This window comes from Wolbachia endosymbiont (group A) of Anthophora plumipes (genome assembly GCF_964028115.1).
Classification (GTDB): Bacteria; Pseudomonadota; Alphaproteobacteria; order Rickettsiales; family Anaplasmataceae; genus Wolbachia.
In genome coordinates this window covers 57,672-173,014 of sequence record NZ_OZ034756.1, presented here as the reverse complement: position 1 = coordinate 173,014, position 115,343 = coordinate 57,672, and the positions used below count along the sequence as shown (strand labels likewise).

At 35.1% G+C, this 115,343-nt stretch carries 122 protein-coding genes, 1 tRNA gene and 7 pseudogenes (2 of these 130 cut by a window edge); 60 read left to right on the top strand and 70 right to left on the bottom strand.

Annotated features, from left to right (window positions below; all coding sequences use genetic code 11):
* The 5 genes from ABWU75_RS00925 to ABWU75_RS00905 all read right to left on the bottom strand — a co-directional run.
* Positions 1–869: the 5' portion of a ribonuclease D gene (locus ABWU75_RS00925; RefSeq protein WP_264731940.1), read on the bottom strand. The gene continues 310 nt to the left of window position 1, outside the view; the window shows 869 of its 1,179 coding nt (coding positions 1–869); its start codon is at positions 867–869; the stop codon falls past the left edge of the window.
* Between the two features lie 74 nt (positions 870–943).
* Positions 944–1,072 carry an IS3 family transposase gene (locus tag ABWU75_RS00920; protein ID WP_353286882.1) on the bottom strand — a complete coding sequence of 43 codons (129 nt, stop codon included), beginning with the start codon at positions 1,070–1,072 and terminating at the stop codon, positions 944–946.
* A complete protein-coding gene (locus ABWU75_RS00915; RefSeq protein ID WP_264731937.1) occupies positions 1,032–1,301 on the bottom strand; it encodes a DDE-type integrase/transposase/recombinase in 270 nt (89 codons plus the stop codon). The genes ABWU75_RS00920 and ABWU75_RS00915 overlap by 41 nt, the downstream gene beginning before the upstream one ends.
* Positions 1,302–1,726: 425 nt before the next feature.
* Positions 1,727–1,870, bottom strand: a complete 144-nt coding sequence (locus ABWU75_RS00910) for a hypothetical protein (protein WP_264328802.1) — start codon at positions 1,868–1,870, stop codon at positions 1,727–1,729.
* A 291-nt stretch (positions 1,871–2,161) separates the two neighbouring features.
* The gene (locus ABWU75_RS00905) at positions 2,162–2,872 is read right to left on the bottom strand and encodes a class II aldolase/adducin family protein (protein ID WP_253307196.1); all 711 of its coding nucleotides are present in this window, start codon (positions 2,870–2,872) and stop codon (positions 2,162–2,164) included.
* Between the two features lie 280 nt (positions 2,873–3,152).
* On the opposite strand from ABWU75_RS00905, the gene ABWU75_RS00900 reads away from it, so the two are divergent.
* On the top strand, positions 3,153–3,776 hold the full coding sequence (locus ABWU75_RS00900; protein ID WP_353286881.1) for an AAA family ATPase: 624 nt from the start codon (positions 3,153–3,155) through the stop codon (positions 3,774–3,776).
* On the opposite strand, the gene tsaB is transcribed toward ABWU75_RS00900, so the two are convergent.
* Positions 3,771–4,373, bottom strand: a complete 603-nt coding sequence (gene tsaB / locus ABWU75_RS00895; RefSeq protein ID WP_353286880.1) for a tRNA (adenosine(37)-N6)-threonylcarbamoyltransferase complex dimerization subunit type 1 TsaB — start codon at positions 4,371–4,373, stop codon at positions 3,771–3,773. The two genes, ABWU75_RS00900 and tsaB, sit on opposite strands and share 6 nt — an antisense overlap.
* Positions 4,373–5,503 (bottom strand): cation:dicarboxylate symporter family transporter, encoded by a 1,131-nt coding sequence (locus ABWU75_RS00890; protein ID WP_353286879.1) that lies wholly within the window; start codon positions 5,501–5,503, stop codon positions 4,373–4,375. The genes tsaB and ABWU75_RS00890 overlap by 1 nt, the downstream gene beginning before the upstream one ends.
* 21 nt (positions 5,504–5,524) lie before the next feature.
* On the opposite strand from ABWU75_RS00890, the gene ABWU75_RS00885 reads away from it, so the two are divergent.
* On the top strand, positions 5,525–5,818 hold the full coding sequence (locus tag ABWU75_RS00885) for a hypothetical protein (protein ID WP_264731927.1): 294 nt from the start codon (positions 5,525–5,527) through the stop codon (positions 5,816–5,818).
* Here ABWU75_RS00885 and ABWU75_RS00880 read toward each other — a convergent pair.
* Positions 5,767–6,756 carry a ribonucleotide-diphosphate reductase subunit beta gene (locus tag ABWU75_RS00880; protein ID WP_253307200.1) on the bottom strand — a complete coding sequence of 330 codons (990 nt, stop codon included), beginning with the start codon at positions 6,754–6,756 and terminating at the stop codon, positions 5,767–5,769. The two genes, ABWU75_RS00885 and ABWU75_RS00880, sit on opposite strands and share 52 nt — an antisense overlap.
* A 130-nt stretch (positions 6,757–6,886) precedes the next feature.
* Between ABWU75_RS00880 and ABWU75_RS00875 the strand changes: the two genes are divergently transcribed.
* Positions 6,887–7,225, top strand: a complete 339-nt coding sequence (locus ABWU75_RS00875) for an outer membrane protein assembly factor BamE (RefSeq protein ID WP_264731924.1) — start codon at positions 6,887–6,889, stop codon at positions 7,223–7,225.
* Between the two features lie 54 nt (positions 7,226–7,279).
* Here the strand turns inward: ABWU75_RS00875 and ABWU75_RS00870 are convergent, their stop codons facing one another.
* Complete coding sequence (locus ABWU75_RS00870) at positions 7,280–7,402, bottom strand: hypothetical protein (RefSeq protein ID WP_264688014.1); 123 nt, start codon at positions 7,400–7,402, stop codon at positions 7,280–7,282.
* Between the two features lie 54 nt (positions 7,403–7,456).
* Positions 7,457–8,083, bottom strand: a complete 627-nt coding sequence (locus tag ABWU75_RS00865) for a hypothetical protein (RefSeq protein WP_353286878.1) — start codon at positions 8,081–8,083, stop codon at positions 7,457–7,459.
* 151 nt (positions 8,084–8,234) lie between these two features.
* Between ABWU75_RS00865 and recO the strand changes: the two genes are divergently transcribed.
* Positions 8,235–8,957, top strand: coding sequence for a DNA repair protein RecO (gene recO / locus ABWU75_RS00860; RefSeq protein WP_253307186.1), 723 nt, complete (start codon positions 8,235–8,237; stop codon positions 8,955–8,957).
* A gap of 144 nt (positions 8,958–9,101) precedes the next feature.
* On the opposite strand, the gene ABWU75_RS00855 is transcribed toward recO, so the two are convergent.
* The 5 genes and pseudogenes from ABWU75_RS00855 to ABWU75_RS00835 form a co-directional block, all read right to left on the bottom strand.
* Positions 9,102–10,484, bottom strand: coding sequence for a PleD family two-component system response regulator (locus ABWU75_RS00855; RefSeq protein WP_264688012.1), 1,383 nt, complete (start codon positions 10,482–10,484; stop codon positions 9,102–9,104).
* Positions 10,456–10,752, bottom strand: a complete 297-nt coding sequence (locus ABWU75_RS00850) for a hypothetical protein (RefSeq protein ID WP_253307184.1) — start codon at positions 10,750–10,752, stop codon at positions 10,456–10,458. Before ABWU75_RS00850 ends, ABWU75_RS00855 begins: the two co-directional genes overlap by 29 nt.
* Positions 10,753–10,757: 5 nt before the next feature.
* Entirely contained in the window at positions 10,758–15,464 is a 4,707-nt protein-coding gene (locus ABWU75_RS00845; RefSeq protein ID WP_353286877.1) for an NAD-glutamate dehydrogenase, read from the bottom strand.
* A 26-nt stretch (positions 15,465–15,490) separates the two neighbouring features.
* Positions 15,491–18,154, bottom strand: coding sequence for an ATP-dependent chaperone ClpB (clpB, locus tag ABWU75_RS00840; protein ID WP_353286876.1), 2,664 nt, complete (start codon positions 18,152–18,154; stop codon positions 15,491–15,493).
* 119 nt (positions 18,155–18,273) lie between these two features.
* Positions 18,274–18,435: pseudogene (locus ABWU75_RS00835) on the bottom strand (transposase); the annotation flags it as partial.
* 692 nt (positions 18,436–19,127) lie between these two features.
* Between ABWU75_RS00835 and ABWU75_RS00830 the strand changes: the two are divergent.
* Positions 19,128–19,201: transfer RNA gene (locus ABWU75_RS00830), tRNA-Arg, on the top strand.
* An 8-nt stretch (positions 19,202–19,209) separates the two neighbouring features.
* Here ABWU75_RS00830 and ABWU75_RS00825 read toward each other — a convergent pair.
* Together ABWU75_RS00825 and ABWU75_RS00820 are read right to left on the bottom strand one after the other, a co-directional pair.
* The gene (locus tag ABWU75_RS00825) at positions 19,210–20,160 is read right to left on the bottom strand and encodes a complex I NDUFA9 subunit family protein (RefSeq protein WP_253307182.1); all 951 of its coding nucleotides are present in this window, start codon (positions 20,158–20,160) and stop codon (positions 19,210–19,212) included.
* 50 nt (positions 20,161–20,210) lie between these two features.
* Positions 20,211–21,587 carry a UDP-N-acetylmuramoyl-tripeptide--D-alanyl-D-alanine ligase gene (locus ABWU75_RS00820; protein WP_353286875.1) on the bottom strand — a complete coding sequence of 459 codons (1,377 nt, stop codon included), beginning with the start codon at positions 21,585–21,587 and terminating at the stop codon, positions 20,211–20,213.
* 173 nt (positions 21,588–21,760) lie between these two features.
* Between ABWU75_RS00820 and ABWU75_RS00815 the strand changes: the two genes are divergently transcribed.
* From ABWU75_RS00815 to mdh, 6 genes are read left to right on the top strand one after another with little or no spacing between them, the layout of a single operon-like run.
* Positions 21,761–22,720 carry a hypothetical protein gene (locus ABWU75_RS00815; protein WP_264731914.1) on the top strand — a complete coding sequence of 320 codons (960 nt, stop codon included), beginning with the start codon at positions 21,761–21,763 and terminating at the stop codon, positions 22,718–22,720.
* A 3-nt stretch (positions 22,721–22,723) separates the two neighbouring features.
* Positions 22,724–23,092: an HIT domain-containing protein gene (locus tag ABWU75_RS00810; protein ID WP_353286874.1), complete on the top strand. Its 369-nt coding sequence runs from the start codon at positions 22,724–22,726 to the stop codon at positions 23,090–23,092.
* Between the two features lie 18 nt (positions 23,093–23,110).
* Complete coding sequence (locus tag ABWU75_RS00805) at positions 23,111–23,464, top strand: NADH-quinone oxidoreductase subunit A (RefSeq protein ID WP_006279576.1); 354 nt, start codon at positions 23,111–23,113, stop codon at positions 23,462–23,464.
* A 3-nt stretch (positions 23,465–23,467) separates the two neighbouring features.
* A complete protein-coding gene (locus tag ABWU75_RS00800; protein ID WP_353286873.1) occupies positions 23,468–23,983 on the top strand; it encodes a NuoB/complex I 20 kDa subunit family protein in 516 nt (171 codons plus the stop codon).
* A complete protein-coding gene (locus ABWU75_RS00795; RefSeq protein WP_253307178.1) occupies positions 23,976–24,548 on the top strand; it encodes an NADH-quinone oxidoreductase subunit C in 573 nt (190 codons plus the stop codon). Before ABWU75_RS00800 ends, ABWU75_RS00795 begins: the two co-directional genes overlap by 8 nt.
* Before the next feature lie 3 nt (positions 24,549–24,551).
* Complete coding sequence (gene mdh / locus ABWU75_RS00790) at positions 24,552–25,514, top strand: malate dehydrogenase (protein WP_353286872.1); 963 nt, start codon at positions 24,552–24,554, stop codon at positions 25,512–25,514.
* Here the strand turns inward: mdh and ABWU75_RS00785 are convergent.
* Genes ABWU75_RS00785 through ABWU75_RS00775 form a run of 3 tightly spaced genes read right to left on the bottom strand, consistent with a single transcriptional unit; the run spans position 25,489 to position 27,410 of the window.
* Positions 25,489–26,298 (bottom strand): TatD family hydrolase, encoded by an 810-nt coding sequence (locus ABWU75_RS00785; RefSeq protein WP_353287052.1) that lies wholly within the window; start codon positions 26,296–26,298, stop codon positions 25,489–25,491. The genes mdh and ABWU75_RS00785 overlap by 26 nt on opposite strands.
* Before the next feature lie 16 nt (positions 26,299–26,314).
* The gene (locus ABWU75_RS00780) at positions 26,315–26,758 is read right to left on the bottom strand and encodes an RNA pyrophosphohydrolase (protein WP_406719231.1); all 444 of its coding nucleotides are present in this window, start codon (positions 26,756–26,758) and stop codon (positions 26,315–26,317) included.
* A gap of 34 nt (positions 26,759–26,792) precedes the next feature.
* On the bottom strand, positions 26,793–27,410 hold the full coding sequence (locus tag ABWU75_RS00775; RefSeq protein ID WP_264731909.1) for an ATP-binding protein: 618 nt from the start codon (positions 27,408–27,410) through the stop codon (positions 26,793–26,795).
* A 180-nt stretch (positions 27,411–27,590) separates the two neighbouring features.
* Here ABWU75_RS00775 and rsfS point away from each other — a divergent pair, with 180 nt between their 5' ends.
* The 4 genes from rsfS to ABWU75_RS00755 are packed head-to-tail and all read left to right on the top strand — an operon-like array spanning position 27,591 to position 30,028.
* Positions 27,591–27,917 (top strand): ribosome silencing factor, encoded by a 327-nt coding sequence (gene rsfS, locus ABWU75_RS00770; protein WP_253309997.1) that lies wholly within the window; start codon positions 27,591–27,593, stop codon positions 27,915–27,917.
* Positions 27,908–28,102, top strand: a complete 195-nt coding sequence (locus tag ABWU75_RS00765; RefSeq protein ID WP_264731907.1) for a hypothetical protein — start codon at positions 27,908–27,910, stop codon at positions 28,100–28,102. Before rsfS ends, ABWU75_RS00765 begins: the two co-directional genes overlap by 10 nt.
* Positions 28,103–28,162: 60 nt before the next feature.
* Positions 28,163–29,413 carry a tyrosine--tRNA ligase gene (gene tyrS / locus ABWU75_RS00760; RefSeq protein WP_353286871.1) on the top strand — a complete coding sequence of 417 codons (1,251 nt, stop codon included), beginning with the start codon at positions 28,163–28,165 and terminating at the stop codon, positions 29,411–29,413.
* Positions 29,414–29,467: 54 nt separating this feature from the next.
* Positions 29,468–30,028, top strand: a complete 561-nt coding sequence (locus tag ABWU75_RS00755; RefSeq protein WP_353286870.1) for a hypothetical protein — start codon at positions 29,468–29,470, stop codon at positions 30,026–30,028.
* A gap of 98 nt (positions 30,029–30,126) precedes the next feature.
* Here the strand turns inward: ABWU75_RS00755 and ABWU75_RS00750 are convergent, their stop codons facing one another.
* Positions 30,127–30,339, bottom strand: coding sequence for a hypothetical protein (locus ABWU75_RS00750; RefSeq protein WP_353286869.1), 213 nt, complete (start codon positions 30,337–30,339; stop codon positions 30,127–30,129).
* A 214-nt stretch (positions 30,340–30,553) separates the two neighbouring features.
* Here ABWU75_RS00750 and ABWU75_RS00745 point away from each other — a divergent pair, with 214 nt between their 5' ends.
* Positions 30,554–31,030 carry an SWIM zinc finger domain-containing protein gene (locus tag ABWU75_RS00745; protein WP_353286868.1) on the top strand — a complete coding sequence of 159 codons (477 nt, stop codon included), beginning with the start codon at positions 30,554–30,556 and terminating at the stop codon, positions 31,028–31,030.
* A 767-nt stretch (positions 31,031–31,797) separates the two neighbouring features.
* Here ABWU75_RS00745 and ABWU75_RS00740 read toward each other — a convergent pair.
* Both ABWU75_RS00740 and grxC read right to left on the bottom strand, forming a co-directional pair.
* The gene (locus tag ABWU75_RS00740) at positions 31,798–32,670 is read right to left on the bottom strand and encodes a hypothetical protein (RefSeq protein ID WP_264731751.1); all 873 of its coding nucleotides are present in this window, start codon (positions 32,668–32,670) and stop codon (positions 31,798–31,800) included.
* Positions 32,671–32,785: 115 nt separating this feature from the next.
* Complete coding sequence (gene grxC / locus ABWU75_RS00735; RefSeq protein ID WP_164224674.1) at positions 32,786–33,136, bottom strand: glutaredoxin 3; 351 nt, start codon at positions 33,134–33,136, stop codon at positions 32,786–32,788.
* 68 nt (positions 33,137–33,204) lie between these two features.
* On the opposite strand from grxC, the gene ribF reads away from it, so the two are divergent.
* The 4 genes from ribF to ABWU75_RS00715 are packed head-to-tail and all read left to right on the top strand — an operon-like array spanning position 33,205 to position 37,277.
* Positions 33,205–34,137 carry a riboflavin biosynthesis protein RibF gene (gene ribF / locus ABWU75_RS00730; protein WP_353286867.1) on the top strand — a complete coding sequence of 311 codons (933 nt, stop codon included), beginning with the start codon at positions 33,205–33,207 and terminating at the stop codon, positions 34,135–34,137.
* Positions 34,134–34,610, top strand: a complete 477-nt coding sequence (lspA, locus tag ABWU75_RS00725) for a signal peptidase II (protein WP_264731750.1) — start codon at positions 34,134–34,136, stop codon at positions 34,608–34,610. The genes ribF and lspA overlap by 4 nt, the downstream gene beginning before the upstream one ends.
* A gap of 29 nt (positions 34,611–34,639) precedes the next feature.
* Entirely contained in the window at positions 34,640–35,980 is a 1,341-nt protein-coding gene (locus ABWU75_RS00720; protein ID WP_353286866.1) for a M16 family metallopeptidase, read from the top strand.
* Positions 35,967–37,277 (top strand): M16 family metallopeptidase, encoded by a 1,311-nt coding sequence (locus ABWU75_RS00715; RefSeq protein WP_353286865.1) that lies wholly within the window; start codon positions 35,967–35,969, stop codon positions 37,275–37,277. Before ABWU75_RS00720 ends, ABWU75_RS00715 begins: the two co-directional genes overlap by 14 nt.
* Positions 37,278–37,279: 2 nt before the next feature.
* Here ABWU75_RS00715 and purN read toward each other — a convergent pair whose 3' ends face one another.
* Positions 37,280–37,846 (bottom strand): phosphoribosylglycinamide formyltransferase, encoded by a 567-nt coding sequence (purN, locus tag ABWU75_RS00710; RefSeq protein WP_187297655.1) that lies wholly within the window; start codon positions 37,844–37,846, stop codon positions 37,280–37,282.
* Between the two features lie 430 nt (positions 37,847–38,276).
* Here purN and ABWU75_RS00705 point away from each other — a divergent pair, with 430 nt between their 5' ends.
* A complete protein-coding gene (locus tag ABWU75_RS00705) occupies positions 38,277–38,693 on the top strand; it encodes a hypothetical protein (RefSeq protein WP_253309572.1) in 417 nt (138 codons plus the stop codon).
* On the opposite strand, the gene ABWU75_RS00700 is transcribed toward ABWU75_RS00705, so the two are convergent.
* Entirely contained in the window at positions 38,686–39,207 is a 522-nt protein-coding gene (locus ABWU75_RS00700) for a Na+/H+ antiporter subunit E (protein WP_353286864.1), read from the bottom strand. The genes ABWU75_RS00705 and ABWU75_RS00700 overlap by 8 nt on opposite strands.
* Before the next feature lie 98 nt (positions 39,208–39,305).
* On the opposite strand from ABWU75_RS00700, the gene smpB reads away from it, so the two are divergent.
* The 6 genes from smpB (at position 39,306) to ABWU75_RS00670 (ending at position 44,877) form a co-directional block, all read left to right on the top strand.
* A complete protein-coding gene (gene smpB, locus ABWU75_RS00695) occupies positions 39,306–39,755 on the top strand; it encodes an SsrA-binding protein SmpB (RefSeq protein WP_253309571.1) in 450 nt (149 codons plus the stop codon).
* 6 nt (positions 39,756–39,761) lie between these two features.
* Positions 39,762–40,553 carry a prolipoprotein diacylglyceryl transferase gene (lgt, locus tag ABWU75_RS00690; protein ID WP_353286863.1) on the top strand — a complete coding sequence of 264 codons (792 nt, stop codon included), beginning with the start codon at positions 39,762–39,764 and terminating at the stop codon, positions 40,551–40,553.
* A gap of 1,086 nt (positions 40,554–41,639) precedes the next feature.
* Positions 41,640–42,221, top strand: coding sequence for a Holliday junction branch migration protein RuvA (gene ruvA, locus ABWU75_RS00685; protein WP_264731739.1), 582 nt, complete (start codon positions 41,640–41,642; stop codon positions 42,219–42,221).
* Positions 42,218–43,192, top strand: coding sequence for a Holliday junction branch migration DNA helicase RuvB (gene ruvB / locus ABWU75_RS00680; RefSeq protein ID WP_353286862.1), 975 nt, complete (start codon positions 42,218–42,220; stop codon positions 43,190–43,192). Before ruvA ends, ruvB begins: the two co-directional genes overlap by 4 nt.
* A 183-nt stretch (positions 43,193–43,375) precedes the next feature.
* Positions 43,376–44,311: a hypothetical protein gene (locus ABWU75_RS00675; RefSeq protein ID WP_353286861.1), complete on the top strand. Its 936-nt coding sequence runs from the start codon at positions 43,376–43,378 to the stop codon at positions 44,309–44,311.
* A gap of 56 nt (positions 44,312–44,367) precedes the next feature.
* Entirely contained in the window at positions 44,368–44,877 is a 510-nt protein-coding gene (locus ABWU75_RS00670) for a DNA-3-methyladenine glycosylase (protein ID WP_264731736.1), read from the top strand.
* 19 nt (positions 44,878–44,896) lie between these two features.
* Here ABWU75_RS00670 and purF read toward each other — a convergent pair whose 3' ends face one another.
* The 3 genes from purF to ABWU75_RS00655 are packed head-to-tail and all read right to left on the bottom strand — an operon-like array spanning position 44,897 to position 48,923.
* Positions 44,897–46,282: an amidophosphoribosyltransferase gene (purF, locus tag ABWU75_RS00665; RefSeq protein ID WP_353286860.1), complete on the bottom strand. Its 1,386-nt coding sequence runs from the start codon at positions 46,280–46,282 to the stop codon at positions 44,897–44,899.
* Positions 46,283–46,307: 25 nt separating this feature from the next.
* A complete protein-coding gene (rodA, locus tag ABWU75_RS00660; RefSeq protein ID WP_253309566.1) occupies positions 46,308–47,411 on the bottom strand; it encodes a rod shape-determining protein RodA in 1,104 nt (367 codons plus the stop codon).
* A 45-nt stretch (positions 47,412–47,456) separates the two neighbouring features.
* Complete coding sequence (locus ABWU75_RS00655; protein ID WP_353286859.1) at positions 47,457–48,923, bottom strand: proton-conducting transporter membrane subunit; 1,467 nt, start codon at positions 48,921–48,923, stop codon at positions 47,457–47,459.
* 64 nt (positions 48,924–48,987) lie between these two features.
* Here ABWU75_RS00655 and ABWU75_RS00650 point away from each other — a divergent pair, with 64 nt between their 5' ends.
* The 3 genes from ABWU75_RS00650 (at position 48,988) to virB9 (ending at position 50,733) form a co-directional block, all read left to right on the top strand.
* Positions 48,988–49,302 (top strand): NADH-ubiquinone oxidoreductase subunit NDUFA12 family protein, encoded by a 315-nt coding sequence (locus ABWU75_RS00650; RefSeq protein WP_264731730.1) that lies wholly within the window; start codon positions 48,988–48,990, stop codon positions 49,300–49,302.
* Between the two features lie 2 nt (positions 49,303–49,304).
* Positions 49,305–49,760 (top strand): outer membrane lipid asymmetry maintenance protein MlaD, encoded by a 456-nt coding sequence (gene mlaD / locus ABWU75_RS00645; protein ID WP_264731726.1) that lies wholly within the window; start codon positions 49,305–49,307, stop codon positions 49,758–49,760.
* A 187-nt stretch (positions 49,761–49,947) separates the two neighbouring features.
* A complete protein-coding gene (gene virB9, locus ABWU75_RS00640; RefSeq protein ID WP_253309562.1) occupies positions 49,948–50,733 on the top strand; it encodes a P-type conjugative transfer protein VirB9 in 786 nt (261 codons plus the stop codon).
* A 14-nt stretch (positions 50,734–50,747) separates the two neighbouring features.
* Here the strand turns inward: virB9 and ABWU75_RS00635 are convergent, their stop codons facing one another.
* The 5 genes from ABWU75_RS00635 to ABWU75_RS00615 all read right to left on the bottom strand — a co-directional run bounded on the left by ABWU75_RS00635 (position 50,748) and on the right by ABWU75_RS00615 (position 56,933).
* Complete coding sequence (locus tag ABWU75_RS00635) at positions 50,748–51,344, bottom strand: ribonuclease HII (RefSeq protein ID WP_010082329.1); 597 nt, start codon at positions 51,342–51,344, stop codon at positions 50,748–50,750.
* 6 nt (positions 51,345–51,350) lie between these two features.
* Positions 51,351–52,331, bottom strand: a complete 981-nt coding sequence (gene mraY / locus ABWU75_RS00630; RefSeq protein WP_253309561.1) for a phospho-N-acetylmuramoyl-pentapeptide-transferase — start codon at positions 52,329–52,331, stop codon at positions 51,351–51,353.
* 114 nt (positions 52,332–52,445) lie between these two features.
* A complete protein-coding gene (locus ABWU75_RS00625) occupies positions 52,446–53,774 on the bottom strand; it encodes a hypothetical protein (protein ID WP_264731721.1) in 1,329 nt (442 codons plus the stop codon).
* A gap of 4 nt (positions 53,775–53,778) precedes the next feature.
* Positions 53,779–55,569 carry a hypothetical protein gene (locus ABWU75_RS00620; protein WP_353286858.1) on the bottom strand — a complete coding sequence of 597 codons (1,791 nt, stop codon included), beginning with the start codon at positions 55,567–55,569 and terminating at the stop codon, positions 53,779–53,781.
* 41 nt (positions 55,570–55,610) lie between these two features.
* On the bottom strand, positions 55,611–56,933 hold the full coding sequence (locus ABWU75_RS00615) for a hypothetical protein (protein ID WP_353286857.1): 1,323 nt from the start codon (positions 56,931–56,933) through the stop codon (positions 55,611–55,613).
* Between the two features lie 181 nt (positions 56,934–57,114).
* Between ABWU75_RS00615 and ABWU75_RS00610 the strand changes: the two genes are divergently transcribed.
* Positions 57,115–58,137 (top strand): IS110 family transposase, encoded by a 1,023-nt coding sequence (locus tag ABWU75_RS00610; protein ID WP_353286589.1) that lies wholly within the window; start codon positions 57,115–57,117, stop codon positions 58,135–58,137.
* 243 nt (positions 58,138–58,380) lie between these two features.
* On the opposite strand, the pseudogene ABWU75_RS00605 reads toward ABWU75_RS00610, so the two are convergent.
* Positions 58,381–59,013, bottom strand: a pseudogene (locus ABWU75_RS00605) (IS110 family transposase); the annotation flags it as partial.
* A 181-nt stretch (positions 59,014–59,194) separates the two neighbouring features.
* Here ABWU75_RS00605 and ABWU75_RS00600 point away from each other — a divergent pair.
* The 10 genes from ABWU75_RS00600 to ABWU75_RS00555 all read left to right on the top strand — a co-directional run bounded on the left by ABWU75_RS00600 (position 59,195) and on the right by ABWU75_RS00555 (position 67,485).
* Positions 59,195–59,656 (top strand): hypothetical protein, encoded by a 462-nt coding sequence (locus tag ABWU75_RS00600; protein ID WP_353286856.1) that lies wholly within the window; start codon positions 59,195–59,197, stop codon positions 59,654–59,656.
* Positions 59,657–59,667: 11 nt separating this feature from the next.
* Positions 59,668–60,855 carry a phage tail sheath subtilisin-like domain-containing protein gene (locus ABWU75_RS00595; protein ID WP_353286855.1) on the top strand — a complete coding sequence of 396 codons (1,188 nt, stop codon included), beginning with the start codon at positions 59,668–59,670 and terminating at the stop codon, positions 60,853–60,855.
* Positions 60,856–60,869: 14 nt separating this feature from the next.
* Positions 60,870–61,370: a phage major tail tube protein gene (locus tag ABWU75_RS00590; protein WP_065094343.1), complete on the top strand. Its 501-nt coding sequence runs from the start codon at positions 60,870–60,872 to the stop codon at positions 61,368–61,370.
* A gap of 16 nt (positions 61,371–61,386) precedes the next feature.
* Positions 61,387–61,638, top strand: coding sequence for a phage tail assembly protein (locus ABWU75_RS00585; protein ID WP_065094344.1), 252 nt, complete (start codon positions 61,387–61,389; stop codon positions 61,636–61,638).
* Positions 61,639–61,750: 112 nt separating this feature from the next.
* Entirely contained in the window at positions 61,751–63,922 is a 2,172-nt protein-coding gene (locus ABWU75_RS00580; protein WP_265017787.1) for a phage tail tape measure protein, read from the top strand.
* A gap of 3 nt (positions 63,923–63,925) precedes the next feature.
* A complete protein-coding gene (locus ABWU75_RS00575) occupies positions 63,926–64,333 on the top strand; it encodes a phage tail protein (protein WP_065094346.1) in 408 nt (135 codons plus the stop codon).
* Between the two features lie 10 nt (positions 64,334–64,343).
* On the top strand, positions 64,344–64,517 hold the full coding sequence (locus tag ABWU75_RS00570; protein ID WP_245611407.1) for a tail protein X: 174 nt from the start codon (positions 64,344–64,346) through the stop codon (positions 64,515–64,517).
* 1 nt (position 64,518) lies between these two features.
* Positions 64,519–65,166, top strand: a complete 648-nt coding sequence (locus tag ABWU75_RS00565) for a hypothetical protein (RefSeq protein WP_353286854.1) — start codon at positions 64,519–64,521, stop codon at positions 65,164–65,166.
* Positions 65,163–66,215 carry a threonine aldolase family protein gene (locus ABWU75_RS00560; RefSeq protein ID WP_353286853.1) on the top strand — a complete coding sequence of 351 codons (1,053 nt, stop codon included), beginning with the start codon at positions 65,163–65,165 and terminating at the stop codon, positions 66,213–66,215. Before ABWU75_RS00565 ends, ABWU75_RS00560 begins: the two co-directional genes overlap by 4 nt.
* 127 nt (positions 66,216–66,342) lie before the next feature.
* Positions 66,343–67,485 (top strand): MFS transporter, encoded by a 1,143-nt coding sequence (locus ABWU75_RS00555; RefSeq protein ID WP_353286852.1) that lies wholly within the window; start codon positions 66,343–66,345, stop codon positions 67,483–67,485.
* Positions 67,486–67,502: 17 nt separating this feature from the next.
* On the opposite strand, the gene ABWU75_RS00550 is transcribed toward ABWU75_RS00555, so the two are convergent.
* Together ABWU75_RS00550 and ABWU75_RS00545 are read right to left on the bottom strand one after the other, a co-directional pair.
* On the bottom strand, positions 67,503–68,810 hold the full coding sequence (locus tag ABWU75_RS00550) for a UDP-glucose dehydrogenase family protein (protein ID WP_353286851.1): 1,308 nt from the start codon (positions 68,808–68,810) through the stop codon (positions 67,503–67,505).
* Positions 68,811–68,857: 47 nt separating this feature from the next.
* A complete protein-coding gene (locus ABWU75_RS00545; protein ID WP_353286850.1) occupies positions 68,858–69,763 on the bottom strand; it encodes a DMT family transporter in 906 nt (301 codons plus the stop codon).
* 392 nt (positions 69,764–70,155) lie between these two features.
* On the opposite strand from ABWU75_RS00545, the gene ABWU75_RS00540 reads away from it, so the two are divergent.
* From ABWU75_RS00540 to tnpC, 3 genes and pseudogenes are all read left to right on the top strand, one after another.
* Complete coding sequence (locus ABWU75_RS00540; protein ID WP_353286849.1) at positions 70,156–71,628, top strand: hypothetical protein; 1,473 nt, start codon at positions 70,156–70,158, stop codon at positions 71,626–71,628.
* Between the two features lie 8 nt (positions 71,629–71,636).
* A complete protein-coding gene (locus ABWU75_RS00535; protein ID WP_353286848.1) occupies positions 71,637–73,727 on the top strand; it encodes a hypothetical protein in 2,091 nt (696 codons plus the stop codon).
* 473 nt (positions 73,728–74,200) lie between these two features.
* Positions 74,201–75,516: pseudogene (gene tnpC, locus ABWU75_RS00530) on the top strand (IS66 family transposase).
* A gap of 21 nt (positions 75,517–75,537) precedes the next feature.
* Here the strand turns inward: tnpC and ABWU75_RS00525 are convergent.
* Positions 75,538–75,708 carry a DMT family transporter gene (locus ABWU75_RS00525; protein ID WP_353287051.1) on the bottom strand — a complete coding sequence of 57 codons (171 nt, stop codon included), beginning with the start codon at positions 75,706–75,708 and terminating at the stop codon, positions 75,538–75,540.
* A 167-nt stretch (positions 75,709–75,875) separates the two neighbouring features.
* Here ABWU75_RS00525 and ABWU75_RS00520 point away from each other — a divergent pair.
* A protein-coding gene (locus ABWU75_RS00520; protein ID WP_353286847.1) for an IS630 family transposase occupies positions 75,876–76,887 on the top strand; the annotation gives its coding sequence in 2 pieces (ribosomal slippage) (positions 75,876–76,337 and positions 76,339–76,887; 1,011 coding nt in all).
* Here the strand turns inward: ABWU75_RS00520 and ABWU75_RS00515 are convergent.
* The 8 genes and pseudogenes from ABWU75_RS00515 to ABWU75_RS00480 form a co-directional block, all read right to left on the bottom strand.
* Positions 76,844–77,035: pseudogene (locus ABWU75_RS00515) on the bottom strand (hypothetical protein); the annotation flags it as partial. The gene ABWU75_RS00520 and the pseudogene ABWU75_RS00515 sit on opposite strands and share 44 nt — an antisense overlap.
* A gap of 205 nt (positions 77,036–77,240) precedes the next feature.
* A pseudogene (locus ABWU75_RS00510) lies at positions 77,241–77,433 on the bottom strand (hypothetical protein); the annotation flags it as partial.
* A 50-nt stretch (positions 77,434–77,483) separates the two neighbouring features.
* A complete protein-coding gene (locus ABWU75_RS00505; protein WP_353286846.1) occupies positions 77,484–77,660 on the bottom strand; it encodes a hypothetical protein in 177 nt (58 codons plus the stop codon).
* A 59-nt stretch (positions 77,661–77,719) separates the two neighbouring features.
* Positions 77,720–77,926, bottom strand: coding sequence for an ankyrin repeat domain-containing protein (locus ABWU75_RS00500; protein ID WP_353273299.1), 207 nt, complete (start codon positions 77,924–77,926; stop codon positions 77,720–77,722).
* A gap of 9 nt (positions 77,927–77,935) precedes the next feature.
* Positions 77,936–78,076 (bottom strand): hypothetical protein, encoded by a 141-nt coding sequence (locus tag ABWU75_RS00495; RefSeq protein ID WP_353287078.1) that lies wholly within the window; start codon positions 78,074–78,076, stop codon positions 77,936–77,938.
* Positions 78,077–78,370: 294 nt separating this feature from the next.
* Positions 78,371–78,745 (bottom strand): helix-turn-helix domain-containing protein, encoded by a 375-nt coding sequence (locus tag ABWU75_RS00490; protein ID WP_007549999.1) that lies wholly within the window; start codon positions 78,743–78,745, stop codon positions 78,371–78,373.
* Between the two features lie 22 nt (positions 78,746–78,767).
* A complete protein-coding gene (locus ABWU75_RS00485) occupies positions 78,768–79,097 on the bottom strand; it encodes a helix-turn-helix domain-containing protein (RefSeq protein WP_007549995.1) in 330 nt (109 codons plus the stop codon).
* Positions 79,098–79,148: 51 nt separating this feature from the next.
* Positions 79,149–80,093, bottom strand: coding sequence for a hypothetical protein (locus ABWU75_RS00480; RefSeq protein ID WP_245611053.1), 945 nt, complete (start codon positions 80,091–80,093; stop codon positions 79,149–79,151).
* 177 nt (positions 80,094–80,270) lie between these two features.
* On the opposite strand from ABWU75_RS00480, the gene ABWU75_RS00475 reads away from it, so the two are divergent.
* The gene (locus tag ABWU75_RS00475; RefSeq protein ID WP_353286845.1) at positions 80,271–81,287 is read left to right on the top strand and encodes a hypothetical protein; all 1,017 of its coding nucleotides are present in this window, start codon (positions 80,271–80,273) and stop codon (positions 81,285–81,287) included.
* Between the two features lie 188 nt (positions 81,288–81,475).
* On the opposite strand, the gene ABWU75_RS00470 is transcribed toward ABWU75_RS00475, so the two are convergent.
* The 6 genes from ABWU75_RS00470 to ABWU75_RS00445 all read right to left on the bottom strand — a co-directional run bounded on the left by ABWU75_RS00470 (position 81,476) and on the right by ABWU75_RS00445 (position 84,899).
* Positions 81,476–81,838 (bottom strand): helix-turn-helix domain-containing protein, encoded by a 363-nt coding sequence (locus tag ABWU75_RS00470; protein ID WP_065094947.1) that lies wholly within the window; start codon positions 81,836–81,838, stop codon positions 81,476–81,478.
* A 1-nt stretch (position 81,839) separates the two neighbouring features.
* Positions 81,840–82,175, bottom strand: a complete 336-nt coding sequence (locus ABWU75_RS00465) for a helix-turn-helix domain-containing protein (protein ID WP_065094946.1) — start codon at positions 82,173–82,175, stop codon at positions 81,840–81,842.
* Between the two features lie 102 nt (positions 82,176–82,277).
* Positions 82,278–82,481 (bottom strand): JAB domain-containing protein, encoded by a 204-nt coding sequence (locus ABWU75_RS00460; protein ID WP_353287050.1) that lies wholly within the window; start codon positions 82,479–82,481, stop codon positions 82,278–82,280.
* Positions 82,481–82,867 (bottom strand): DNA repair protein RadC, encoded by a 387-nt coding sequence (locus ABWU75_RS00455; RefSeq protein WP_353286844.1) that lies wholly within the window; start codon positions 82,865–82,867, stop codon positions 82,481–82,483. Before ABWU75_RS00455 ends, ABWU75_RS00460 begins: the two co-directional genes overlap by 1 nt.
* Positions 82,860–82,997, bottom strand: coding sequence for a hypothetical protein (locus tag ABWU75_RS00450; protein ID WP_264688331.1), 138 nt, complete (start codon positions 82,995–82,997; stop codon positions 82,860–82,862). Before ABWU75_RS00450 ends, ABWU75_RS00455 begins: the two co-directional genes overlap by 8 nt.
* A 93-nt stretch (positions 82,998–83,090) precedes the next feature.
* On the bottom strand, positions 83,091–84,899 hold the full coding sequence (locus ABWU75_RS00445; protein WP_353286843.1) for a peptidylprolyl isomerase: 1,809 nt from the start codon (positions 84,897–84,899) through the stop codon (positions 83,091–83,093).
* Between the two features lie 337 nt (positions 84,900–85,236).
* Here ABWU75_RS00445 and ABWU75_RS00440 point away from each other — a divergent pair, with 337 nt between their 5' ends.
* Both ABWU75_RS00440 and rho read left to right on the top strand, forming a co-directional pair.
* Positions 85,237–85,845 (top strand): cell cycle transcriptional regulator TrcR, encoded by a 609-nt coding sequence (locus ABWU75_RS00440; RefSeq protein WP_064124724.1) that lies wholly within the window; start codon positions 85,237–85,239, stop codon positions 85,843–85,845.
* 192 nt (positions 85,846–86,037) lie between these two features.
* Positions 86,038–87,441: a transcription termination factor Rho gene (rho, locus tag ABWU75_RS00435; RefSeq protein ID WP_264328936.1), complete on the top strand. Its 1,404-nt coding sequence runs from the start codon at positions 86,038–86,040 to the stop codon at positions 87,439–87,441.
* Positions 87,442–87,562: 121 nt separating this feature from the next.
* Here the strand turns inward: rho and ABWU75_RS00430 are convergent.
* From ABWU75_RS00430 to ABWU75_RS00415, 4 genes and pseudogenes are all read right to left on the bottom strand, one after another.
* Positions 87,563–87,715 (bottom strand): annotated as a pseudogene (locus tag ABWU75_RS00430) (IS4 family transposase); the annotation flags it as partial.
* A 332-nt stretch (positions 87,716–88,047) separates the two neighbouring features.
* Positions 88,048–88,935, bottom strand: a complete 888-nt coding sequence (locus ABWU75_RS00425) for an aspartate carbamoyltransferase catalytic subunit (protein ID WP_264732460.1) — start codon at positions 88,933–88,935, stop codon at positions 88,048–88,050.
* Positions 88,936–89,138: 203 nt separating this feature from the next.
* A complete protein-coding gene (locus tag ABWU75_RS00420; protein WP_353286842.1) occupies positions 89,139–90,164 on the bottom strand; it encodes an extracellular solute-binding protein in 1,026 nt (341 codons plus the stop codon).
* A gap of 717 nt (positions 90,165–90,881) precedes the next feature.
* The gene (locus tag ABWU75_RS00415) at positions 90,882–91,022 is read right to left on the bottom strand and encodes a hypothetical protein (RefSeq protein WP_353286841.1); all 141 of its coding nucleotides are present in this window, start codon (positions 91,020–91,022) and stop codon (positions 90,882–90,884) included.
* Positions 91,023–91,343: 321 nt separating this feature from the next.
* Between ABWU75_RS00415 and ABWU75_RS00410 the strand changes: the two genes are divergently transcribed.
* Together ABWU75_RS00410 and ABWU75_RS00405 are read left to right on the top strand one after the other, a co-directional pair.
* A complete protein-coding gene (locus ABWU75_RS00410; RefSeq protein WP_353286840.1) occupies positions 91,344–92,543 on the top strand; it encodes a hypothetical protein in 1,200 nt (399 codons plus the stop codon).
* Complete coding sequence (locus ABWU75_RS00405) at positions 92,540–92,710, top strand: hypothetical protein (protein ID WP_353286839.1); 171 nt, start codon at positions 92,540–92,542, stop codon at positions 92,708–92,710. The genes ABWU75_RS00410 and ABWU75_RS00405 overlap by 4 nt, the downstream gene beginning before the upstream one ends.
* A 128-nt stretch (positions 92,711–92,838) precedes the next feature.
* Here ABWU75_RS00405 and ABWU75_RS00400 read toward each other — a convergent pair whose 3' ends face one another.
* The 10 genes from ABWU75_RS00400 to ABWU75_RS00355 all read right to left on the bottom strand — a co-directional run bounded on the left by ABWU75_RS00400 (position 92,839) and on the right by ABWU75_RS00355 (position 98,919).
* Positions 92,839–93,006: a hypothetical protein gene (locus ABWU75_RS00400; protein ID WP_187297384.1), complete on the bottom strand. Its 168-nt coding sequence runs from the start codon at positions 93,004–93,006 to the stop codon at positions 92,839–92,841.
* A gap of 52 nt (positions 93,007–93,058) precedes the next feature.
* Positions 93,059–94,039, bottom strand: a complete 981-nt coding sequence (locus ABWU75_RS00395; RefSeq protein WP_353286838.1) for an SGNH/GDSL hydrolase family protein — start codon at positions 94,037–94,039, stop codon at positions 93,059–93,061.
* 207 nt (positions 94,040–94,246) lie between these two features.
* Positions 94,247–96,190, bottom strand: coding sequence for an RNA polymerase sigma factor RpoD (gene rpoD / locus ABWU75_RS00390; protein ID WP_353286837.1), 1,944 nt, complete (start codon positions 96,188–96,190; stop codon positions 94,247–94,249).
* Between the two features lie 123 nt (positions 96,191–96,313).
* Positions 96,314–96,640 (bottom strand): cation:proton antiporter subunit C, encoded by a 327-nt coding sequence (locus ABWU75_RS00385; RefSeq protein ID WP_253302472.1) that lies wholly within the window; start codon positions 96,638–96,640, stop codon positions 96,314–96,316.
* Complete coding sequence (locus ABWU75_RS00380; RefSeq protein WP_164224942.1) at positions 96,637–97,056, bottom strand: Na(+)/H(+) antiporter subunit B; 420 nt, start codon at positions 97,054–97,056, stop codon at positions 96,637–96,639. The genes ABWU75_RS00385 and ABWU75_RS00380 overlap by 4 nt, the downstream gene beginning before the upstream one ends.
* Complete coding sequence (locus ABWU75_RS00375) at positions 97,049–97,576, bottom strand: DUF4040 domain-containing protein (protein ID WP_264688399.1); 528 nt, start codon at positions 97,574–97,576, stop codon at positions 97,049–97,051. The genes ABWU75_RS00380 and ABWU75_RS00375 overlap by 8 nt, the downstream gene beginning before the upstream one ends.
* A 1-nt stretch (position 97,577) precedes the next feature.
* Positions 97,578–97,865, bottom strand: coding sequence for a monovalent cation/H(+) antiporter subunit G (gene mnhG, locus ABWU75_RS00370; protein WP_096617042.1), 288 nt, complete (start codon positions 97,863–97,865; stop codon positions 97,578–97,580).
* A gap of 6 nt (positions 97,866–97,871) precedes the next feature.
* On the bottom strand, positions 97,872–98,117 hold the full coding sequence (locus ABWU75_RS00365; protein ID WP_164224944.1) for a monovalent cation/H+ antiporter complex subunit F: 246 nt from the start codon (positions 98,115–98,117) through the stop codon (positions 97,872–97,874).
* A gap of 28 nt (positions 98,118–98,145) precedes the next feature.
* A complete protein-coding gene (gene rpoZ, locus ABWU75_RS00360) occupies positions 98,146–98,562 on the bottom strand; it encodes a DNA-directed RNA polymerase subunit omega (protein ID WP_264732476.1) in 417 nt (138 codons plus the stop codon).
* A gap of 60 nt (positions 98,563–98,622) precedes the next feature.
* On the bottom strand, positions 98,623–98,919 hold the full coding sequence (locus ABWU75_RS00355) for a helix-turn-helix domain-containing protein (protein WP_253310011.1): 297 nt from the start codon (positions 98,917–98,919) through the stop codon (positions 98,623–98,625).
* A gap of 435 nt (positions 98,920–99,354) precedes the next feature.
* On the opposite strand from ABWU75_RS00355, the gene purE reads away from it, so the two are divergent.
* From purE to ABWU75_RS00335, 4 genes are all read left to right on the top strand, one after another.
* Entirely contained in the window at positions 99,355–99,846 is a 492-nt protein-coding gene (purE, locus tag ABWU75_RS00350; protein WP_353286836.1) for a 5-(carboxyamino)imidazole ribonucleotide mutase, read from the top strand.
* A gap of 7 nt (positions 99,847–99,853) precedes the next feature.
* Positions 99,854–101,713 carry a DNA mismatch repair endonuclease MutL gene (mutL, locus tag ABWU75_RS00345; RefSeq protein WP_353286835.1) on the top strand — a complete coding sequence of 620 codons (1,860 nt, stop codon included), beginning with the start codon at positions 99,854–99,856 and terminating at the stop codon, positions 101,711–101,713.
* Positions 101,714–102,082: 369 nt separating this feature from the next.
* Positions 102,083–102,262, top strand: coding sequence for a hypothetical protein (locus ABWU75_RS00340; RefSeq protein WP_264732483.1), 180 nt, complete (start codon positions 102,083–102,085; stop codon positions 102,260–102,262).
* A 646-nt stretch (positions 102,263–102,908) separates the two neighbouring features.
* Complete coding sequence (locus ABWU75_RS00335; RefSeq protein WP_353286834.1) at positions 102,909–105,554, top strand: 2-oxoglutarate dehydrogenase E1 component; 2,646 nt, start codon at positions 102,909–102,911, stop codon at positions 105,552–105,554.
* Here the strand turns inward: ABWU75_RS00335 and ABWU75_RS00330 are convergent.
* The 3 genes from ABWU75_RS00330 to ABWU75_RS00320 form a co-directional block, all read right to left on the bottom strand.
* Complete coding sequence (locus ABWU75_RS00330; RefSeq protein ID WP_253307282.1) at positions 105,547–106,146, bottom strand: TIGR02217 family protein; 600 nt, start codon at positions 106,144–106,146, stop codon at positions 105,547–105,549. The genes ABWU75_RS00335 and ABWU75_RS00330 overlap by 8 nt on opposite strands.
* Positions 106,147–106,353: 207 nt before the next feature.
* The gene (locus ABWU75_RS00325) at positions 106,354–107,562 is read right to left on the bottom strand and encodes a hypothetical protein (RefSeq protein WP_353286833.1); all 1,209 of its coding nucleotides are present in this window, start codon (positions 107,560–107,562) and stop codon (positions 106,354–106,356) included.
* Positions 107,563–107,756: 194 nt separating this feature from the next.
* The gene (locus ABWU75_RS00320) at positions 107,757–108,539 is read right to left on the bottom strand and encodes a DsbA family protein (RefSeq protein WP_353286832.1); all 783 of its coding nucleotides are present in this window, start codon (positions 108,537–108,539) and stop codon (positions 107,757–107,759) included.
* 127 nt (positions 108,540–108,666) lie between these two features.
* Here ABWU75_RS00320 and ABWU75_RS00315 point away from each other — a divergent pair, with 127 nt between their 5' ends.
* The 6 genes and pseudogenes from ABWU75_RS00315 to ABWU75_RS00290 form a co-directional block, all read left to right on the top strand.
* Positions 108,667–108,903 carry a hypothetical protein gene (locus tag ABWU75_RS00315; protein ID WP_264732495.1) on the top strand — a complete coding sequence of 79 codons (237 nt, stop codon included), beginning with the start codon at positions 108,667–108,669 and terminating at the stop codon, positions 108,901–108,903.
* Positions 108,881–110,350 (top strand): AAA family ATPase, encoded by a 1,470-nt coding sequence (locus ABWU75_RS00310; protein ID WP_353286831.1) that lies wholly within the window; start codon positions 108,881–108,883, stop codon positions 110,348–110,350. Before ABWU75_RS00315 ends, ABWU75_RS00310 begins: the two co-directional genes overlap by 23 nt.
* Before the next feature lie 18 nt (positions 110,351–110,368).
* Entirely contained in the window at positions 110,369–111,856 is a 1,488-nt protein-coding gene (locus ABWU75_RS00305; protein ID WP_264732499.1) for a UbiD family decarboxylase, read from the top strand.
* A 43-nt stretch (positions 111,857–111,899) separates the two neighbouring features.
* On the top strand, positions 111,900–112,430 hold the full coding sequence (locus ABWU75_RS00300) for a phospholipase D family protein (RefSeq protein WP_253309843.1): 531 nt from the start codon (positions 111,900–111,902) through the stop codon (positions 112,428–112,430).
* 109 nt (positions 112,431–112,539) lie between these two features.
* Positions 112,540–113,082 (top strand): hypothetical protein, encoded by a 543-nt coding sequence (locus tag ABWU75_RS00295; RefSeq protein ID WP_353286830.1) that lies wholly within the window; start codon positions 112,540–112,542, stop codon positions 113,080–113,082.
* A gap of 142 nt (positions 113,083–113,224) precedes the next feature.
* Positions 113,225–113,552: pseudogene (locus ABWU75_RS00290) on the top strand (transposase family protein); the annotation flags it as partial.
* Between the two features lie 33 nt (positions 113,553–113,585).
* Here ABWU75_RS00290 and rnc read toward each other — a convergent pair.
* Entirely contained in the window at positions 113,586–114,284 is a 699-nt protein-coding gene (rnc, locus tag ABWU75_RS00285) for a ribonuclease III (protein WP_253309845.1), read from the bottom strand.
* 90 nt (positions 114,285–114,374) lie between these two features.
* Positions 114,375–115,343: the 3' portion of a quinone-dependent dihydroorotate dehydrogenase gene (locus ABWU75_RS00280; protein WP_353286829.1), read on the bottom strand. The gene runs 99 nt beyond the window's last position; the window shows 969 of its 1,068 coding nt (coding positions 100–1,068); its start codon lies off the right edge, out of view; the stop codon is at positions 114,375–114,377.

Sequence of the window (115,343 nt, the reverse complement as noted above, 5' to 3'; positions counted from 1 at the left end):
TTTTTTTCATTTTCATTAAAAATATTCACAAACTCTAGTAAATCTGCATCTTTTATATTTTTTGCATTCCTCTTGAGATCATCTAAAATCTCATCAACATGCTCTACATTTTTTTCAATAAAACCAGCTATTACAGCATTATTAATTACTTTATTACGATTCATATTATAGCGCTGTGCTAAGGTCTCTTGCCATTCACTAACTGCTTTAACAGTTAATACCAATCTTGGATTTGCTTCATAATTAAATTTAATTCTCTTCCATGCATCTTTTGGACTATGTAAATACTTATTTATATTAACTATTGATTCCATCTCTTCTTGAAACCAACACATCCTATTATTTTCTTCAAGTTTATTGCACAATATTTGGTATAAGTCATATAGGTGTACCACGTCGTTTATTGCATAGTCTAACTGATCCTCGGACAACGGACGCCTTAACCAATCTGAATTTTTAGCTTTAATTTTATCCAGCACTACTCCTTGATATTGCTCTACTACTTTTGAGTAACCAATAAAGTCATGATAATAATGACAAAACATAGCGGCAACTTGGGTATCAAAAATGGGAGTGGGAATACATTTAAACACAGTGAGTAAGGATTCTATATCCTGCCTGCAGCTATGAAACACTTTGGTTATCCCCTGATTTAGCATTATTTTCTTAATGAATGATAAATCAATTTCTGGCACTAATGCGTCTACAATAAAACTCTTCTCTCCGTAAGAAATTTGAATTAACGATAATTTTGGGTAGTAGGTTAAATTATTTCTAATGAACTCCGTGTCAACTGCTATAAATTTCGGCTTTTTTGCTATTAATTCTTCACACGTATCTTCCAGCTCTGATGTTGTACTAATTAGCATATATTTTTCACTTGGTGGTTCTACTTTATCTGACCTTACCCAGAAAAAGTAGAGAGAAAGTTAAGACGTTTTTGTCATGAGAATGATGCATCAAATTGTTCAGGAATGCAATAATTAATAGTAGAATGCCTACGTTGTTTGTTATAAAAGATTTCTATGTATTCAAATATGGCAGTTCTGGTTTGTTGAGCGAGAAGTATCAATAAGAGCTCCCTTTTGAGTGAACTTTTCTGCAACAGAGTTATCGTAACAACATCCCTTATGGCTCATGCTGGAAATGATGTTTTTTGTATTCAATAGAAATTGGTAATTTTGAGAGGTATACTGTGACCCTTGATCGCTATGTAACAGCAGATTTTTATCGGGTTTGCGCTTATTAACGGCCATCAATAAAGAGTCAACAACCAATTGTTTATTTATTGAACTGCTCATTAACTACCATGCGTGAATATAGATCCTGCCAAATATAGCCATCCTTCTTTGGTTTTTATATAAGTAATCCCATATTTTATTTGGTTGATCGACAATAAAGTTTTGGTCTAATATATTGAGAGCTACGACTCTATTGTCCGTTTGTTGCTTCTTAGTTTTAAATTTTCTTCTCAATATAGCCCGAATACCATTTTTCTGCATAACACTTTGTACTGTTTTAATTTTTGCCTAAAGCTTTTAATTCAGCGTGAATTTTAGGGATCTGCATTTGGATGCTTTTTTTGAATATCTGCTAGAAGCCCATCTCTTGCTAATTCCTTACTGCTTTTTCCCTTAGCAACCCATTTATAATAACCACCAGCAGATATGTCTAAAACCCTACATAGTTCCTGTATTTTATAGCAATTTCTATATAAAAGAATACTTTACTCTTTTTGTTTGGTCAGGGCTTTTTTTTTAATGTCTCTTTCTCTTGTTACTCTTGCTAGTTCTTTTTTTAGATCAAATCTTTCTTTGTCATAAGGAGCCTTTGTCTGGAAATGCGTATGCTTCTGACATTTTTCCATCATATTTTCTTACCCATTTACTTAACATACTGCCATCTATGCCTAGATCTTTTGCTATTTTTTTACTTCTGTTTCTTTAACCAGCTTAACAGCTTCTAATTCGAATCCTGCTGCTTCTATTTGCCATATTTTGAAAAAACGTTTTATTTTACTCCAAAAACGTCTTAACTTTCTCTCTACTTTTTCTGGGTAAGGTCAGAGTATCCACTTTAACCTCTCTAAATTTGCTCATAACCTCTTAACTTGACGCGTATGACTCCCTACTTGGATGACAGATAGTAGTGCGAAAGCCTCTTACAACTTACTTTTAATTAGTCTAACCCATGCGTGCCAATCCCTCTCACCAAGATTGCTTTCAAAAGATAGGAGATCCTTTACAGCTTTTGAGCAAATTTCTTCACTTGGAATTGATAACTCCCTATTCATTGCTAACGTTAAACATTGAGTTTTGCACGCTCGTTCTAAATGATACGTGTAAAACATTGCTTCTTGTATAGTCCGACCACACGTTATAGATCCATGATTGCGCATTAACATGACAAAATTTTCTTTCAGATCAGCTATTAACCTCTTTCCTTCTGTATTGCTAAGTGCTAGGGAATTATAATTATGGTAAGAGATTTTATTGTAAAAGTGCAGTGCCCATTGACTTATTGGAAGTAGTCCATCTTTTAGAGAAGAAACTGCTACAATAGAAGGTGTATGCAGGTGAAAAATTGCTTGAATGTCTTTCCTTGCTTGATAAACAAAACCATGAATTATATAGCCAGTTTTATTATATTGATATTCTGTACCCTCAATCACATTTCCATCTAGTGATACTCTCATCAATGAATTTTCATTCACTTCGTCAAAGCGTATACCAAATGGGTAAATATAAAACGACTTTTGATCTTCAGAACATACCGAGAGGTGAGTATATGTATGATCATCCAGTTTAAGGTAAGACAAAATCTGATAGGCATAGACTAGATCCCTTTTTACTCTGCTCTTTGTTAACAACACAATCCTCTGTTAGAATCTTCTGAAGATTTATACACGAAAAAAGGCTTGTAGTAAACTAATAAGTCTATGCCACTCTGTCTTGCTTTCTGAATACCAAACACTTTTGTGTTGTAGCTTGCTTAAAAATAGTTATCGTTATTATAGAGTTTATATACAGAATTTATGTTTCTAAATTACATAATATCTTAACTATAAAAATAATTTTCTATGTAATATTTCATATGTTTTAAAGCTTTGTTTTTATGTTATTATAAATGTAAGTTTCAAGATTGAAAATAATATGGTAAGTATTAACACAAAAAAACAGCCAGCAGGATTTTTCATATATCTCTCTGGTCTTTCAGGAAGTGGTAAACTTTCCACAGCAATAGAATTGTCCAATATGATAGACGCATTAATTGTAAATAGTAAGTTCTATAACAGTGTTCAAGTTTGCTCTATATACAATGGTGTCTTTGAACGTGATCAAATACCTAAAGAAGTTCAAGATAGAATATATGACATTATGCAAATTATGCTTCAGGTAATAGAAAATTATCCGATTCACTCAAAAAATTACATATTTATTGATGGGTTGATGGAAAATAATGACCAGAACATGAGGATGTATGATTCAATAGTAAGGCTTAGTAAAAAAATGAACACAGAAATCCTTCCTGTGGTACTTAGGTGTGATCTACCGACATTACAAAAGCGTATTGCATTAAAAAGGCAAAGAAAAAATAGGAAGGTGACTAATGTAAATAGCATGATAGAGCAATTTAGGATTAACAATTTATTTATACCACCGAGTGCCATAGAGATAGAAAATTCAGATATGAGTATAAAAGAAGTAGCTCAAGAGATAGTAAACCAGACGCACAGGCTTAGCCACATTGTATGTACGCGAAAGAATAGTCTATAATGATTTCATATACTGAGGCTCATTTAAATATAGAGCCTCAACTTCATTTAATTTTTGCTTGTTCTTCAGTCTATAATGAACCAATAGTCCTGCATGGCTAGCATTTAAATTGCAATCCATATGTGTAATGCAGTCACTGCTTGTAGCGTGACACTTGGATCCAGGGTCACGTGCTGCAGTTGGACCAGATAGCGGCAATAAATTGAAATCAAATAACTGCGTATAAAACCCTTGAGTATTTTTGATTATAGCTCTGATATTTTTTTTGCTATTCGTACAAAGCAAAGATATTGTGTAAGCTTGAACTTCCAGCGCATTAACTCCGTATAATGGCTTATTTGTAGCAAGATTTATACCTTGTGCTGCTGATATACCAACTCTAATTCCAGTGAAACTTCCTGGTCCAACTACTACCGCTAAATGATCTATTTTATCATAATTATAATTGTGCTTATCAAACAAAGTATTCAGAATTTGAAAAAATGATTCTACATGATTGTTGCTGGCGGAATTGCGCTCTACAAAACAATTACCATCATAATCAACTATTGCTATTGAACTACCAGTACCTACAGTATCAATCGCTAAAATAGACATTACTTAAGCTTATCATAGAGTTTTGTAAACATCATAGTAAAGGCACCATTACCCATAACATTTGCTGAAGTGATTATTGGATCAAACACTATATACAAGGCTGTGATTAACGAAAGCATTTCTGGAGAAAATTTGAGGTATTTCTCAAGAATAGGTAGCATTACCATAATTCCTCCTGCCGGCACTGCAACGATAGCAAACTTAAATAACAAAAAATAGAGAAGAAAAGTTACATAGTCCGTTGTGGACAATAAATAACCAGAAGTAATTACCATTGATAATATTATAACAAAAAAGCAATCACCTACTAAATGGAAGCTAGCAGTTATTGGTATAACAGACGATGCTATATCAGGTTGCTTTACATTTTTTTTGCTTCCTTCAAGAGTAAGCGGCATAGTTGCATTACTAGACATTGTGCTCATCGCAGTAATAAATGCCGGTATCATATTGCTTATACTAGCTATCCAGCTTGTGATCTTGAATGAATTTGCTGCTCCATATAAGAGGAAAACATAAAGGTAGGTTGCAGATGCTATAATAATGAAAATTATTGAGTAATCCTTAAATATTATAGATAAAACTTGATCATGCTGCATTTTTAAAGCAAGCCCAAGTACAAATATTGGAATAATCGGCGTCAAAAACGTCTTCAAAATAAAGAGAGTTAAATCTAACATTTTGTTCGAAAGCTCTTTGCTTTTCTTAGGTAGCAGTATAGACACTACTATGCTGGACACAAATCCACAAGCAAGAGCATGAAAGTTAGAAAGGAGTAGCGGAAGCCTAAACGACCATAAAGGAACAATTGTTTCTTCATACGTTATATCTTGTATTGAATAAGTGTTTTGTATGATAAAATGCCCAACAGAATAAGCTATTAAGCTTGAAGCCAGATTCGATAAGAAGATCATTATAATAAGTAACAATATAAACTTTATAGCTGACTGCTTAAGATTGTTAACACTGCTAAAGATTAACGCAAAAATAATAAAAGGCATTATAAATAGCAAAACCTCTTTTATACTCAGGCTCGTTGAGTACAAGAAGGTTTTTGCTTCCATTGGAACTAAATGACTAAAGAATGCAACTGAAGTGATGACCGTGAGTAAGATTAATAGTTGTAGCACGTTCTTATATACCAATGTCCTATGGACATATATATGGTAAGTTGGTTGTTAAGTAAAGCAAAACTGCCTATTGCTACGAAACATTATGAAAGACAAGCAGCTTTTGTTACTCCCGCGCGTACTGCACGAATATTATCTATTAGATCCCAGTGCCTTGACTACTTCGATCCAGGAAAATTGATTATGCACTATACAACATTCTCGATCAAAAAACTGATTCCAGTGTCAGCTACTTGCATGACAAAGAAGAGTGAAATTAGCACTCACCTATTATTCGTGTCGTTTTCAGTAAAAGCCTCTTCCCATGTGCCTTGAGTTGCTGCACGACTATACTCTGTTACTCTATTTTCAAAGAAATTCGTATGTTCAACGCCATTTAGTATTTCATCGAGCCATGGAATAGGATTATCATTGACATCATATATGGACTCAAGACCTAATTGCATTAACCGTCTGTTTGCTACGTAGCGTATGTAATTGCGCACTTCTTCTGCGGATAGTCCTTCAACATCTCCTAAATCAAAGGCAAGCTTTATGAATTCGTCCTCAAGCTCAACAATAGTGCGGCATGCAGAATATAATTCCTCTTTAAACTCGTTGTCCCAAATTTCATTATTCTCTTTAATAAATGTATTAAATAACATAATAATTGAATTGGTGTGCAAAGTTTCATCACGGGCTGACCAGGCGATTATCTGCCCCATGCCTTTCATTTTTCCAAAGCGTTGGAAATTGAGCAAAATTGCAAACGATGCGAATAACTGCAACCCCTCGGTAAATGCACCAAACACTGCTAGAGTTTTAGCTACATGTTTTTTATCGTGTTTTTTGCTTTCCTCAAATTCCAGCATGTATTCATATTTCTTTCTCATAGCATCATACTTTAAAAATGCTTGATACTCGCTTTCTGGCATGCCAATTGTGTCTAAAAGATAAGAATAAGCTGCAATGTGTATGGTTTCCATATTGGAAAAACTTGCAAGCATCATGCATATTTCTGTTGGCTTAAATATATTTGAATAATGCCTCATGTAGCAGTTATTTACTTCAATGTCCGCTTGAGTAAAGAATCTAAAAATCTGAGTTAGTAGATTTTTCTCTACGTTTGAAAGTTTAGTTTTCCAATCCTTCACGTCATCAGCAAGCGGAACTTCCTCAGGTATCCAATGGATTCTTTGTTGCTGCAGCCACGCATCATACGCCCAAGGGTAATTAAAAGGTTTGTATATTGGATCTGCTTCTAACAATGACATAAGACACCTATTATTTTCTAAAGTAAATATTATATTAAGTGATATTGAGAATCAGTCAATTTAACTTTTTGAAATTTGACGGCAGGTAATTTATTAGTGTATTATAGCTTCAAGTAATTTATCAACAGAAATGCGAGTATTAATATCTTTTATTTTATTATTTACAGTGAGCTGCACACACACTATTCACAACCACGGAGCTCCTGGCATTAGTGTTGAATTGTGGAGCAAGATAAAAGCAGGTGACGATAAAGAAAAAGTGGTTCACACTTTAGGATCACCAATATTAGTATCAAAGTTCGATGACAATGTTTGGTACTATGTCTCATATAAAATTAAACAAGCTAACTTCTTAGGAAAAAGGAAGTATAGCAGTAAGTCCCTGCAAATTTCATTTGATCAGAACGGTAAAGTTGCAGATACAAAAGAAACTGACATCTTAGAGAGATCTTTGGCTGTTCCTGATTGAAAATCTGCTGACTACAGAGTTTTTCCCGCCCTTCTTTGTCATCCAAGAACCGTATTACGTCATCCCAGTGCCCAGACACTGGGATCTATTTTTTTTCTGGATGCCAGTGTCACGCACTGGCATGACAAGAAAGGAGCGCTGGAATGATAATGTGAAGTGTCTACTTCTGTCATCCAAGTAGCCTGACTACTGGGATGACAGAAGGTAATATAAGAGGTCTATTGTAAGATTTTACCCATTTAGAATAAAGTCTAGTGTTACTTCACGCCAAATGTGGTGGTGCTGAGTAGGCAAGCCAGTCAATGGGCTACATTTATATACTGCACGCATTGCATTATCTGCTATCGACCTGAAAAGTGGATTATTTCGATAGGAATCACTGTCTGCTACATCGGCCATAATTATCTCGCCTTGACTGGATAATAATAAGTTAGTTTTTATATTAAAATTTTCTTTGTAAGCTATGCTTTCAGGAATGCTCCAGCATTTTGTAAGTTTGTCTCTTATAGAGTTAATAATTTCTGTTACAACTAATTCATCCTTTTTATTCTCAACGCTTTTTTCGTTTCCTATTTCATTTTTTGCCTCTCTAACATCCCTTCTTAGTTTCTTCCCTACACTTTTTTTTCTTTTTGGAACTGGAATGAATTCTTTACCCTCGTTAATAATGACTTCTTCTTGCATTTCGATAATTTGCCTCGGTTGTGCTACAACAGTGTGCTCAACTGTTTCTTTTTTCCTTTGTGGTATAGGAACAACTGACGTATCATTCGTTTGGGCTTTTGTTGAAGGTAACAAAAAAAGCAGAAAACAACATAAAGATAAAAAAAGAATGTAATTAGAATAGAAAAAACGCATATGTTAAGCAGTTTGTTTTACTGGTTTAAAGCTAATATTGCACGTAAAGTCAATATATTTTAGTTGATTTAAGCTCAAAGACGTAGTTTTTGCTGTACTAATTTTACTATTTCTATAATATCATACGGTCAATACGGTCAATATACTCTAAATGAGATGGAAAGATGAAGGCATCATTATAGCTGCTAAAAAATACGGCGATAAAAACTTAATTCTTTCTCTGTTTACAAAAAATCATGGAAAGCGCAGGGGATTAACTAAGCTAACAAACAATAGCAATTATAAGTTTCAGATAAGTAATCTATTACATGCAGAATGGAGTGCTAAGTTACCTGAAAATCTGGGTTTTTTAAAGTGCGAATTAATCGAATCTCCATTCCATCATTTCTTTCAAGATAGGTTAAAAAGCATTACTATTGTCTCTTTCTCCTCTATTTTAGAAAAAGTGCTTCCAGAAAGTGAACCCTGTGCCATGCTGTATGACAATTTTCGATATTTCATCGATGTAATTAAACACAACAATCAGTCTTGGCAAAGCCATTATCTTAACTTAGAGCTTCTGCTTCTTACGCAATTGGGATTCAAGTTAGACTTATCCAAATGTGCTGTAACAGGTGTTAAGGAAAACTTACAATTTATTTCTCCAAAAACTGGTAGAGCAGTGTCAAAAAAAGCAGGAGATTATTATGCAGATAAACTCCTACCTTTTCCACAAATGTTGCATGATGTATACAATAATAACCTACAAAACAGCTACTCATTCCAAGAATTTCAGTTAGGACTGAAAGTCACAGGATATTTTTTAAATAAGTATCTATTTTTGCAGTTAAACATGAAATTTCCAGAGCTGAGAAACCTCATGTTGTCGCTTTAACCTTAGTTATCATTTTTTTGAAATCATTTCAGAAATCTATAGCTAACCCAAGCAACACGTCATACCGCGATTCATTCGCGGTATCTCAGCATAGATTCCGCTAACGAGTAGCGGAATGACGGTTGTCGGTAAACTTAAGCCACTTTAGCTATAGCCAGTAACCACTCTATTTCTACCACTGTTTTTTGCCTTATATAAATATTTGTCAGCACGTACTATAAATTTTTTAATATCGTCAAGGTCAGATCCTTGCATTTCTGCAATTCCAATGCTCACAGTTATGTTATGGGTTGTATTTTTGTCCGCAAGTATAAAAGGTTCTTTAGCAATAATTTTTCGTATTCTCTCCGCAATAGTGTACGCATCTGATACATTGGTATCTGGCATTACAACAACAAACTCCTCACCACCAAACCTAGCTAGTAAATCTGTCACTCTGATATTTTCAGAAATTCTTTTCTGTACTTGCTTTAAAAGTTCATCTCCAGCACTATGCCCAAAACTGTCATTCACCATCTTAAAATAGTCTATATCAAGTATCATAAGAGACAACCTTCTATCCTTTTCCACAGAGTCCTTAACAATGTTTCTTAAGTGTGCATCAAAATATCTTCTATTATAACAGTTAGTTAATGGGTCCTTTATAGACATTTCCGCATTATTAAATAAATTCATTCTCAAGGCATCTTGATATCTTTTGCGTTTTACTTGCGAATTAACCCTTGCTATTAACTCACCCTCATCCAAAGGTACTGTTAAATAATCATTAGCACCTACATCAAGTGCTTTTACTAAATTGTTTTTATCATAATCCTCAGAAAGAATCAGAATTGGTGTATAGCGTGTTTCTACTTTACTACGAAACTCAGAACACAAACGCAGGCCGTCAGTTTTTGAAAACTGCATATCAGAAATGATCAGGTCGTAATTATTCTTAATACCAACCTTTAATGCCTCCACTGGATCACTCAGTATTTTAATTGACCTAAAGCGGTGCTTTAGTACATTATATATCTGCTCTGCTTGAAAGACATCTTCATCTACAACAAGTATGTTAGCATCAAAAATCTGATTAGAATAATCCATAATACTGTTTCCTGCTACTCCGCCAATCTCAGCGTTGGTTTCTCCTCTCAAACGCAATTCGTCGATAATCATCTTTAAGCGTGTGAGAGACTTAATTCTCGCAGATAAAGCAGTTTCGTTTATTGGTTTAGTCAGAAAGTCATCTGCACCAGCATTAATGCCTTGTACTCTATTGTGAGTATCATGCAGTGCAGTTACCATAATTATTGGAATATGGGTTGTCAAGGGATCACTCTTTAGCTCCTTACAAACTTGAAAGCCATTCATCTTTGGCATCATGATATCAAGTAATATAATATCAGGCTGCTGCTTTGCTACTAAATCTATAGCTTCTTCACCATCATGAGCTACGATAACCGTATAGTACTCTGCTTTTAGTCGAGCTTCTAAAAGCTTGACATTAGATAGTACATCATCTACTACTAGAATCTTCGCTGTCATTATCTTTAGATGTATTATCTATATCGTAAGTAGGATAAAGCTTACCATTTTTACCAACTATGTAATTTACTTTCTCAGTATTACACTCTTTATATAAGTCTTCAATTCCTGCGTCTTTCAATAACCTCCTAGCTTTTGATTTTATAATCATAAGATACCTATATGTATTCCTAATAAGATCAATAAATACAGGCACCTTATTTCTATCAAGAACAATTATGCTCACTAAAGCAACGACCAAAATTTCTGAAAGACCTATATTAAACATTTTTCCTATGAAGCAAGTACTTTAATCCTCCTGATTATAAATATTAATTTGCTTAAATCAAGTTTAGAAGCAACTATCTCATCTAAAAAACTATTATAACGTTCTATGTAGTCCTTATCATTACAAGCCCAGGTTTGAACCTTATCTTCGGGGTTATCAGTAGCTTTTATGACTTTAACAGCTAGCTTGTGATGGTAATTGCTTAAATCGTCCAATAAATCATTAACTAAGCTGCGATCCCAATAAGAAGAGCGGCTTTTCATCTTGATGGCAATTGTTCTAATCAGATCGAATCTTAACAGCGACTTTAACTCAAAGTATATTTTACCAGCATCAAGAATGGACAAAGATGTCTGTTCAGCAACAGATATAATGTCCAGTGCATAAGCAAGAACGTATAGATCAGCAACTTTTTTTGCTAGATCTTTATTTATATTAAGTTCTACTAAAGAAGTTGATCCATGGCTACAGACCTTTAATAGGTGTTCATCTAAAACATCAGTTAAGTTCTGGCCTAAAGTTTCAATTGCATCTTTAAATTTTGTAACATCATCCAACTCTACAAAGCTAAGCTTGCCAAGATTTTTCACTAACCAAAACGATACTCTGCCAATAAATTTCTGCACGTTCCTCACTATTTGTAAGTATGAGTTAACATCAATTTTTCCATCCAATTCATCAATTTTCTGCCACAGGCTGTTTAAATCATACAGGTGGTTAACAACAATATATATGTTAACCGCTTCTTGTACCTTAATTCCAGTGTTCTCAGCCAAATTATTGATGAATATACAGCCCATTCTATTCACTACATCATTTGCAATGCAAGTAGAGATAATTTCTCTACGAAGTTGGTGTTTTAATATGAAATCCTTAAACTTTGTTATCATCTTTTTAGGAAAATAACCTAGCAAGTAGTCATTAGATATAAGATCTTTTTCAGGCAGATCGGAATGTATAATGTCATTTTTTATTGCCGTTCTAGCATAAGACATTAGAATAGAAAGCTGAGGAGAACTGAAACCTTCTGCACCAGTTAACATCCTTGCTATCTCTTCTTCAGTTGGAAGAAATTCTACGCTTCGGTTTAACAGCCCAGATTTTTCTAAACTGAGCAGTAACCTGTGGTGCTGCTCCAATCTCTCTTTAGCTTGCAAACACTCAAGAAGTAATGCTTTTGTTTCAATTCTGTTGTGGTTCTCAAGCACTTTGGATGCAACTTCGTCCACCATACTTGCCAGTATTTCATTCCTTTTTTCTAAAGAAACACCCCCTGCTTTCATAGCTGAAACAAATGCAATCTTGATGTTAACTTCAAGGTCCGAACATATCACTCCGGCTGAATTATCAACAAAATCTGCATTTATATATCCACCTCTTTCAGCATATTCTATTCTTCCAAGTTGTGTGCATCCCAAATTTCCGCCTTCTATAAACATAGAAGCTCTAATATCTTTACCATTTACTCTTAACTCATCGTTTGCTTTGTCACCGACCATGCTATGATTTTCACTCTTTGCCTTAACAAACGTGCCAATTCCTCCATTCCATATGAAGTCCACTTCTGCTTTGAGTAGATATCTAATCAAATCACTTGGAGGTAGCATATCTTCTGTTATATCAAAGCATTTTTTTATTTCTTGAGAAATGTTTACTTGCTTGCTGCTACGCTCAAATACTCCTCCACCCTTAGAAATCAAATCTTTGTTATAATCCATCCAAGTTGAAAATGGTAACTCAAAGAGACGTTTACGCTCTGTGAAACTCTTTTCTGCACTAGGATTTGGATCAATAAAAATATGCATATGGTTAAATGCGCCGATTAAATGTATATTTTTTGAAAGCAGCATACCGTTTCCAAATAGATCGCCAGCCATATCTCCAATTCCAATAACAGTTGCATCTTGGTAAATATCCTTATTCATTTTCCAAAAATGCCTCTGCGCTGCAATCCATGCACCTCTGGCTGTAATACCCATTTTTTTGTGATCATAACCTGCTGATCCACCAGATGCAAATGCATCGCCAAGCCAAAAATTGTATTCAGAGGCTATTTGGTTTGCATAGTCAGAAAAAGAAGCAGTGCCTTTATCTGCTGCAACTACCAAGTATGGATCATCCTCATCATACCTAATCACATTCTCTGGTGGAATTATTTTGCCATTAACTACATTATCAGTAATGTCAAGCATTCCCCTGATAAAACTCTTATAGCATTCAACACCTTTCTCTCTTAAAATATCTTTGTCTTTATAAACTTGCTTAATTACAAACCCACCCTTTGCGCCAACAGGTACAATAACCGCATTTTTTGTCATCTGAGCTTTCATGAGCCCCAAAACTTCAGTGCGAAAATCTTCCGTCCTATCCGACCACCTTAAGCCACCACGGGCCAATTTCCCTCCTCTTAGATGTATTCCCTCAAAAAGATTTGAATAAATATACAATTCACGATATGGACGAGGATCAGGCAAACCATTTATTTTATTTGAGTCAAATTTTGTAGATAAATATGGTTTATCGTCTTGATAATAACTGGTCCTTAAAATAGCCATTATCAAGTTAAATATCGAGCGCAAAACGTAATCATGTGAAACATTGCTGATCTCTTTTAGAAGTTCTTCAATTTTTTCTATGAAAATGTCCGTGGTTTCTGCTCTATCAATGTCTATGCTAGGATCAAATCTTGCATGAAATAGTTGTATCAAATACTTTACTATTTTTGGATACTCTGAGACTACCTTTTGGATATATTCTGGATTGTAGTTAAATGACGTCTGCTTTAGGTAAGCACTGAGCGCTCTAACCAGAAGCACTTCTTTCCACTCCAGTCCAGCAATAATGACCAAACTATTGAAATAATCATTTTTAATTTCCTTTCTAAACACTTTCGCAAGTGTTATTTCAAATTGCTCTTTTAGAGTAATGTTGTCTATTAATTCATCGACTCTTGACAACACAAAATGGTGTATCCATATTCCGCCGTTAATTTCTATGTAATAGCCATTATGAGATAGAATCTTAGCTCCCAAATTCTTAGTAATTCTTAATATCTTCGATAATTCAAGACCTCCATTGCTCGAAGTGTAAACCTTTAATTGATAATTAAGATTATCACAAGTAAGTCTTAAATCGACCTCGCTAACTCCTTTTTTCCTCACTATCTCCAATTTTTTCATATCGTAATATGCGTCATGAGGTTCGAAACTCTCTTGATAGCTTATTGGAAATGCCTTGCAATAACGGATGAATATATCCTCAACAGTACTAAAAGTATTATATAAATTGTCTATAAAACGATCTTCCCACTTTTCCGTAATGTTCCTCAATTTGTTTTCGATACGCAAAACTTCGTCATCAGGAACACTAGCATTTTTGGTCTTTAGCACTACATGCAATTTCATCAAATCATATTCATTGATAATGTGATTGTTATAAATATCTGAACTTTCTGCACTTGTCTCATCCTTCAATATGTCACGTATCTTGAACATTAGCCTAGCGCTAGCATAACGCATTGGTATCAGCACTATGCAACTAATAAAATCCCTTACTCTTCTTAAAAATAATCTGACCCTTGGCCTAATCGCAAGAGACATGATCGAAATGCAAATTTTAAATAATTCGTCTTCATCTGATTGGAATAATTCATCACAAGAGAATGCTTGTAAAATAGAAATTAAAGCTTTGTTATTGTGGCCCCCGGTTACAAACCCTGCATTTTTTTCTATAACTTTAACTTTATCTCTTATTATTGGAATAGTTCGAATATCTTGGACCTCCGCTACAGAAGTAAATAGCCCGAAAAAACGCCGTTCCTTTACTACATTACCCTGGTCATCAAATTCTTTTACTCCTATACAATTCATGTATGTACGCCGATGGACTATTGAGATTAGATCTGATCTCAATATGTATAGGGAATCAAGGTTTGCAGAAGGAATCAACGTACTTTGACCTACTCTTATCAGGCCAAGGTCCTTTTTGCTATCACAGACGAGTTTTTCATCTTTACCAGCAATATATTCTTGATAACCTAGAAATACAAAATTATTGTTTTTTAGCCAATCTAAGAAATCTTTTCCTGGTGTCACTCCAGCGTTCGACGCTGGCTGCTCGATGGCAAAAAGAAGACTTTTTGCTTCATCAAGTTTCTTGAGCATTAAGTGCCAATCTTTCACAACGCAATTGACCGCTTTCAGCGTTTTCTGTAGAGATTCTTTTAATGTATCAACAAAACTGTCACTTATACCTTTGATAATTACATATATAACTGATTCTTTGACTCCATTGCTTTCTTCCAAGGAGTAAATCTCATCTATTAGGCCATCTTTTCTTTTAATGTTAATTATGCTGTTGCTGTAATAGCATATGGTTAAATTGTGCGATTTAATAGTTGCAATAACAGAATCAACCAAAAATGGCATATCATCGTTTGTTATCTTAATCGTGGTAAAATCGCCTTCTATTCCTGGTATATCATCTATATTGCTTACTACTAACTTACTTTCATCTTTCTCTTTTTGAGAAACAAAATTGTAAGCATCGTTTACAATATATAGCAAAAACTTATCGTTGACTTTTAGGTCGCTTTTATAAACAAAACTATAAAAATACTTAATAAATTTTTTAATTTTTTCTTTATCTTGCTGATTTTCTTGATCAACTAACTCAAATAAAGACTCAGTGTCAACATTATGATCTATACACATTTTTTTAACAAAAATACACAGTGAACTTAAACCTTTTTAACTAAGATTTCATTATCAAGAGCGTACACTATTAGCTCATCATTTTCTACTACTTCCCCTGATAAAACTAATTTAGCTAAATTATTTTGAATACACTCTTGTATAACCCTTTTTAGGGGCCTTGCTCCATATTCAGGGTCATAGCCAGTTTGTGCTATTAGTTCTTTAGCTTCCTGCGACAAACTTATACTCAGTTTACGCTTAGCAAGTGTTTTTTGTAAATAAGAAAATTGAACATCTATAATTTTATAGATGTCATCTCTGGTTAAACTGTGGAATATAATAATTTCATCCAGCCTGTTTAAAAATTCTGGACGAAATGCTGATTTAACTATTTGCATCACTTCGCTTTTTACAGAGTTAGCAACTCCTCCTTCCGATGTCATTCCAGCGCGTGACGCTGGAATCTGCATCTGGATCCCAGTGTCAGCTACTTGGATGACAGGAGGTAGAGTCTCATTTTCTGTAACTCCCTTAAGCATTATCTCTGCACCAAGGTTAGAAGTTAAGATCAGTATGGTGTTGCGAAAATCAACTAATTTGCCATGACTATCAGTGAGTCTACCCTCATCCAAGATTTGCAGCAATAGATTAAATATATCTGGATTTGCCTTCTCTATTTCATCAAACAGAATAACCTGATATGGCCTTCTTCTTACTGCTTCGGTTAATCTGCCACCTTGCTCATAGCCAACATACCCTGGAGGCGCGCCAATTAGCTTTGAAACAGAATGTTTTTCCATATATTCTGACATATCAAAACGCAAAAGCGCTGATTGATCGTCAAACAGAAATTCAGCAAGGGCTTTTGCCAGTTCTGTTTTTCCAACCCCGGTTGGGCCTAAGAATAAAAATGAACCGAAAGGTCGATTAGTATCTTGCACACCAGAGCGAGAGCGCCTAACTGCATTACTTATTGCTTCTATCGCGCCTTTTTGCCCTATTACTCTTCTTCCTATTTCATTCTCCATGTTAAGAAGTTTTTCCTTTTCGCTGTGCATCATGTTATCAGCTGGAATTCCTGTCCACTTTGAAACAATGTTTGCAATATCATCTCCAGTCACTTCTTTCTTTAAGAAACTATCAGTAACCTTTTCCTGATTTTTTAATTCATTCTCAAGCTGAGGGATCACACCATACATCAGCTCTCCTGCTTTTCCTAAATTTCCACTCCGCTGAGCCAATTCCAGCTCTTTTCTAGCGTTATCTAATTTTTCGGCTGTTTCTTGTATTCTAGCTATTTTATTCTTTTCCATCTGCCATTTGCTGTTCAAGTCAGCAAATTTACTGTTTAGATTTTCGATCTCTTCATTTATCTTTTTTAAACGCTGTTTAGAATTTTCATCACTTTCTTTTTTTAGAGCTTCTGCTTCAATCTTTAGCTGTATAACCTTTCTCTCAAGTTCATCAATAACTTCAGGCTTGCTATCCATTTCAATTCTCACCCTACTTGCTGCTTCATCAATCAAATCAATTGCTTTATCAGGTAAAAACCTATCTGTTATATATCTATTGGACAACGTTGCAGCAGCAATTATTGCACCGTCTGTAATTCTTATACCATGATGCACTTCATATCTTTCCTTCAAACCCCTGAGTATTGAAATGGTATCAGTTTCAGTTGGTTGAGAGATAAACACAGGCTGAAAACGCCTTGCAAGTGCAGGATCTTTTTCTATATGCTGACGATATTCATCTAAAGTTGTGGCTCCTATACAGCGAATTTCTCCACGCGCAAGAGCAGGCTTTAGCAAATTTGAAGCATCCATTGCACCACTTGTTGCTCCTGCTCCAACTAAAGTATGAAGCTCATCTATAAACAAGATAACTTTTCCCTCCGCTTTCGAAAGCTCATTAATAACTGCTTTTAACCTTTCTTCAAATTCTCCTCTAAACTTCGTTCCAGCGATTAATGCACCAAGATCCAAAGCTAAAACCTTTGCATCACGCAAACCAAGTGGCACATCGTTTGCAACAATTCTGTTTGCAAGCCCCTCGACTATTGCAGTTTTTCCAACACCAGGTTCACCTATCAGCACTGGATTATTTTTTGTCCGCCTCAGTGATACCTGCATAGTTCTTCTGATCTCTTCATCACGACCAATTACAGGATCAAGCTTGCCTTGCATAGCAAGCTCTGTAATATCCTTTGTATATCTCTTAGCAGCGTTCAATTTTTCATCACTATTTGGCGAGTCTGCACTGCTGCCTTTTCTCATTTCTGCAATAACTGAGTTCAGTTTTTGTGGAGTCACACCATTCTCTGCCAGAATTTTGCCTACAGTATCATCTTTTTGTGCAGTGAGGCCCTGCAGTAAACGCTCAACAGCAACAAATGAATCTTTATTTCTCTTTGCAATACCAATTGAATCTTCAAAAACTTTTGCTATTTCTCTTGAAAGTTGAAGTCCACCACTTCCTGGACCTTCAACTACTGGAAACTTTTTTATTGCGCTATCCACAGCATCAGAAATACTTTGCACATTTCCACCACAAGCGTTTATCAAATCCTGAACTAAACCTAATTCATCCTCAAGCATCACTTTGAGTAAATGCTCAGGCATAAAAATCTGATGCCCAGCTCCCAACGCTTTCATCTGAGCACTTTGAATTAGACTTTTTGCTTTTTCGGTAAATTTATTTAAGTCCATAACACCAGTTAAATTCGTATTTGCTGATGTATATAACAACTAATTTCATAAACTTAAACCTAAAGTTGCTTATTGTTAGGTATGGTCTGCAAAAATTTAAAACTTTCTTAAGAACCTGTTTAAAATCTTCGTAATAGGAGAGAAATGAAGGAAAGGACAATCATTTGCAAGCTGGTATTGAGTTTACGTTCGCAATTTTTCCACAACCGCCTACACTTTTCCAACCAAGCAAAAGAGCGCTCAACGACCCATCTCTTTGGCAATACAACAAAGGTCACTAGGATCCAGAAAAGTTTGCTTGTTTATAAGCAAACTAGCATGGAAAGTAGCTGATCTTATACTAAATGAATGTTTTTGATGAGGTTGCATAGAAGCTGGATTCCAGTGTCAAGCACTGGAATGACAGCAGTCCTACGTCATACCATCGCGAACCGTCATACCGTGATTCATTCACGGTATCTCTTAGCCGCTAACAAGCAGCGGGACGACGATTGTCGTTTAGCTACAAACGTTAAGAAATTTACCAAACGAAAAAAAAGGCAAAAGAAGCCCCGTGGTGCGAGTTTTGACTCTATATTACTGTAAGTGGCGCTGTAATAATGTGCTAACGCTTAAAATAAGCGCGATTTGGCTGAATGTAGAAAAAATAAAAAAGACATGCAGCCGCTATAATTTTATGTAATCCGCCAAAAAATACCCTAAGTTTTTTACTGAATTTTGTCATTGAGCCTGCAGGTCAAAAATAAGTTTTGAGTCATAAATACCCTTATTGTCATAATAAGGGGGCTGGCGGAGTTTGTCAAGCAAGTTTCTATATAATATTTTCTAAAATAAATGGACTTCTCGCATCCAATTTCGGCAGCGCATGACACACAACTGCAATGACAAGGTGTTGTAAGATATTACCACAAACATCATATTCACACGAAATACTTGACTTCACTTGTACTAAGAAGCATTTTATATATATTGTGTGCCCGTAGCTCAGCTGGATAGAGCAACAGCCTTCTAAGCTGTGGGTCGTAGGTTCGAATCCTACCGGGCACACTCTTCTATCAATACTTTCTATAAATCTTCAAGTATTCTGGCACCACATTTTCAATTGCTAATGGTCGAACCTTCATTGTTTCAAGGTCAGCTGACTTTTCGATTGAGCTATTCATCATAACTTTCACCTGATCTTGAGTAAGCACAGGGTTCGTATCTCCGGTTATTGGTTTTAGCAGCATAGAAATAATTTTATTTTCTAAAAAGAAAGCTATTAACTTTGCCATTGGAAAAGATACATTGATCAACAAACACTTTCTGTTAGTAACATTCAGAATAAACTTCAATAAGCTTTTGAAAGAGTAAACCTTTGGTCCACCCATGTTATAAATTTTCTTGTCTTGCTTATTAAAACTGATAATACGATATACCACTTCAGCTAAGTCTGTTACACATATTGGCTGAAATTTAGTCGTTCCATTGCCAATTAGCGGCAAAAAAGGAAGAACAGTTGCTAATCTTGCAAATTTATTAAAGAAGTTATCTTCTTTACCAAATACAAGGCTTGGCCTAATTATTATTGCTTCTTGAAATGCTGAAGTTACAGCTTTTTCACCTTCCAATTTACTTTTGGCATATTTTGACAACTTGCTATTTTCTATTCCCATAGCGGAAAAATGTATCATCATAGGTACATTTTTCATTTTTGCAGCTTTTGCTATCCTTTCAGCTATTTTAACGTGAACAGCGTAAAAATCGTGCTTTTTTGCTTCATATAATATTCCCACTAAGTTTATGGCTACATCACATTCTTCCATACCCTCTAGAACTGATTTTTCATCAAAAAAATCGCCTTTAAATATTGATATTTGTCCCAAATTGCCACACAATTTTAAACAAGCAGCTTTTTCCTGATTACGAGTGAATATCTTTATTAAATATCCTTCTGCTGCCAAGCGTCTTACGATGTGTTTCCCTATAAACCCCGTTCCACCAAAAATAATTACACGTTTTGTCACGATTAAAGTTCCTAATAATTTGTTACTGTAAATTAATACAATGATTTTGCTTAATATTCTATTATGAATTCCCGTACAATAAGATCCATTTTCATTCTTCGTGAGCCTTTAACTAGAATTGCGTCATTATTCTGAATAATGTTAGCTAAATCACTTTTCAATTGATTAGAATCATTAAAATGCGCGCCTCTTATATTATCTGGCAAAAGCTCATGCAATTCTAACATAAATTTACCAGCTGTATAAATTTTATCTATATTATTTTCTGTGACAATCTTAACCAAATCTGTATGAAATTCTATGCTTTTATCACCAAGTTCCAACATATCACCAAGCAAAGCTACTTTTCTCTGATTAGAATATGTACTCAAAGTTTTTATTGCAGTTTTCATCGAAGCAGGGCTGGCGTTATAGGAGTCATCAATTAAATGTATATATTTTTTATTGTATTTGACCTTATGAATATTGCCTCTACCTTTCGTTACACTAAAATTCTTAAGTGCAAGTGGTAATTTTGATAAATCAAGTCCGAGGCTCTGCACAACTGCTGCAACAACAAGTAGCGAATAAGCAAAATGCTCACCTTGCACACGTAAATTACAGTTTATAGTTTGATTATTATTTAGTCTTATTTTTAAATTTAACCCGTCATCGTTTCTTATTATGTCTAGTAAGCAAACTTCAGCATTTTTATCTTTACCGAAGCTTATTACATTTCTATTGGCATGTGATGAGAGATAATCATAATATTTATTATCTCTGTTTAAGACCAAAGTACCATTACTTTTCATACCATATAGAATTTCTAACTTCGCTTGTGCAACGTCAAATAGTGATGAAAAATTTTCAGTATGTGCAGGTTCGATGTTGGTAATAACTGCAATATTTGGATTACTAATCTTTGATAATTCTTTTATTTCACCAGCTTTATTCATTCCCATTTCAAGGATTAAGTACTGGCAGTTTTTTGGAGCTTTTAGAATTGTCAAAGGCAATCCTATATTATTATTTAAGTTACCTTTGTTTGCATGGGACACTCCATATTGCGATAAAACAGTGTGCAGCATATCCTTTGTAGTGGTTTTCCCGACACTGCCTGTAATTGCAATAACTTTAGCATCAACAAGAATATTTCTAATATAGTATGATGCCATATCGTGCAAAGCTTTCAGGGTATCTTGTACAATAATGAGAGGGAAATTTTTATATTTACCCTCACTTACTATTGCAGCGGCAGCCCCTTTTAAAAACGCTTCATGCAAAAAATTATGGCCATCAAAATTCTTTCCCTTGAGTGCAATAAATAAATCACCTTTTTTTATGCTTCTTGTGTCCGTTGAAATATTTGAGCTATGTGTCCAATTACAACCATTTACGCCTCTTCCGCCAGTTGCATCAATGATATTATTTGTATTCCATTTAAACATAATTTAGAGAGTACTCTTTAAAGTAAATTGAATAAAGTAGCAAATACCACATGTTTTAGACAATGTATAAATAATGGTTGCAATCCCTATAATTCTATCTTATAATGAATATAGAAGTTTAAATTTTTTCGTCTATAATTAGGTATGTTGTAGAAAGTACCTTGGAGGTATGTATGTTAACAGGAAATGAAAAACCTACTTCTATACTAGCTAAAGTTGGTAATGCAGCTTCGGGAGTAGGAAATTTTCTGGGTAGAGGTGTAGGAGCTCTATTTGGGGGTATAATATATCCTATACAGCCAAAAAACTGGTTTAAGTCTCGGGGCGAAATGTGGCACGACATAAAAAATGGCGGGCGCTATGTTATTGGCAGCGAGCTTGAAAAATATGATCCACCCATAAAAACCACACAAGCTAGTGAGAATCTTGGTGTAGAAATAACAGAGCAAAAGAAAGGGAAAGGAAAGGTAGCTTTTTTAGCGTCAAGGACTCTGACGGGAGATATACCTTATTTGAACGATGAACAATTAGGTCAAATAAAGAAAAACCTGCCAAATGTAACTATTTTTAGAGAAGAAAACAAAATTGTAATTGAAATTAACGTTGAGGAAATAGCTAACACTATTAAAACTAATCCTGATAATAAAGGCAAGAGCAAGAAAGAAATAGAAGAGCTTGTTCTTAAAGGAATTGCTAATAAAGTTGACGAAGACCTTAAGAAGCTTGCAGGAATTACTGGTGGAGAATTTAAAATTCATACAGACTTAAAATTGCTGAATGGTATTGCAGAAAAATTGTATCGAGAATGTGATAACCAGAACAAACCATCAAAAACTCTAAGGCCAGCACAAACTGGAAAGTCACCAGGGCAGTCTTCAGAAACTGTTACAAGTACAGATGAATTAGTAAAATCTTTTAACATTACTAATCCTAACGAGTTTCCTTTTGGTAAAAGTAAAGAAGCTATTTCTCCTATAAAAAATATGCAGTTATCAGAACGAGATATCAAAAAGCAAGCAGAAGGATTGGGAAGTACTTTTTTGAATTTTGAAGATGCCTCTGGTGAAGTAATAAAACCACTATCTACGCCTGATGTAGAAAGAAATAAAGGAAGAGGGAAAGGTCGCTCTTAAAATATGAGCAATGAAGTTTATGATAGCAATAACATCTTTGCTCAAATATTAAGAGGTGAGTTACCTTGTGAGAAGGTACATGAAAATGAAAATGTACTAGCTTTTCGTGATAAGTACCCTGACGCACCAGTTCACATTTTAGTTATACCAAAAAATCAATATATTTCATACGATGATTTTATTCTAAAAGCTTCTGAAGAGGAGATAGTAAGTTTTTTCAAAATTGTCAGAGAAATAGCACATAAATATAATTTAGAAAAAACAGGATATAGATTAGTCACTAACTACGGTGAAAATGGAGAGCAGGTTGTACCACACTTTCACGTGCATATTTTAGGTGGTAAAAAGTTAGGAAAGCATGTAAACCCATAGTGTTATATGTTTTGTTAAATGAGCGAATATCTAACCATAGTAATCTTTATTTGCGTATCAATTGTAGTATCTTTTGCTTTAGGTATATTGCCTATGTTTCTTGCAGTGAGTAAGCCAGATGGTGAAAAACTTTCCACATATGAGTGTGGCTTCAATCCACTATCCAGTGCAAGAAAAAATTTTGACATAAAATTTTACCTAGTTTCAATATTATTTATAATATTTGACTTAGAAATCGCTTTTCTTTTTCCTTGGGCTGTTTCTTTATCTAAGATAAGCTATGGTGGATTTTGGTCTATGATGGTATTTCTTGCAATACTCACTATAGGTTTTATCTATGAATGGTGTAAAGGTGCATTAGAGTGGGAGTAGTTTATGACAAATCAAATTCTATCTAATGATGACTGGGGTCGTTATAAAAAAGAAGGGTTTCTTGTTACTAAATTTGGTGATTTAATAGATTATGTAATGAATTGGGCAAGGTCTGGTTCATTGTGGCCAATGACATTTGGTCTTGCATGTTGCGCAGTTGAGATGATGCATACTGCATCCAGCCGTTATGATCTTGATAGATATGGCATAATGTTTCGTGCAAGCCCACGTCAATCAGATGTGATGATTGTTGCTGGCACACTAACTAATAAAATGGCAGCAGCATTGCGCAAGGTTTATGATCAAATGGCAGACCCGAAGTATGTTATTTCTATGGGAAGTTGTGCAAATGGTGGTGGTTATTACCATTACTCTTATTCAGTAGTCCGAGGCTGTGATAGAATTGTGCCAGCTGACGTGTATGTCCCTGGATGCCCACCAACCGCTGAGGCGTTGCTATATGGAATGCTATGCCTACAAAACAAAATAAAACGAACTCAGAATATAAAGCATGGATAAAACTGCAAGGCATATACAAAAAAAGACCAAGTGTGAGTGCATTCAAAAAGATGATGGCATTATTGTAATATATTCAACTTTAGATGAAATTGAAAAGCACCTATCCTTTCTACGTGATGATGAAAAGTGTAGGTTTGAACTATTAGTTGATATTTTTGGGGTTGACTATCCAGATCGAGAAAAGCGCTTTGAGTTAGTGTACAATTTACTCAGCATTGTGCATAATATTAGAGTACACATAAAACTTCAATTATGTGAGGGCGATATGCCTCCAAGCATAGCAAAGGTATTTAGCACAGCTTCGTGGTTTGAGCGTGAAGTGTTTGATATGTATGGAATAGAATTCTCTGATCACCCTGATTTGCGTAGGATTCTAACAGACTATGGATTCAAAGGTCATCCAATGTTAAAAGATTTCCCTCTCACTGGTTATGAGGAAGTAAGATACGATATAGAGGCAAAAAAGGTTGTATATAATCCTATAGATTTATCGCAAGATTTTCGTATGCTTGATAGCCTATCGCCTTGGGAAGGTAAAACCATAAAAGTAAATACAAAGGAGTAGAAAATGACAGTACAAAGAAAAAAAATATCTTTAATCGGTGCAGGAAATATCGGTGGAACTCTTGCCCATATGACTGCACTAAGGGAACTCGGCAATGTTGTTTTACTTGATATTAGTGATGGAATACCGCAAGGTAAAGCACTCGACATAGCAGAATCATCCCCTATTGATGGATTTAATTCTGGTTTAACTGGAACTAATCAATACAAAGATATAGAAAATTCTGATGCAATCATCATAACAGCAGGCATTGCTAGAAAACCTGGAATGAGCAGGGATGACCTCCTGCAAACCAATGCTAAAGTAATGAAGGAGGTTGGTGAAAATATTAAGAAGTATTCTCCAAATGCGTTTGTAATAGTGGTTACCAACCCTTTGGATGCCATGGTTTCAGTGGTGCATAAATTTTCAAACCTTCCAGCTAATATGGTTGTTGGAATGGCAGGAGTGCTTGATTCTTCCCGTTTCCGTTATTTTCTTGCAAGTGAATTAAATATTTCAGTTGAAGATATATCTGCTTTTGTGCTTGGAGGACATGGTGACACTATGGTACCACTCATTAATTGCACTTCTATCGCTGGCATTCCACTTACCCAAGTTATCGATATGGGTCTCATTACGCAGAAAAAAGTTGATGAAATAGTTGAACGCACTCGCAATGGCGGTAAAGAAATAGTTGATCTGCTTAAGTCTGGATCTGCATACTACGCTCCTGCATCTTCAGCTATATGCATGTTAGAGTCATATTTAAAAGATAAAAGGCGTATATTACCATGTGCTGCTTACCTTAATGGTGAATATGGTGTAAAAGATTTGTTTATTGGTGTTCCTGTAATTATTGGAAAAAATGGAGTTGAAAAGGTCCTAGAAGTTAAGATGGATAATAGTGAACGAGAAATGTTCGATAAATCTGTGAATGCAGTGAAAGAACTATTTAGGCTCATAAGCAAATCAATGGTTTTATAGAATTTCCTTGTAGCTCAAGTTTCGTAAACAGCCTAAAAAAGTTGCTTGTGGTTATTTCTGCTACTTTGTCGGGTGACTCATTCCATAACTCTGCCAAACAATCCACAACATATTTTACCATTGCTGGTTCGTTCTTTTTTCCTCTGTAAGGCTCAGGTGATAGATACGGTGCATCAGTTTCAACCAAAACACGTTCGCGTGGTACACCTTGTGCAATTCCTCTGAGTAAGCTCGCATTTTTAAAAGTAATGATTCCAGAAAATGAAATATATAACCCTAAATCTATAGATTGATAAGCAAGCTCTTTAGAGGAAGCAAAACAGTGCATCACTCCACTAAAAGCACAGGTTTTCATTTCTGACTTTAACATATCGATCATCTCACTATCAGCACTCCTAGTGTGAATAACTAAAGGTAACCCTGTTATTCTTGCTGCTTCTATGTGTGATGCAAAACTTTTTTTCTGATTGTCTTTGTTGTCAGATTTATAAAAATCTAACCCGGTTTCACCGATACTAATTACCTTTTTATTCTTAGTAAATTCAACTAATTCATCAGCATGTATACACTCACCGTTTTCTATAGCAGCATCAAGTGGATGTATACCAACAGAGAAGTAGACTTGATCGTAGGATGAAGAAATTTTTAATAATTTAGGGATATCATCAATGCTTACGCATATGTTATGCAAAATTTTTACACCATTTTGCTCTGCCCTTGAAATTACTTTTGGTATTTCATCATCGGAAAAATAAATCAAGTGGCAATGAGAATCTACTATCATGAGCTTATTGTAAATTTTACTCAATAATAGAGGTTTTTATTATAGAAGAAAACTCTTCTATCACTGTCTTATAAACTTCTTTTTTAAATGATATAGCATTGGCTACTAAATCATCTATACTTTGCCAACGCCACTCTTTGAACTCTGGATGATCAGTATAATTAATATCAATATCCTTATCCTCTCCATAAAATTTCATTAAGAACCACCTTTGCTTTTGACCAGAATATTTCCCATTCCAGCACTTTGGTATAACTTCTTCAGGCAAGTTGTAGTATATCCAATCCTTGCTTTTAGTTATAACCTTTACTTTATTAGTACCAACTTCCTCTAGCAACTCACGTAACGCTGCTTGTTCCAGTTCCTCACCATCATCAACACCTCCTTGTGGCATCTGCCAGTAAGAGTCGCTATCAAAGCGTTTTCCAATAAAGGCATGTCCTTGTCTGTTAAATAGCATTATGCCAACACAAGGACGATACTTATCTTTCTGCTCAACCACGAGTACGCTCTGTTTTTAAATGATTTGTTACAGAAGTTTTAATTAATTTTCCATTTTTTTCTTCCTTCATCTCTTCAACAATTTTCTTTGCAACTTCCTTTGCACTTAAGTTTGAGTTATCAATTTCAAGTGTACCTTCCGGTATAAATAGCCTTTTCCCTTCAATTCTTTTCATAACAAAATCCGAATCAATAATTTTATTTTTCCGGCATCTCTCCTTTGAGTGAATACGCCTTGCTAGTTCTTCGTCATTACAATGTAACACTACAGGAAGAATTTCCATATCCATTTTTTTACTTAAATTTACCACAGAGTTGTATATTCTCTGATCATAGGGGTCACCCTCTATCAATTCATTTGTAAATATATAATGTTTTGATTTTATGTAGTGTTTTTCTAGTATTGCTAATACATTTTCCCTAACTGCAAAAATTTTTTCCCATAGTTCATCTGGAACTTCAGCATCCTGCAATTTAACAATATCAAATATAATATTATTGAATAGATTATTGCTTACTATTACTGCATCAATGATTTTACACAGTTCCTTTGCAGTAGTAAACTTACCACTGCCTGGAAAGCCGATTAAGTAGATGAGAGTCTTGTCCATAATGAATACTAGTAGAAAGCTATTTTCAATTATATATAAAAGTATATCATTGTACATGCTAAAAACATGATGATAAAATAGATGCAGGTAATACCTTTTTAACGAACAGTCGCGTTGAAAATAGTTCATATTTAGAGATTTTGAGTGTATAATTATAAGTAAATTAAATAATTTAAGATGATGACTAATGTATCCAGTGATACAGAATCAATAAAAAGCATGATTGTAAGTATAATAGATCAAAATAAAGGTCACGATATAGTTACTCTCGATGTGCAGAATAGAACCATTATTGCAAAATATATGATTATTGCATCTGGTGATTCAAGTCGCCATGTGAAAGCGTTAGCTGAACACGTAATAAAAAGTCTCGAGCGACATGATAAAATAGATGTAGAAGGTATGGATGAAGGCAATTGGGTGATTTTGAATTTTCAAGGCATAATGGTTCACATATTCAGGTCAGAAGTAAGGGAGTATTATAAAATAGAAGAGTTATGGAACTGATTGCCTGGATAGCTGGTGCACAACTGCACAAACGTTGTAATTTTGAAGGCAACTCCTGCACAGGTGGTGTCATGAAAGTAGCTGACACTGGAATCCAGTTTTTCATGCAATTTCATCGAAAACGTTGTATAGTGTGCTTGTTTATAATTAAGTTTTCTGGATCCCAGTGTTGGCTACTTGGATGACATCTTTCCCTATTAGGGTTACCTTCGGCATTAATGACAGGATAGACTGGGGTTTATAAAATGAAACACAAGTCCGAGTTTTTAAATTTTATCCAAGAAAGAGGGTACCTATACCAGTGTACAAATATTGAAGGGTTAGATCAGCTATTATCCGAAAATAATCATATAGTCGCATACATTGGGTTTGATTGCACAGCACCAAGTCTTCATGCTGGTCACCTAATTCAGATTATGATGCTCCATCACCTGCAGAAATTTGGTTATAAGCCGATAGTCTTACTTGGAGGTGGCACAACAAAAATTGGTGACCCATCCTTCAAAGATAAAGCAAGAAGCATCTTGCCCGTAGAGAACATCAATCAAAATACATCCAGCATAAGGAGAATATTAGAGAAAATGGTGTCTTTTAATGACAGCAAGACTGGTGCAATGATAGTAAATAACGCAGATTGGTTGGATAACATAAAATACATAGATTTTTTGCGTGATATAGGAGCTTATTTTTCTGTAAATCGTATGCTAAGTTTTGATAGTGTGAAAACCAGGCTGGATAGAGAGCAAACCTTAAGCTTTCTGGAATTTAATTACATGCTATTGCAGGCTTATGATTTTGTTGAGTTGAATAAAAAGCATGGCTGTCGTCTGCAGATTGGAGGGTCAGACCAGTGGGGAAATATAGTAAACGGAATTGAGCTTGGAAAAAAGTTGAATTTACCTGAGCTGTTTGGCCTTACTGCCCCTCTTTTATTGAATGCTCAAGGGGTAAAAATGGGCAAAACTGAAAGTGGAGCAGTGTGGCTTGATGATAATATGCTAAAGCCTTACGACTACTGGCAATATTTTCGCAACGTTGATGATCAAGATGTTGGACGTTTTTTGAGATTGCTCACTGATGTGTCAATTGATGAGATCAAAAAGTTAGAATCCTTAAAAGATCAGGAAATAAATGAAGCAAAAAAAGTTTTAGCAACAGAGGTGACAAAAATATGTCATGGTGACAAAGAAGCGGAACTTGCACTATCTGCTGCAGTCTCTGCTTTTGAGAATGAAGATAGCTCACTACTTCCTGATTACATCATAAAAAAAGCACAAGTTGCAAGCGGCATATCCTTAGTAAACCTACTGCGTGACACCGGTTTTGAACCTTCAAAAGGCGCAGCAAAGCGTTTAATACAGGGCAACGGGTGCAAAGTTAATGATAATATTATAAATGACGTTAGCTATATAATAAATTTCGAGAGCTTTAAAGGTCAGCCATTTATAAAATTATCTGCAGGAAAGAAGCGCCATATTAAAGTTGTGGTAGATTAGGTCTCGAAGTAAGAAAACAAATTTTATACAAGTGAGAAATTAGATAATGATGATATGAATGACTTAAATCAAATATATTTATCTAATCATAAGCCTATATCGAATCTCTTTTTAAATTTGGATATTATTACGTTACGTGAAGCATTAGAATATGTACATGAGCTGCCTTATGGACGCAATTTTGACCGCACAGATTGTATATCAGTATTCAATGAAAGACGAGGAACGTGTAGTACAAAACATGCTCTGATTTATAAGTTAGGTTGCGAATGTGAAATCGACATAACGCTACACATAGCTGTCTTTATGATGAATAAAGTGAACACTCCGAAAGCTTCTGCAATTCTAAATGAGTATAACTTACTACACATTCCAGAAATGCATTGCTATCTTCGTTACGAAAGCCGAATTATTGACATAACTTTTCCAGGAAATAACATGTTATTAAAACTGACAGAGAAAGAAAAAATTGAGCCAGAACACCTTGGAAGCTATAAAATAGAAAAGCATAAACAATTTATTGAGAGCTGGCTGATCAGTAACCCAACCATACCGTATAACATGGAGCAAATTTTCAAAATTCGAGAATTATGTATAAAGCGATTGGAAAGATAGTAGAAAGCGAAATTCTATTATATATAGCTAAAGTGGCTTAGGTTTACCTACAATTTGAAAAACAACAAATTCGTCGTTCCGCTACTCGTTAGCGGAATCTATGCTGAGATACCGCGAATGAATCCATAGCTGTACGAACATTCATTTTTGAAGGTAAATTGCACAGCAAATGGTGTTATTCCAGTGCTTGACACTGGAATCCAGGAATTTTGCTTATAACTGAGCTGATGAGCTAAAGGTAGTTGTCTTACGCTAAAACAAACGTTTTTAATTAAGTTGCATAGAAGCTGGATCCCAGTGTGTCTGGGCACTGGGATGACACCCCACTGGTGGCCCAAACTACAACGTTCGTACAGTTGTGGAATGAATCGCGGTATGACGTAGGGAAACCTTTCTTGAGTTAGCTATAGCACTATAAAGTTGTCCGCAGGGCCATATAAAAGTTGTGGTGGGTTAATAAATTTTTATGGAAGAAAGGATATATTAGAAAATTGAGGGCTTTATATATGAAATAAGGAGGCAAAAATGAGACTGTATTATAAAGATATCACAGGTCTTATCAAAGAACCCTACCTCTCTAGCGGAAGAGATTATTTTAACAAAGGAAAGGTACAGATTATATCTGTTAATGAATCTCAAGCTAAATCAAAGGTAGTTGGATCAAATGTATATCGAGTAACACTAAAGCACGATGGTCCTCTTTTCAGTGGAACATGTTCCTGCCCTGCATTCTGTTACTTTGGTCCATGTAAGCATATGGCTGAAACGGGTTTTGCTTTGATTGATCTTGACAGAAAGGAGTATCGATCATCTATGTGCCCGGGATATGTTGATGAACAAACTCTCCTTGAAAGGTTTTTACTTAAAAAAACAAACAAAGAGCTCATTTCAATAATTGTTCGTCTAGGTGACCAACATCCAGAAATTTTTGAAGAACTAGAGGATGAAGAATATGAGCAATTCACTCAAAGTAAGTTTTCAAAATTCGAGAATTATGTATAAAGTGATTGGAAAGATGGTGAGATCAGGTAATCTATAGCTGATCCAAGGAAGACATCATACCGCCGCGGCGCTAACGAGTAGCAGAATGACGAGGATGCCGCCGCGAACCGTCATACTGCCGCAGACCGTCATACCGCAGCGGTATCTCAGCCGCTAACAAGTAGCGGGATGACGGTTGTCAGGCTAGCTGTCATCCGAGTAGCTTGACTACTTGGATCCAGAAAACTTAACTTTAAATAAGTGGCTGCATAATAAAGACTAGATTCCAGCGTCACGCGCTGGAATGACACCATTTTCAGTCTCTTAAATTGCTTTAGCTACAAACATTAAGAAATTTACCAAATGAAAAAAAAGGCAAAGAACTCCCGTGGTGCGAGTTTTGACTCTATATTACTGTAAGTGGCGCTGTAATAATGTGCTAACGCTTAAAATAAGCGCGATTTGGCTGAATGTAGAAAAAATAAAAAAGACATGCAGCCGCTATAATTTTATGTAATCCGCCAAAAAATACCTAAGTTTTTTACTGAATTTTGTCATTGAGCCTGCAGGTCAAAAACAAGTTTTGAGTCATAAATACCCTTATTGTCATAATAAGGGGGCTGGCGGAGTTTGTCAAGGAAGTTTTTTCGTTTCTGCGGGCTACTTGAATAACGGCTACAATGTTTGTACAGCTATGTACATAGTGCTGAACCCAAAAAAAGAACCAAGTAGCTTGGCTACTTGGATGACAGAAGGTAGTACAAGAAGTCTATTGGCTCTCGTATACCTTAATGAAATTTAACAAGTTTATCTATAGTTTTAGTGATGATTCTTGGAGTATCCGGAGAAACTGCTGAGCTCAGCTTATTTAACCGCTCTATAGCAAACTTGCTGTTCTCATTTGCTATGAAATCACATAAAATATTTTCTATATCCTTAGTAATACTTTCATGCTTTCTCAGAGGATGATTATGTGGATACCTACTGATGGTTTTGATACTGGAATATTCAACAAAAGCTTGATCCTTAAAGGCAAGTTGTCTCAATTTCTCTTTGAATTTTCCTTCTTCCTCTTTTGCTAAAAGGCGAGACTTTATCAGTGATTTTATAATCAAATTTATAGCTTGATGTATTTCAGAATGCACTATAACTTTAATGGTATTTTCTTCTACTATACAATCATAAATATTTTTTTCGCTCTGTAACGACTCTATTAATGTCTTGCTACTTTGTGAATTCAATTCCAAATTCTCTTCACTCATAGGAGTTATTATGAAGGTGTTCTTACTCACTCTGATGTTAAATTGTGGAGAGCCTTCAGAAAAGGAAAATGCTACATTCTTAGATTCAAGTGCGTGATTGTATGCAGCAAAAAGGGTGTGTGCTATAACACTGCTGGGCACCTTCACTCCATGTTTACTCAGGTGGTTCAATACATTTTCAACCTCATGATATGTAAAGCCTGTATCTTTTAGCAATTCAACAACTTCTTTGCCGTTGTGCTGTTTATACTCTATTCTCACTTCTTCTGCAAAAAGTGTTTTAGCTGCTATATGTTTATCAAGCACTGTGAAAATCTTGATGAAATTCTCTAAATCTTGTTTGTTAACTAATTCGATACTAATTAAGTTTCTGCTAATAATTGAAATATTTTTTGTCATTTTTTCCCACTAAAAAAACTCACTAAATGAATTGTATTTTTAATTCATTAAGAATTGTTTAAAGTGAGCATACTAGTTTTCATTTACGTATTACACGACAAAACAAGATAAAAAGTTACATAAAATCATCATGTGGTATAACACACTCTCCACATTCATCATTGCTGTTTGTGTAGGTTGTGACATCAGTGTGATTGTCATTATTATTTAGCATATCATCCAACTTTCCTTCTTTTTCAAGATCCATCAATTTGTCACACCCCCCAATGTGCTTATCGTTAATAAAGATCTGTGGAACTGTTCTAACGTTATACTTTGATTTTATGTCGTTAAATAGATCTGAGTTTTTGAGCACATCGATTTCTTCATATTTCACACCTTTTTTATCCAGTAACTCTTTTGCTTTTTTGCAGAATGGGCAGTGATGCTTTACATATATTATAACTTTTCCTTTAGTATTTTTCACAATTTATCTCCGTAGCTTGCTAAAATATAGTTATTATATATAAGAAACATGTAAAAACATCAAATTGTATGAAAATTATTTATAATTGTGAGCAAGGGATAGAAAATAATATAGCACTAACCTTCGGAAATTTCGATGGCATTCATTTAGGACATGAATTTGCAATTTCCACTCTAAAGAAGGTAGCACAAGAAAGAGGATTACCCTCTGCAGTTTTAACTTTTGAGCCTCACCCATCAGCTGTTTTATTTGGTAGAAACAATTTTAGGTTAATAGACCAAGAACAAAAAAAGGAACTAATCAGCAGCTATGGTATAGATTACTTGTATATTATTAATTTTAGTAGAGGTTTTTCTGAGGTTAGCTGCGATGACTTTATCAGTGAGATTTTAATAGATAAATATGGCGCTAAACACATAATTGTCGGAGAAAATTGTACTTTTGGTCATAAACGATTGGGTGATATATTAACTCTAGAGAAATATTCTGAAACATATGGATACTCTTTGACTAAATTAGAGCCATTAATAATTGACGGCAAAATTTGCTCTTCTTCTTCAATCAGAGAGTATGTACAGAAAGGTGAAATAGACATTGCTAATAAACTACTTGGTAGACCTTATCAAGTTTCTGGTGTTGTGACAAAGGGTGCGTGTAGAGGTAGAGAAATAGGATTCCCAACCATAAATATTCCTATAGAAGATTGCATGATAAAACCAAAATTTGGTACATATTACGCTAAAGTGATGTTTTCTTATAATAACCCAAACTGGTTATATGGAGTAGTCAATATTGGTATGAGACCTACATTTAAGGACCTGAAAAAGCCTATAATAGAAATGCACATATTCGATTTTGATGAAGACTTATATAATCATAAAGTTAATATACAACTTTTAAAATTCATAAGGTCAGAAAAAAAATTCCATAGTATTGAGGAGTTAACAAAACAGATAAATTATGATATACTTAAAATTTATAGGTTAAAGGCAAATTTATGAAAAAGTTATGCTTAATTGTTATATTAATTATAGTATTGATTGACCAAACGAGCAAATTGTACATAAACTCATTGATTGATGAGGGAGAATCAATTGAGATCGCTAGCTTTATAAAGCTAGTTGAAGTTTGGAATTCAGGCATTAGTTTTGGAATGTGTAGCGCTTTACCGCATGGCGGTTTCTTTTTTTCAGCATTTTCAATACTAATAATTGGTATACTTGCATACTTAATATACAAGTCTGATGATCGGTCAACTTACCTTGGGTTTTCTCTGATGATTGGTGGAGCAATCGGAAACGTAGTTGATAGGATTTATTGGGGAGCTGTATATGATTTCATATATTTTCATATTGATGATTGGTATTGGCCAGCTTTTAATTTAGCGGATTTATCTATAGTTTGTGGAATGTTTACATTGTTATATAAGTGGTATATATACGATATGTTTATTTCTAAACAAAATGAGGAATAAAATAATTGTTTTTATATTAGGTCGAAATAATGCTTCATAAGTTTTTTAGTTTTCTTATACTACCTGCACTCTTTTTTACTTACCCAATTTCTTTGAAGGCTTTAAGCATAGAGCACGACATAAAACATGCTAAACTCAGTAACGGACTAGATGTCTATGTTGTTCCTAATCATCGGATTCCAGCCGTTTTACATGCAGTAATATACAAAGTTGGGGGAATGGATGATCCAATTGGCAAAGCAGGATTGGCTCACTACTTTGAACATTTAATGTTTGAAACTACAGGGAAGTTCACAGATATAGAAGCCACTATGAGTAGCATTGGGGCCCAGTTTAATGCGTTTACTACTAAGGAATATACCTGTTACTACGAATTAGTCCTTAAAAATGACTTACCACTGGCAATGGAAGTTGAAGCAGACAGAATGGGCAATTTTAATGTTACCCAAGATAAAATAGAAAGAGAAAAAAACATTGTACTGGAAGAGAGGAAGATGAGATTTGATAATCATCCTAACAGCTTGTTGCGGGAAGAAATGGATAGTGCATTTTACCGTACTGGCTATGGCAGGTCTGTTATTGGCTGGGAGAGCGATATCACAACTTACAATCAGGATGACATAACGAGGTTTCATGATAACTATTATCACCCCGGCAATGCAATATTACTGATTGTGGGTGATGTGGAATTTGATGAAGTAGTGAAGCTAGCAGAAGAAAAATATGGCGAAATTAAAGCTAAGCCTGTAATGAGACATTACCCAAATCAGGATCCAGTGCATAATGCAGGTTTATCGGTGATTTTAGAGAGCACTGAAGTAAAAGAACCAGTTTTATATTTTCGTTATCGTGTTTCTTTATTTAAGCACACAAGTGAAGCCTCTGCTGCTCATTTAGCGGTTGACATTTTAGGTGGCGGCAAATCCAGCAAACTGTATAAAGATTTGGTTTTAGATAAAGATGTGGCAGTATCAGTATCTGCTTATTACAATAGTTTAACTTTTAGTGATGGCTATATTGATATTCAGGTCATTCCAAAAAGCGGGGTTAATTTAGGCACTGTTGAAAGAGAATTAGAAAATGCTATTAATAACTTCATGTCTAAAGGAATAACGGATGAGGAGTTGCAAAGCTCAAAATATAGATATAAAGCAGCACAGTTTGATAACTTATCTAGCTTAGAGAATATAGCATTCTTTTACGGCTCACAGTTAGCGCTTGGTATTCCACTTGATGAAATAGATATTTCATATAGCAAGATTAATGATGTCAATCTAGAGGATGTAAATAATAAAATCTGTGCTATTTTTTCTGCTAATAAGTTAATTGGTCGTTTGTTGCCAAAAGGAGATGATAATGAGAATAAGTAAATTTGTACTCCTATTTTCTTTCTGTCTAGGCTTTAATTTACAAGCAAGTGGTAACCTAAATATAGAGGAGGTCACTACCCGTAAAGGATTTAAGTTTCTATTTGTTGAAAACCACGATTTACCAAAAATTTCACTTAATATATCATTCAAAGATGCAGGTTATGCATATGAAAATGTAGAAAAACAAGGACTTACCTGGTTTACTTCTCTTATAATTCAAGAAGGGGCAGGAAAAAATGATGCCAAAGATTTTGCAAAAAGGCTAGAAGATAAAGGGATTAGTTTAAATTTTATTGCTGGTTTAGAAGCATTTAGAGTTTCATTAGATGCTTTATCAGAAAATCTTGAAGAAGGTATTTCATTATTGAGCGACGCTATAATGCGTCCTAAAGTTGACCCTGAAGGGTTGAATAGAGTTTTCGAGAAAGCCAAAGTTGATTTTAATAATCTTGAAAAAAATCCTTTTTTTGTTGCTGGAAAAGAATTGAATACGTTATTGTTTAAAAAACATCCTTACTCAAAAAGTGAATATGGAACTCTTGACACTGTAATGAGCATTACTAGAGATGATGTTTTAACATACATAAAGCGTAATTTTGCTAAAGATAACATAGTTATCAGTGTTGCTGGTTGTGCAAAAAAAGAAGAAATTATTACATTATTAGATAAATATTTATCTAAATTGCCGTCAAAAAGATCAAAAGTTAGAAAAATACCTGTGAAAAATGATTTTGGTCCTGCAGAGAATAAAAACATTTTTATGGATATACCACAAAGTGTGATACTTTTTGCTCAAAAAGGCATAGCTTATGAAGATCCAGACTACTATAATGCTCAAGTCTTGATTAATGCGCTTGGCAGCATGGGGCTGAATTCAATATTAATGAAAGAACTGAGGCAAAACTTAGGCATTACTTATGGTGTTTATGCGAGTATTATTCTCAATAAACATGGGAACATTATGATTGGAAGTCTTAGTACTGATAGTTCTACTGCTGGCAAAGCTATATCAGCAGTAAAAGATACATTTAGCAGGATAAAAAAGGAAGGAATTGATGAGCAGTTGTTTCGGGATACAAAAATTAGTATGGTAAATTCCTATGTTTTCTCTATGTTTAATAATAACAACATAGTTGCAAAACTAAATAATATTCAGACAAACAACCGCGATATTAACCATATAAATGATTTTGTGAGCTATATTAATGACGTTAAATTAGAGAAAGTAAACGAACTGGCAAGCTCTTTACTGGAACCCGAAAATTTATTTTTTGTTGAAGTTGGGAGAAACACTTAAGGTCAATAATTAATATTTTCTGCTATTGATCTTACTGCTTCTACATAACACTTATGCTCCTCAGCTAGAATGCGTTCTGAGAGGCTTTGAATATCATCAGCTGGTAACACTGGCACAGCAACTTGAGCAATTATGGCTCCAGCATCAATTTCAGGAGTGACGTAATGTACAGTACAGCCTGCGATTTTTACTCCTGCTTTTAGAGCTTGCTCTTGAGCATTTAGGCCCTTAAAGGACGGAAGTAGAGAGGGATGAATATTTATCACCTTGTTATTCCATTTACTGAGAAAATTAGCTTGCAGGATTCTCATAAACCCTGCAAGGCAAATTAAATCAACCTTATGTTGAACAAATATTTCGTGAATTTTATCAGCATCAAGTGGTTTATCTCTAACAATAAACGCTGGCACTCCTGCTTGTTCTGCTATTTTTAGGCCAGCAGCTTCGCTATTATTTGTGATAGCGCACACAACTTCTGCAGGAAAATTACGATTTTGACATGCCTCTATCAAGGCCTGCATATTTGATCCCCTGCCTGAAATTAGTATCCCAAGTTTCACCTTTTTCATTTTGTGCAATTGATTTGGTGTAATAATTAATGTTAACAAAATAACTCAAAAAGTAAATCTATACCTAAAGTGACTTAGGTTTACCAACGATTTGAAAAACAACAAATTCGTCATTCCGCTACTCGTTAGCGGAATCTATGTTGAGATACCGCGGCGGTATGACGTGGGGAAACCTTTCTTGGGTTAGCTATATTTCAGAGTGCTCCTGTTATGAGCTGATGTCCAACTGTCATTTTACAGCTTAGCTTGCTTAGGTAATGCAGAAATAAGAGGTGCCCAATATAAACCAGCCTAAATCAACTTTAATGTCTGGATATCGTACTATTTTACATAACATGCCATTATGAATATATATTTTTATGATTGCGTTATCATTTATTTAACAAAGTATTAGTATAATCTATCTACTGGATTAAATGGAGAAAGTTGAATGAGTAAATTACCGAACAATGCAAAAATAGGTAAATCCCAGGTTACTCAGTGGGAGGTAATAAAAAATTGTGAATATGCTGATAATTGCTTATCAAAAATAGTAACTTTATACGTTATTAGAATAACTCAGCTATCAGATTTTTATACAAATGACGAACCTGAAATTAACACTGTTTTAGCAAGAATAAGCGTGACAAGTGAAAATGTATTTTTAAACAAGGCTACTACTATTGAAGTTATGGAAGGTATTTTTCCGTATAAATTCAACAGCAAGAAGAGAAATAACATACTAAGGTTAGAAGATTTACATAATTATTTATGTTCTATTGTTAACAATAGCCTTCCAAAAGAGATGCTTGAAAGTCTTGTAAGGGAATATAAGGATGCTGTTAACTTATTTAAAGCAATTACTTAACTGAACGTAGTATTTTTAAGATTTTATTTTCTATTTCAGAAATGCCGCTTTCAAGATCTTTATCTATCAGATACATGGTAGAGAAATATGTTTTCTGCTTACTTTCAACATTGATAGTTAAAGTTCCAGGAGTGATTGTAACCGAATTGGCAAATAACGCAATGCTTTCATCATTATGCCCTTTGCATTTTCTTAGGATAATGATTGGCTCAAGCTTAGATTTGAGTCGTAGCACCTTTTTTGTTACATAAACACTTGATAAAATGATTTGGTACATTAACCATGGTATATAACTTACTAACTTATAAAACGACAGTCTACTCGTACCATTTAAAACCTGGCTAAGAGCTCTTTCAGCGTTTATCAACCTTCTAAAGATAAATAATGTGAATATAGAGGAAAACACTCCACAAAAAATAAAAAATGGCTCAAAATAACCAGACAATACAGTCCATAGAGAAAATAAAATTACAAATGATAGAGAAAAAAACTTGATTTTTTGCCTAAGGTTCATGGTTTGCAGTATAACTTAAATGATTTTTTAAGGAAAGATATATTATGAATTAAGTCAAAAACTCTGTAATATATTGAAGCTTAAAGATATCTTTAGATATGGAAGTTATTGCAGAAAATAGGAAAGCAAGGTTTGAATATTTCATCTTAGAAGAATTTGAAGCGGGTATGGTCTTATTAAGCAGTGAAGTTAAATCGCTAAGAGAAAGAAAAGTAAATATTTCCGACGCCTACGTTATCGAAAAGAATAGCGAAATATGGCTGCACAATATGCATATTGCAGAATATAAAGCTGCAAACCGAAAAAATCATAAACCAAAAAGGGAACGTAAACTGCTTTTACATAAAAAAGAGATAAACAAACTAATTGGTCAAATCAAAACCGCTGGGATAACTGTTGTGCCGCTTTCGATCTATTTTAATGATAAAGGATTTGCAAAAACTAAAATTGCCATTGTAAAAGGAAAAAAACTCTACGATAAGAGAGCAACCATAAAACAGAGAGAGTGGGATCGTGAAAAAAGTAGATTGTCTAAGAATAATTTATAGCAAAATATGTCTTTAAATCCAGTAATTTTCAGCATCGGTCCTGTTTCTATATATTGGTATTCCTTAGCTTACGTTTTGGGTATAGTGTCTGCATATTGGTATTTACACAAGCTAGACGACCAAAAAATATTTACTAAGAATTTTTACGATTCGTTATTAACAGCCACTATTATAGGCATTATCCTTGGAGGTAGACTTGGCTACGTATTGATATATGATCCAGTTCTTTATATAAGCAACCCTATCGAGATATTGAAGACCTGGGAAGGAGGAATGTCATTTCATGGTGGTGCTATAGGAGTTTTGCTTGCAGTAATAATTTCGTGTAAAAGACATAACATTCCTATATTTTATGCACTGGACCTAGTTTCTTGCGGAGTTCCCATAGGTTTATTTTTAGGTCGCATAGGCAATTTTATAAACGGAGAGTTATTTGGCAGAGTTACAACTATGCCATGGGGTATGGTATTTCCAGAAAGTGGTGATAATTTGCTGCGTCATCCAAGCCAGCTTTATGAGGCACTTTTTGAAGGACTGCTACTTTTTGTAGTTGCAAATTCACTGTTTTTCTTGACTAGAATAAGACTGTATCACGGTGCGTTAACTGGTATTGCAGTTATGTGGTATGGGGTAGCACGTTTTTTCGTTGAGTTTTTTCGCGAACCAGACTATCAAATTGGCTATTTGTGGCTTGATTTAACTATGGGGCAGTTGCTTTCTATACCTATGGTTTTGCTAGGAATGCTTGTATATCTAGGCGCATTAAATTTAAAATTTAATACGAAATCTGTTACATAGAGGAAAGGTGAGTTTAATAGAAAAATGTAGCCAGAAACCCTACATCATGCACAATTGTACGAATTTTCTGCGTTGCAGTAGAATGAATGTGAGATCCGGTGTCATTCCAGCGTGTGACGCTAGGCCATAAAACTTGCTTGACAAACTCCGCCAGCCCCCTTATTATGACAGTAAGGGTATTTATGACTCAAAACTTGTTTTTGACCTGCAGGCTCAATGACAAAATTCAGTAAAAAACTTAGGGTATTTTTTGGCGGATTACATAAAATTATAGCGGCTGCATGTCTTTTTTATTTTTTCTACATTCAGCCAAATCGCGCTTATTTTAAGCGTTAGCACATTATTACAGCGCCACTTACAGTAATATAGAGTCAAAACTCGCACCACGGGGCTTCTTTTGCCTTTTTTTTATTTGGTAAATTTCTTAATGTTTGTAGCTAAAGCAATTTAAGAGACCGAAAATGGTGTCATTCCAGCGCGTGACGCTGGAATCTAGTCTTTATTATGCAGCCACTTATTTAAAGTTAAGTTTTCTGGATCCAAGTAGTCAAGCTACTCGGATGACACCTTGACGATTTGAAGAATCGTCATCCCGCTACGTGTTAGCGGGATCTATGCTAAGAGATACCGCGAATGAATCGCGGTATGACGGTCTGCGGCGATATGACGGTTCGCGGTGGCATGACGATAACTTCGTCATCCCGCTACTTATTAGCGGGATCTATGCCAAGAGATACCGTGAATAAATCACGGTATGACGTCTCGCTTGCAACCTATAGCCTTGTCATTCCAGTGCTCCTTTTTTTGTCATCCCAGCGTCACGCGCTGGTTTCAACATTATATCATGGACAAAATAAACTTTCTAAAATTCATTGAACTGTGCTTTCAAACGGTGGTGCCGGGGTGTGAGTATAATGATTATCAGTATATAAAAGTCATAGCAGACAGACTTGAAGCGGCAAATGTTGGCAAAATGTGTCAAGGAAGTTTTTCGTTTCTATGATCTACTTGGCTCTCTGTTATAATGTTCGTTTGCTTGACCTAAGATCCAGGAGTATTTAAACTGAACCCTATACAGTGCTAAAAATGATAGGAAATCTAAGCGGAATAGTTGATGAAGTGCGCAGTGATCACATAATCCTGAATGTGAATGATGTTGGCTATATGGTGTATCTCTCAGCCAAAACTTTAAATGCATGTTCCATCGGAAGTAGAGTTAAATTACTTATCGAAACCTATGCAAATAACAGAGAAAATGTCGCTCAGCTATATGGTTTTATAAGCAAAGAAGAACAGCAGTGCTTGAGGTTGCTTGTTAAAGTAAGCGGTGTTAGCTACAAAACTGCAATGTCAATTTTGAGTAAATTAACTCCAGAACAGCTGTTTCTGGCAATTATGAATGAAGATAAAGTAGCACTCAAGATGAGCGGACTTGGCCTGAAACTCATAAATCGAATCATCACTGAATTAAGTGGCAAAGTGAGTAAATTAGAAATAAATAACAATAATTTTCATCCAATCAATGAAGATGCCCTTTCAGCATTGATCAATCTTGGGTATGAAAAAATGAAAGCTTATGATACGATAAAAAAAATACAAGACGAATCGTCAAATCTGGACACCAAGGATATTATTCGCATGGCGCTTAAGGAGCTCTCAACATTATGAAATCAATATCGTGCGGTAAAGAATATACTGAAGATGCGCGCAATATCAACATCAGGCCTGAGCAACTTGATGATTTTGTCGGACAAAAAGACTTAATACAAAATTTAAAAGTGTTTATAAATGCTGCAAAGACGAGAACTGAAGCTTTAGATCACGTTTTATTGTATGGTCCCCCAGGACTTGGCAAAACAACTTTAGCACAAATTGTTTCTAAAGAATTAAGGGTCAGCTTCCGCGCAACTTCTGGTCCTTTACTTAGTAAAGCTGGGGACTTGGCTGCAGTGCTTACCACTTTAAATGCAAAAGATGTTCTATTTATCGACGAAATCCATAGATTAAATCGCAGCATCGAAGAAGTTTTATATACTGCTATGGAAGATTTTTGCTTGGACATATTAGTAGGTGAAGGTCCATCTACTCGCACTTTAAGGATAGATCTACCACCATTTACGTTAATCGGAGCAACTACACGGCTTGGATTACTTTCTGTGCCACTCAGAGATCGTTTTGGCATTCCCTTGCATCTTGAGTTTTATTCTTTTGAAGAACTGGTTAATATTATAAAAAGAGGCGCAAGAGTTCTTTCTACTGAAATTGAAGAAAATGCAGCACGGGAAATTGCCTGCCGTGCACGTGGCACTCCAAGAATTGCTTTGAGGTTACTCAGAAGAATAAGGGATTTTGTTGAAGTGAAAGATGATAAAAAAATCACTTATGAAGTCGCTGATTCTGTATTGCTAAAATTGGGTGTAGACAAAATGGGACTCAATAAACTTGATATGCATTATCTAAGATTTTTATTCAACACCTCAGGACCTGTTGGAATTGACACCATATCTATTGCGCTATCCGAAGATGTTGGCAATATTGAAGAAACAGTAGAACCTTATTTAATCAAAATTAGTTTTGTAAAGCGCACACCAAGAGGGCGCGTTCTAACCGATCAAGCAAAGGAATATTTGAGCCTTTAATATAAAAAATTTTGTTGCTGTAATTATATGTTGACCAATTGATATAATGCTCGTACGCTAGCATTATGTGTTAACGATAATGGAGGGTATATATTAGGCAAGATTACAGAACTCTGGAAAAAGCTCTGGGAAAGCATTCCAGTTTTTCGCAATAAGGATAAAGTTAAAAGTCCTCATGTGCCTATGGTGGAGGAACTTCCTTCTGATGATACAACTTTAAAACCGGATAAGAAAAAGCCAGAAGAGCATCTTACCCTTCTAAGTAATAAAGCAAAGGAGAGCGGTAATTCTGATAAAACAAAAGGACTTCCTAGCGATTTGAGCACTCAGGATATACCTAAATCAACACCAGACAAGAATAAGCGTAAATATGTCGAGTTAGAAAGCGATGAAGAATGGAATAAGTTCTTTGCATTACAGAACAACCCTTCTACCAATACCACAAACCAAAAACCTTTTTCTCCAAAGAAAGGAGAATCTCAGTATCACGGCAAAGAGATTGTAGGCAAAATTGCTGACCAAATTAAATCAGAGATATCTGAAGATATGAAAAATAATACCATAGGGTCCATAATGATAAAAGAAGGCAAAAGGGAAGGGAATGTTGTTTACCCTTCCGTGAGAGTTGTGTTGAATGTTAGTAAAGAAGGAGTAGATATAGCTAAACTTCTGAGTGGTAATATATGTAAAAAGTACAATGTAAAAACAATTACATTTTGTCATTCTAATCAGGAAAAAAAGAGAGGGGCATGTTGCTATATTAATGATAAAGGGGAAAGAGTTTATGAAATAATTAGTGGATTATATGAAATGACTTTAAAGTGGTATGTTGATGGAAAAGAATGTAAAATTAAAATTAATATTGACGATAAGAATGGTGTAAAGCTCCTTGAAAGCAACGGTGTTACTGAAGAACAGTTACGTGCAAACAAAGAAGTAAAAGTAGGCAAGAGACGTGAACCAAAGTCTTTACATGAAGCATTAGCATCACAATTGCCACAAACACAATTACAACAAAGCTCTGAAGAAGTAAAATTTTTGGAGCAGCCTTCAACAAATGTAGAAGACTTGAGCGGCGCACCACAAAAGCATCAAGCTTCTGCTGCTCAAAATAGGTAAAGTAGTGAAAATTCAGTATAAGTTGCTTGCATTTGCAAGTAACTTATACTCTTATAATGAGCAACATAATACTACCAAGAAATTTCTACGAGCGGCCGACCTTAACTGTAGCTGGAGAGTTATTGGGAAAAGTCCTCAAATTTTCTAACTTTAGTGGAATAATAACCGAAGTTGAAGCCTATATAGGAATGAATGACCCAGCTTGTCACGCGGCAAGAGGCTATACTAACCGAACCTCAGTAATGTTTGGTATGCCGGGGTTTTCATACGTGTATTTTATATATGGAATGTATTACTGTTTAAATATTGTAACAGAAGCAGAAGGGTTCCCAGCAGCAGTGTTAATACGGGGATTAAAGCTCATTGAACCGCTTGAAGCAAACTTAGGCGGACCAGGAATATTGTGCAAAAGATTAAACATTACAAAAGAACACAATAAACTGGACCTTACTATAAGCCACAAATTTTGTATTTATGAATCTCACCTCAACCCGGATTATGTGTGCACTCCGAGAATCGGAATTAGTAAAGGCCAAGAGAAATTTTGGCGGTTTAAGATTTTCTAAACTTAAGATCTTGCGTAGACTATTTGCCAATCGGATAATCACCAGTGAAACAAGCATCGCAATATTGTGGTGTAGCATTGTTACGCACCTCTCCTTTAACAGCCTGATATAGTCCATCAATACTCAAGAAGGCTAGGCTATCTACTCCTATAACTTCCTTAATTTCCTCTACAGATTTATTTGCAGCAATTAAATCTTTGCACTCTGGCGTATCTATTCCATAAAAACAAGAATGCTTAATTGGTGGGCTTGAAATTTTGAGGTGAATCTCTTTTACTCCTGCATCCTTTAGCATAACTATTATATTTCTGAGCGTACTACCACGCACTATACTATCATCTATTAAAATTATGTTTTTACCTTTCAAAGTGTGCTTATTAGCATTGAATTTTAATTTTATTCTAACTTTACGTACTTCAGCGGTTGGTTGTATAAAAGTTCTTCCTATGTAATGATTACGAATTATCCCCAGTTCCATAGGTAATCCTGAATGCTTTGCATATCCAATAGCTGCAGGTATTCCAGAATCAGGTATTGGTACAACCATATTTACATTGTTTTTTGGTGGGCTCTCTTCTGCAAGTATTCTCCCTATTTCTTTTCTTATATCATATATGGACCTATTCTCCATTATGCTGTCTGGTCTCGAAAAGTAAACGTATTCAAAAATACAAAAACTTGATTTTTGCTGTGAGAAAGGAAACATTGAGGCTAGCTTACTATCCGAACTGATGGTAACTAATTCGCCTGGTTCTATTTCTCTAACAAACTCTGCATTTATTATATCAAGAGCACAAGTTTCAGATGCAAGAACGTAAGAACCGTTTAACTTTCCTAAAACAAGAGGCCTGATTCCAGATGGATCACGTACTCCAATAACTACTTCTTGATTGATTGCCACAAAAGAATAAGCACCTTGTATTTGCTTTAATGCATATATAAAACTCTCTAAAAAGCTATCTTTTTCACCGCTTGCTGTCAGATGCACTACTACTTCTGTATCAATATCTGACTGAAAAACGCACTCTTGTTTAATTAATTGTTCGCGTATCGGAGAAATATTAATTAAATTACCATTATGTGCTATGGTAAAATCCCCAAATTTGCCACTTTTGCCAAACATGGGCTGCACTCCAAATTTACTACCACTTGTTGAGTATCGAACGTGACCTATTGCACAATCTCCAGGTAAGGATTTCTTTATTTCATCTATATCATCAAATACGCTGCTCACTTGACCTTGAAAGTGATAAGAGTGCAGCTTATCGTTGTTACTGGTTACTACGCCAAAAGACTCTTGACCTCTATGCTGCAAAGCGTGGAGAGCAAGTATAGAGTTAAATGCAGCATCGTTATTGCAGCTTATACCAAATACTCCACATTCCTCACGCATTTCATCTAGCATAAAAACTATTAAGTAAAGTTTAATTTTACTTTAGCATAGGTGAAATACAAGCATTTTGTTGTTCATCTGCTTTTATTGCCAGCAATAATCCTATGCATATCAAGCTTGCAGCAGTTGTACTTCCTCCATAGGAAAGAAATGGCAGTGGATCGCCTATCACAGGCAAGAGGCCTATTGACATTCCAATGTTTATAAAAAAATGAGCGCCAAAAAAAGCAAAAATCCCGATAGATACTAACTTAGAAAAATAATTTTTCGACCTATAAGCGATAGAGAAAATTATGCCAAGTAATGAGGTATAAAGCAAAATTAAAGCCATGCTACCTAAAAAGCCCCACTCCTCACTCAGCACTGCAAAAGCAAAATCCGTACGTTTCTCCGGCAAAAATCCAAGTTGAGTTTGACTTCCGTTAACAAAGCCCTTACCAAGCAAACCTCCTGAACCAATAGCTATCTGAGATTGCTGCGCATTATAACCTATTCCAAGTGGATCCACTGATGAATCCAAAAACGACAATATCCTTTGCTTGTGATAAGGACGTAAAAAAGGCCAAATAGCCGGTACTGCAAAAATGCCAAGCGTCCCACAAATTACTAAATGAGCTCTTTTTATTACTGCTGTGAATATAATTGATGCTCCTATAAACAACATTATCACAGCTGTGCCTAAATTAGGTTGCTTTAACACCAAGAATACAGGCAAGAAAATAATTATTACCGCCTTAAGCAATCTTTTAAATTCCATCATTTTATACACACTTTGCTTATCAAAATAACGAGCAAGCGCAAGTATTAAGCCTACTTTTGCAAATTCTGATGGTTGCAAACTAATTGACCCAATTCTTATCCACCTCGTCGCACCCATTATGTGCGAGCCAAAAAAATTTACTGCTAATAGCGAAATCGCTGCTGCTATATAAAAAAAGTAGGCGTGCTTCAAATAAAAATCTAGCTCTATGAATGACATAGCTATAGCGAGTAGGAAAAAGAAGGAAAATATGACTATTTGGTGAATTGCAAATGGTACCCACTTTCCTCCAGCAGAAGAGTATTGAACAGCAATGCCAACGCAAAACAGCACTATCACGTTAATGACTAATAACCAATGAATCTTCTTCAGCCTATCCACACTTATAACCTTAAAGTATAGTAAAATATGAAACAAAGATAAAAATCAAAAAACCAACTTCTCAACTACTAACCGAATTGGAGTGCTATATATTCCAGTTACTATTGTTAAAGCTGCCATAAACAATAGACAGAAAAGCATAGGAAATGGCACATCATTAATTTTGCCTAGTGTCATTCCAGCGCTTGATGCTGCACTATTTTCAAAATACATTTTCTCTACCATCTTCCACATGTATATTAGTGCAAGAAAAGAACCGGCAGCAAAAGCTATCAGGGAAATCCACGCGCGAGATTCTATAACTGCTTTCATTATATACCATTTGCTTACAAAGCCATTTGTTAGCGGCACACCGACTAATGCTAAACTAAGTAGAGTAAACGCAAGTGCTGTATAAGGCATTGATTTCTTGAGTCCCGATAAATTCTCTATTTTTGTTGTATCAAATTTGTAAGAAATACATCCTGCAGCCATGAATAAAGATGTTTTTATTATGCTGTGGTTTACTATGTGAAGAATTGCTGCAAATACACCTGTTTTTGAGTTAAAACTCAGTGCTAAAATTATATAACCAATTTGGCTGACACTAGAATTAGCAAGCAGTCTTCTTATATCTTTTGCAGTTATTGCAGATATTGACCCAAATATAACAGCGCAAAGTGCGAGGATAATTATCACGTTGCTTAGTGATGGTTTAAATAAGAAGAAATTCTGATGGAAAACAGTATAGAAGATCCTAATGAAAACATATATCATCACTTTTGTCACTGTGCCTGAAAAGAATATGCTAATGAAACTTGGCGCCTCACTATATGCATTAATCAGCCACCTGCTTAATGGAAACAGTGCCATTTTAATTGAGAGACCAACAAAAATGAACAATGTGCCAAGTTTTATGATGTTGTTATCGTATAATGGAACTATTCTTTCAGCCATGTCAGACATATTGAGCGTTCCTGTCATGGAGTACAAAAGCCCAACACCAAACAAGTAAAACGTTGCCCCTATAGTGCCACTAATTAGATATTCAAATGCTGCAACCAAGGCTTTTTTATCCCTTCCCATTGAAACTAATACATAAGAAGAAAGAGATGAAATTTCCAAAAAAACATAAAGATTGAATATGTCGTTTGTTACTAGAATCCCGAGCAGTCCGCTTAAGCACAGTAGAAATAGAGAGTAAAAACCAGTGATTTTGTTTTTGCTAATTTCTTTTTCGTTAATATAAAAGCTATAAAGCACGCTAATCAGCGCTATAAAATTCACCAAAGTTAGAATCAAGGAGTTTAACACGTCGATTCTTAACTCTATTCCATGCGGAGGAGCCCAATTTCCAAGGTGATAAGTTATAATCTCGCCTCTATATGTTTTTATGAGTAGTATTGATGAAATGATAAGAGTGATTGTTGTTGCAATAAAAGAAATAAACCAAGATACCTTGTGTTTCTTGGTAAGAAAGCAAAACATTGATGCAATTATTGGTATAATAACTTGTAAAATTGATAATTGCATTAAATTGTTGTTAATATATCGTTAAAGTATTAGTATATATAATACTTTTCGTTTTAATACTCTTATGTTATCTAAAATTTGTAACGCAATAAAACGCCTATTACGAAGAGAAGATAAATTTGTAGGAAGAGATGAAAATGGAAATTCTTACTATGAATCAAGTAAAGGGAAAAGGTGGATTATGTATAGCAGTGTTTCTGAGCCTACAACAGTGTCTCCGGAATGGCATATATGGCTTCACTATACTGATAATGTAGTACCAGTTAATAATAAAAAAAGAAAAGTAAAACATACTCCTAATTTAACGGGTACAAAAGATGCATACTATCCAAACCAAAAAGTGAAAAATTACTATAAAAGCTGGAGTCCTGATAACTAAAGATGCGAAGGTCAAATATACTTGAAATAACCGCTGGATTATTTGTATTAATTTTCACTATTTTTCTGGTTTTCTTTGCTATTGATAAGCTATCTTACATAAAGAAAAACTACAAGGATTGCTATAAAATATATGGTCTTTTTGCTAACGCTAACGGTATAGGAGTTGGTGATAGTGTCAAGATCTCTGGTGTGGACGTTGGAAGCATAACTGGTGTGTCACTTGACAAAGCTACCTACATAGCACGAATCGATATGTGCGTAAGCCGAGATATAAAGTTGCCAGTTGATAGCTCAGCTCTGATCACTAGCAGTGGAGTTGTTGGCAGTAAATTTGTTAATATATCACCTGGATCAGATATTAAACTAATCTTGCACGGTGGTAAAATAGAGTATACTCAAGCTGAAGCAAATATGGGTGGAATAATGGACAGAATTCTTGGTATGTTTACGAAGTGAAAATGGCAGGATTCCAAGTATATCCGTTCAGGTGAAGCCTCCTGTAGTTCTAAAGTATTTAAGGAGTTTGCCTTATTTCTTGCCTTTTCTACCCCTTGCTAACCTATAATTGGGGTTTATAGTACAGCTTAACAGTTGCAGTGCATGTCTATCAATGATAAAATGAAGATTAATTTATTTTGATATTATGATTGGTTTACTGTTTGCCGTACTGTTGTTTTTTTGTGGTAGTGATGCACTTGCAAAACAGGAGCCACGTTCAATAGCTGGAGATAATCACATAAAGGTAATAAATTATAACCCACAAGCTATACATAAGTATACGGGTTTTTATGGTTATCAATCCAGCATATTGTTTGAACCAGGGGAGGTAATACAAAACCTTTCAATGGGTGATTCAACTGGTTGGCAACTCCTTCCTCAAGGTAACAGATTGTTTATTAAGCCTATAGATGATATTGCCGATACTAACGCAACTATAATTACCAATAAAAGAGTTTATTACTTTGAACTTCATGCTGAAGAAGCAACTGGACTAGATGATCCAAAATTAGCATATGAAGTAAGGTTTCTTTATCCATTATTTAGCAGTGATGAGATTTACACAACAAATAACGGCGATATCTTCGAACAAGCTAGTCATACCATTATTCCTGATATAAACGACATTGAAGTTGTAAAGAAGGGCTTAAATTTTAATTATTCCATCTCGCACGTTAAAGGCAGTCAGTCAATAATACCAATTAAGGTTTTTGATGACGGAAAATTTACATATTTACAGTTCAATAAAATAAACTCTGATTTCCCGGCAGTTTTTATGGTTGATTCTGCAGGTTATGAGTCTTTAGTAAACTTCCGTACAGCTGACAACTACCTGATAATCGAAAGGGTGAGTTCAGTGTTTACCTTAAGGAATGGATCAAGTACAGTTTGCCTATTTAATGAAAACATGCCTTTCAAAAAAGGTAAGTGATTACTATCTAAAGGCTATAATGCCCGAGATATGGGTGCAAAGTTTTTTCTATGATGTTCTGTAATTCCATAAAGGCCAATAGCGTTAAGGTGCTCTTTTGTCCCATATCCTTTATTTTTATACCAATTATATTCAGGATGCTTATTGTGCAATTCTTGCATAAGCCGATCTCTCGTAACTTTTGCAACGATTGAAGCTGCTGCAATTGATGTACTCAAATTATCACCATTTACTATGGATTTCACTTGCCATTTCACTTCAGGTGGTTGATTACCATCAACTAGCACATAATCTAATTCTAGGTCCAGGTCTATCAACGCACGTTTCATTGAAAGTTTTGTTGCTTGCAAGATATTGTATGAATTTATTTCTTCTACGCTTGCCATTCCTATACCAAATTTTGCAACGGATGTTATTTTTTCATATAGGACTTGCCTACATTGAGGAGTCAACTTTTTCGAGTCGTTGATTCCATCAATAATTGTATTTCTATCAATAAACACTACGGCTGCGGATATTACTGGACCAGCTAGCGGACCTCTTCCAACTTCATCCACTCCTGCTATCACTCCTGATAATTTATTTTCTAATGTAAAGTCTGGGTATTTCATAGGTTTTTATAATAAGAAAGTTATAGTAAAAACTGAACAGATAATAGAAATTATCCAAAATTTCATAACGATTACATTTTCTGACCATCCCTTCTTCTCAAAGTGATGATGTATTGGTGCCATAAGAAAAACTCTTTTTCCTTCTCCATATTTAAACTTTGTATATTTAAAATATGATATCTGAATAATCACAGATAGAGTCTCTATTACAAAGATTATTCCAATAACGGCAAAAAGCATTTCTCTCTTCATTAAAACGCTAGTTAACCCTAAAGCTGCACCAATTGACAGGCTTCCAACATCACCCATAAATATTTTTGCTGGATGTGTGTTAAACCACAAGAAACTTAAAATAGCTCCTATAAATGCAATGCAGAATAAAGTAATATTCATATCTGCTTGAGTTATATATGCAATTAGCCCCAAAAAAGCAAAGGAAGTGATGACTTGAGTTGCAGCAAGGCCATCCAAACCATCTGTGAGATTCACAGCATTAGCAGAGCCGACAATTACAAACGCAGCAAACGGAACATATAGATAGCCAAAGTCGATTATTACTCCTTTAAATAGAGACGTTTTTGTAAAACCTTCAGCAGAGTATAGCTTAAGTATAGACATACTAACCAGAGTTACAATAAACTGAATAAGTATTTTGGTTTTTGCACTTAAACCTCGATAGTGATTTGTCTTCAATTTTAAATAATCATCAATAAATCCAAGTAGAGCAAAAAATAGAGTTATCAATATCAGCAGCAAAATTTCTAGTGTTAACTGAGCCCAGAGTAAAATTGGTAATAAAGAAGAAATCAGTATTATTATTCCGCCCATAGGTGGTACATTCTTTTTTGTTATTAAATGACTTTCTGGTCCACATGATCTAATTGGTTGCCCATCTTTACTTATTTTTTTTAGAAGCTTTATAAAATAGGGAAAAAGAATAAACCCAAAAACAAATGAGGTAAAAAATACTTTTGTAGCTAAGATCATCTGCTTACTTAAATTGACTAAGTATCATACCACCTATAGCTAATAAAGCCAACTTCTGTCATCCTATAGCCTATTCCTCTTTTACTTCATTTTTTCCTAACTTGGTGCGTATAATTACAATAACTCTGGAATGGTGTGAAGAATTATATTGTTATCTTCTGCAAAACAAAATTCGCTATTTTTATCTGTCCATTTATACATTTCTTTTAGATTAATCTCAGAAGAATCATAAGTATCATATTCCGTTTTTTTATGATAATCATAATAGTGAAACTTATTATTTTTATCAAAATAACCAAATTCATCAGTCAATGTAGCCTTTTTTTCACCCTTTCCACTATTTATTACTTCGAACACTACAGCTTGATGGTTACCTAGAGAATCTGGTTCAGCAATTCCTTCTGTAATAAAAAACGATGGCCGATGGCTAAGTAACTCACCAAGATTTAGGTTACGTTTTTCTTTCATACAACTCAAACTTATGAATTTATATTCATCTGAAACGTTCGAATACTGTGGATCGTATTTTTTATATTCAAAGAATTCATTACCTAAAAAATTACAAAACGTTAATTTATAATCATCATTATTAAATTTAACAACTTTTAAATAGTGAAAATCTCTTGGGATAACTACCTTCTCTTGTGTAACATGATTACGCATGACCAATTGATCATTGAACATGTAGTAACCTATTTTTGGAAGAGTAGCTATGGGCTTATCATTCAAGGCAACATTTGCTTCATAGATGTTATCCGATAACTCTTCCCCTTTTTGCAAAGTGAATTTCTGCTTTTCGTTGTTAGTCTCGGTTAAATTGCCTATTATTGTTGATACATCACTTATTGTTAATACATCACATTTATCTTTTGTGTATTGATATTTATAGCAACCAACATCTTTACACACTGAAAGACACTTTCCATTTTTGTCTGATATATAGATATAATCACCTTCTATTGTAAAATAAAGTCCACCATTTTCTCCTTTGATCTTCTGTAGTACTGGATCATTTTCATCATTAAAATTGATGAAGTTTAGTACTTCAGTTGTTGTACTGTGTCTAGAAATGGGTAATTTGGCACCAAAATATGGAATATCTTCTATGTGGTAAAGCGAAATCTCTATTGGTTTTGATCTAAGCTTTTCTATAATATTGTCCCTGTTTGCACTTATGATATCTTCTTGCTGTATAATAAGATTCTCTTCTTCACCATCTTTATTTTTCACTTTCAGAGGTGATTTTCCCTTATATAAAACTATTTCATCACCCAGCTTCTGTAACTTTAAATCACTAATAATATCACCCAACTCAGCCGTACCAATGTGTGAACGAATAGTATACTTGTTGTTATTAATCTCTAACCTGTAATATGCAGTAGGAAGTTTAATCAGCTTCTTATAGAGCGGATCTTTATTATCTATTCTAAATGTATTTCCCATACTATTACCTTAAACAATTAACAGCCTTCAGATCAATCGCCTTGAAACTACTTGGAGGAGTGACATCGCTCATAAAACTCCTTGGCTGCTCGTTATCTGTTGCTGTTTTCTCAATATTAACAAACCCCCTTTGTTGCTCATTGTTTTCTAATGTTCTTTCCATACGATCTTTGAAAGTAGTCAAAAATCTATCAGTTTGTTTGTAATTTGGACATGATTTTTTTGCAGATAAATATAAGAGTTTTAACAGCTCATTACGACTTTCATCATTAAATAATGACCTATCTAGAATGGTTGACTGTAGTTTTACTGGATCAAAATTTAGGCTTTTCTTTGGAATGCCGCATTTTGAAGCTGTTTCTTCTAATACTTTTTCAAATTTTATAGCAATATCTGCTGCATCTATTATTTTTACCACTTGATTAAGCTCTTGTATTTTATTCTCTATTTTATATTCATCTTGTTTTACAAAAGGATAAAAGAAATTTATTACTTGAGATATAAATGAAGTTGGTCTACCTGCTCCACTTGTCACTGGCAGATTGTCTGAATTTTTAATTTCCCTCTTCTTTATACGTGCAGTACAAACTTGATCTGTAGGTTTTGTTTTACAAAATATATCCTTTACCTTACTATAAAGTGCTTGAGTATTTTGTTCTGATTGAAATGCTTTATCAGAAAAATTGTCAGCCTCTTCTTTAAAATCTTTAGCTTCTTTGGCAGATTTTTCAGAAGCGCTTTTAGCTACCTCTGCTGCTTTCTGAGCATTCTGAATTTCAATTTTTGTTTGATTCATCTTGCGCAGAAACTGATCAGCAACTGCAGCACCTATTCCATCTTCTCCCTTTGAGCCTTTAGGACCAGGCGCTCCTGTGTTGCCTTTAGGACCTACTAGACCTTGAGCACCTTTTTCTCCTTGCGTGCCATTAAAGCCTTGTGGACCTGGCAATCCATCCATTCCTGGTGCTCCAATTTCACCTCTATCTCCCTTGAGACCAAGATCACCTTTTATTCCAGGCATCCCTGGTAATCCATCTACTCCTTTGTCACCTTTTAATCCATCTGTACCTGGCACTCCGGTATCTCCTTTATCACCCATATCGCCTTTTGGACCTATGTCTCCCTGATCACCTTTTATTCCAGGCATCCCTGGTAATCCATCTACTCCTTTGTCACCTTTTAATCCAGCCGTACCCGGCGCTCCGGTATCTCCTTTATCACCCATATCGCCTTTTGGACCAGCATCCCCTTTATTACCAGACACACCTGGCGCTCCATCTACTCCTTTGTCACCTTTTAATCCAGCCGTACCCGGCGCTCCGGTATCTCCTTTATCACCCATATCGCCTTTTGGACCAGCATCCCCTTTATTACCAGACACACCTGGCGCTCCATCTGTACCTGAAGCACCATCTACTCCTTGAGGACCTATATCTCCCTGATTACCTTTTATTCCAGGCATCCCTGGTAATCCATCTACTCCTTTGTCACCTTTTGGACCTACTCGACCTTGAGCACCTTTTTCTCCTTGCGTGCCATTAAAGCCTTGTAGACCTGGCAATCCATCCATTCCTGGTGCTCCAATTTCACCTCTATCTCCCTTGAGACCAAGATCACCTTTTATTCCAGGCATCCCTGGTAATCCAACATCACCTTTCTCCCCTTGCATGCCATTCAAGCCTTGTGGACCTTGTATTCCTGGCAATCCATCTACTCCTTTTGCACCCATATCCCCTTGATCACCTCTAGGACCTACTAGACCTTGAGGACCTGTATCTCCCTTTGCTCCCGGCAATCCATCTGTTCCTGGTGCTCCAAATTCACCTTTATCCCCTTTTAGACCTGAGAACCTTTCTCCCCTTGCGTACCATTAAAGCCTTGAGAACCTTGTATACCTTCGTCACCTTTTTCTCCAGGTATTCCTGGCGCTCCATCTGCTCCTTTATCTCCCTTACCACCTTTTGGTCCTTGAACTTTTCCTGGATTTTTCCTTAATTCTTCTGAAATGCTTTTTGTTAGCTCAGTACTGTTTGCAAGTTTCTCTACCAATGTATCATTGTCAGCACTACTTAGTAACGCGTCTGCTAACTCTTGAGCTCTGTCATCAATTAGTTTAGTAGCTATTCCTTCGTGAATATTTTCATCATAAAGTCTTCCTATAATCTGTTGCTCTAGCAGTAAATTTCCACCTTTATCACGATATTCAAGTACTTTATTCGCAATGGTTTCATTGTCAATTAATTTTTGTGCAACCCCAGTATGCAGACTTGAACTGCCTGCAAGTTCTTCCATTAACATTTTTCCACTGGAATCAGTGAAGTTAAGCATCATCTCCTTAAACCCAGTGGCTCTAGTAGTGACTAGCTTATCTGCAACTTCTTCAGGATTTGCATCCATGCCACTATGCCCTTGTTCACCCTTTGCGCCTCTTGAACCAGAGAGGCCCTTGAAACCTCTAGGACCTTGTGGACCTACTAAACCTTGATCACCTTTATTTCCTTGAGGGCCTCTTGGACCTGCATTTCCTTGGTCACCTTTTTCTCCAGGCATTCCTGGCAACCCAGTATCCCCTTTATTACCAGACACACCTGGCGCTCCAGCAACTCCTTGAGGACCTACTGGACCTGAATCTCCTTTATCACCTTTAGGACCTACTCGACCTTGAGCACCTTTTTCTCCTTGCGTGCCATTAAAGCCTTGTGGACCGGTTTCTCCTTTTAGTCCAGCCGTACCCGGCGCTCCGGTTTTACCTTGTTCGCCTTGTGAACCAGGTTCACCTTTCCAACCTCTTGGTCCTTGGGGACCAGCTTTTCCCAGTTCTCCCTTTTTACCCTCTGGACCTATTGGCCCTTGAGGACCACTAATACTTTTCTCTCCCTTTGTTCCACTTGGACCTTGTGGGCCTATATTCCCCTTTGAACCTTTCAATCCCAGTTCTCCAAGATCTCCTTTTGGACCCCGCGGACCAACTTCTCCTTTTAATCCTTGCTCACCTTTTATTCCTGGTTGTCCATCTAACCCTGGTCGTCCTGGTGCACTGGGCTCACCTTTTAAACCTTTAGGACCTGGATAACCTGGCTCACCTTTAGGACCTACTGGACCTGGAGAACCAACTTCTTGTATCTTGTCAAAAGCATCTAATGTTTTAAGCTTAAGCATTAGGTGGAGAAGGGAGGAACTCTGTGCTTCCTCTTAGATATAAAATCTGTAGAGGAGATAAGAATTCCCTTCTCAAAAGTATAGGCTGGACGGTATCGTAGAAAGACCTGAATGGTTCTAATTCTGTATTCACAAGACTAGCCTTACTTTTCATTTTTAATGGTAACGTATGGGGTTATATATGATCAACAACTTTTTGGGCATAGATATATCAAAAGATCGCTTTGATGTTTTTCTCTCATTTATAAGCAAAAAAGGAAAGCGTGAAACTAGAAAAAGAAGCTTTAAGAACGATGATCATGGGTTTCAAAGTCTACTGAATTTTCTACACAAACATAATGTAGAAAAAGTAAAAACCTGCATGGAATCTACTGGTTGTTATAGCGAAGCACTGGCTGAATTTCTACACAATGCTGGACATTTTGTAAGTGTTGTAAATCCTTATTGCATAAAATCTTATGCAAGGAGTAAGCTGATACGACAAAAGAATGATCAGACCGATGCAGAAGTTATTGCTGATTATTGCCAAAGACAGGAACCTTCTAGTTGGACACCACCTTCTCCTGAAATGAAAAAATTAAAACATCTTTATCGTTGCTCAGTTGCGTTAAAAGATGAGTTAACATTAGTAAATAACCACTTAGAAAAAAAAGAGAGACTGCCTAAAGAAGTTGCAAATGCTTGGGAAGACCTTGCAATGAATATAGCTCAAAAAATAGAAACAATAAAAAACTCCGTACGTGAACTATTAAATCAACACAAAGAATTGTTGGAAAATTTTCAACTTCTATTGACTATTCCAGGCATAGGAGAAGAATCAGCAATAGCTATTTTAGCTGAAGTTTCTGATATAGAGGTTTTTAGAGATGCCAGGCAATTGGCAGCATATACAGGAGTTATACCACGAAATATGACGTCAGGTTCCTCTGTATATGCCAAACCCAGATTAAGTAAATCCGGTTCACAAACATTACGTAAGGCACTTTTCTTTCCTGCCATAGTAGCTAAGAATCACAATCCTATCATTATGAGCTTTTGCCAAAGATTAAAGGAAAAGGGTAAGCATAATATGGCCATCGTTGGTGCTGCAATGCGTAAGCTACTCCATATCATTTTCGGTATTCTGACATCCAAAAGTGCTTTTGATCCTAACCATATCAAAAACTACAGGGCTAGGAGGTTGACTGAAGGTTTAGTACTTTAAAATCAAAAATGCTTCCTATCTATCTTATGTAAAGTGGTATCTTACACAAATTTATTGAATGTTGTTGGTTAGTGGATATGTTGATAAGTAAACTTCATCTGTTTTGTGCGTATAAAACTAATTTACTTATCAACATATCCACTAACTATAATCTGTGTACTGTTACACAATTGGAAGTATTTTTTGATTTTATGATGCAACTTGGGAAATTTTTATAATTTTTTTGTTGACTAACAAGACGGTATCTCCTATGCCTGGAATAGTCAATAGAAGTTGAAAATTTTCCAACAATTCTTTGTGTTGATTTAATAGTTCACGTACGGAGTTTTTTATTGTTTCTATTTTTTGAGCTATATTCATTGCAAGGTCTTCCCAAGCATTTGCAACTTCTTTAGGCAGTCTCTCTTTTTTTTCTAAGTGGTTATTTACTAATGTTAACTCATCTTTTAACGCAACTGAGCAACGATAAAGATGTTTTAATTTTTTCATTTCAGGAGAAGGTGGTGTCCAACTAGAAGGTTCCTGTCTTTGGCAATAATCAGCAATAACTTCTGCATCGGTCTGATCATTCTTTTGTCGTATCAGCTTACTCCTTGCATAAGATTTTATGCAATAAGGATTTACAACACTTACAAAATGTCCAGCATTGTGTAGAAATTCAGCCAGTGCTTCGCTATAACAACCAGTAGATTCCATGCAGGTTTTTACTTTTTCTACATTATGTTTGTGTAGAAAATTCAGTAGACTTTGAAACCCATGATCATCGTTCTTAAAGCTTCTTTTTCTAGTTTCACGCTTTCCTTTTTTGCTTATAAATGAGAGAAAAACATCAAAGCGATCTTTTGATATATCTATGCCCAAAAAGTTGTTGATCATATATAACCCCATACGTTACCATTAAAAATGAAAAGTAAGGCTAGTCTTGTGAATACAGAATTAGAACCATTCAGGTCTTTCTACGATACCGTCCAGCCTATACTTTTGAGAAGGGAATTCTTATCTCCTCTACAGATTTTATATCTAAGAGGAAGCACAGAGTTCCTCCCTTCTCCACCTAATGCTTAAGCTTAAAACATTAGATGCTTTTGACAAGATACAAGACGTTGTTGAGCGTACTAAAGAAGATATACAAAAGGAGTTGCTGGATAATGCGAAGCTTTGTGCATTTGATAGTATGCGTTTTTATTATGATAGCTATATTAACCAATATGCAGGGAATTCTCACCAAAAAGCTAAATCTTATGAGATTCAAGCAGAAGCCGCAAAAAACATTCTAGCAGCACCAGAATCTATAAATAAAAAAGATGCAGCAATTATAGAGCCTTTAGCAAGAGTGAGAGGAATTTCAGTAGTAGAGATGGCAAAAATAATTCAAGAGAAGGCAAAAAAAGCAGTAAAAGAAATAATGAAATGTGAAGAATTGGAAGACATCGCCAAGAAGAAAATTAAAGAAGTCAAAAGTGAAGAAGAGCTACAGACTTTGCTCGATGATTTCAGGAAAACAATGCAAGAAAGTTAAAAAGGGAAGAAATGCCAGAAGAATTTTTACACGGAGTAAAGGTTATTGAGGTAACCTCAGGAGCAAGATCAGTACGTACAGCTAAATTATCAGTGATAGGTGTAATTGGTACTGCCCCTGAAGCTGATGAGCAAAAATTTCCACTGAATAAACCAGTACTGATAGCAGGAAGCTTAAAGGAAGCAGCAAAGCTTGGGAAAAGTGGAACACTACCTTCTGCAATAAACGGAATATTTTCCCAAATTGGTGCAACAGTAGTAGTTATTCGAGTTGAAGAAAGTGAAAACAGTGATACAAAGCTCAAAGAAAGTGAAGCTATTCAAAATATAATTGGTGGAGTTGATGAAGAGACTGGAAAATATCAGGGAATTCAAGCATTCCTCAGCAGTGAAAGCATAATACATGTTGCTCCAAGAATACTAATTGCACCTCAGTTTACTCATCAATTGCCTGAATCTGAAAATCCTAAAAACCCAGTAGTAGCAGCTTTGATAGGAGTAGCAGAAAAGCTAAGGGCAATAATAGTTGCAGATGGACCAAATACCAATGATGAAGAAGCCATAAAATGGAGAAAAAGTGTAGGTAGCTCAAGAGTTTACGTTGTTGACCCATGGGTTAAGGTGTTTATTGAAGGAAAAGAAGAAATTTTGCCGTCTAGCCCATTTGTAGCTGGTTTAATAGCGAAAGTAGATAGCGAACAAGGATTTTGGCATTCACCTTCAAATAAAGAAATAAACGGTATTGTTGGCATAAGCAGGCCTATTGATTTTACGCTCGGTAATACAAATTGTAGAGCAAACTACTTAAATGAAAATGAAGTAACAACGATAATTCATCAAAATGGCTATAGGCTTTGGGGAAATAGAACATGTTCAAATGACTCAAAATGGGCTTTTCTGTCAGTGAGAAGGACTGCAGATTTAATCAACGATAGTCTACTTCGAGCTCATTTATGGGCAGTTGATCACAATATTACCAAAACTTATATAGATGATGTGATTGAGGGGGTAAATTCTTATCTTGCAAATTTAAAAGCGCAAGGGGCGATTATTAGCGGAAAATGTTATGCAACTCCAGAGCTCAATACACCAACAAATATTGCAAGCGGAAAAGTGTCTTTTGATTTTGAGTTCACGCCACCATATCCAGCTGAACAGATTACTTTCAGGTCACACCTTGTGAGTGGCGCAATATTGTAAAAGGAGAAAGAGAGATGTTACCAAAGATCCTAAAGAATTTTAACGTATTTGTTGATGGTCGTGGTTATGCAGGAAAAATAGATGAAGTAACCTTGCCAAAACTTACCATAAAAACAGAAGAATACAGAGCTGGTGGTATGGATATTCCAATAAATATTGATATGGGCATGGAAAAGCTTGAAGCAGATTTCACTTTTTCTGAATATGACTCTGAGCTCTTTAGACTTTTCGGATTGATAAACAATAATGCTGTTTCTCTTACTTTAAGAGGAGGTTTGCAGGGAAGTAGTGATGCCGAATCAGTAGTAATTAACTTAAGAGGGCTCTTTAAGGAACTTGATTTTGGTAACTGGAAGGCTGCTGAAAAAGCAACACTAAAATGTATAATTGCTGCCAACTATTATAAGCTTACCATTGATGGCAGAGAATTGATTGAAATTGATGCAGAAAACATGATTCGCAAGATCGATGGTGTTGATCAAATGACTTCTATGCGCACAGCTTTAGGGATTTAAATAAAAGGGTAAAATAATGCAAAAAATTAAATTAACTGAACCAATAAAAATCGATGGAATTTTAGTTTCAGAGCTAACTCTACGTCGTCCAAAAGTTCGAGACCGTTTAGCTGTTGAACGTATGGGTAATAGTGATGCAGAGAAAGAAGTAGCACTGATTGGAAATCTTGCAAGTATTTCAAGAGAAGCAGTAGAAGAACTTGATCTTGCAGACTACAATAAGATTCAGGGAGCGTTACAAGGTTTTTTGTCTCAGCAGAAGATTTAAGGCTGAGCATATTATCACTTAGCTCAATGGTTGGTGGTGGAATCAATCAGTGGCTTGATATGGATATTGAAGAATTTATTACTTGGTTTGAAAGTAGCGGAAAATTATACAAATGAAGGCAATTTCTATAGTAATTGGAGCAACACTGCAAAGCAGTTTTAATAGTACGATAGCAGGTAGCACGAAGCAACTTTCTCGTATTGGTAGTACGATAAAACAACTTGAATCATCAAGTAAATCAGTATCCAAGTTTAAACAATTAAGCCACGATGCTCTGCTTGCTAGGCGTTCTTGGAATGAACTAGAAATAAAGACAAAATCTCTTGCTCAGCAGATAAAAAACGCAGAAGAACCAAGTAAGAGTCTGCAAAATGAGTTTACAAGGTCTAAAACTGCAGCACTGAAAGCTAAAACAGCTTATTTACAAAAAAGAAGTGCTCTCCACCATTTACGCACGGAGTTCAGTAAAAGTGGTAGAGATATAAAATCTCTTATTGGAGATCAAGCTAAACTTGGCTCTTCTATTGAAAAGCTTAAAAATAACTATACAGCTTTAAATTCCGTAATGCAAAAACGTAAGGGAGTTTTAGCGCAAAGAGCAAATTTTAGAGCTCAAATCATGGATACCGTGGCACTTGGCCTCACCCTTGCAGCACCACTTAAGGCTGCAATTAGTTTTGAGAGTGCCATGGCTGATGTAAAGAAAGTTGTAAAGTTTGAAGATACAGATGTAAATGGCTTAACAAAGCTTGGGGAAACATTAAAGGAAATGTCACGAACAATTCCGCTATCTGCAGCAGAACTTGCGCAAATTACTGCAAGTGGTGGTCAGCTTGGTATTGCAGCTAAAGATCTTACAATCTTTACAGACACTGTGGCCAAAATGGCAACTGCATTTGATATGTCAGCAGAAGAAGCAGGCGACGCTATTGCTAAACTTTCTAATATTTATCAAATTAAAATTGGTGAAATGAAAAGCGTTGGCGATGCGATAAACCATATCTCTGATAACACTGCGGCAAAGGCTCAGGACATTGTTCCAACGCTAAACAGGATTGGTGGTACAGCAAGGCAATTTGGCTTAACTGCAGTGGAAGCAGGAGCTTTAGCAAGTAGCTTCATTAGTCTTGGCAAAACTCCTGAAAAAGCAGGTACGGCGATTAATGCAATGCTCAGCAAGTTGCAAACAGCGAGTAAACAAGGTGGCAATTTTCAAAAAGCGTTTCAAGTGCTAAAAATAAATGCTCAGGAGTTTGAGAAAGCAATCGGTAAGAATGCACAAGGTACATTACTTAAGTTTTTAGAAACAGTTGCAAAATTAGATAAGCAAGAACGTTCTAGCGTTCTCTTTGACCTCTTTGGTCTTGAATATCAGGATGATATAGCGCTACTTACTGGTAGTCTAGATGAATATAGAAAATCTTTGCGATTAATAAACGAAGAATATCATGGCTCAATGCAAAGAGAGTTTGAAAATAGAGCAAATACTACAGCAAATAATCTTCAGTTACTTAAGAACTCAATAGCAGAATTGGGTATGAATCTCGGTGCGGTATTATTACCACCTTTAAATTTTACTGTTAATCTTCTCAAGTCAGCAACTACACAAGTAGCGCTGTATGCAAAAGAATATCCAATACTGACTACAGTAATCACGAGTACTGCTACAGCGTTGATTAGCATTAAAATAGCAGCTATATCTCTTGGATATGCTTGGACTTTTATAAAAGGTTCTTTATTCGCTCTTTTATCTACTTGGAGAATGTTTGGATCTGTTATTACTTTGGTAAAAATAGGTCTTTATTCTACTTCTGCAGTTTTTCCAGCAATTATTGCTGGATTTAAAGCATTAACAATTGCCGTGATGAGCAACCCTATGGGGCTGATTATTGGTGGTATTGCTGTTGCTGCAACTTTGATAATTACCAAATGGCAAGCAGTAAAGAACTTTTTTGTTACTATCTGGGAATCAGTGAAAATTGTATGGAAGTCTTTTTCTGATTGGGTAGGAAAATTTTGGAATAATATTACTCAGCCTTTTAAAACAATCAATAATCTATGGAGTAAAAAAAATGAGGCTAGACTAGAAGTTAGATCTGTAAATAACGTTATCAGTGATTCTCTTAAGTACCCCATTACAGCACAAAGTAAGACTGTAGAAAACAAAATGCAATTTAGTATCAATATTCATTCAAGCCCTGAGCAGAATGCACGCAGCATTGCTGATGAAGTAATGGAACGAATTAGAGAACAATTTAGTGGCGCACTTTACGATATAAATTAAATTATGTTATCTCTTGGTCCATATAGATTTTCATTAATTGAGCAAGGCTTTACACGCAGAAGTGAATATCGCTGGCCTGCACTTGAGCGTATTGGGGAAAAGCCATTGCTCCAAAGTATTGGTCCTGGAGAGGACATTGTTGAGCTTGCAGGAGTAATCTATTCAGGAGGGCTGAAGCAAATAAATAATATGCGAAATTCATCGAAACCTCTTTTACTTATTGATGGCCAAGGTAACATTTTAGGCCATTTTGTTATCGTAAAAATAGAAGAAACACAGAAATATTTTTTTCCGAATGGTGAACCAAGGAAAACTGAGTTTCATTTAAGTTTAAAACATTATAGCAATTTATCATCACAAAATAACACTACTGACTTTACTGCAGCTGACAATGATGTACTACAAAACTAAAGAAAATGACATGTTAGATTTTATTTGCTGGAGACACTATGGATTCAGCTCTGGCACAGTTGAGGTTGTATTAAAAGCTAATCCTGGTCTTGCAGAGTATGAGCTTCTTCCTGCAGGGTTAACCATTAAACTGCCTGTAATTCAAAAAGCAATACAAAAGCAAGTAGTAAAACTATGGAATTAAAGTGACACCAGACTTTAGTATTTCAGTAGAGGGAGTTTTAATCACTGAGCTGATAAAGAGTCGATTGGTATCAATGCATATTACTGATGAAGCTGGAGTAATAAGTGATACTGCTATAATTCACCTTGATGACCGTGATTCGTTATTTGAGATTCCTAGAACTGGAGCAAAGCTGAATATTTTACTTGGATATAAAGAAACTGGCATTGTGCCAATGGGAGATTACATAGTAAATGAAATTGTGTTACAAGGCCCGCCACAGGCGTTAAAAATTAAGAGTCATGCAGCAGATTTAAAACAGTCTTTAAAGGAACAAGTGTTTACTAATGCAGCAAAATACGTACTACAGAATAATATCTCTAGGCTTAAAGAAGATAATAAGCTCGCTAAATTGTTTGCAGATAAGATTAAAGAAATTCCACACATAAAACTGGTACTACCTTATCCAGAAACTAATATAGTAAGCTTTAGTATAAAAGCACTAAATGTAACTAATGAGGTTTTCTTGAGTAAGTGCCAAGCTTATGGTTTATTGCTTTTTCCTTGGCTCGAGTCTCATATAAGAGCAGTTACCCATCTTGGCACAAAGGAAATAGACATCATGAAAGCTGCTGAAATTATAAAGGAGGTTGTGTTAAATTTAATATGAGAATAAAAATAGATTTCTTTAGCGATTCAAACACTGACCCTTCAGCTAAAATGAGGGAAGCGATGGCTAAAGCAAAAGTTGGAAACGAAGCTGCATGTGAAGATCCAACTGTGAACGAATTAATGGCAACCGCATGTAAAATATTAGGTAAACCTGCAGGAATCTTTTTGATTTCAGGAACGATGTCCAATGTAATTGCTTATAAAGTACACATTCAAAGACCTGGTGATTACTTGCTGCTTGATGAAACTTCACATCCGCTCATAGTACAATCTGGCTTGATCGCAGCCCAGGCACATGCCACTCCTTTGCCCATCAAAGGTACGAGAGGAATATTTACTGGAGAACAAATTGTTGAGTTTATTACTCGTCCTAGTTTAAGAAATATTCCGAGAGTTGGGCTTGTTTCTATCGAACAAACGACAAATTTTGGTGGTGGAGCTGTGTGGCCTTTAGAATATATTCAAGAGATCTCAAGTCTCTGCAAAGAGAATGACGTATTCACTCATTTAGATGGAGCAAGACTGTTCAACGCTTGTGCTCATACTAAAATATCTCCAAAGGAGTACGCAAGTTATTTTGATTCGGTATTCATTGATTTTAGTAAAGGATTAGGTGCTCCAATGGGCGCAATATTGCTTGGAAGTGAAGAGTTTATTGAAAAAGCTTGGTACTATAAGTTTCAAATTGGCGGAGGTATGCACCAAGCTGGCATTATCTCAGCTGCATGTTTATATGCTCTACGTAATAATGTAAATTCTTTAGAAGAAGATCATAAAAAAATGCAGCACCTTATAGAAGGCCTAGACTCCATAGATCAAGTTATAATTGATATCGACCTATACAAAACTAATATAGCGTATTTCTCATTACGTAATAATTGTATATCTACTCAAGAATTAATAAACGTACTAGTTACAAATTATGGAATTAGAATGGCTAACATAAGAGGTAAAATCAGAGCTATAACACATAGAGATATAAGCTATGAAGATATTAATACTACTGTATCTGCTATAAGAAAGATACTAAGTAATTTTCTGTACTAATTGTTTGCAAACTTCTTGTCAAACAATATTATACCAATATAGTATTATGCTAGCATCTACATAGAGCTATTTGGGAATAGGTGTGAACTTTGTCTTCTTTCAATATTTACTATTCTTCTGTGGATATATGCTGCTTTATTTATCAAGACAAAGTATACCAATTGCTCTACCACTGTTAATAGATACTGACCATGTAAAATTAAGCTATTTTTTTGCTTGCTTTTCTTTTTTTTATGGAGTATCAAAATTCGTTAATGGAATAATCATGGACTCCAAAAATAATCCATTATTTATGTTTGGGCTATGCAATATTACAACTGGATTATTAACCATTGGTGTAACTTTATCATATAATAATCTAACTTTATTACTGTTAACATTAATATTATTAGCTTGGACACAAGGGTTAGGTTGGCCAGCTATTACCAAGTTTATGGTTACAAACTCTAGCATCTCTTCAATTGCATCATCATGGGGAGTTATGAGCGCATCTCAGCAACTTGGTTCTTGTATTACTTTAATTGTATTACCAAGTATAATTAAAATATATGATGCAAAAAGTGCATTTTTGTACTCTGGTCTCTTATGCTTACTTTTTGGAATTTATATAATATTAAAAGCATATTACAAAGAAAGTGCCAACTTTACTACCTATTATAAGGTGCAGAAATCTCAAATAGGTATCAAGGTAACAAGTTCCATATGGTTTCTATGTTGTGCTACTTTTTGTGCTTATATTATAAAAATGGGAATCTTCTTTTGGTTTCCTATAATTTTAAAGGATAAATTACAAATTTCTCTTGTACAATCCTCACTAATAACAGGCGTGTATGATTTAGGTGGAATCCTTGGAACTTTAATCACAGGAAGAATTAGTGATATGTACTTCTTTCAAAATAGAAGCTTGCTGGCATTACTTTACATGTTGGGTATAGCACTCACTTTTATTGTAATGAACTTTGGTCAAAACATAATTCTTATGAACCTTGGCGCAATCTTATCAGGGTTTTTTATATTTGGAGTGCAAGTACTGACAGGTGTTATAGCTGTAAATTGCTCCACAAATAATGTATGTGCAATTGTAAGCTTAACAGGATTATTTGGGTATATTGCAAGTTCAATATTTTCATGCGTGCTCTTAGGAGTACTTGTTAAACACTATGGTAACAGTATTATGTTTTCATTTTTTTCCATTTGCTCTGTTGTTGCACTCGTTTGCTTTTCCATATTATCAAGCAAAGACCTTAAAAAACTAAGTAAAGCGGTGTAAAAAACATTTCTCAACAGTTAAACTTTGTAGATAGATTTTTTACCCAAGGGATAAACATGGTAACCATATCTTAGTAATAGCTCGCTATCTAATAAATTACGGAAATCAAAAACATTAGGTGCAGCCATAATACTCTTTAAACTTGCAAAATCTTGATTTTTAAATTCTTTCCACTCCGTTAACAATAACAAGGCTTCCGCGTCCCTTGCAGCCCCTATAGCATTGTCCGCGTACTCTATATCCTTTAGAACTTGCCTAGCATTATCCATCCCCATTGGGTCATATGCAGTAATTTTAGCCTTGTTATTCACTAACAATTGTGCAATATCTATAGCTGGGCTATTTCTTACATCATCAGTACCAGACTTAAAAGTTAGCCCCCATATTGCTATTTTTTTATTTTGGACTCCATTTAATAGATATTCTACCTTTTTAGCAATGTTTGTTATATGATTATAGTTAGATTCCTTAACTGAATTTAAAATTTGTAGCTTGACATTGTGATCTTCAGCAAGCCTTATTAAGGCTGATAAATCTTTAGGAAAACATGATCCTCCAAATCCTGGACCAGCTTTGAGAAATTCCTTACCTATTCTATGGTCCATTCCCATACTGTTAGCTAAAAGGTCAATGTCTGCTCCTAATAGCTCACATAAATCTGCCATCTCATTGATAAAAGCAACCTTTGTTGCTAGAAAAGCATTAGAAGCATATTTAATCATTTCAGCAGTAACTGTATCAGTGACTATTAACGGAATATTCTTATCTATAAATGATCTATATATAACTTCTAGTTTTGCCCTAGCTAGCTTAGTTTTTACTCCTATTATTATCCTATCTGGGTATAAAAAATCTGATACTGCAGAGCCTTGCTTGAGAAACTCTGGATTAACCCCCAAATCAAAGTTATAGCCCTTATTAGATAAATAATTATGTATATTTTCTGCAGTACCAGGAGGAACAGTTGACTTTATCACTATTAAGCAATCTTGATTAACTCTCTCAGAAACTTCACTTACTGCATTATATACATTCTTTAAATTTGCATTTCCTAGGGAGTCTGATGGAGTATCTACAGTTATAAATACTACTTCTGTATTGGGATTTATTTGAAAATACGAATCGAAAAATCTTATCCTTTGTGACTTTATATTATTCTCTAAATAATCTGCTAATTCAGGTTCATATAGAGGAATTTTCCCTGATTTCAAAAGTTCAATCTTCTCAGTATTTATGTCAATGCAATCAACTTTATGGCCCTGCTCCGATAACATTGTACCAGATACTAAGCCTACATACCCTACTCCTATAATAGTTATGTGCATTTTATTATCACCTTAAAAATATAGCTTAGCATCTAAAATAAATACCATTAACAATGAGAGTCATAAACTTTTGTTGTTACATTATTTTTCTTAATTGCCTTACCTTCCGAGTAAACTATAAATAAGGTTGACGGTATTAATATCAAAGTACCATGTAAAACACTTTTATCAGGTAATTCATTAAATATAACGTATGTTACTATTGCAGAAATTATTAGCTCTATGTACCTATAAGGTGCAAGTGCAGTAGCATCAGTAAGAGTAAAAGCTTTTAACATAAAGAGCAAAATTAGATTTGAATTAATTCTCAAAATCAGCAGTAATACTAATTCCAACAAGGAAGGCATATGCCAATAAAATAACAAAGGTGGAGTAGAAAAAACAGTTGTCATTAGAGCTGAATAAAATAACATACTTATTACTGACTCTTTTATCACAAGTTTCTTATTAAGTATGTCTAATATAGCAAAGATTAATGCAGATACAATAAAAATAAGAATTTTAGGATTAAAGTCTTCACTATGAGCTTTGATAGTAATAGCAATACCAGCAAAACCAATAATAGTTACTATCCATCTTTGCCAAATTATATTTTCGTTTAGTAAAGGGATTGCAAGAAATATAACAAATAATGGTATAGAAAAACTTATAATCGTTGCAGTTACTATGGGGAAAGTACTCAATCCATAGGTCCATAAGACCATTCCACAGAACAACAGTGCTCCTCTAGTTATTTGAATAGATATTTGACTTGTTTTAAAAGCTTCTATTCCATAGTAAAACATAAAAGGTACAAGGGTAATAGTGGTAAACAGAAAGCGGAAAAAAATTATTTCAAAACTCTGAAGATGTAAACTTAGATATTTTGATATAGTATCATTAGCTACACTACTAAATAAGCTAAGTATAAACCAGATAACCCCAAACAAATAAGCTCTCAGTCTATAATCCATAAAGCTTCTGATTTAATAGATATGATGTACAAAACTAATAATATAAAAGTTTTCTGATGTATGGTCCCAGAATGTGATCGTGAGGGTTAATTATAAATAATTCGGGAAATTTCGTCTCTGTAGACATATTAAGAACTACGTAACGAATGTTTATATTTGTGAGTAATAGTAAGGTTCAAGGTAAGGAAAATGCTAGTGAGGTAAAGTAGAATAACGTTGATTTGATAATTTAAGCTCATCTTCCCTCTTGCTACATCTCTCTTTATATCTCCTCTTTTGCAGCAGGTCTATACTTACTGCTTAAATTTAGGTGCACACTAATTTTTCGATTTGTATATTATTCTAATGCTTGTATAATACCTTCATTGAATATTTGATTTTGAGGTAATTAGATGCCAAAAAGTAAAACTAAACGTGGAACGGAAGATTTGAAGGGTAATGCAGGCCCAAGCAAAAGATCTCGTCTCAGTTCTGATCCTAAAAAAAATAAAGAGATTATCTCTAGCAAAGTAATAAGTAAGCTGAAGGATGTTGTTAAAGGTGATAGAACTTCAGCTATTGAGGAATGGGTCAAGGCTCACCCTGTAACAGTAGAGGGTCTAACCGTTGAGCAATCGGACCTCTTATGTAATGCGTTTCGTGATGAATCTTGTTGGTCAGGTGCGACACTAGATGTTGCTAAATTGGTAGGAGAATTAGCTAAATCAGGTGTGTTGAATCCATTTGCTATATATAAAATAGCATGTATTGAGTGTGTAGAGAGTGAAATTAAGCAATTATTTGACAAGGCGTTAGAGTCTTTTAGATCTGACTTATCTCATAAAGGCGCATGTGAGGAAGATAGGAATTTAGCTTGCAGTGATGAGCTTGCAAGAGTTGAATTGTTAAGTTCCATGGGAAGACGTGATCCTGTTTTCAATTTCTGGATTGATCAAGAATCAGGTAACCTTAGAGAAAATATAGAAGCAGAAGATGGATTTAATAAGGCTGTAGATTTCAAGTGGAGTAAGGGAGTGGAACACTTCTATAATCGTCTGTGTTCTGAAGAAAAATTAGTGAAAGAAGGGCGAGAAAAATTGCTAGTTTCTGCTATTGCAAAATTATCTCCATTGCAATCTAGCTATAAACTTGCTGCTACCTTAAATTCCATTCTAGGTAAAGTCATAAGCGCAAAAGTAGATCATAAGTCACTACTCGGGCTACCGAATAAGAAAGATAGGGGTGTGATCTATCGTCCTCTTAGTTGCTTAGTAGAGCACGGTTTTCTTTACACAACTAAGTATGTTATCCAGTACTTGAGCGAGGGATGTTCAAGATCTGAAGTAGAGAAAATGCTTTCACCTAGAGGATATGCACATCTTCTATCATCGCTTTCATTTGTTGTAGTTTCTAAAGATTATGACTTGGATAACAGGAATGAAGCAAGGTCAGCTATTAGCAGTCTTTGGGAATCTAGTGTATTTAACCAAAATAAAATAAATGTTGTCGATCCTTTTAAAGATAGGATTGCTTTTGTTGCAATGGAAAATGCAATTTCAAATTTGATTGTAGATCAGGAGAGCAGCAAGGATACTCAAAGTGCTGGCGATGGTGAAAAAGTTGATTTGGTCTTGAGTATTTTAAAGTTTGCTAAAGATTGTTGTTCAGACAAAAGCTTTGAATCATTAAAAAAGAGGATAGCAAATAGTTTAGACAAAACAAGGGATTCTAAGATGATAGGTGCAACTAGCTCCTCTAATTTAATAGAAGAGTTGTGCAAATCGGAGAAAAGCTTGAGTTTATCCTCTGCTAGTTCTGAAGGTCCTCAATCTACGTTAGTGGGTACTAGTGTTAGTATTTCGCCTGCTGCAGTTGTTAACAAATAGGAGTATTTATGCATAGTAATAGTGAAGATCGTGAATTAGTTAGGGCTTTATTAAGTGGAGGTTGTGATGAGTTTAGTAGACAATTTGTAGGTTTTTTAAACAACTGTGCATCTTTTTTGCATTCGGCTAATAAGCCTGGCTTTTTTCCTACATTCTTCTTTGGTATGTTTTCTACCGCACATGATGCAGGTATATTAGTTGAAGATGAAAGAGTCTATTTTCGTTTTGACAACTGTGGAAATCTAAAAGTTGCTGTTCTCACTAATGAAGAAAATAGAAGAATAGTCAGGTGTTATACTGTTGCTGATAATGAGAACAGCCCTGGATCAAGGTTTAGCGAAGAAGAGAAGCAGTGGGTAGCAGAGAATCTTCCACAAGAATTACAGGAAGGTGAGGATCTGGACTGGGAAGAGTATAAAATATTTCGGTTTGGAGAAGAATGTAGGTTTATTCATGAAATAGATAGATTTCCTCAACGTGATGAACCTGGAGCTCCAATTTTTCATGAAATTAACCCAATCAGAGAACAAGGTGAATTGTTAGACCTGATGAATGAGTTGGCAAATGATGATGCAGGAGAAGTGCGTACTAATGTTAAAAGAATTTTGGAATATGTTATTGATATCCATGATGAACATGAAGATAGCTTAGTGTTTCGTGCAGAGTCTGATTACCACGGTTTTCTGTGTGGTTTTTTAGTAAATTTTAGATACCGAGCTGTGGCTGATTTCTACCCAGAGCTACTTATAGGAAAAGGTTATGCAGATGTTGTTTTGCTTGTTCGTGGTGTTGATCAGGCAAATGATTCGGTTCCAATTATAATTGAGTTGAAGGTTGGTGATGAGGAAGGGTTAGAGCAAGCTAAAGATTATGCTAAAAGTTGTTCTGTTTCGTCTTTGCCTATTCATACCTCATCACCAAGTGCTGTTTGTGTAGCGTTAAATTTTCAATTACGTGGAGGTGCTGGTCTCCGAACTTCTGTGCAGGCCTTTTCAGAAGGTGGTCTTTCCTTAATACCAGGTTTACTACATCCTCATGGAAATGGAGTTAGGGGAAATGTAAAACGTTTTTTACAACCCATAGCATCAGAGTTCACTCAATCTCCTCATTGTAATACTTTTTCCTGTACGTCATCGTTTGTTTTTGGAAATGTTTTATCTACAAGGAGGGACTTAGAAACAGATGATGGGCGGGAGGTAAGGGTTACCAAGTATCTATTTAACCACTCTCAGGGAGAGAAAATGAAACGTACAGGTGGTAGGGGAGATGCAGCAGATATTGTAAGACATGCGTTAACTTTAGCTCTATTTTTATCAAATATTGGTTTTGTTGTGCTTCACATTTTTCGTCGTTTAAAGTGGCAGACTTTACCAGATAAGGCATTGAACCTGTCGTTACTACCTCAAGCCACAGATGATGCTAAGGTGCGTCAAGTACTTTGTAAAGTAGATGTCCAGGGTCATCTGGAAGTGGCTTATGCAAAGAAATTCGAATCACTACGTGCTTACTCACGTTCTCATAGTGAAGGTTATTTCGAGGGAAGGTTTTCAGAACAAATGGGTAATGTTAGGAACTTACATCAATTTGCAGATCAGTTGATGAGTGCTGAGCCTAATTTTGGTAATGATGGTAATGTTAATGGTGAGTACAGGGCTAGGTATGAAGTTTTATTTAATGAGATTTCTCGTCTGTTGTCTCCGTTATTAAATGGAAACCGTCTACTCGTGAACAATGAAGCTAAATTTCAGGCTTTGTTGCGTGGGATATTTCAAAGTTGCGGTAATCCTGCCAAGGTAATTATTGAGTTCCAGCTACAGAGAGGAAGGAAAATAGACCTAGTATTATCAAAATCTGCGGAAAATGATGATACTCATCCAATTGGAATAGAGTTGAAGTATGCTAACACCGCAGAGCAAGTTGAACGAAAAAGGGTGGAGGCAAATCGACAGTTAAGTGAATACGAATTTTGTGGAGGATGCAAGCGTATTACTGGGGGAGATGCGATGGTTTTGTTATACGCTATATTGAATGCTATAGGACAAGAGCAGGATCTGATATTGATTGGTGGGCTTCGTAGAGCATCTGGGTTTTCTAGATGACTTGTAACTAATAAAAGTACCAAAGATAAGGTTGTTTATGGGTAAAATTATGCATTAAGCTAGAGTGCGTTTGAGTAAGGTTGGAGAAAAAGTAAGGTCTTTTAGCAAGAAAATTTGATTTATGTTTTCTTAAGTTAAAGTTAACCTGATGAAGTTTGTACAATTTATTGTTGGAGTTTTTTGTTCTATTTTTACTGTAAGTTCAATCTGCTCTATCTTTGGTCTTTTTTTCTTAGTTTTGCAGCAAGTCTAATATTTTTACTACTTAATGGAATAACTTGCAGAAAGTGGAGATATAATGCTAAGGCAGAGGAGCTCAGACAGTTGCCTTAAAACAATAAAGAAATAGTAAAGGCAAAAAGATACCCTTGCGTAGTTCGAAAGCTTTTCTAGTAACCGTTCACGATATAAGAAAGTAGTTTACAAAAATGGTATAGTGGTATAGAGAAGATAAGCTAGATAGAGAGGGTTTAATTATAGAAGTGCTGCAAGAGAAGATTGTGGTGTTAGAGTCAGAAAATGCCGATCTGAAAGCGGAGATAGAAAATCTTAGAAAGGAAGTAATAGAGTTACAAGACAAGCTGGGTTTAAATTCAAAAAATTTATCTCTACCACCATCACAAGATGTAAAAAAACAAAAAAGAAGAGTAACAGGAATCCAGGAGGGCAACCAGGACATGAAGCGCACAAGCGAGAGTTAATGGAAGCAGATGAGATTGTGAAGTGCTCGATTGATTCGATTTGTGTGTGCGGAGGCCAAGTTATTTTAGAAGAAGACACTATACACCAAAAGGTAGAGCTGCCAGAAATTAAGCCAATAGTAACTGAGTATATGCTGCAAAAAGGTTACTGTAAGGCATGTAAGAAAAGGATCTCAGCTAGTCTACCTGAAGGTGTTGATTGGAATCTTTTGAGACCCAATGCCGAAGCGATAATCAGCAGCTTTACTGGCTTTTTTATCAACTCAAAAAGAGAAGTACAACAGATTTTAAGCAGTATATTTAATCTGAACATAAGCCTAGGTTTGATATCAAAACTGAGGGTAAAGTATCAGAAAAATGTATATCAGAATACGAAAAAATAAGAGAAGAGCTGAACGAGAGTAAGTATTTGCACATAGATGAAACGAGCCAATAGAAATCAGGGAAAGAAAGGTTGGGTAGTAACGAATAAAACAGCAACACTTATGAAGTTAGTTGGATCTCGCGGAAAGAAAGTGTTGAAAGGGTTATTACCAGAGTACTAAGATAAGCGATAGGTATGCTGCATATAATTACTTTAGTCGTGACAGATCTGCTGGGCCCACTTAGCAAGGGACTTTGAAAGGTTTTTCTTCAGTAAAAATGTTGAAGTGAGTCAAATCGGCGCAGCATTAAAATCGCTGATCAATAGAGTGTTTGTGATAGATAGAGCACGTAAACAAAACCTGATAGATAATTTAAGATTTTGTTGGTTAATGAGAAAGATTAGAAAAAGGGTGAAATATTTTTTGCAAAAGATAACAAGGGTTGCAAAAGGAACTCAAGCCTCGAGAATGGCTGCCAATATTCTGCGTTCTGAAGATATGATGTGGAAATTTGTGCGAAGTCCTGATCTGATTGAGACAACAAACAATCTTGCAGAACGTCAAGGTAGAAGGTATGTCATTTATCGTAAAAATAGCTTTTTCACTTGGTCAAAACGTGGAGAAAAGTTCGTTGAAAGAATGCTCTCGATATTTTTGACTTCACGTTTGAATAATCAGAACCCTGTCCAGAAATTACAGAATTTAGTCGCTATTCCTTCTTAATTGGGAATACTCCGTGAACGGTTACCCTATACCAGTCCAAACTGCATAAGATGTACCAAGGGGAATAGACTTCATTGCTAACGATAGCCAGTAAAGACTCACAGAACCGCTAACTAAAATAATTACTACAGGTATAACACGAGTAAAGCCATTGCTATATTTCAGTGCTGTGGTCCATATTATCTCAACCAAACCAGCTAATAGCAAATACGCCTAGGCCATACACTAACTCCATCTTACTGATATATTATACATAAGAATGTTAAAAGTTCACTTATACCAATTCCCACTATACAAAGAACGGATAGACAATAATGGAAAAAAAGCCATACTAAAGTAAGTGAAGTAGCGAGGTTTAAATGGCATTAAGATCAAAATTATTGGATGAAAAAGTAGTAGAATCAGCAAAAGAAATGCTGAAGAAAGTAAGGAACAATGCATATGTTTCAAAAAAACTAAATGCTGTAATTGCGGCAAAAAAGCATAGTATAACGGCTGTAGCAAAAATATATTGCATTTCAAGAAGCGCACTAACTTCGTGGATAAAACTCTTGAAATTTGGCAGAGAAGAAAAACTGTTTGCTCCTCCATCACGCCGTAGAAAAACTAAATTAAATCAGGCTCAACTACAGCAAATTGAAGCATGTATAGAAGAAAATCCTAATATTACCATTAAAGAAATGAGAATAAGAATCCAGGAAAAGTTCGGATTAAATATCAGCAAATCTACAGTACACTGCCATATGCAAAAGATGAAATTTTCATATATTACACCAAGACCAGTACACAACGTACAAGATAAAAGTAAACAAGAGGAATTCAAAAAAAAATCTCAATGAAGTTATTGGCAAGTATCCAGAAAAAGAGCTATTTTTCTTTGATGAATCAAGGTTTGGCACACATTCGAAAGTTGGGCATGGATGGTTTAAAAAAGGCACTAGGACTCGGGTTAAAATAAAATTAGGTAGGCATAATTTTTATCTCTACAGTGCAGTTAATCCTAAAAATGGAGAGAGTTTTAGCTTATTTGCACCAAATGTTAACACTGATTGCATGAATGTATTTCTTGAGCAAATGTCGCAATATCTAGGGACAAGAGAAGCTGTTCTTGTTATGGACTGTGCTAGTTGGCATAAGTCAAAAAATTTAAAGGTAGCTAAAAATATTGAGATTATATACCTACCTCCATATTCACCTGAACTTAATCCTGTTGAGAGGCTTTGGTTATACATAAAACAGAACATTTTGCGCAATAAAATATACGATACAATTGCTCTGCTTGAGGGTGCTTTGTGCAAATTTATTACTTCTCTTGCCAGCTCCACAATTAAACAACTCTGCAATGTCTCCTATTTGACTGACCAACAATGAGAATTGGTATTAGCATTTTACACGCTTTAATAATACTGTTGTACTTTATTTTTAATTGTTTCTGTAAGGTTGCATAAGAAATTCTGACAAAATTTTTAAGGCCAAATGCAATTCCTGGAGCTGAATGATCTTCCAATAAAAGACCTGCTGCAAAACAAAAATGATAAAAACAGCAACTTTCCTTTTGCAGCGGGTCTATGTCTTTATTTCAGCTAAAGGGAGAACATAGGAGGCATTTTTTACCGCTTTTGCATCCAAACTAATTATGCTAAGATATTTACTATCTACACTGATATTTTCACATAATTGAGTGTCAGCTTCTGCAACATTGATTTATATCAAATTTGACTTCCTCAACATCTTTTGGCATGACCCTTTGTAGCAGCTCCTTCTAGCACATACTGTTGCTTTTGTAAATTAAGACCGTAGAATTTTTCCACCTGTTTCACTCCTCAACATCGGCATTTCTCTCAAATCAGCTAATTTCAAGCCTCTTGGCTGTCTCCCATTTATTACATCTTCTTTAATTTTTGGTGCTAAATAATTTCACCTTTTCTTTCCCTACTAAGAACTTCACAAACTCAAGATTTTCATGGTTATAACTGACAGCATGGTGCACAGCCATCTTCTCGACGTACATAATTAACATTAGCCCCTTTATCAAGTTGAGCTTCTACTCCACTGCAGTCTTTTCTCTTGACAGCATCAAGAAGTAATTCATTTCTTAGTAAATTTTCAACTTCTTCATGTCCTCCATCATTTGCAAGTTCCAATGGTGATCTATTATTGGAATTTTTAATATCAATTCTTGCTCCTTTTTCTATGAGAAATTCTACAGATGGTAAATGTCCTTCCTTGGCAGCATAGTAGACTGATCTGTAGTTTTAGAATTATTAATAAATGATTCTTGTTGTTGCTTTTCTATTAGAAGCTTTACAATTCCTAGATATCCTTTATTGGTAGCATAATGCAAAGGAGTCCAATTGTTTTTACCTTTTGTACCAACTTCTACTCCCTGATTAAGAGAAAACTTTACAATATCAATATTTCAAAAATCAGCTGCAATATGAATAGGCTTGTTTTCGTCATTAGTTTTAGTGTTAAAACTTACACCTTTATTATTTACTAAAAATTTTGTTACTTCTAAGCTATCAAACTTAGCTGGATGATGCACAGCCATCTTGACCAAAAAATCATTCCCCTATCTCGTTCTTATCATTATGCCTTATACCCTGTATTACACCTTCAGATATAGTCATTTCTAACCTCCAACATCCTTGCTAATAAACCCTCACTAAAACTGCCGAAAAGACTTTATAAGTTAATATTCTAAATCTCAATATTTTATGGTGCAGGTTTTTATTTTTAAAACATTATACTTTGTGTAGGGTATAACTACACGCATCAAAGTGAAAGAAAATCAAAAGCAAAATGATGAAGAAAATGAAAGTTTAAGTTTTCTTCAACGACTCAAGGAGAGAATTTATGCTTTAAAGCCTGTATTAGCAAGAGCCTTAATCACTAAATGAACAATGTCACGCAGAGTTTCATCCTCAATTTTTCTATATTCCCTCACTAGCCTTGATATTTCTTCGCTGCCTACATCGCTATGGAAGGCCTTATCATGTAAGTCTTCAGAGGCTTTGGTAAAAAAATACGACATATCAACCGATAGTACTTCTGCTAATTTATATAACCTATCAACTACAAGCCTAATCTCTCCGCTTTCATATCCTTGTACATGCTGAAATGAAATTTCAAGCTTTTTTCCTAAGTCTCTTTGACTAAAACCACACATTAGCCTTCTTTTCCTTATTCTTTCCCCTATTTGTTTATCGATAGGATGTTGTATAGTCATTTTACGTATCAGATAATATTAACTATGTATTATCACTTTGAGAAAAAGATTTTACCAATATATAAACTGCACTACGTAACCTTTTGCTCTTAATTTCGTTATATCCTTTGACTAACTTTAGTATTTCTTCATCATAAGCTTCATGTGAGTCAGTATGCATATCAGTAAAAAAGTTAGCAACATCTATCGATAGTGCTTTTGCTAAATCATATAATCTACTGGCCAAAACACAATTTGAACCATTTTCGTACTTTTGTATCTGTCTATACGAAACACCTATTCTCTTTCCCAATTCGGTCTGTGTCAAAGCACGATCTAACCTAAGTTGTTTTATTTTTTTACCTAATTGCACTTTTCACCTCTTATTCAAATTTACAACAAATTTTATGAAGTGGAAAAAAAGCTAGCAAAGTAATTGCTTTAATAATTTCTGCCTCTCGCTAATTAAATCGTTTGGCCTTACGTATTTTTTCTCAATTTCCCTCATCTCTTTTTCTCGTTCTGCAATGCTATTTCGTATTACTTCAGCCGAATATCTGCTTTTGCCACATGCAAACTCTGATCTTAATCTTCTAACCTTATATTCGAGCTCAGCAAATCTTTCATGCTGCTCAAGAAGCTCTATCATGTGTTTGATTTCAGAATTTAGCTTTTTTTCCTCAACATCTCTCACAATAAAAGAAAGCAGAAGCTTATCTATTTGGTAATCAATATTTGGTTGAGTAGCAAATAGATTGATCATAGCTTTTACATCAGTAGGATTTGCAACTAATAAGCTAAAATTACTACATAAAAAACTATAGAACTTTATCGTCTTCACAAGATAATTTTTCATATCTTGTGATAATTGCAATTCTTTGTGAATTCCTGACAGCAATATTTTCAATTCTTCCAAGTATTCTACATCAAAATTACCTACTTCTGTAGGTAAAAGGATCATTAGCAGCTTTTTTACAAGCTCAACATCATTTGATTTTACTGCATTATAAAGAGCTTTATCCTTATCTTCTTTTAAATCATAAAGCTCTGACGAGTTATCTATGCTGAATAGATATTCAGTATTTCCCTGAGGAGAGTAGATTAAAATGTCCACTTCTCTTAGCGGGTGGTCATCATTAAACTTTTCTAGTAACTGCTTATCGGTGGTTTCTTCTATTGCTACAGCAGCTTTACTGATCTTTTTCAGTTCAGAAACATTATCTCTTGAATTTTCAAGTATGTCTTTAGCCTTGTCTAGCAGCTGCTCATATAGAATTATTTTTTCTTCATTATCAAGTAGCTGACAATGCTTCTTCAACTTTTCAGTGGAGTAAGACAAGAGATCCATTTCTTTCAGTTTTACAATCACAATACCCAACTTTGATTGAAATTGAAATAATTTTTACAAGATGTGTTTTTCTAGTGTAAATGCCCGTAAAACTTGTTATTATAACATATAGTAAATCAATAAGTCGTATAATATTAACAATTAAATAATATTTATCACGATATGATTGAATAGTAATGAAATTAAGTGAGGGTTACAATGAAAAAAATAAATGGTAAAAAATTGTCTAGTAAAATGTTAAAAGCGGTAGAGCGAATAGCAAAAGAAGGGTTATTACCTAATTTTATAAAAGCTGCTCCAACAGCGAATAAAAAGATTAGTAAATTACCTGTCTTAACATATCCTGAGGAGCTCAATCCATTTCGATCAGCTTTATGCAGGACAAGACTAAGTGAATATGAAAATATGAAACTAAATGAATTCCTGGAAAAAGCTATTGCAGCTAAAAATATAAACGAGTTAAGTAAAGTTATCGATGAAGCTTTGGACTTAGGAATAAGAATAAATGCTGCCAATGAAGATGGCTTTGGCTTCGCTAACGTTACAATAAATGGAGCAGATTTTAATGTACAAGTTGATAAGAAAATAACTGAAATTCATCAAAAGGTGCAAAAAGAAATTGAGCCACAAATATATAGTAGGCTCACAAAACTCAGGGAAGTTGGAGAGAACGCTACTATAGAAGGAACTGTTGAAAATGTAGAAATCGATAATAAGACCTTCTATATGGAATTTTCACATAGCTGCATAGTTGATGTTGCTAAAGTTGTAGAAGGTGCAAAAAATTTGGGCTTAAGTAAAGGAGACTTAAACCTTGGTGGCAATGTTATAAAAATAGGTGATGGTGAAGTTGAAGTCAAAACTGGGAAAGGCGGTGAAAGAGACTACGTGGATATATCGGATAACAGTGCTTTTGCAGTCACATTTTATACTAGCCTAGGAGAGCTAAATTTAATGGTATACCATGACACAGCAGACTATAATCAAGTACAAATTGAGGTAGAAGATGAAGAAATGTGGAACGAGTTGCAAGAAATAGGAAAAATCGTAGGAAAGGGTTGTTTATTTGGTGGAATGTCTGTTAAAGAAGCAGTAGAAAAAGGCTGTTTTACTAGATGTGGAAGGTGGGGCGACCAAAATTCTAAAAGTAGTGAGACCTTTTCTTGGGTGAATAAATTAAAAGACAACAAAACGACATCCGTAGGACGTTCTTGATTGGAGACAAGTGGCTATGTTTCACATAGCCACTTGTCTATCAGAAATAAATAGTAAACAATTTAACTATTACAAAGTAAAGTAGTTTTTAAAACTTAATCAAATTTACCATAAATAATTTACTTTAATTAGTATTGCTTGTAGAAGTGTTTTATATTATAAAAAATACCTGAACTTTAAAATTTGTACTATTTGTTAGCAAGAGCCTTTATCACTGAATGCACAATATCACGCAATGTTTCATCTTTAATTTTTCTATATTCTCTTACTAATCTTGATATTTCTTCGCTACCTACATCACTATGGAAGGCCTTATCACGTAAGTCTTCAGAGGTTTTAGTAAAAAAATATGACATATCAACTGACAAAGCTTCTGCCAAATTATATAATCTATCAACTACAAGCCTTACCTCTCCAGTTTCATATCCTTGTATATGCTGAAATGAAATTTCAAGCTTTTTTCCTAAGTCTCTTTGGCTAAAACCACACATTAGCCTTCTTTTCCTTATTCTTTCACCTATTTGCTTATCGATAGGATGTTGTATGGTCATTTTACGTATCAGATAATATACTTTGAGAAAAAGATTTTACCAATATATAAACTACACTACGTAACCTTTTGCTCTTAATTTCATTGTATCCTTTAACTAATTTTAATATCTCCTCATCATAAGCTTCATGTGAGTCGTCATGCACATCAGTAAAAAAATCAGCAACATCAATCGATAGGGCTTTTGCTAAGTCATATAGTCTACTAGCTAAAATGCAATTTGAACCATTTTCGTACCTTTGTATCTGTCTATATGAAACACCTATTCTTTTTCCTAATTCAGTTTGTGTCAAACCACAGTATAACCTAAGCTCTTTTATTTTTTTGCCTAATTCCACCTTTCATTACTAATTTTAGCTGTTCAAGCTTATATTGAATTTTTTAATTTATAAAGTGAAAAAAAGAAGGAAAGTTGGAGAACTTTCCTTCCGGTCTACAGATTACAATAAACCACTGTCATAAAAACTAAAGTGGCTTTTCTGTGTTACGATTATATGATCTATTAATTTCATTCCTACATTTTCACAGGTTGCAGCTAATGTAAGTGTGTTATCCTCATCCTCCCTTGAAGGTTCTATATCTCCACTTGGATGATTGTGTGAAATTGCAACAGATGCTGCATCAATCAGTAATCCCTGTTTTATTATTTCCCTGATAAGTATATTACTCGTAAGCTTTCCTTTCGTGACTGCCCTATTGCTGCTTTAAAGTATTTTAGTAGCTCTTCTCTATTATCAAGAATTGACAATTTTTTTAACTTACCTTTCAGTATCCTATCAAAAATCTCTTTCAGACAAAAGATACTTGCTATTGCTCCATCGTTCATTCCTGTAACATTTTTTAGCTCATAAAAATCAGCATTAATTACCCTTCCTAAACTACTAAAGAGCTCCATTAGCCTTTTAGCGACTTCTCTTCCTTCTGCACACGCAGATAGATTACGTTCCAGTAGCTCATGGTCAAGTAAAGACCTACCTCTACTTGATAGAATACGAGTTTCTAATTTCTCTTTTCTCTCACTATTATTCATAAAAACCCCCAAGATCAACATTATATACAAATTCAGCGCCAGCTTTCTGACGCAGTAGTTCTCGAGGAATAACCCTTTTGAACTCTAAATTTGCAATGTTGTCCTTGTTGCTTGGGCACTGGGATGACATCCTTCCTAGTGAAGATTGCTCTCAAATCGCAATGTTCGTACAGTTGTGTGTCTGGGCACTGGATGCGTTTGAAGCAACTTATAAGATTTTTGACTATATATCATCAAGTATAGCGTGATTAACTTCGACTTTATACTTTGATTCCAGATAGCTAATTAATTGCTCTTTTAGCGATATCATCACACGTTTTCCGGTGTCAAGCGTGTTTAATTTACCATTTGATGAATGCATTTCTTTTAGAACACCTATTATAATTTCATTATTGTATTGAATAGGGTCTGTCACTGAACCAGTTGTTTTCATATTGAAAATCTCTTCTACAAAAGAAAAGGGGTAGTTTTGTTGATCCACTTCATTGCGTTGCATCTGCTGACCTTTAACTAATTCCACACCTTGAATTTCTTCCAAATCTGTTTTTTCTCTTAGTTGAACTGCAACCTCTTGCCCAATTTTAAACATTCTTTCTTTTATAAACTCACTACACCAAAGCTCTACCGCTAATGCCCTGCCTTCTTCAAAACTTTGCAATTTGGGTGGAACGATATCAATGATTTTTACACTAACAACAGCGTCCCCAACGCCCTTGAAATAACCTTTCTGATCCTTTTCTCGCGAAAAAATGAAAGAAATCAAATCACTAGAATCTCCTACGTTATTACCGCTTTGATCTTTTCCACTCGCATCTACTGGACCAATAGTTTGTATAGGTAAATTATATTCACTCAATATTTCTTCAATTTCTGAACCATTGTATATCTTATAGTTCACTTGGTTTATGAAATCATTGACTCTTTCAAAAGACTTTTGGTTAGTTAGAATTGACTTTATGTCTTTTTTTAAATCAACTAAGTCTTCATCAGAGATTTGATGCGCACTTTCCACTTTTATTATATGCCAACCAAAACTGCTTGCTAAAACTTCACTTACTTCACCTACTTTGAGAGCAAATACCTTTTCCCTCACGTCTTCTGGTAAAAAATCCTTAGTTATATTATTTACTCTAGTTTCCTCAAGTTTTGCTTTGCCAAACTCTCCTACTATCTGTTCAAAGCTTGTTTTACCCTCCTCAAATGCTCTTCTTGCTGTCTCAGCTTCTTCTTTGGTAGAAAATATTACATTGAATACATCTCTTTGATCTTTTAGTTCCTGTTGTTCTATTATACCATCAACTTCTTCATCTGAGATCTTGATTTGATCTTCAAAATACTTTTGGCCTAGGGAAATATATTGCGCAGTTCGATACTCAGGATAATAAAAATGGGATTTATTTCTTTCGTACAAATCAAGTAAGGCTTGATCATCTGGTTCAGGAATGTTTGTAACTGCATCTTCAGTTATTTTAACAATATCAACCACTCTAGTTTGGTAGCGACTTTTGTATATCTGCTCATCAACTCTCTCGCCAAAAGTTACCGGATAATTATCTTTAAATAACGAAGTCATGAACATCATTGCAGGCAGAACTTTCTCTAGCTTTGCTATATACTCTTTCTCTGTCATATGCAGGTCATTTAGCGTTTCATGGAATTTATTTTTGTCAAATTCGCCTTTATCATTTTGAAAGTATTTGGTATTTTTAATATGGTTTTTTATAGACTCTTCTCCAGCTGTCAACCCCAGCTCACTAATTAGGTTAAACAATAGTTTTTGCTCTATAAGTGCGTTAAGCAAATCATATTTCAGCTTTTTTACTTGTTCTCTACTCGCATCAGATCCAGAAATTTGCTTTTCATAATTTTGATATAGTGATTTATACTCATCTGACGTTATAACTTCTTTTCCAACCCTAGCTACCTCTTCTTTTTCATCATCACCTGATAAAAGGTTGCCAATTCCCATGAAGACTAATAAGCAAGCTAAAAGGACAACGGTTACTTTAGTGAAAAAATTTTTAACATTCATTTTAAACTCAGTTAATTAATGGTTAATTATAGAATAGTGATAATTTAATTCTTGTAAACCTGTTGCTTTATTAGCCAATATATATAATATTACAATATATTAACTTAAAATTTAACTCTTTTCTTAAATAGAAACATATGTTTGACTAAGTTATACTATACCTTAAGAAGGGAAAATATTTTTTTGAATCGTTTGAAATATGCTTAAACGTAAGCGCATTTAATTAACTTAAGAGGTGGGAAGTGACAAACAAAAAGTCATTGAATGACAAAATTAATGCTTTTTTAGTTTTAATAGCTTATATTTTAGCTCTGTATAACAGTAAGGGATACTTTAAATGGGAGATGCTTTTTTGATGTCAATGGAATCTTCTAAGGGCAATAACGATAGAAATAAACAGTTTCTAATGCAAATAGCTGCTTGGTTAGTAGACAACACTGGTTTAACTTTTAATCAAATAGCACAATGCTGTAGGTTGGCCCTTGAAGAAGTACAAGACATAGCTGATGAGGAAATAGAAGTTGAAAAATATAACCCTATTATTTCTGGGGTAATTACTGAAAAAGAAATCGATGATTGCAAAAAAAATTCAAACCGTGTACCAAATTTGATTATAAAAAATATAAAAAAAAGGAGTAAAGCGATTGGTAGCATTCTTGGCTTTGCCTCTACGGCAAGGCGTAGAGATAAACCTGATGCGATTTATTATTTAGTAAAAAAATTTCCTATCTTGGATAATAACGTTATAGCTAAATTAATTAGTACAACAAATTACACAGTTGAGCAAGTAAGAGATGGATCTCATCATAACATGCAAAATATAAAACCCCAAGATCCTGTACTACTTGGCTTATGTAGTCAAGAAAATTTAGAAGCAGAAGTGGAAAAAGCAAAAGTAGAAGAAGAGAAGCAAGAAAGGTTAAAAAATATAAAGAATAGCTATTGAAAATCCTCAAATTTTTGTGCTTTGTTAACATTAAATTAACTTGACTTGCTAGTGTTTATTAGTATAATGTAAGTAAAGTACGGGGTTTAATAATAATTAAGCTTAATACGCACTAAAACTAGCTCAGCCTAATTTATTATCTTATAGTCACATTTTAGGTTAGTAAGCATCAATTAAAATTTTTGGAGGATTATGACAACAATCAATGAAGATGTTTTGGCAAAAGGAAAGGTTACAGCTCAACCTGAAAAAAGTGAGCAAATTCACAATAACGATACAGTAAAACAGATGGTCAATGAAGGTACTGAGAAAAACAGAAAAACATTAGATCTGAGCGAATTAAAAGAGAAAACAGCAGAAGAATTGTTAGAGTTAGCTGAAGAAAGAAAAATTTCAACTAACGGTAAAAGCAATGGTAGAATGCTAAAGCAGGAAATGATATTCAGCTTAATGAAGAAAATGAGCGAAGAAGGAGGCATAACCACAGGGAGTGGAATAGTGGAAATATTGCCTGATGGTTTCGGTTTCTTACGTTCAGCAAGTGCAAATTATGCTCCAAGTACCGATGATGTTTATATTTCTAACGGGCAAATAAAGAAGTTTAATTTACGTACAGGAGATATGGCATGTGGAGAAATAAGGCCACCTGGTGATAAAGAAAGATATTTTACTTTAACTAAGGTTCAAAGTATAAACTCTACTGAAGTCAGTGAATTAAGAAAGTACGTCCATTTTGATAATTTGCTTCCTCTTTATCCTGAGGAAAGCATAGTACTTGAGTGTAATAGTGGTGATGATAAAAAAGGCTTAAGCATGCGTGCTATAGATATAGTAGCTCCTCTTGGGAAAGGGCAAAGAGCGTTAGTAGTTGCTCCACCTCGCACAGGAAAAACTGTATTGCTTCAGCAAATGGCTAACTCTATAGCTATAAATCACCCTGAAATAGAATTAATAGTGTTACTTATAGATGAAAGACCTGAAGAAGTAACAGATATGATACGTTCTGTAAAAGGTGAGGTAGTGAGTTCTACGTTTGATGAGCCTGCTTACCGTCACGTACAGCTTGCTGAAATAGTAATAGAAAAAGCTAAAAGAATGGTTGAGCATAAAAAAGATGTGGTAATCCTACTTGACAATATTACTAGACTTGCACGTGCTTATAACGCTGTTATTCCTTCGTCTGGGAAAGTTCTAACTGGTGGTGTGGATTCAAATGCACTGCAGAGACCCAAGCGTTTTTTTGGAGCGGCTCGTAATATTGAAAATGGTGGTTCTTTGACAATCATCGCTACAGCTCTTATAGACACTGGTTCAAAAATGGATGAGGTTATTTTTGAAGAGTTTAAAGGTACAGGAAACGCTGAGATTATACTTGATAGAAAACTTTCTGATAAACGTATATTTCCAGCTATTGACATTACAAAATCCGGAACAAGGAAGGAAGAGCTATTAGTTGATAAGGCTATACTAAATAAAATATGGGTGTTGCGTAGAATACTCAATCCTATGGGATCTGTTGAAGCAATGGAATTTTTACGTGACAAACTACTTTTAACAAAGAGCAATGCTGACTTTTTTAACTCCATGAATCACTAAAAGTAAGCCAGTTATGATGGATATGCTGAGCAAAAAGTAAAACGCTTTTATAGTTAAAATAATTGTATCCGTTCAGGCAATGGCGAACTTAGGGAGCGTTAAATAAACTATACGCGTCAAGTTAAGAAGCAAAGGTAAGAAAATTCAATGAACTTAAGGTGGATACTCTAGTCTTTCTATATCTGTCTTTCACAGAAAATTGTGACCAGTTTGTGGTAAGTTTTTTCAGGAAAATTCTCAAATTATTAATTTTGCTGCTTAACGCTAAAAACAAGTAACCGTTCACGGATTGTGAGAATGAATAAAGAACTAAGCAGTCGTAACTTTTGGAAGGGATTTTGGCCATTGAGACGTGATGTCAAAAATATCGACAACATTCTTCCACGAACCTTTCCCCACGTTCCAACCAGGTGAAAAAGCTGTTTTTACGATAGCCGTCTAATTTGCCGTTCTGCAAGGTTGTTGATTGACTTCAGGCTTTCGTAAAAACTTCCACACCATATCCTCGGCCTTAACATCTTAATGGCCATTCTCAAACCATTTACAAGCCTCGTCATTTCATGAAAAAACCCTTCTTTCGCATTAGTTGTGTAGCATCTTTTAATATTAACAAGGCCTATAATAGTGCAGCACTGCCTTACGTATTGCCAATCCAAATTCTACTTGCTGTAAAATAACACAATCTGCTACATCGCTGCTAATCTCAATCCCTCTATTTATTGGCCCTGGGTGCATAACAATCGCATCTGGTTTTGCGTATGATAGCTTTTGTGAATCAAGTCCATACAAATGAAAATATTCTTTCTCTGAAGAACTATTATTCATGCGCTCTTTCTGCAGCCTCAAAAGCATAATTACGTCAGCATCCTTTATACCTTCAATTAATGAATAATGGACTGAATCTACTTCAGGAAAATGCTTACAAATCAAAGTTGGTGGTGCGACCAAGCATATTTTTGCTCCAAACATTTTTAGCAATCTTATATTTGATCTTGCAACTCTACTGTGCAGAATATCTCCACATATCACAACTTTGAGGTCCTTTATTTGCTTTTTATGATTGATGATTACAAGATAATCTGCAAGAGCTTGAGTTGGGTGTTCACTGCTTCCATCGCCTGCGTTGATTAGCGAGCAGCTAACATTCTTAGCCAGCATATTAACAGTACCGCTATTTTTTTGCCTGATTATCATGTAATCAGGATTCATTGCATTTAATGTTTTGATCATGTCTTTTAGATCTTCTCCCTTGTTAATAGAAGAAGATCTTATTGGCAAAGTTACAACATTTGCTCCAAGGCTTTTTGCTGCTATTTCAAAAGACGCAAGTGTACGCGTTGAATCTTCAAAAAATAAATTTATTACTGTCTTATTTTCCAAGATATGACTATTTGCAGCTTCTTTTTTAAGGTACTGGTTGGCCAACTTAGTTATATTTTCTACATCATCGACTGTAAGGTCTGAGATGTTTAACAAATTCCTTCTCTTGTTCATAATTTCCTTTTCAACTACTTGAACCTATTCTACTTTCTTATTATTGTTTTTCAATAGACCTCTTGTGCAGCAATTGTTTTGGTGAAAGAACAGAAAAAGATAGTAAAGTCAAAATTAAGTTAGAAGGAAGAAAAAGTTCAGCGAGTCAAGAGTAAGGTACATTAGCATAAATCTTTCATCCCAGTGTTCAGTGGCACTGGGGATTACTTCCACTTACACTCATCCGCTATCATAACAGCCTCAAGAAGATGCTTCTCAAGTTCACTTAGAGGTAAATCACTTTGTGGATAATTTCCCCAAGACTTTAGTATATCGGAAGTTTCAACGCCTTCAATAACAGGGTATTCTTGGTTTTTTTTAGCGTATAGCTCTTGAGCCTGCTTGCTTACTAAAAATTCCAATAAGACTATAGCATTTTCCCTGTTTTTTGCGTTTTTTGTTACTGCTGCACCACTGATGTTTACCATTACGCCGTGATCATTGCGATTAGGAAAAAAAGCCCCTAGCTTGTCTATAACATTCTTTTTATTTTCTGATGAAAGAATTCTTGCAAAGTAATAACTATTTACTATTGCAACATCTCCTTCACCAGCAGCTACAGCATAAATTTGGTCAGTATCACCACCACTTGGTTTTCTTGCCATATTACTCACAATTCCACTTACCCATTCTTTCGTCTTTTCAAAACCATTATTTGCAATCATAAAAGCAATCAATGACCGGTTATATGGACTTGTAGAAGAACGCACTAATATTTTTCCTTTCCATTTTTCATTTGCTAAATCTTCATAAGTACTTAAGTTTTTAGGATTTACTGACTCTTTATTATAAACTAATATTCTGGTTCTTTTTGTAAGGCCAAACCAATAATCTTCACTATCTCTAAATTTTGCAGGTATAACACTTTTTAAAATCTCTGAATCCACTTGAGATAAAAGCCCTCTTTTTTTTGCCAAAATCAGGTTCACTGCATCTGCAGTTAAAAGCAAGTCAGCTTCACCGCCATTTTCCATGCGTGAAAGTAGCTGAGAATAATCATCAATGATGTAACGTACTTTAATGCCTGTATTTTTTGTAAATTCATCAAATAAAGTACGTACTAATTCTTCTTTGCGCGATGAATAGACATTCACTACTTGTGAATTGTCAATTCCGCTGTTTTTATACAAAAAAGTAATGACTATTAATACAACTGCTATTAAGGATGTGAATATAAAGGCTTTTTTCATATTGGATAAAAAATAACTTCTTTCAGTTAAAGATACTCAAATAGCGCAATCTTAGCAAGTGTAAAATTCGTTAGATGTAGCTAATATAATTTGGATTTACCGAAGTCAATGTATGAAATAATCGAAATTGTCATTCCAGCGCGTGACGCTAAGCCATAAAACCTACTTGACAAACTCCGCCAGCCCCCTTATCATGAAACTGAAGGTATTCAGTTATCTTCATCTGTGCAGATTAAACAGCAAGAAAACAACGTAGTTGGTGTCTTATTTTTAATTTTTTGCACTATGTGCACCTTATGTCTTCACAATATTTCTAGGTTTTTACCTACACAAGCTGAAACGCGCTTATAAGTCGTTTAAGACAGTATAGTACGCCAATTTGCAGGATTAGAGAGTGACAACTAGCTAACACGGGGTTTCTTTTGCCTTTTTTTCTGCTTAGTAAATTTCTTAAACATTTGAACTAAGGTGAGCTGCACTTAAAAGCAGCTAAATTGCAGTGTTTAAGACTTAAAAAAACGCCAATACAGAAAATAGACAATGACCAGGGCCTCTTTTGCCTTTTTTTTCGTTTGGTAAATTTCTTAATGTTTATAGCTAAAAGAGCCCAAGAGAGGTGTCATCCCGCTGCTTGTTAGCGGGATCTATGTTAAGAGATACCGCGAATGAATCGCGGTATGACGTAGGAATGAATCGCGGTATGACGTAGGACTGCTGTCATCCCAGTGCCCAGACACTGGAATCCAGAAAACTTAACTTTAAATAAGTGGCTGCATGATAAAGACTAGATCCCAGTGTCACGCACTGGGATGACATTATTAGGAGCACTGGGATGACAGCTACCCTGACAACCGTCATCCCGCTACTTGTTAGCGGGATCTCTTGTTAGCGGCTGAGATACCACGAATGAATCGCGGTATGACGGTCTGCGGCGGAATGACGATAATCTCGTCATCCCGCTACTTGTTAGCGGGATCTATGCTAAGGAGATACCGCGGCGGTATGACGGTTCGTGGCGGTATATTCGTCATCCCGCTACGTGTTAGCGGCTAAGAGATACCGCGGCGGTATGACGTATTACTTATTATAGCTATAGTTCTACATGAATTACAAAAGTAATATTTACTAGATCTTAATATTTTAGATCTATATTTTAATAAATAATGAGCTGTAATTAGTATGAATGATCCATTTAAAAGTGAGAACTATAAAAAAAATCTCGACTCCTTGATAGAAGCTATAAAGCTGAAAAATATTGGTGAACAATATAATAAAACAGTGAGAGATTTATCCCAGACATTAGAGAGTTTTACAGATAAGGCAGAAGATGTAGCTAAGTTTGTTATATGTAGTGACTTGAATAATTATATAGAACCGGTGAACAAAAAGCCATCAGGTTTTTTTGGAATATTCAAGGAAACATTTAATAAAATCTTGGGAAAAGATGCTTCAATTCAGGATAACGATATAAGAAATTTTGCTAATGATAAATTGCCCAGTCTTGCTGAAAAAATAACATTCGAATACCTAAATGTTTTAAAGAAAATTTCAGATTTAGAGCAAAGTAAAAAAAATCAGGAGGAACATAGATTGTATGGAGTGAACTTAGAGGATAGAACAGCGTCAAAGCAAGAAGAAAATCCTTTATATGAGCTACAAGCAGGAGATTCAGGCTATGGAAGTTCATTAAATGAAGAGCATGAATATGAAGACATATCACATTATCAAGAGAAAAAGCAAAAGGAAAATCCTTTATATGAGCAGAGAGAAGATTTAGGCTATGGAAGTTCATTAAATGAAGAGCATGAATATGAAGACATATCACATTATCAAGAGAAGAAGAGTAAAATTTTAATAGAAAATTCGCAGAGTTCAAAATCGCCCAAAGAAGAGCCAATTTATGCAACAGTTTCTAAAGAACATATAGAAGCAAAAAGAGAACGTAAGCAGAAACAACAACCTCAATCCCTCGTACTAACAAAACCACTAAAAGCATCGCAAGTGCCAAAAAAAATGTTTACTACTGTTCAAGAAGTTAGACAAGAATCGAAAGTGGTAGTCAAAGATAAACCTGCAGTACCGCCAAAGCCTAAAAATCTAAGCCGTGCTGATCAAAAAGTAAGCACAGAGCCAAAAGTAGTAGAAGTAATTCTTAAAAAATCAGCTGAAAGTAAACCTACAGTACCACTAAAATCTGAAAATCAAGACAATAGGAAATCAGCACAAAAAGCTGCTGGTAAGGCGATACCAAAAGTAGCAGCAGCTACTATGAAAGGAGGAGCTAATCGCGAGATGGGCAGTAAAGTAAAGGCATTAAAAGAAAAATTTGAGCAAAATCAAGCAAAACTACCCCAGCAGCACAAGCGGATATCGGTGTGAAGAAAAAACAATCTCATTCATTTCTAACAGAGAATAAAAGATCTGCAACGAAACACATAACAGCAAAATCTGATCCAAAATCTCATGTCAGCAAAAATCCTCCTTCCACACAAGTAAGTGTTAAGGAAATGGTTGCACAAATTGAGAAAGGAAAAGGAGGAAGATAGTAACATTTGGGAAAAAAACATATGGTCAAGTCAAGAGATTGTGAGCAAACTTAGGAAGTTATAGCTAAACTGACTGTATCTGTTCAGAGGAGTGGCTAATGTGCAAATATTGAAGCAAAGTGCGTGACTCACAGCTGTACGAACATTGCAATATGGCACATAGTAAACGATGTCATCCCAGTGCCCAGACACTGGGATCCAGTTTTCCATATAATCTCATCGAAAATGTTGTAATCACTTTCTGTGCTAGTTTGCTTGTGAACAAGCAAACTTTTCTGGTTCCCAGTGTCAAGCACTGGGATGACATCATAGGGACACTGGGATCTAGGGAATGTTCAAAAAACTGTGTCAAATCAACTCATACACTTCATTACCAACTTCATGATGAAGTTCTGCAGTTGGATGGAAATAATCAAAAAAGAAATAATCCTTTAGTGTTTCTTCGCTACACCCAGGGTTATAGTGAACGTCAAGTTCCCCTTTAAATATCAACTTTAAGAGTATTTTTATATTTTCTTTAAATCTCCCAATTTGGTTTGCAATGTTCGATGTGCATGCATCTTGACAATTTAAACCTTTGCTCTTGTATTCGCTAAGCATACTTTTCATTTTAGAGTTAAGATCAAATGCTTTTATTTCAAGATTTGTACTTTTCTTCATATAATCTAAGCCATTAGCCGATTTTGCATTGAAACTCTCTGTGAGCTTCGTAGCTAGTTCCCTTGCTTCTTCATCTCTATTAAAAGCTGGTATTGAGCCAACTTCAGGTGCGTTTGCAACAACTACATGCTTAACACCATGTTCATTTAGAACCTTAAGTGCATTACATATTTCACTCACTGCTTGTTCCAACACTTCTTCCGCTTTAGTATCGTCATAAACAGTGGCAACCATAACATCATTTCCGCCGATTATGATGCAAAATAAATCTTCTTCACCTATATCTGGATGATGTTTAATTACCGCATCTAGCTGGTTAGCTAAACGAAATTTATTGAAGAAATAAGAAAAAATAGGGTCAAAAATTTCAGATGCTGTTGCACATGAAACTGCATAGTTTTGACCTTGCTGTTCGTGGCATTTCCCAAAAAATGAATAACTCCACCCAGGTTTAAATTCGTCTAAATCTAAATATTTTGCTACATATTCAACAGCAGTAGGGCCATTGCTAAAAGATCCTCCTTGATAAAAAGGGTCATCAAACTTTACGCTTTTTGCAAAGGATAAGTTATTTAAAATTCCAATGATTGCGCCATTATCGGATAAACTATCACCCAGAACATAAAAATTTCTATACTTTGAATTAGAATTGTCATTTTTGTTTGTCATAATATTTACCGTAGATTAGCATGTTGTTTCATTAGATTCATAAAAAAAAATAGCGGTGCAACTTTTTTACAACCCCCATTTTAAACTTTATTGTGCATTTCCTTCATATCATACCTTTTTGAAAAAACGTTTTATTTTAAAAACGCTCTGACTTTTTCTCCACTTTTTCCGGGCAAAATCAGCTTCTTCTTAACTTGACACGTATACTTAAAAGAACCCTCTAAGTTTTCTAGCGCGGCTTGGATGTTTCAACTTGCGCAGTGCTTTTGCCTCTATTTGCCTAATTCTCTCACGTGTTACATTAAAAATTTTTCCTACTTCTTCTAAGGTATGCTCCTTCCCATCTTTACCAAGGCCAAAACGCATTCTTAGAATTCTTTCTTCCTTTGGTGTTAGAGTTGCAAGAACATTGGTTGTAATGCCACGCAAGTCAGCAAGTATTGCAGCATCCTCTGGTCTGGAGACTCGCTTATCTTCTATACAATCACCGAAGGTACTACTATCATCCTTTCCTGTTGGAGCTTCAAGACTTACTGGGTCCCTTGCTATTTTCATAACTTTGCGTATTCTTTCCAGTGGCATTGTCAGTTCTACACTTAATTCCTCTAACGTCGGCTCTCTTCCCATCTCATGAGTCATTTTTCTTAATGCTCTGTTGATTTTACTGATAACTTCTACCATATGAACTGGTATTCTAACTACTTTAGACTGCTCAGGTATTGCCCTAGTGATTGATTGTCTTACCCACCAAGTGCCATAAGTCGAAAATTTATATCCACGTTTGTAATCAAACTTATCCACGGCCTTCATAAGACCAATATTGCCTTCTTGTATCAAATCAAGCAGATCAAGGCCTCTTTTTGAATACTTCTTAGCAATGGAAACTACTAGCCTTAAGTTAGCCTTAATCATCTCTTGCTTTGCTTCAGAGACTTCTCGTTCGTGTTTTTGTATTCTCCTGATTAGCTCCTTAAATTCTTGCACGTTATCTTCCTGTATATGCTGCTTAATACCGTTCAAAGTACTAGCTATATGTTCAGAGTTATCGTCTATAAACCTTAAAAATTTGTTTTTTAATTCACCTGTAAAAGAGGACTGATTTTCATTGATCTTTAAAAGACTTATCTTTTTCAATTCGTGCTTTAAAAGCACGTCATCATAAACTTTATAGAAACTTTCTCTATCGATATCGTATTTTCTAGCCTCAGCAATAAGATTAGCCTCTTCAAGCGTAATGGATCTATTTATCTTATAAAGTTCTTGTGTAATTCTGGCAACAGCAGCATCATTTAACTTAATTTGTAATGCTATAGACCATATTTGACTATATAAATTCTCTAGTTCATCAGAGGAATCTTTAGAATTTTTTCTTAATACCAATGCTTCATTTGTTAAAGTAATTATCTCATCCAATGCAACTATGACCTTTGGCAATAAGTCACTTTCCATTTCAAGAATAGAAACATTTAAATTCGCTGAATTTATATCTTCATTATCACCGTCTTTCTCATCATCACTTTTTTTACTATCTTTCTCATCATCACTACAGTACTCAGCATCTTCAGAAACATCCTCAGAATCCTCAACATCTTCAGCACTTTCTTCACTCTCTTCTTTGGGTACCACATTAAAGTCAGAGTTATAAATTGCATCCAGATCTATAATTTCTCTCAGTAAGAGAGCTCCACTACTTAAATCATCACGCCATACTTTTATCACCTTTAATGTTACTGATGTTTCAATTATTGCACGTAACATGTTATGCTTTTCAGATTCAATTTTTTTTGCTATCTCGATTTCATCTGCCCTTGACAAAAGCTTTACAGAGCTCATGTCTTGTAAATAAATCCTCACTGGATCATCATTTTGTACTAAAGTTGCAGTAACATTTGGCGATGTGTCATCATCATCAAGTTTACTATCATCACTGTTGGAAGGAATATCTTCTTCATCTTCGCTACTTTCAAGCACATTAATTCCGGAATCCTGCAATAAAGATATAGCATCATCTATAAAATCAGACGAAAAATTTTCATCTGATAATTTATCATTTATATCATCAAAGGTGACAAAACCACCTTTTTTTATACCTTTAGTTACAAGATCTCTGATAATTTTTTTCTTATCTTCTGCATCATTAATAGTTGACATCATTACCTTTATAGTTTATAATTTTATTTCTTATTAACAAATAAACTTACAACGAGCAAGTCTATAATTTTACTTTTAACTTGTGGCTATTCGTTACTTCATATAGTTTAAGATACTGTTAATTTATGTACACTTGTCTTGATCAATTGTTCCATACTTTTCTTCCATTTTTACTGCTATGGACAATCCAACTGAAAATGTTGCAATTCCAACCACTATAGCAGTAAGCATTAAAACATGAGGTATAGGATTGCTATATGAATAAAAATTTGAAACCAATATAGGAGGCAAAGAATTTTTTATATATCCTAGAGATATGTAAAACAACAAAACAGATGCTTGGAAGACGCTTACCCCTATCATTTTCTTGATTAAATTTTTATCGTTTATAATAATATATAAACCTAGCACCATTAATACAATAATAATCGTATAATTATATAAAGTCATTGTTTTTTCCTACGAGCAAAATTCATATATATAATTAACATAGAGGAGCAGACAGTAAATGCTACACCTAATTCCACCAAAAAAATACCCAATTTTTGACCGGTTCTATTATTGGCTGACAAGATATCATAAGATAAAAAATTTTGGCCAAGTAAAGTTGTTGCAACGCCCGTTCCTCCATAAATTAAAATACCTAACACGTTAGTCAATCTAATCACAGAATAAGGTATTGCTTTTAGAGTTGTAGATACACCAAATAGCATTGAATATAATATTATCCCGGAGGCAATAATTATTCCTGCTTGAAAACCTCCACCCGGAGTGTAATCACCGTGAAATTGTATGTATAAACCAAATAAAATGATAAAAGGTATCATCAAAAATGTTACTGCATTTAATATCGGATCTTTAATCATTGTCTTTTTCTTCTTTTAATATCAACGTTATACAAAGCGCAGCAGTAAAAACTACTATAGTTTCTCCAAACGTGTCATAACCACGAAAGCTTGCCAAAACAGCTGTCACTATATTAGGAATACCGGTAGCTTTTTCGGTATTTTCCACATAATAAGGAGCAACATGCAAGTGGATCGGAGCATTGTGGCTGCCAAAATCTGGCAATTGAATCATAAAATATGACAAACATACAGCCAGAAATAACATAAAAAAAAGCGTTATAGGGTTATGAGATAGATTTACTTTATGATTCTTTATCAAGGAGAGTGCTGCAAACGTAAAAATCGTACTGAGCCCCGCACCAACAGAAGCTTCAGTAATTGCAACATCAGGTGCATTCATAATTAAGTATATAAGCGCAATAAGTGAACTAAATACACACATTAGAACAGCACTTACGACTAAATGTCGCGAGAAGACTATAAAAACCGTAACTGTTAGTAACAACAAAAGTAGCACTACATTTAATATTTCTAACACCTTAACCTTCTTTAACAGTTTTTTTCTTAACTTTATAATAAGTGCGCGCTAAAATATAGCCATTAGTTGAGCTAGCTACCCATATTATAAGAATTAATAATATTATTTTAACAGTATTGATTGAAAATCCATTCTGCAAAGCAAAACCAATTAACAATAGCGTTGCACCGCTAGAATCTGTAATACCTGCTGCATGTAACCTAGTATAGAAATCAGGAAATCTAATTACTCCCACACTTGAAATGATTACTGAACAAATGCCTAAAAATATAAGAACGGATCCTATCATAAATTATTAAAACAACATTAATCTCATTAGTGCTATAGTTGATATAAAGCTAACGCTAGCATACAACAATGCTATATCAATTAAAAAAAAATTATTCAGAATGATTGATATTGCTGTTATGAGTACAACTACTTGCGTTGAGAAATTATTGAACGCTAAAACCTTATTGTACACATCACTTGACTTAGACACTATGCGGCACAACATTACACTCATACAGAACAACAGTGTATAGATAGCAATGTGAAGCATTTAAAGACTATGTAACTTCAGTAGATTTCTAAACGGATACTTCTTCATCGCCATCTTGATCATTTATTTCATCATCTATTTCACCATCCACTTCATAATCTTGGCTTTCTTGACTTGCATCAAGATCTGTGTTAAATTGACCATCAGAAAAATTTAATAAATTCGCTAGCTTACTTGTATTACTGCTGTAAACATTATTCATATTTCCTTTCATGTACTCCTTGCATCTACCTACCAAAAGGTTAAATAGCTCATGAGTATCCACCTGTTTTTCTGCTATTTCATATAAGGAAACTATGGTGTTTTTATGGTCTTTAAACTGAACTGTTTGAACTGGATTACTTGCTCCTGTATTTAAATCATGTGTTCTTTGACTTGCCAATAGAACCAATTTGAAAAGGTTACTTACCTGTTCTGTACACTTTTCTACAATAGACTCAGCCATAAGATACTACCTTAATAAGTTTTATACTATATCACAAAAAACAAGTTGTCAACTTTGTATCTATTGCGATTCAACTTCATGTTTTACTTTTTCTGCCTCAGATTTTATTTCTTGGCTTTCTGTCATCGTGATTGTTATTTCATGATCAAGTTTTTTTAGAAATCCTAACAATCGCTCTAAAGAAAAACCATCTATTTTACCATTTTTAATTTGTGATACCTTTGGCTGATCAATACCAAGTTTCTCAGCTGCAAAAGCCTGAGTCCAAGCATTTTTTTCTATAATTTTATTTATTATATAAAGCAACTTTGTTTTTATTGCTGCACTGTCTAAGTTATTTAACGATATTATTTCCATAATTCTTACACTCACATATCAATTAACTTTATTAAATATTATAGCATAATATTTAATATACCAAGATATTAATATCATATAACTTGTCAATAATTATATGATATCAAATTTAAAACTTTAAGTTGATTGTATATTAATATTTCAATCAAATTTCTAGTAATTTTAAATTACCATTTTACCATCAGCCTCTCTGAAAAAATCATTTACAGAAAGAACAAGCTAAAATTACAAAGCTTGAAATACAAAAATAATTATTTTATAAATTTATCTTACATAAGAAGTTTATATCTCTATATCTTAACATAGATATTTATTTAAATTTTTAAAATTTCTATTTTAACGAGAATTCTATATACTATATTTATAATATAACTTAAATATTTGTTGCTTTTTAGCTGGAACACTATTTAGTTAGTAAGTAAAATTGTGTTGAATATGACAAAAATAAAAAAAGATGTTGCTGTTATTATGGGAAGTGAGTCAGATTACACCACTATGGTCCATACCGTCGATATGCTAAAAGCATTAGAAGTTTCACATGACATATTCATAATATCTGCACATAGAACACCAGAAAGGCTCTTCAATTTTGCTAAATCTGCACAAGAAGAAGGTTTTAAGGTTATTATAGCTGGTGCAGGAGGTGCAGCTCATTTACCTGGTATGGTTGCGTCATTAACTTGTTTACCAGTTATCGGCGTTCCTGTGCATAGTAAACAATTAAATGGGCTGGACAGTCTACTCTCTATAGTTCAAATGCCAAAGGGTGTTCCAGTTGCAACCATGTCTATAGGAGAAAATGGAGCATATAATGCTGCCATTACCGCCGTATCTATATTGTCAATTTCCAACAGTGAAATTGCAGGTAGGTTAAAAAAGTGGAGAGAGAGACAGACCAAAGAAGTAAAAGAAAAACCAGCTTCATAATAAATCTATGGCAATAATCCTTCTAGACACAAAAACCATAAACCGTATAGCAGCGGGGGAGGTGATAGAAAGGCCAGCAAGTGTAGTAAAGGAATTAGTGGAAAATGCAATAGATGCTGGAAGTTTAGAAATAGAGATCAAAATAGAAAGTGGTGGGCGTAACCTTATTATTGTGACAGATGATGGTAACGGAGTAGAAAAAAACGATTTAGAACTTGCGTTTATGCGCCATGCTACTTCAAAATTGAGCGATAGTGAGTTGATAGAAATCAAGCATCTTGGCTTTAGAGGAGAAGCTCTGCCTTCAATAGCAGCAGTAAGTAGGATAAAATTATCGTCTAAAGCAAGCGGAGCAAGTGAAGCATGGTCTATAAGTTATGAGGGTGGAGAAAAGATGGGGGAGCTAACTCCTTACTCTTTATCACAAGGGACACATATTGAAGTACGAGATTTGTTTTTCGCTACCCCAAATAGACTAAAATTTCTAAAAACCGAAAGAGCAGAAACTCAAAGCATTGTTGATATTGTAAACAACCTAGCAATGGTTAACTATCATATAGGGTTTACTCTCACTTCAGGTAATAAAAAGCTCTTAAAATACGCTAAGCAGACTTCGTTATTTCATAGATTGTGTGAAGTAGAAGAAGAATTTCAGGGCAATTCTTTGGAAGTCAATGAAGAAGAAGACGGCATCAAACTTACGGGACACATCTGTAAGCCAACCGTCAATCGTGGTAAGTCAACTCAGATCTATACATTTGTTAATGGAAGGCCAATTAAAGATAATTTACTTATTGGTGCGGTTAGGTATGCATATCATGATTTTATTCCAAGCGATAGGTATCCTTTTGCAGCGTTACATTTAGAGATACCTTATGATCAAGTAGATGTAAATGTGCATCCAAATAAGTCAGAAGTAAGGTTTCAGAATAAGAAGCTCATATATGAGATAGTGACAAGAGGATTAATCAAAGCGTTGTCAAGAAGGATAGGCACCTTTGATGTCATTTCAGCTAGTGACCAGAAAACTACTAATGCAATAGAGGGTTTTTTGAAAGGTTCATTATCAGATCCTTTTGATAAACCTGATGTTCAAAAAGAATTTTACGAAAGGAAACCAAGTCCTTTTGAAAATCAACTAATAAAAGAATTTGCTTCTCCAAATGAAAAAGCAAAAGGCTTATCAGAACAGTCAAAATCGTTTGATTATACCGGCATACAGAAATCCCCATCACAAGCGGAAATTATGGTTCTAGAAAAAAAGGTGTTAGAGCAAGTTGATTTGATAGAGAGCCACCCGCTCGGGTTTGCACGCTGTCAGGTCTATAATACTTACATTATTGCCGAGGTAAGAGACAAATTGATTATAGTTGATCAGCATGCAGCCCACGAGAGGTTAGTATATGAATGCCTAAAACAAAAATCAAGTATAAAAAGACAAAAACTACTTCTTCCTGAAACGGTTGAAATCAAAAATCAAGCTGGAATAGAGATGATTGAAATCTATAAAGATAAGTTATTTGAAATGGGTTTTGATATTGAAATCAAATCAGAGAATAAAGTGATAGTAAAAGAAATCCCTGCAATTTTGGGAGCAATAGATGTGAAAGAGATGCTAATTAATATAGTGGGTAGATTAACGGAAATAGAAGATACATTGCCAGTAGAAGACAAAGTGAACAAGATATTGGCTACTATCGCTTGTCATGGATCAATTAGAGCAGGCAGGAAAATGAGGTTAGAGGAGATGAATGAGCTGCTGAGACAAATGGAAAAAACTCCATATTCCGGGCAATGCAACCACGGAAGACCAACTTATATAGAAATGAAACTCAGTGATATTGAAAAACTTTTTGAGCGCAGGTAATGAGGTTGCCATAAATATGTAAGTGCTCTTTCCTCGTCATCCAAGTAGCTCATAGAAACGGATTAAACGAAAAACGACTTGACAAACTCCGCCAGCTCCCTTATCATGACAATAAGGGTATTTATGACTCAAAACTTGTTTTTGACCTGCAGGCTCAATGACAAAATTCAGTAAAAAAACTCAGGTATTTATTGGCGGATTACATAAAATTATAGCGGCTGCATGTCTTTTAAATTTTTTCTACATTCAGCCAAACCGCGCTTAAACTAAGCGTCAGCACATTATTACAGCGCCACTTACAGTAATATAGAGTCAAAACTCGCTACTCGGGGCTTCTTTTGCCTTTTTTTTCATTTGGTAAATTTCTTAATGTTTATAGCTCAAAGAGAGGTGTCATTCCAGCACTTGATGCTGGAATCCAGGAATTTTATCAAGTATAAAAGTTATGTTAAAATGCACCATTTATGGAAAACTAGATCCCAGTGTCTGGGCACTGGGATGACGAGAAAGGAGCACTGGAATGACATCATAGGGGCACTGCCATTATAGAGTGAACCAGTGTCAGCTACTCGGATGACAAAGAAATAGGCACTGGAATGACATCATAGGGGCGCTGGAATGACACCCTGACAATCGTCATCCCGCTACTTGTTAGCGGGATCTATGTGAGATACCGTGAATAAATCACGGTATGACGGTTCGCGGTGGTATAGTAATTCGTCATCCCGCTACTTGTTAGCGGGATCTATGCTAAGAGATACCGCGAATGAATCACGGTATGACGTAGATTGCTGATAAATCGTCATTCCGCTACTTGTTAGCGGGATCTATGCTAAGAGATACCGTGAATAAATCACGGTATGACGGTTCGCGGCGGTATAGTAATTTGTCATCCCGCTACTTGTTAGCGGGATCTATGCTAAGAGATACCGTGAATAAATCACGGTATGACGGTTCGCGGTGGTATAGTAATTCGTCATCCCGCTACTTGTTAGCGGGATCTATGCTAAGAGATACCGCGAATAAATCACGGTATGACGTAGATTGCTGATAAATCGTCATTCCGCTACTTGTTAGCGGATGAGATACCGTGAATAAATCACGGTATGACGTGTTTAGCCATAGAAACTAAAAAAGTTCTTTTTTAAAAAACTTAAGTTATACTTATAAGTGTTTGATATCTTATATAGTAATTATGTCGAGTTTAAGCTGCCTTTATGGCGATAATGCAGAATTTGTAGAAGAAATGTATAGCCGTTATCTGCAGGGCGATAAATCAATCGGGGAAGATTGGTATAGAATTTTTTCAAGCAATTTAGAAGTTAATAAAGCAGAGCCCTGCAATGCAACTAAGGTAGATGATTCAGTTTCTAGTTTAGCAAATTTCTTCAGGTCCTATGGTCACTTTTTTGCAGACTTAAACCCATTGTCACCAAGTGAAAATCAAGAAATAGATTACCAAAAATATTCAAATCTATCTCCGGCAAGTGACGCTGAAATCTATAGAGATATTTACTGCAAGAATATCGGTTTTGAATTTATGCATATCTCCTCTTATGAGGAGAGAATATGGCTGCAGGACAAGATCGAAAATCAAACCTATACGCTGAGTTCACAAGATAAAAAGGAAATCCTGAGGCACTTGATCGAATCTGAGATGTTTGAGCAATTTCTCCATATGAAATTTCCTGGATATAAGCGTTTTTCTATCGAAGGTGGAGAGTTAGCTATTGTTGCGATTGAGAGAATTATTAGTGATTCTGCGGCTTTTGGCATTGAAGAAGTAGTTCTTGGCATGGCTCACCGCGGACGACTTAATGTTCTGACCAAAGTTATGGGCAAAGAATATGCGGCAATGCTATCTGAATTTCAAGGCAACCTTGCATACCCAAGTGGTCTTGAGGTGTCTGGTGATGTTAAATATCACCTTGGCTATTCTTCTGATCGAGCACTTACAGGTGGCAAAAAAATACATTTAAGTTTATGCCCTAACCCATCTCACCTTGAAGCGGTGAATCCGGTTTTGGCTGGAAGAATAAGAGCAAAACAGAATATAAGGTCTGTGCTTGGTATATCAATTCATGGTGATGCGGCTTTCATCGGTCAAGGTGTCGTTGCCGAGACCTTGAGCCTAAGCAACATTGAAGGTTATAAAGTGGGTGGTATTGTGCACATTGTTATAAACAATCAAGTTGGTTTTACTGCTAACCCATGCTGCGCACGATCCTCTTTTTATTGCACTGACATAGCAAAATCAATAGAAGCTCCGGTTTTCCATGTGAATGGAGATAACCCGGAAGCTGTGAGTTTTGCTGCAAGTCTGGCGATGGAATATAGGCAGAAATTTAAAAAGGACGTAGTGATTGATATAATATGCTACCGCAAATACGGCCATAATGAAGGCGATGAACCGAATTTCACTCAGCCACTTATGTATAAGCTGATATCAAAACATAAAACTCCTGGAACATTGTATGAAGAAAAATTGACTGCAGAGAAAGTATTAGATGGCGATGAAGTAAATAAATTGCGCAGTGAGTTCAGGGCAAAATTAGATAAAAGTCTTGCTGAATCAGTGACTTACACTCCAAAAAAAGCTGACTGGTTCGGTGGAGTGTGGTCAAAATTAAGAAGAGCAAAGCTGAACGATTTGAGCGAATACTACACGGATTCTGGTGTTCCGCCAGATGAGTTGAAAAAATTGGGTGTGCATATAAATAGCAATATTCCAAGTAGCTTTAACATTAACAATAAGGTTAGAAAAATACTCGATGGAAGAATAGACAGCATAAATTCTGGTAGCAATATAGACTGGGCAACTGCCGAAAGTCTTGCATTTGCGTCACTGCTTACAGAAGGAATAGGAGTGCGTTTATCAGGACAAGATTCTGGTCGTGGGACTTTCTCGCACCGTCATTCAAGGCTTGTTGATCAGGCAACAGAAGAAGCGTTTATTCCGCTAAACAATATAAATGAAAAGCAAGCTCACTTTGAGGTCATAGATAGCGCTTTATCAGAGTATGCTGTAATGGGCTTTGAATATGGATATAGTCTTGATTCTCCGTATTCACTGGTGCTCTGGGAAGGACAATTTGGTGATTTTGCAAATGGTGCACAAATTATGATCGACCAGTTTATCGCATCTGCAGAAACAAAGTGGTTGCGATCAAGCGGTCTAGTTCTATTGTTGCCCCACGGTTATGAAGGGCAAGGACCTGAGCATAGCTCCGCACGTATAGAGAGATTTTTGCAACTCTGCGCAGAGGATAATATGCAGGTAGTTAATTGTTCCACTCCGGCGAATTACTTCCATGTCTTACGCAGACAAATGCATAGAGACTTTCGTAAGCCTTTAGTAGTGTTTACACCTAAATCACTATTGCGTCATAAAAGAGCAGTTTCTAACCTATCTGACTTTGAAGGAAAATTCCTCACGGTAATTCCAGAATGTAGAACAGGTTTAGTTTCAAATAATGAAATACGTAAAGTTGTAATATGCAGTGGTAAAGTTTATTACGATATAATTGAAATGCTTGAAACACAAAAAATAAACGATATAGCAGTGATACGTTTAGAACAATTCTATCCGTTTCCGGCCGATAAATTAAGCAGCGAACTTGAAAAGTACAAGAACGCTGAAATTATATGGTGTCAAGAAGAACCAAAAAATATGGGGGGATGGTTTTTTGTCAACCCATTGATAGACGAGGTGTTATCTGACCTCAATATTCAAGCAAAAAGACCTAAGTGTATCGCAAGACCTGCTGCTGCATCTCCTGCATGTGGTTATGCTAGTGTTCACACTCAGCAACAGGAGGAAATTTTAAAGCAGCTTAATTAAACTTCACCTCTACTAGTGGAATGTTATTCCAGCTATTGCTTCCATAGTCATCAATAGAAGCGTTTAAGTAATCTGTATCAAAGCGCACGGGCACATCAAATTCGAAGCTCGCAGTGATTATCGCATCTTTTACTGGTGGCTTCATAAATGTTATTTCTCCCGTTGAATAATTTACTGAATATTCACTCTCTTCTTTACCATTTAAATAAATCTTTACTGTCCCATGTACTGGCTTTTTGATCATGCGTATATGCTTATCTTCCCCACTTACATAAGTTTTGATTAGCTGAAAAGTCGTTTTTTTGTTATCTCCTATACCAATCTTTTGATTAATGGCTATAAAATCTGACCAATCCTTAAAACGAAACCCTATTGCTTTACCTTTTCGTGCATGAAAAAATGTTATGAGTTCTGTTAGCTGCTCGTTTGATCTGACCCCGTAAGCTATGTTGTATCTAGTGCGTGCATGAGACCAATTGATGTTGCGCTGTTCACAACCGTTATGAGTTGTTACAACGTCAGTGGAAAATTCCGGTCCTCCAGTGGAACCATAAGATATATTTTCTGGAAATCTAATTTCTGTGAATGACATATGTCCTCCTATGAAAGTAAAATTGAGGTGGTGTAGTAAAACAGGAAAGATCTTAAATTTTTAAAGTTGCTTTATTAATAAGACCGTGCATTTTTAATCCTATTTCTTCTAGAAAAGTAAGGGTACTATTTTCTTCTAACTCACTTTTCAGTTCGTTAATGTTCTTATGACTCTGCGTTAATTGATATACACAAACACATGCAGCGACTAAAGCAATTCCAGCAAGACATGCAAAGGAATTGCTTGAGTAATGATAGCAGCTATAGCAGATGCTGTGAATACTATAGCAGCTATCACAGCAACTGTGCCATAAACAGCTTCTTTCTTGTAATTATTAATTAATTTTTTTTGTATTTCTTTTTGTTGTGTTTTTTGTTCTTGCTGATGAGAGGAAGGGATTTCTTTATCTATGTGAATTTGTAAAACCGGCGCACTAGTACTGGTATTAATTATTTCTTGTTGTACTTTTTGCTCTGATTGATTAGAAGTAGGAATTTCTCTATCCGTATAAACAGTCGCACTAGCGCTGGCATTAATTCCTTCTTGTCGTGTTTTTTGCTCTAGTTGATGAGAAAAAGGGATTTCTTTATCCGTATAAACAGTCGCATTAGTGCTGGTATTAATTCTTTCTTGTTGTACTTCTTGCTCTGGTTGATTAGAAGGAGGAACTCTTTTATCTGTACTAAAAATTTCTTCACTAGAAACTTGTTGATCTTCTTTTATATCTTCAGAAATTCCACTAAGGAGTGGTACAAAATGTTGCATGTAATTCACTACTCCTACAGTTTTTTTACTATTATCTATCTCTAATTGATCAAGATTCACATCTTGTATAAAAACTTCTAGATCATCATCATGTGCTGTAATTTTAGTTACTGTAACTTTTTGACTATCTTCCTCTATTGAATAAATATAAAGCTCCACTTCATACTTATCACATATCATTCTCCCTTCAACCCCTGGGCGACCCCATATAGGTGGGCTAGCTTCTGTAGCCATACTTCTAATATCTTTTAAATATCTATCAAAAGATGCAATATTGTCTGGTATAATATTGTTCTGGTTATCTTTCATTACATTTCCGTTTGAACCTATCATAGGTACAGCATATCCTTCAGCAATATTTTTTGTTATTTCATTAAAAACCCATCGTGAGTCCTTTTTGTTTTCAGCATAATCTGCACAATCTTTTCTTAATGATTTTGCGGTAAAACGATAACCAGGTTTTATATTTAACTCATTCAACCCTTGAGCCACGGAGTCAAAAAAGCAATCTCCTGTCTTTATAGCAATTCCTATGTTTAGATTTTTGGGACAAGCATTTTTTAAATTATGCAGTAAATCACTTGATTTTTTCTTTTCTTTGATTTGTCGAAAAAGAGCAATTGGTTCTCTTGTATAATTAGGCTCTTTCATATTGTAACCTCAGAATGGTAGCTATATGTTAAGTTTAACACTTTTTAATGGATTAGTCAACCTTTGCAGGCTAAGGTTATGCTCGACTGTAGGCATCACCTGCTTTTCTTGAGCTACTGCGTATCTTATACGTACTGCTATTTATCACATTCATAATTAGATTCGTTTACGTTGTCAAGTAAAAAAATAAAATTTTATAGCAAATTAATCGCTGAAGCTAGTTTTTGCTTGCGACTTAATTCATCTACTTTTTTGCGTAATACATTCAAATCAGCTGCTCCTACAAACAGACTATCCCCAATTATTAAAAAAGGTGTGCCCCCTACTCCCAAATCTCTTACTAGGAGCTTACTGCCATTTATCATTTGCTCAATTTTGTCTGCATTATTTTTCATGGAATTATTAAAGTCGTCTTCATTAATCCCTATGCTTTTCACTATATCCAATATGCTTTCGTCTGAAAATCCTCCTTTGTGACTTAAAGCAGAATAGTGAAAGTCGAAATATTTTTCTTTATCAATAAAGTAAACAGCTAAAGCGCTTTTTGCTGCCCTTAAAGAGTCATTACCAAGTATTGGAGCATCCCTAAAGATATACTTAATTTTACCGTCGTTAATTAACTGTTTTATATCGTCTTTTATAGTCTTGCAATATCCACAAGAATAGTCAAAGAAACCTACAGCTATAACACTACTATTTTCATTTCCGGAGTAAGGATAAGTAAGGTCAAATATTTGATCCTTGTATTGTGAAATTTTACTTTTGGTCACATTATCTCGAGCAGCGTAACTACTTTTAATCGACTCCTCTTTGAGAGTTTTTACGATCTTATCAAAATTTCTACTTATATAATTATCTAATTTCTCACCTATATAATCATCTCTTAGCATTTGGCTGCGATTTGAAAGCCAATTGTTTATTACTGGTAAACTTGCTACTGCCAGTATAAGGATCAATAAAAACGATATTCTAGACATACAATTTATTTAAAAACCTACAACATAAAACTTTAGTACACATTTATCTGTATATTAAAAGAAGCATCTAATATTAATATATGAAAACATTTATATCAAGTGTATTTTATAACCAGTTTTGCCTCAAATGCAAACTTTACGTACAATGGAACTCAAGCACATTACTGAAAAGCTCATCAGAAGACTTGGTGATGCAAATGACCAAACCATCGCCAGAATAGCCAATTATGAGATGCTCTATCTTTTACCGCCGCGTATAACAACTGTAAACATGGCGGTAAAAAAAGTTGATCATCTTATAACCGCCGTGTATAATGCTAACAAATGCGGCGGTAAATTATATGAGCGAACCAATAATTGGTAGAGAAAAGGAAATAGCCATTCTAGAAAGTAAGCTTCTCTTTTCCCCATTTGCTGAGTTTATTGCAGTGTATGGTCGGCGTCGTGTGGGTAAGACGTACCTAATAAAACAATTTTTCAGTAAACATGCCGATGTTTTATTTGAACAAACAGGTCTTAATAATGGTACTATGCAGGAACAACTTGCAATTTTTACACAGTCGTTATCAAATACTTTTTATAAAGGTGCAAAAATGGCTTTGCCTGAAGTGTGGCTGGATGCATTACAACAATTAACACTTGCTATTGATAACACACATGAGAATGAACACATTGTCTTATTTTTTGATGAACTTCCATGGTTAGCTACAAGAAAGTCTCGTTTTCTAGAAACGTTAGAATATTTTTGGAATATACATTGGACAAACCGAAAGAAGCTTATCTTGGTTGTATGTGGTTCAGCAGCTTCTTGGATGTTGGAAAATATAATTTATACCAAAGGGGGGTTGCATAACCGCATTACCGCAAGGATACCTTTGCAGCCTTTTAACTTACGTGAAACTAAAGAGTATCTAAGATATTTAGGAATCAACCTTAATCACCAGCAGATATTACAGATCTATATGGCTATTGGAGGAATACCACATTACCTTAAGGAAGTAAGTAAAGGATTATCAGCAGCACAAAACATTAATATGATCTGTTTTCAGAAGGGTGGTTTGTTATTTGATGAATTTGATATGTTGTTTCACTCCTTGTATGAAGAGCCAGAGACATATCTAAATATCATTCGTGCGATTGCAAAAAAGCCAAAAGGGATAAGCAGAAAAGAACTTATAAAAGCGACTAAAATCACTGAGGGTGGTCGCTTAACTGCTAAATTAAGGAGTTTAGAAGAAGCAGGATTTATTGGTGGTTTTTTACCATTGAACAAGGGAAAGAGAGGAGTATATTACAGGGTAATGGACGAATATGTATTATTTTATCTAACGTGGATTGAGCCGTTTAAGGAAGTAACAAAAAGGGCAATAATAAGTGATGCTCACTATTGGGAGTTAGCAATAAAGAAACCAGCTTGGCAAACATGGACAGGGCAAACATTTGAAGCAGTGTGTTTTAAACATGCCAATGTAATTAGAAAAAAATTAGATATAGAGCATATAGCAGTTATATGTGGAGATTGGCAATATCAACCAGAAAAATACAGTAAAGAGTCTGGTGCTCAAATAGATCTAGTTTTCGATCGAGAAGATGGATGTGTAATGCTCTGTGAGATAAAATATAGTGATAAACCTTATACAGTAACAAAGGAATTTGTCGAACAATTAAAAAGAAAAGAAGCAATTTATAGAGAAAAAACGAAATCAAAGAAGCAAATATTCTGGGTGTTAATTGCTGCAAATGGAGTTTCTGAGAACCAATATCTAAAAGATACGATACATCATGTGATTACACTAGAAGACTTGTTTTAAGTTATTTTAAATTTTAATATGTACACCAACTTACGCGACTTCATTAAAGCCTTAGAAGAAAAAAAAGATCTGATTAGGATTAAGGAGGAAGTTTCAACAGTTCTTGAAATGACAGAAATTCACCGTAGGGTTTTGTCAAACAAAGGGCCAGCTATAATTTTTGAGAATGTTGTTAAAGAGAATGGTAAAAGCTCGATCCCTGTTTTGGTGAATTTATTTGGTACTATTAAGAGGATTGCATTGGGGTTGAACATAAACCCTGGTGAACTAAGAGATCTTGGTAAACTTTTAGCATTTTTGCGATCACCTGAGCCACCAAAAAACTTCAAAGATGCCGTGAAAATGTTTCCTTTACTAAAAGTTGTATTGTCGATGCGAAGTAAAGTTGTGAGCAAGGCTCCATGTCAAGAAGTGGTGCTAACTGGGGATGAGGTGGATCTTAGTTTGCTACCTATTCAAACATGCTGGCCAAATGAACCTGCACCACTTATCACCTGGCCAATTGTGGTGACAAAAGGCCCAACGGAAGACAAGCAAGATAATTTCAATCTTGGAATATATCGTATGCAGGTTATAGATAAAAAAACGACTCTAATGCGCTGGCTTGCACATCGTGGTGGTGCAGGTCACCACAAACGATGGAAAGAGAAGGAACAAAATATGAAATTTCCTGCTGCTGCTGTGATCGGTAGTGATCCTGCAACAATTATTGCTGCGGTAACTCCAGTGCCAGAAACATTGTCAGAATACCAATTTGCTGGGTTGCTGCGCAAAAAACCGCTTGAGCTTGTAAATTGTAAGACTATTCCGCTTCAAGTGCCAGCTCATGCAGAGATTGTTCTGGAAGGCTATGTAAGTTTGGATAGATATCAAGATGAAGGGCCATACGGAGATCACACCGGCTACTATAATTCTGTTGAGCAATTTCCAGAATTTAATATTACTGCAATTACTATGCGCAAAAATCCAATTTATCTCAGCACTTTCACTGGCAAGCCACCTGATGAACCATCAATTCTTGGTGAAGCGCTCAACGAAATCTTTGTGCCCATTCTTATCAATCAATTTCCAGAGATAGTGGATTTTTATCTACCACCAGAAGGTTGTTCATATAGAATAGCGGTGATATCGATAAAAAAGTCTTATCCAGGGCAGGCAAAAAGAATTGTTATGGGCATACTTTCCTTTCTAAAGCAATTTTTATACACGAAGTTTATTATCGTTGTTGATGATGATATAAATGTACGTGATTGGAAGGAAGTGATGTGGGCAATATCAACGAGAATGGACCCTGTGCGTGATACAATCATGATAGAAAATACACCTATTGATTATTTAGACTTTGCTTCCCCTGAAAGTGGCCTGGGAGGTAAGATGGGATTTGATGCAACAAATAAAATCCCGCCTGAAACCAAACGAGAATGGGGAGAGAAAATTAAAATGAGTGAGGAAATAGTAAGAAAAGTCACGGAGAAGTGGGAAGAATATGGATTGACAGGTGATTAAATTATGATGTAGCCTATCGCCGTATATCCGGGGGTGAGTTGTTGTGAGGCTTTTTCACTTTTTATTCTTGTTAATGTGTTTTTCTCTGTATTACTATGCGGGTTTTATATTTTCGCCCTGCCCAAAAGCTACGGTTTGCTTTTCACCTGGAGAAGATTGTGCTGTACCGATAATCAGCGTAATAGATCAGTCTAAAAAATCTATCTTAGTTCAAGAATATACATTTACTCTTGGAACAGTTGCAAAATCTTTGATTAATGCTAAAGAACGCGGTGTTGATGTTAAAGTCATCTTAGATAAATCGCAACTCTACTCAAAATATAGTGTTATAAATGAATTATTTTCAGGTGGAGTACCAATTTGGATCGATGATAAGCCAAAGATTGCTCATAATAAGATAATGATTGTTGACAATCAAAAAGTCATCACAGGGTCATTTAACCTTAGTAAGACAGCTAAAAAAGGAAATGCTGAAAATTTATTAATTATTACAGATTATCCTGAATTGATTCAGCAGTATGTGAAAAACTGGGAGGCACGAATGTCACAATCTTATAAATACGCTCCCAACTAATCGAGAGCGCTTGCTTAAAATCAGTTCTAAAAACAGCAAGAGAGAGCTTTTTTGATTGATTGGCATAATGATTATGATATAATGAACTAAAAGTTTAAGGAATAAAGTAATGAATTATATAAATGATGCTGCCGGTAGCTACACTGCCATTCATGATTTTTTTCAAAACAACGGTGTTGGAGATTACAAAGTTCAATGCAGTTATGGTGGGGTGCCGTATGCTACTGATGAGTACATGCATTCTGGCGATAAATTTTGGAGTAATAATTTCATAGACTCACATTTTGGCAGGGAAATAAAAATGTATCCTCAAAGTGAACTTTTAGCTAAAGAATATGCTGGAAATACGTTGCCAGTTTCAATATCACTAGATAAGGATTTAATAAAAATGAAGGAATGTCAGAAAAAAACGAAATTTGTGGAACTAGAAAGGGAGTCAGGTGATTTAGTGTATGATAAGCAAAAGCATGTAAAGTGTTACACAACAAAGCTATCATATGATGATGTACATATTTACAATAACGATAAAGTTTCAACATTTAGCATAAAATACGACGTGCCAAATGATCCGAAATACAGTTTAAATATAACATTTACAAAGGTTAATGATAATAAACCAGGATTTTGGCAAAAATTTAAAAACATGTTTTAACGTGACCATTCACTAGACTTCTTTCAAAATTGTTAGAGGGAGTGTAAGATCAAGTATTTGAAAGCATGAAATATAAGGAAATAAAAAAGTTAGAAGGAGAAAAGTTTTGACGTTTAATAGGGGTAAAAAAAGCAACATTTGAGCGAATGGTAGAAAACATGATTTTCGGATGTTTAGAAAATCAAAGGTAGCAGTATTGCCACAAACTAAAATCTTAGCTGATGCCGGCTACAGGGAAATGCAGAAGATACACAAAAATGTTGTATTACCGCACAGGAAAACGAAAAAGAATCCGTTAAGCAAAGAACAAAAAAAAGAGAACAGAACACTTATGATCCAAAGGGCAATAGTTGAAAACGTAATTGAAAAGGTTTAAAATCATTTCCGATAGACATAGAAACCGACGAAAACGTTTTGGTTTAAGATTTAATTTGATTGCTGCTATCCACAATTTTGAGCTCCTTATATGAATTTTGAAAGAAGTCTATTAATGCCTATTTTGCCTAAACTGAAGCGTCTTTTCCAATTTTTTCTAGCATTAACTCAGCAGCTTTTTGTTCAGCAATCTTTTTACTAGAAGCACATGCAGAAACTTTACCATAATCTTCTATGCAAACTGATATAGTAAATTCAGGATTGTGTGCTGGTCCAGTTTGTTTTACAAGCTCATACTCTGGTAAAGGCAATTTGTTTTTCTGAGTCCACTCTTGCAGTGAGGTTTTAGGATCTTGAGGGGGGTCAAGCATGCTTTTAGCTAGCTTTTCCCAATATTGGGTAATAAATTTTTCAACATTTTCAAGTCCGCCATCAATATAAATTGCACCTATTAGTGCTTCAAGCGAGTTTTCTAAATTTTTTAGATTACATCTCCCTCCATTGCAGCGTTCACTATTATTCATGATGATAAAGCTGCCTAATTTTATTTCTTTAGCAACATTAGCAATGGTGTTGCCACAAACTAAATCCGTCTTTCTTTTTGCCAATGCTCCTTCTTTTTCTTCAGGAAATAGTTTAAACAGTATGGCAGATACGACCATATTCAAAACACTATCGCCCAAAAACTCTAGTCTTTCGTAGCTTACAATCTGGTTTTTGCTATTCCTTTTATTTACGCTTGGGTGAGTTAGTGCCTCTTCTAATATTGCATAATTTGTAAATTTATAATCAATGATCTTAGATATTGCATCATTCAAACTCTTCATACCCATTATTTAAAAGAAAAGCACTTTCTACCACCTTTATACCAGAGAATTAGTCTTATTTTATTAAAATAATACCACCAACTTCCAAAATTAATGTATACAACCCACCACCTCACTAATGTTACTAAATCCATCTCTCCTTATTAGTTCTGCAAGTTCTAGATTAATTTTGTTTACAACTTGAGGTCCGTGGTATATGAGAGCAGTGTACAACTGCACCAAAGAGGCTCCTGCCTTTATTTTTTTATATGCATCAGCACCACTTGAGATTCCTCCGCACCCTATCAATAATATTTTGCCCTTAGTAAATTTGTACATATCGCCCAATAACTCGGTTGAAAGTTTGAACAGTGGTTTGCCACTCAATCCGCCACTTTCGTTGTGGTGGGAATGCAGATTATCTCTACTTACCGTAGTGTTGCTTACTGTTAATCCGTCAATCTTATATTCCAACGCAAGCTCAGCGATATTTTCTTTCGTTTGCTGATCTATATCTGGTGAGATTTTTAATATTATTGCGGAATTATCAATTGATTTCCGGGTTAGAGTTATGGATTTCAACAATTTCGATAATTCTTGCTTATTGTGCAGATTGCGTAAATTAGGCGTGTTTGGAGACGAGATGTTCAGCACTATATAATTGCTTTTTCCATATACCATCTTTATTAAATCAACATAATCACTAATTTGGTCTTTCGATGCACTATTTTTTCCTATATTTATGCCAAAAATGCAGTCATCAAGCTTGGTTTCATCTATTTGTTTAAGAAAATAGTCTATTCCTTTATTGTTAAATCCCAATCTGTTAATTACCCCTTGATCTTTAATTAACCGAAAAATTCTTGGTTTTTTGTTTCCATATTGTGGATTACGAGTTACAGTACCAGTTTCAATAAACCCAAAACCAAATGAAAGCATAGGCCTTATAACTTCTGCATTCTTGTCAAAACCTGCAGCCAGGCCCACGGGGCTTCTGAGCTTACTACCAAAAAAATTCACACTCAAAGATTCTGGTAGCTCTATAGGATTCTTATAAGGTATTTTCTTTAATGCCATGAT

Coding starts and splice junctions, on each gene's coding strand:
- ABWU75_RS00915 (WP_264731937.1), bottom strand. CDS start 1,301: ATGAGCAGTTCAATAAATAAACAATTGGTTGTTGACTCTTTATTGATG.
- ABWU75_RS00910 (WP_264328802.1), bottom strand. CDS start 1,870: ATGATGGAAAAATGTCAGAAGCATACGCATTTCCAGACAAAGGCTCCT.
- ABWU75_RS00900 (WP_353286881.1), top strand. CDS start 3,153: ATGGTAAGTATTAACACAAAAAAACAGCCAGCAGGATTTTTCATATAT.
- tsaB (WP_353286880.1), bottom strand. CDS start 4,373: ATGTCTATTTTAGCGATTGATACTGTAGGTACTGGTAGTTCAATAGCA.
- ABWU75_RS00885 (WP_264731927.1), top strand. CDS start 5,525: ATGGACATATATATGGTAAGTTGGTTGTTAAGTAAAGCAAAACTGCCT.
- ABWU75_RS00880 (WP_253307200.1), bottom strand. CDS start 6,756: ATGTCATTGTTAGAAGCAGATCCAATATACAAACCTTTTAATTACCCT.
- ABWU75_RS00875 (WP_264731924.1), top strand. CDS start 6,887: ATGCGAGTATTAATATCTTTTATTTTATTATTTACAGTGAGCTGCACA.
- ABWU75_RS00865 (WP_353286878.1), bottom strand. CDS start 8,083: ATGCGTTTTTTCTATTCTAATTACATTCTTTTTTTATCTTTATGTTGT.
- recO (WP_253307186.1), top strand. CDS start 8,235: ATGAGATGGAAAGATGAAGGCATCATTATAGCTGCTAAAAAATACGGC.
- ABWU75_RS00855 (WP_264688012.1), bottom strand. CDS start 10,484: ATGACAGCGAAGATTCTAGTAGTAGATGATGTACTATCTAATGTCAAG.
- ABWU75_RS00850 (WP_253307184.1), bottom strand. CDS start 10,752: ATGTTTAATATAGGTCTTTCAGAAATTTTGGTCGTTGCTTTAGTGAGC.
- ABWU75_RS00845 (WP_353286877.1), bottom strand. CDS start 15,464: ATGTGTATAGATCATAATGTTGACACTGAGTCTTTATTTGAGTTAGTT.
- clpB (WP_353286876.1), bottom strand. CDS start 18,154: ATGGACTTAAATAAATTTACCGAAAAAGCAAAAAGTCTAATTCAAAGT.
- ABWU75_RS00820 (WP_353286875.1), bottom strand. CDS start 21,587: ATGTTTAAATGGAATACAAATAATATCATTGATGCAACTGGCGGAAGA.
- ABWU75_RS00815 (WP_264731914.1), top strand. CDS start 21,761: ATGTTAACAGGAAATGAAAAACCTACTTCTATACTAGCTAAAGTTGGT.
- ABWU75_RS00810 (WP_353286874.1), top strand. CDS start 22,724: ATGAGCAATGAAGTTTATGATAGCAATAACATCTTTGCTCAAATATTA.
- ABWU75_RS00805 (WP_006279576.1), top strand. CDS start 23,111: ATGAGCGAATATCTAACCATAGTAATCTTTATTTGCGTATCAATTGTA.
- ABWU75_RS00800 (WP_353286873.1), top strand. CDS start 23,468: ATGACAAATCAAATTCTATCTAATGATGACTGGGGTCGTTATAAAAAA.
- ABWU75_RS00795 (WP_253307178.1), top strand. CDS start 23,976: ATGGATAAAACTGCAAGGCATATACAAAAAAAGACCAAGTGTGAGTGC.
- mdh (WP_353286872.1), top strand. CDS start 24,552: ATGACAGTACAAAGAAAAAAAATATCTTTAATCGGTGCAGGAAATATC.
- ABWU75_RS00785 (WP_353287052.1), bottom strand. CDS start 26,298: ATGATAGTAGATTCTCATTGCCACTTGATTTATTTTTCCGATGATGAA.
- ABWU75_RS00780 (WP_406719231.1), bottom strand. CDS start 26,758: ATGCTATTTAACAGACAAGGACATGCCTTTATTGGAAAACGCTTTGAT.
- ABWU75_RS00775 (WP_264731909.1), bottom strand. CDS start 27,410: ATGGACAAGACTCTCATCTACTTAATCGGCTTTCCAGGCAGTGGTAAG.
- rsfS (WP_253309997.1), top strand. CDS start 27,591: ATGACTAATGTATCCAGTGATACAGAATCAATAAAAAGCATGATTGTA.
- ABWU75_RS00765 (WP_264731907.1), top strand. CDS start 27,908: ATGGAACTGATTGCCTGGATAGCTGGTGCACAACTGCACAAACGTTGT.
- tyrS (WP_353286871.1), top strand. CDS start 28,163: ATGAAACACAAGTCCGAGTTTTTAAATTTTATCCAAGAAAGAGGGTAC.
- ABWU75_RS00755 (WP_353286870.1), top strand. CDS start 29,468: ATGAATGACTTAAATCAAATATATTTATCTAATCATAAGCCTATATCG.
- ABWU75_RS00745 (WP_353286868.1), top strand. CDS start 30,554: ATGAGACTGTATTATAAAGATATCACAGGTCTTATCAAAGAACCCTAC.
- ABWU75_RS00740 (WP_264731751.1), bottom strand. CDS start 32,670: ATGACAAAAAATATTTCAATTATTAGCAGAAACTTAATTAGTATCGAA.
- ribF (WP_353286867.1), top strand. CDS start 33,205: ATGAAAATTATTTATAATTGTGAGCAAGGGATAGAAAATAATATAGCA.
- lspA (WP_264731750.1), top strand. CDS start 34,134: ATGAAAAAGTTATGCTTAATTGTTATATTAATTATAGTATTGATTGAC.
- ABWU75_RS00720 (WP_353286866.1), top strand. CDS start 34,640: ATGCTTCATAAGTTTTTTAGTTTTCTTATACTACCTGCACTCTTTTTT.
- ABWU75_RS00715 (WP_353286865.1), top strand. CDS start 35,967: ATGAGAATAAGTAAATTTGTACTCCTATTTTCTTTCTGTCTAGGCTTT.
- purN (WP_187297655.1), bottom strand. CDS start 37,846: ATGAAAAAGGTGAAACTTGGGATACTAATTTCAGGCAGGGGATCAAAT.
- ABWU75_RS00705 (WP_253309572.1), top strand. CDS start 38,277: ATGAGTAAATTACCGAACAATGCAAAAATAGGTAAATCCCAGGTTACT.
- ABWU75_RS00700 (WP_353286864.1), bottom strand. CDS start 39,207: ATGAACCTTAGGCAAAAAATCAAGTTTTTTTCTCTATCATTTGTAATT.
- smpB (WP_253309571.1), top strand. CDS start 39,306: ATGGAAGTTATTGCAGAAAATAGGAAAGCAAGGTTTGAATATTTCATC.
- lgt (WP_353286863.1), top strand. CDS start 39,762: ATGTCTTTAAATCCAGTAATTTTCAGCATCGGTCCTGTTTCTATATAT.
- ruvA (WP_264731739.1), top strand. CDS start 41,640: ATGATAGGAAATCTAAGCGGAATAGTTGATGAAGTGCGCAGTGATCAC.
- ruvB (WP_353286862.1), top strand. CDS start 42,218: ATGAAATCAATATCGTGCGGTAAAGAATATACTGAAGATGCGCGCAAT.
- ABWU75_RS00675 (WP_353286861.1), top strand. CDS start 43,376: ATGGTGGAGGAACTTCCTTCTGATGATACAACTTTAAAACCGGATAAG.
- ABWU75_RS00670 (WP_264731736.1), top strand. CDS start 44,368: ATGAGCAACATAATACTACCAAGAAATTTCTACGAGCGGCCGACCTTA.
- purF (WP_353286860.1), bottom strand. CDS start 46,282: ATGCTAGATGAAATGCGTGAGGAATGTGGAGTATTTGGTATAAGCTGC.
- ABWU75_RS00655 (WP_353286859.1), bottom strand. CDS start 48,923: ATGCAATTATCAATTTTACAAGTTATTATACCAATAATTGCATCAATG.
- ABWU75_RS00650 (WP_264731730.1), top strand. CDS start 48,988: ATGTTATCTAAAATTTGTAACGCAATAAAACGCCTATTACGAAGAGAA.
- mlaD (WP_264731726.1), top strand. CDS start 49,305: ATGCGAAGGTCAAATATACTTGAAATAACCGCTGGATTATTTGTATTA.
- virB9 (WP_253309562.1), top strand. CDS start 49,948: ATGATTGGTTTACTGTTTGCCGTACTGTTGTTTTTTTGTGGTAGTGAT.
- ABWU75_RS00635 (WP_010082329.1), bottom strand. CDS start 51,344: ATGAAATACCCAGACTTTACATTAGAAAATAAATTATCAGGAGTGATA.
- mraY (WP_253309561.1), bottom strand. CDS start 52,331: ATGATCTTAGCTACAAAAGTATTTTTTACCTCATTTGTTTTTGGGTTT.
- ABWU75_RS00625 (WP_264731721.1), bottom strand. CDS start 53,774: ATGGGAAATACATTTAGAATAGATAATAAAGATCCGCTCTATAAGAAG.
- ABWU75_RS00615 (WP_353286857.1), bottom strand. CDS start 56,933: ATGCTTAAGCTTAAAACATTAGATGCTTTTGACAAGATACAAGAAGTT.
- ABWU75_RS00610 (WP_353286589.1), top strand. CDS start 57,115: ATGATCAACAACTTTTTGGGCATAGATATATCAAAAGATCGCTTTGAT.
- ABWU75_RS00600 (WP_353286856.1), top strand. CDS start 59,195: ATGCTTAAGCTTAAAACATTAGATGCTTTTGACAAGATACAAGACGTT.
- ABWU75_RS00595 (WP_353286855.1), top strand. CDS start 59,668: ATGCCAGAAGAATTTTTACACGGAGTAAAGGTTATTGAGGTAACCTCA.
- ABWU75_RS00590 (WP_065094343.1), top strand. CDS start 60,870: ATGTTACCAAAGATCCTAAAGAATTTTAACGTATTTGTTGATGGTCGT.
- ABWU75_RS00585 (WP_065094344.1), top strand. CDS start 61,387: ATGCAAAAAATTAAATTAACTGAACCAATAAAAATCGATGGAATTTTA.
- ABWU75_RS00580 (WP_265017787.1), top strand. CDS start 61,751: ATGAAGGCAATTTCTATAGTAATTGGAGCAACACTGCAAAGCAGTTTT.
- ABWU75_RS00575 (WP_065094346.1), top strand. CDS start 63,926: ATGTTATCTCTTGGTCCATATAGATTTTCATTAATTGAGCAAGGCTTT.
- ABWU75_RS00570 (WP_245611407.1), top strand. CDS start 64,344: ATGTTAGATTTTATTTGCTGGAGACACTATGGATTCAGCTCTGGCACA.
- ABWU75_RS00560 (WP_353286853.1), top strand. CDS start 65,163: ATGAGAATAAAAATAGATTTCTTTAGCGATTCAAACACTGACCCTTCA.
- ABWU75_RS00555 (WP_353286852.1), top strand. CDS start 66,343: ATGCTGCTTTATTTATCAAGACAAAGTATACCAATTGCTCTACCACTG.
- ABWU75_RS00550 (WP_353286851.1), bottom strand. CDS start 68,810: ATGCACATAACTATTATAGGAGTAGGGTATGTAGGCTTAGTATCTGGT.
- ABWU75_RS00545 (WP_353286850.1), bottom strand. CDS start 69,763: ATGGATTATAGACTGAGAGCTTATTTGTTTGGGGTTATCTGGTTTATA.
- ABWU75_RS00540 (WP_353286849.1), top strand. CDS start 70,156: ATGCCAAAAAGTAAAACTAAACGTGGAACGGAAGATTTGAAGGGTAAT.
- ABWU75_RS00535 (WP_353286848.1), top strand. CDS start 71,637: ATGCATAGTAATAGTGAAGATCGTGAATTAGTTAGGGCTTTATTAAGT.
- ABWU75_RS00490 (WP_007549999.1), bottom strand. CDS start 78,745: ATGACTATACAACATCCTATCGATAAACAAATAGGGGAAAGAATAAGG.
- ABWU75_RS00475 (WP_353286845.1), top strand. CDS start 80,271: ATGAAAAAAATAAATGGTAAAAAATTGTCTAGTAAAATGTTAAAAGCG.
- ABWU75_RS00470 (WP_065094947.1), bottom strand. CDS start 81,838: ATGACCATACAACATCCTATCGATAAGCAAATAGGTGAAAGAATAAGG.
- ABWU75_RS00455 (WP_353286844.1), bottom strand. CDS start 82,867: ATGAATAATAGTGAGAGAAAAGAGAAATTAGAAACTCGTATTCTATCA.
- ABWU75_RS00450 (WP_264688331.1), bottom strand. CDS start 82,997: ATGTCATCCCAGTGCCCAAGCAACAAGGACAACATTGCAAATTTAGAG.
- ABWU75_RS00445 (WP_353286843.1), bottom strand. CDS start 84,899: ATGAATGTTAAAAATTTTTTCACTAAAGTAACCGTTGTCCTTTTAGCT.
- ABWU75_RS00440 (WP_064124724.1), top strand. CDS start 85,237: ATGGGAGATGCTTTTTTGATGTCAATGGAATCTTCTAAGGGCAATAAC.
- rho (WP_264328936.1), top strand. CDS start 86,038: ATGACAACAATCAATGAAGATGTTTTGGCAAAAGGAAAGGTTACAGCT.
- ABWU75_RS00425 (WP_264732460.1), bottom strand. CDS start 88,935: ATGAACAAGAGAAGGAATTTGTTAAACATCTCAGACCTTACAGTCGAT.
- ABWU75_RS00420 (WP_353286842.1), bottom strand. CDS start 90,164: ATGAAAAAAGCCTTTATATTCACATCCTTAATAGCAGTTGTATTAATA.
- ABWU75_RS00415 (WP_353286841.1), bottom strand. CDS start 91,022: ATGACGGTTGTCAGGGTAGCTGTCATCCCAGTGCTCCTAATAATGTCA.
- ABWU75_RS00410 (WP_353286840.1), top strand. CDS start 91,344: ATGAATGATCCATTTAAAAGTGAGAACTATAAAAAAAATCTCGACTCC.
- ABWU75_RS00395 (WP_353286838.1), bottom strand. CDS start 94,039: ATGACAAACAAAAATGACAATTCTAATTCAAAGTATAGAAATTTTTAT.
- rpoD (WP_353286837.1), bottom strand. CDS start 96,190: ATGTCAACTATTAATGATGCAGAAGATAAGAAAAAAATTATCAGAGAT.
- ABWU75_RS00385 (WP_253302472.1), bottom strand. CDS start 96,640: ATGACTTTATATAATTATACGATTATTATTGTATTAATGGTGCTAGGT.
- ABWU75_RS00380 (WP_164224942.1), bottom strand. CDS start 97,056: ATGATTAAAGATCCGATATTAAATGCAGTAACATTTTTGATGATACCT.
- mnhG (WP_096617042.1), bottom strand. CDS start 97,865: ATGATAGGATCCGTTCTTATATTTTTAGGCATTTGTTCAGTAATCATT.
- ABWU75_RS00365 (WP_164224944.1), bottom strand. CDS start 98,117: ATGCTTCACATTGCTATCTATACACTGTTGTTCTGTATGAGTGTAATG.
- rpoZ (WP_264732476.1), bottom strand. CDS start 98,562: ATGGCTGAGTCTATTGTAGAAAAGTGTACAGAACAGGTAAGTAACCTT.
- ABWU75_RS00355 (WP_253310011.1), bottom strand. CDS start 98,919: ATGGAAATAATATCGTTAAATAACTTAGACAGTGCAGCAATAAAAACA.
- purE (WP_353286836.1), top strand. CDS start 99,355: ATGACAAAAATAAAAAAAGATGTTGCTGTTATTATGGGAAGTGAGTCA.
- mutL (WP_353286835.1), top strand. CDS start 99,854: ATGGCAATAATCCTTCTAGACACAAAAACCATAAACCGTATAGCAGCG.
- ABWU75_RS00340 (WP_264732483.1), top strand. CDS start 102,083: ATGTTTATAGCTCAAAGAGAGGTGTCATTCCAGCACTTGATGCTGGAA.
- ABWU75_RS00335 (WP_353286834.1), top strand. CDS start 102,909: ATGTCGAGTTTAAGCTGCCTTTATGGCGATAATGCAGAATTTGTAGAA.
- ABWU75_RS00330 (WP_253307282.1), bottom strand. CDS start 106,146: ATGTCATTCACAGAAATTAGATTTCCAGAAAATATATCTTATGGTTCC.
- ABWU75_RS00325 (WP_353286833.1), bottom strand. CDS start 107,562: ATGAAAGAGCCTAATTATACAAGAGAACCAATTGCTCTTTTTCGACAA.
- ABWU75_RS00320 (WP_353286832.1), bottom strand. CDS start 108,539: ATGTCTAGAATATCGTTTTTATTGATCCTTATACTGGCAGTAGCAAGT.
- ABWU75_RS00315 (WP_264732495.1), top strand. CDS start 108,667: ATGCAAACTTTACGTACAATGGAACTCAAGCACATTACTGAAAAGCTC.
- ABWU75_RS00310 (WP_353286831.1), top strand. CDS start 108,881: ATGAGCGAACCAATAATTGGTAGAGAAAAGGAAATAGCCATTCTAGAA.
- ABWU75_RS00305 (WP_264732499.1), top strand. CDS start 110,369: ATGTACACCAACTTACGCGACTTCATTAAAGCCTTAGAAGAAAAAAAA.
- ABWU75_RS00295 (WP_353286830.1), top strand. CDS start 112,540: ATGAATTATATAAATGATGCTGCCGGTAGCTACACTGCCATTCATGAT.
- rnc (WP_253309845.1), bottom strand. CDS start 114,284: ATGAAGAGTTTGAATGATGCAATATCTAAGATCATTGATTATAAATTT.